Origin of the sequence: Paenibacillus sp. MER TA 81-3, from assembly GCF_023713585.1 — a bacterium.
Classification (GTDB): Bacteria; Bacillota; Bacilli; order Paenibacillales; family Paenibacillaceae; genus Paenibacillus_B; species Paenibacillus_B profundus.
The window spans coordinates 1-115,343 of sequence record NZ_JAMAWB010000018.1 but is presented as its reverse complement, the minus strand read 5'-3'; the positions used below and the strand labels follow the sequence as shown (position 1 = coordinate 115,343).

At 50.4% G+C, this 115,343-nt stretch carries 105 protein-coding genes (1 of these 105 running past the window's edge); 90 read left to right on the top strand and 15 right to left on the bottom strand.

What is annotated here, in order from left to right; translation table 11 throughout:
• The 45 genes from M3650_RS22890 to M3650_RS22670 form a co-directional block, all read left to right on the top strand.
• Nucleotides 1-171, top strand: partial view of a demethylmenaquinone methyltransferase gene (locus M3650_RS22890; protein WP_251578108.1) — the end only. Its footprint begins 567 nt before the window's first position; only the last 171 of its 738 coding nucleotides appear in the window; the start codon falls outside the window, past its left edge; its stop codon occupies nt 169-171.
• Nucleotides 164-1,036 carry a UbiA-like polyprenyltransferase gene (locus M3650_RS22885; protein WP_026011101.1) on the top strand — a complete coding sequence of 291 codons (873 nt, stop codon included), beginning with the start codon at nt 164-166 and terminating at the stop codon, nt 1,034-1,036. Before M3650_RS22890 ends, M3650_RS22885 begins: the two co-directional genes overlap by 8 nt.
• Entirely contained in the window at nt 1,033-1,665 is a 633-nt protein-coding gene (locus tag M3650_RS22880) for a UbiX family flavin prenyltransferase (protein ID WP_251578106.1), read from the top strand. Before M3650_RS22885 ends, M3650_RS22880 begins: the two co-directional genes overlap by 4 nt.
• Nucleotides 1,637-2,512, top strand: coding sequence for a menaquinone biosynthesis protein (locus M3650_RS22875; RefSeq protein WP_251578104.1), 876 nt, complete (start codon nt 1,637-1,639; stop codon nt 2,510-2,512). The genes M3650_RS22880 and M3650_RS22875 overlap by 29 nt, the downstream gene beginning before the upstream one ends.
• Nucleotides 2,513-2,520: 8 nt before the next feature.
• The gene (gene hepT, locus M3650_RS22870; protein ID WP_251578102.1) at nt 2,521-3,495 is read left to right on the top strand and encodes a heptaprenyl diphosphate synthase component II; all 975 of its coding nucleotides are present in this window, start codon (nt 2,521-2,523) and stop codon (nt 3,493-3,495) included.
• 92 nt (nt 3,496-3,587) lie between these two features.
• On the top strand, nt 3,588-4,025 hold the full coding sequence (ndk, locus tag M3650_RS22865; protein WP_251578100.1) for a nucleoside-diphosphate kinase: 438 nt from the start codon (nt 3,588-3,590) through the stop codon (nt 4,023-4,025).
• A 244-nt stretch (nt 4,026-4,269) separates the two neighbouring features.
• A complete protein-coding gene (locus M3650_RS22860) occupies nt 4,270-5,073 on the top strand; it encodes a CheR family methyltransferase (RefSeq protein WP_251578098.1) in 804 nt (267 codons plus the stop codon).
• Between the two features lie 75 nt (nt 5,074-5,148).
• Nucleotides 5,149-5,352: a hypothetical protein gene (locus M3650_RS22855; RefSeq protein WP_251578096.1), complete on the top strand. Its 204-nt coding sequence runs from the start codon at nt 5,149-5,151 to the stop codon at nt 5,350-5,352.
• A 199-nt stretch (nt 5,353-5,551) separates the two neighbouring features.
• Nucleotides 5,552-6,721 carry a chorismate synthase gene (gene aroC / locus M3650_RS22850; protein WP_251578094.1) on the top strand — a complete coding sequence of 390 codons (1,170 nt, stop codon included), beginning with the start codon at nt 5,552-5,554 and terminating at the stop codon, nt 6,719-6,721.
• Between the two features lie 55 nt (nt 6,722-6,776).
• Nucleotides 6,777-7,904 (top strand): 3-dehydroquinate synthase, encoded by a 1,128-nt coding sequence (gene aroB / locus M3650_RS22845; RefSeq protein ID WP_251578091.1) that lies wholly within the window; start codon nt 6,777-6,779, stop codon nt 7,902-7,904.
• Nucleotides 7,895-8,263: a chorismate mutase gene (aroH, locus tag M3650_RS22840; protein ID WP_019421841.1), complete on the top strand. Its 369-nt coding sequence runs from the start codon at nt 7,895-7,897 to the stop codon at nt 8,261-8,263. The genes aroB and aroH overlap by 10 nt, the downstream gene beginning before the upstream one ends.
• A gap of 996 nt (nt 8,264-9,259) precedes the next feature.
• The gene (gene trpE, locus M3650_RS22835) at nt 9,260-10,897 is read left to right on the top strand and encodes an anthranilate synthase component I (protein ID WP_251578089.1); all 1,638 of its coding nucleotides are present in this window, start codon (nt 9,260-9,262) and stop codon (nt 10,895-10,897) included.
• Entirely contained in the window at nt 10,894-11,949 is a 1,056-nt protein-coding gene (gene trpD / locus M3650_RS22830; protein WP_251578087.1) for an anthranilate phosphoribosyltransferase, read from the top strand. The genes trpE and trpD overlap by 4 nt, the downstream gene beginning before the upstream one ends.
• The gene (trpC, locus tag M3650_RS22825; protein WP_251578085.1) at nt 11,939-12,751 is read left to right on the top strand and encodes an indole-3-glycerol phosphate synthase TrpC; all 813 of its coding nucleotides are present in this window, start codon (nt 11,939-11,941) and stop codon (nt 12,749-12,751) included. Before trpD ends, trpC begins: the two co-directional genes overlap by 11 nt.
• A 12-nt stretch (nt 12,752-12,763) precedes the next feature.
• Nucleotides 12,764-13,486, top strand: a complete 723-nt coding sequence (locus M3650_RS22820) for a phosphoribosylanthranilate isomerase (protein WP_251578083.1) — start codon at nt 12,764-12,766, stop codon at nt 13,484-13,486.
• Between the two features lies 1 nt (nt 13,487).
• Nucleotides 13,488-14,702, top strand: a complete 1,215-nt coding sequence (trpB, locus tag M3650_RS22815) for a tryptophan synthase subunit beta (protein WP_251578081.1) — start codon at nt 13,488-13,490, stop codon at nt 14,700-14,702.
• Nucleotides 14,699-15,529, top strand: a complete 831-nt coding sequence (trpA, locus tag M3650_RS22810; RefSeq protein WP_251578079.1) for a tryptophan synthase subunit alpha — start codon at nt 14,699-14,701, stop codon at nt 15,527-15,529. Before trpB ends, trpA begins: the two co-directional genes overlap by 4 nt.
• Before the next feature lie 143 nt (nt 15,530-15,672).
• Entirely contained in the window at nt 15,673-16,770 is a 1,098-nt protein-coding gene (gene hisC / locus M3650_RS22805; protein ID WP_251578077.1) for a histidinol-phosphate transaminase, read from the top strand.
• On the top strand, nt 16,767-17,861 hold the full coding sequence (locus M3650_RS22800; protein ID WP_251578075.1) for a prephenate dehydrogenase: 1,095 nt from the start codon (nt 16,767-16,769) through the stop codon (nt 17,859-17,861). Before hisC ends, M3650_RS22800 begins: the two co-directional genes overlap by 4 nt.
• 402 nt (nt 17,862-18,263) lie before the next feature.
• Nucleotides 18,264-18,845, top strand: coding sequence for an RNA polymerase sigma factor (locus tag M3650_RS22795; protein WP_019421851.1), 582 nt, complete (start codon nt 18,264-18,266; stop codon nt 18,843-18,845).
• 2 nt (nt 18,846-18,847) lie between these two features.
• On the top strand, nt 18,848-19,441 hold the full coding sequence (locus M3650_RS22790; protein ID WP_251578073.1) for an anti-sigma factor family protein: 594 nt from the start codon (nt 18,848-18,850) through the stop codon (nt 19,439-19,441).
• Between the two features lie 27 nt (nt 19,442-19,468).
• Nucleotides 19,469-20,083 (top strand): histidine phosphatase family protein, encoded by a 615-nt coding sequence (locus tag M3650_RS22785; protein WP_251578071.1) that lies wholly within the window; start codon nt 19,469-19,471, stop codon nt 20,081-20,083.
• Between the two features lie 379 nt (nt 20,084-20,462).
• On the top strand, nt 20,463-22,274 hold the full coding sequence (locus tag M3650_RS22780) for a glucoamylase family protein (RefSeq protein ID WP_251578149.1): 1,812 nt from the start codon (nt 20,463-20,465) through the stop codon (nt 22,272-22,274).
• Between the two features lie 212 nt (nt 22,275-22,486).
• Entirely contained in the window at nt 22,487-23,641 is a 1,155-nt protein-coding gene (locus M3650_RS22775; protein WP_251578069.1) for a hypothetical protein, read from the top strand.
• Between the two features lie 86 nt (nt 23,642-23,727).
• Nucleotides 23,728-24,234 carry a gamma carbonic anhydrase family protein gene (locus tag M3650_RS22770; RefSeq protein WP_026011104.1) on the top strand — a complete coding sequence of 169 codons (507 nt, stop codon included), beginning with the start codon at nt 23,728-23,730 and terminating at the stop codon, nt 24,232-24,234.
• Nucleotides 24,235-24,259: 25 nt separating this feature from the next.
• Nucleotides 24,260-24,439 (top strand): IDEAL domain-containing protein, encoded by a 180-nt coding sequence (locus M3650_RS22765; RefSeq protein WP_019421857.1) that lies wholly within the window; start codon nt 24,260-24,262, stop codon nt 24,437-24,439.
• Between the two features lie 93 nt (nt 24,440-24,532).
• Complete coding sequence (locus tag M3650_RS22760; protein WP_251578067.1) at nt 24,533-24,982, top strand: DUF2487 family protein; 450 nt, start codon at nt 24,533-24,535, stop codon at nt 24,980-24,982.
• A 173-nt stretch (nt 24,983-25,155) separates the two neighbouring features.
• Complete coding sequence (locus M3650_RS22755; protein ID WP_019421859.1) at nt 25,156-25,692, top strand: Rieske (2Fe-2S) protein; 537 nt, start codon at nt 25,156-25,158, stop codon at nt 25,690-25,692.
• 19 nt (nt 25,693-25,711) lie between these two features.
• Nucleotides 25,712-26,383 (top strand): menaquinol-cytochrome c reductase cytochrome b subunit, encoded by a 672-nt coding sequence (gene qcrB / locus M3650_RS22750; protein ID WP_019421860.1) that lies wholly within the window; start codon nt 25,712-25,714, stop codon nt 26,381-26,383.
• 16 nt (nt 26,384-26,399) lie between these two features.
• Complete coding sequence (locus tag M3650_RS22745; RefSeq protein ID WP_233696488.1) at nt 26,400-27,275, top strand: menaquinol-cytochrome c reductase cytochrome b/c subunit; 876 nt, start codon at nt 26,400-26,402, stop codon at nt 27,273-27,275.
• Between the two features lie 154 nt (nt 27,276-27,429).
• A complete protein-coding gene (locus M3650_RS22740; protein ID WP_251578065.1) occupies nt 27,430-28,083 on the top strand; it encodes a DUF1405 domain-containing protein in 654 nt (217 codons plus the stop codon).
• 62 nt (nt 28,084-28,145) lie between these two features.
• Nucleotides 28,146-28,973 carry a sporulation protein YpjB gene (locus M3650_RS22735; RefSeq protein ID WP_251578063.1) on the top strand — a complete coding sequence of 276 codons (828 nt, stop codon included), beginning with the start codon at nt 28,146-28,148 and terminating at the stop codon, nt 28,971-28,973.
• A 174-nt stretch (nt 28,974-29,147) separates the two neighbouring features.
• Nucleotides 29,148-30,434, top strand: a complete 1,287-nt coding sequence (locus M3650_RS22730; RefSeq protein WP_251578061.1) for an ABC transporter substrate-binding protein — start codon at nt 29,148-29,150, stop codon at nt 30,432-30,434.
• A gap of 77 nt (nt 30,435-30,511) precedes the next feature.
• Entirely contained in the window at nt 30,512-31,396 is an 885-nt protein-coding gene (locus M3650_RS22725) for a carbohydrate ABC transporter permease (protein ID WP_251578058.1), read from the top strand.
• Nucleotides 31,393-32,214 (top strand): carbohydrate ABC transporter permease, encoded by an 822-nt coding sequence (locus tag M3650_RS22720; RefSeq protein WP_483311782.1) that lies wholly within the window; start codon nt 31,393-31,395, stop codon nt 32,212-32,214. Before M3650_RS22725 ends, M3650_RS22720 begins: the two co-directional genes overlap by 4 nt.
• Before the next feature lie 42 nt (nt 32,215-32,256).
• Nucleotides 32,257-34,002, top strand: a complete 1,746-nt coding sequence (locus tag M3650_RS22715; RefSeq protein ID WP_251578056.1) for a sensor histidine kinase — start codon at nt 32,257-32,259, stop codon at nt 34,000-34,002.
• Nucleotides 33,999-35,498 (top strand): response regulator, encoded by a 1,500-nt coding sequence (locus tag M3650_RS22710; protein WP_251578054.1) that lies wholly within the window; start codon nt 33,999-34,001, stop codon nt 35,496-35,498. The genes M3650_RS22715 and M3650_RS22710 overlap by 4 nt, the downstream gene beginning before the upstream one ends.
• Nucleotides 35,499-35,550: 52 nt before the next feature.
• Entirely contained in the window at nt 35,551-37,740 is a 2,190-nt protein-coding gene (locus M3650_RS22705) for an alpha-galactosidase (RefSeq protein WP_251578052.1), read from the top strand.
• A gap of 25 nt (nt 37,741-37,765) precedes the next feature.
• Entirely contained in the window at nt 37,766-37,963 is a 198-nt protein-coding gene (locus tag M3650_RS22700; RefSeq protein WP_251578050.1) for a hypothetical protein, read from the top strand.
• Nucleotides 37,953-38,198, top strand: coding sequence for a helix-turn-helix domain-containing protein (locus tag M3650_RS32340; RefSeq protein ID WP_311295123.1), 246 nt, complete (start codon nt 37,953-37,955; stop codon nt 38,196-38,198). Before M3650_RS22700 ends, M3650_RS32340 begins: the two co-directional genes overlap by 11 nt.
• 240 nt (nt 38,199-38,438) lie before the next feature.
• On the top strand, nt 38,439-38,759 hold the full coding sequence (trxA, locus tag M3650_RS22690; protein WP_251578049.1) for a thioredoxin: 321 nt from the start codon (nt 38,439-38,441) through the stop codon (nt 38,757-38,759).
• Between the two features lie 258 nt (nt 38,760-39,017).
• Entirely contained in the window at nt 39,018-39,974 is a 957-nt protein-coding gene (locus tag M3650_RS22685) for an ABC transporter substrate-binding protein (RefSeq protein ID WP_251578047.1), read from the top strand.
• 6 nt (nt 39,975-39,980) lie between these two features.
• Nucleotides 39,981-41,039 carry a FecCD family ABC transporter permease gene (locus M3650_RS22680; protein WP_251578045.1) on the top strand — a complete coding sequence of 353 codons (1,059 nt, stop codon included), beginning with the start codon at nt 39,981-39,983 and terminating at the stop codon, nt 41,037-41,039.
• Entirely contained in the window at nt 41,032-41,814 is a 783-nt protein-coding gene (locus M3650_RS22675) for an ABC transporter ATP-binding protein (RefSeq protein WP_036704431.1), read from the top strand. Before M3650_RS22680 ends, M3650_RS22675 begins: the two co-directional genes overlap by 8 nt.
• Before the next feature lie 118 nt (nt 41,815-41,932).
• Nucleotides 41,933-42,277, top strand: a complete 345-nt coding sequence (locus M3650_RS22670) for an antibiotic biosynthesis monooxygenase (protein WP_251578043.1) — start codon at nt 41,933-41,935, stop codon at nt 42,275-42,277.
• A gap of 763 nt (nt 42,278-43,040) precedes the next feature.
• Here M3650_RS22670 and M3650_RS22665 read toward each other — a convergent pair.
• Nucleotides 43,041-43,910 (bottom strand): YitT family protein, encoded by an 870-nt coding sequence (locus M3650_RS22665; RefSeq protein WP_019421880.1) that lies wholly within the window; start codon nt 43,908-43,910, stop codon nt 43,041-43,043.
• 155 nt (nt 43,911-44,065) lie between these two features.
• On the opposite strand from M3650_RS22665, the gene M3650_RS22660 reads away from it, so the two are divergent.
• From M3650_RS22660 to M3650_RS22560, 21 genes are all read left to right on the top strand, one after another.
• Nucleotides 44,066-44,443 carry a nucleotide pyrophosphohydrolase gene (locus M3650_RS22660; protein WP_019421881.1) on the top strand — a complete coding sequence of 126 codons (378 nt, stop codon included), beginning with the start codon at nt 44,066-44,068 and terminating at the stop codon, nt 44,441-44,443.
• Nucleotides 44,444-44,465: 22 nt separating this feature from the next.
• On the top strand, nt 44,466-45,269 hold the full coding sequence (gene dapB, locus M3650_RS22655) for a 4-hydroxy-tetrahydrodipicolinate reductase (protein ID WP_019421882.1): 804 nt from the start codon (nt 44,466-44,468) through the stop codon (nt 45,267-45,269).
• Between the two features lie 45 nt (nt 45,270-45,314).
• A complete protein-coding gene (mgsA, locus tag M3650_RS22650) occupies nt 45,315-45,737 on the top strand; it encodes a methylglyoxal synthase (protein WP_019421883.1) in 423 nt (140 codons plus the stop codon).
• Nucleotides 45,737-46,435 carry a bacillithiol biosynthesis deacetylase BshB1 gene (gene bshB1, locus M3650_RS22645; protein WP_251578041.1) on the top strand — a complete coding sequence of 233 codons (699 nt, stop codon included), beginning with the start codon at nt 45,737-45,739 and terminating at the stop codon, nt 46,433-46,435. Before mgsA ends, bshB1 begins: the two co-directional genes overlap by 1 nt.
• Nucleotides 46,436-46,551: 116 nt before the next feature.
• Entirely contained in the window at nt 46,552-47,712 is a 1,161-nt protein-coding gene (gene bshA / locus M3650_RS22640; protein ID WP_251578039.1) for an N-acetyl-alpha-D-glucosaminyl L-malate synthase BshA, read from the top strand.
• A gap of 91 nt (nt 47,713-47,803) precedes the next feature.
• Nucleotides 47,804-49,114 (top strand): CCA tRNA nucleotidyltransferase, encoded by a 1,311-nt coding sequence (locus M3650_RS22635; protein WP_251578037.1) that lies wholly within the window; start codon nt 47,804-47,806, stop codon nt 49,112-49,114.
• Entirely contained in the window at nt 49,111-50,082 is a 972-nt protein-coding gene (locus tag M3650_RS22630; protein ID WP_251578035.1) for a biotin--[acetyl-CoA-carboxylase] ligase, read from the top strand. The genes M3650_RS22635 and M3650_RS22630 overlap by 4 nt, the downstream gene beginning before the upstream one ends.
• Nucleotides 50,083-50,376: 294 nt before the next feature.
• Entirely contained in the window at nt 50,377-51,246 is an 870-nt protein-coding gene (gene panB / locus M3650_RS22625; protein WP_251578033.1) for a 3-methyl-2-oxobutanoate hydroxymethyltransferase, read from the top strand.
• Nucleotides 51,243-52,130 carry a pantoate--beta-alanine ligase gene (gene panC, locus M3650_RS22620; protein ID WP_251578031.1) on the top strand — a complete coding sequence of 296 codons (888 nt, stop codon included), beginning with the start codon at nt 51,243-51,245 and terminating at the stop codon, nt 52,128-52,130. Before panB ends, panC begins: the two co-directional genes overlap by 4 nt.
• A gap of 12 nt (nt 52,131-52,142) precedes the next feature.
• Nucleotides 52,143-52,529 (top strand): aspartate 1-decarboxylase, encoded by a 387-nt coding sequence (gene panD / locus M3650_RS22615; RefSeq protein WP_251578029.1) that lies wholly within the window; start codon nt 52,143-52,145, stop codon nt 52,527-52,529.
• 150 nt (nt 52,530-52,679) lie between these two features.
• Entirely contained in the window at nt 52,680-53,324 is a 645-nt protein-coding gene (locus M3650_RS22610) for a tetratricopeptide repeat protein (protein ID WP_251578026.1), read from the top strand.
• A gap of 118 nt (nt 53,325-53,442) precedes the next feature.
• Nucleotides 53,443-56,328 carry an ATP-dependent DNA helicase DinG gene (gene dinG / locus M3650_RS22605; RefSeq protein ID WP_251578024.1) on the top strand — a complete coding sequence of 962 codons (2,886 nt, stop codon included), beginning with the start codon at nt 53,443-53,445 and terminating at the stop codon, nt 56,326-56,328.
• Between the two features lie 8 nt (nt 56,329-56,336).
• A complete protein-coding gene (locus tag M3650_RS22600; RefSeq protein WP_019421893.1) occupies nt 56,337-56,984 on the top strand; it encodes a redox-sensing transcriptional repressor Rex in 648 nt (215 codons plus the stop codon).
• Entirely contained in the window at nt 56,981-58,291 is a 1,311-nt protein-coding gene (locus M3650_RS22595) for an amidohydrolase (RefSeq protein ID WP_251578022.1), read from the top strand. Before M3650_RS22600 ends, M3650_RS22595 begins: the two co-directional genes overlap by 4 nt.
• A 16-nt stretch (nt 58,292-58,307) precedes the next feature.
• Complete coding sequence (locus M3650_RS22590; RefSeq protein WP_251578020.1) at nt 58,308-58,829, top strand: cell wall elongation regulator TseB-like domain-containing protein; 522 nt, start codon at nt 58,308-58,310, stop codon at nt 58,827-58,829.
• Nucleotides 58,830-59,057: 228 nt separating this feature from the next.
• Nucleotides 59,058-59,618, top strand: coding sequence for a quinolinate synthase (locus tag M3650_RS22585; RefSeq protein ID WP_251578018.1), 561 nt, complete (start codon nt 59,058-59,060; stop codon nt 59,616-59,618).
• A complete protein-coding gene (locus tag M3650_RS22580; protein ID WP_251578016.1) occupies nt 59,587-61,101 on the top strand; it encodes an AAA family ATPase in 1,515 nt (504 codons plus the stop codon). Before M3650_RS22585 ends, M3650_RS22580 begins: the two co-directional genes overlap by 32 nt.
• 132 nt (nt 61,102-61,233) lie before the next feature.
• Nucleotides 61,234-62,106 carry a 3-hydroxyacyl-CoA dehydrogenase family protein gene (locus M3650_RS22575; RefSeq protein ID WP_019421898.1) on the top strand — a complete coding sequence of 291 codons (873 nt, stop codon included), beginning with the start codon at nt 61,234-61,236 and terminating at the stop codon, nt 62,104-62,106.
• Nucleotides 62,103-63,314 (top strand): acetate kinase, encoded by a 1,212-nt coding sequence (locus M3650_RS22570; protein ID WP_251578013.1) that lies wholly within the window; start codon nt 62,103-62,105, stop codon nt 63,312-63,314. Before M3650_RS22575 ends, M3650_RS22570 begins: the two co-directional genes overlap by 4 nt.
• 16 nt (nt 63,315-63,330) lie before the next feature.
• Nucleotides 63,331-64,626, top strand: a complete 1,296-nt coding sequence (gene asnS, locus M3650_RS22565) for an asparagine--tRNA ligase (protein ID WP_251578011.1) — start codon at nt 63,331-63,333, stop codon at nt 64,624-64,626.
• Between the two features lie 159 nt (nt 64,627-64,785).
• Entirely contained in the window at nt 64,786-65,466 is a 681-nt protein-coding gene (locus M3650_RS22560; RefSeq protein WP_019421901.1) for a DnaD domain-containing protein, read from the top strand.
• Between the two features lie 692 nt (nt 65,467-66,158).
• Here M3650_RS22560 and mtnB read toward each other — a convergent pair.
• From mtnB to M3650_RS22520, 8 genes are all read right to left on the bottom strand, one after another.
• On the bottom strand, nt 66,159-66,803 hold the full coding sequence (mtnB, locus tag M3650_RS22555; RefSeq protein ID WP_251578009.1) for a methylthioribulose 1-phosphate dehydratase: 645 nt from the start codon (nt 66,801-66,803) through the stop codon (nt 66,159-66,161).
• Between the two features lie 61 nt (nt 66,804-66,864).
• Nucleotides 66,865-67,527 (bottom strand): 2-hydroxy-3-keto-5-methylthiopentenyl-1-phosphate phosphatase, encoded by a 663-nt coding sequence (locus tag M3650_RS22550; protein WP_251578007.1) that lies wholly within the window; start codon nt 67,525-67,527, stop codon nt 66,865-66,867.
• A complete protein-coding gene (locus M3650_RS22545) occupies nt 67,524-68,741 on the bottom strand; it encodes a 2,3-diketo-5-methylthiopentyl-1-phosphate enolase (protein ID WP_251578005.1) in 1,218 nt (405 codons plus the stop codon). Before M3650_RS22545 ends, M3650_RS22550 begins: the two co-directional genes overlap by 4 nt.
• Entirely contained in the window at nt 68,738-69,619 is an 882-nt protein-coding gene (proC, locus tag M3650_RS22540) for a pyrroline-5-carboxylate reductase (RefSeq protein ID WP_483311781.1), read from the bottom strand. The genes M3650_RS22545 and proC overlap by 4 nt, the downstream gene beginning before the upstream one ends.
• A 93-nt stretch (nt 69,620-69,712) precedes the next feature.
• Nucleotides 69,713-70,960 carry a glutamate-5-semialdehyde dehydrogenase gene (locus M3650_RS22535; protein WP_251578003.1) on the bottom strand — a complete coding sequence of 416 codons (1,248 nt, stop codon included), beginning with the start codon at nt 70,958-70,960 and terminating at the stop codon, nt 69,713-69,715.
• A gap of 14 nt (nt 70,961-70,974) precedes the next feature.
• Nucleotides 70,975-72,090 (bottom strand): glutamate 5-kinase, encoded by a 1,116-nt coding sequence (gene proB / locus M3650_RS22530; RefSeq protein WP_251578001.1) that lies wholly within the window; start codon nt 72,088-72,090, stop codon nt 70,975-70,977.
• Between the two features lie 584 nt (nt 72,091-72,674).
• Complete coding sequence (locus M3650_RS22525; RefSeq protein WP_251577999.1) at nt 72,675-73,868, bottom strand: pyridoxal phosphate-dependent aminotransferase; 1,194 nt, start codon at nt 73,866-73,868, stop codon at nt 72,675-72,677.
• Nucleotides 73,869-74,002: 134 nt separating this feature from the next.
• A complete protein-coding gene (locus tag M3650_RS22520; RefSeq protein ID WP_251577997.1) occupies nt 74,003-74,503 on the bottom strand; it encodes a type IV secretion system protein VirB6 in 501 nt (166 codons plus the stop codon).
• Nucleotides 74,504-74,677: 174 nt separating this feature from the next.
• Between M3650_RS22520 and M3650_RS22515 the strand changes: the two genes are divergently transcribed.
• Together M3650_RS22515 and M3650_RS22510 are read left to right on the top strand one after the other, a co-directional pair.
• Complete coding sequence (locus M3650_RS22515; RefSeq protein WP_251577995.1) at nt 74,678-75,526, top strand: carbon-nitrogen family hydrolase; 849 nt, start codon at nt 74,678-74,680, stop codon at nt 75,524-75,526.
• A 2-nt stretch (nt 75,527-75,528) separates the two neighbouring features.
• On the top strand, nt 75,529-77,400 hold the full coding sequence (locus tag M3650_RS22510; RefSeq protein ID WP_251577992.1) for a glycoside hydrolase family 3 protein: 1,872 nt from the start codon (nt 75,529-75,531) through the stop codon (nt 77,398-77,400).
• A gap of 10 nt (nt 77,401-77,410) precedes the next feature.
• Here the strand turns inward: M3650_RS22510 and M3650_RS22505 are convergent, their stop codons facing one another.
• On the bottom strand, nt 77,411-78,352 hold the full coding sequence (locus M3650_RS22505) for a LysR family transcriptional regulator (protein WP_251577989.1): 942 nt from the start codon (nt 78,350-78,352) through the stop codon (nt 77,411-77,413).
• A 137-nt stretch (nt 78,353-78,489) separates the two neighbouring features.
• On the opposite strand from M3650_RS22505, the gene leuC reads away from it, so the two are divergent.
• The 16 genes from leuC to M3650_RS22425 all read left to right on the top strand — a co-directional run bounded on the left by leuC (nt 78,490) and on the right by M3650_RS22425 (nt 101,212).
• Nucleotides 78,490-79,914, top strand: a complete 1,425-nt coding sequence (leuC, locus tag M3650_RS22500) for a 3-isopropylmalate dehydratase large subunit (RefSeq protein ID WP_251577987.1) — start codon at nt 78,490-78,492, stop codon at nt 79,912-79,914.
• Nucleotides 79,915-79,929: 15 nt separating this feature from the next.
• Complete coding sequence (leuD, locus tag M3650_RS22495; RefSeq protein WP_251577985.1) at nt 79,930-80,538, top strand: 3-isopropylmalate dehydratase small subunit; 609 nt, start codon at nt 79,930-79,932, stop codon at nt 80,536-80,538.
• Between the two features lie 654 nt (nt 80,539-81,192).
• Nucleotides 81,193-82,056, top strand: a complete 864-nt coding sequence (locus M3650_RS22490; RefSeq protein WP_251578141.1) for an ABC transporter ATP-binding protein — start codon at nt 81,193-81,195, stop codon at nt 82,054-82,056.
• Nucleotides 82,057-82,120: 64 nt separating this feature from the next.
• Nucleotides 82,121-84,244 carry a hypothetical protein gene (locus M3650_RS22485; RefSeq protein ID WP_251577983.1) on the top strand — a complete coding sequence of 708 codons (2,124 nt, stop codon included), beginning with the start codon at nt 82,121-82,123 and terminating at the stop codon, nt 84,242-84,244.
• On the top strand, nt 84,237-84,944 hold the full coding sequence (locus M3650_RS22480; protein ID WP_251577981.1) for a hypothetical protein: 708 nt from the start codon (nt 84,237-84,239) through the stop codon (nt 84,942-84,944). Before M3650_RS22485 ends, M3650_RS22480 begins: the two co-directional genes overlap by 8 nt.
• A gap of 48 nt (nt 84,945-84,992) precedes the next feature.
• The gene (locus M3650_RS22475; RefSeq protein WP_019421918.1) at nt 84,993-85,580 is read left to right on the top strand and encodes an RNA polymerase sigma factor; all 588 of its coding nucleotides are present in this window, start codon (nt 84,993-84,995) and stop codon (nt 85,578-85,580) included.
• Nucleotides 85,567-86,457: a hypothetical protein gene (locus M3650_RS22470; RefSeq protein WP_251577979.1), complete on the top strand. Its 891-nt coding sequence runs from the start codon at nt 85,567-85,569 to the stop codon at nt 86,455-86,457. Before M3650_RS22475 ends, M3650_RS22470 begins: the two co-directional genes overlap by 14 nt.
• Nucleotides 86,454-87,071, top strand: a complete 618-nt coding sequence (locus M3650_RS22465; RefSeq protein WP_251577977.1) for an ATP-binding cassette domain-containing protein — start codon at nt 86,454-86,456, stop codon at nt 87,069-87,071. The genes M3650_RS22470 and M3650_RS22465 overlap by 4 nt, the downstream gene beginning before the upstream one ends.
• 393 nt (nt 87,072-87,464) lie before the next feature.
• Entirely contained in the window at nt 87,465-88,880 is a 1,416-nt protein-coding gene (locus M3650_RS22460) for an N-acetylmuramoyl-L-alanine amidase family protein (RefSeq protein ID WP_251577975.1), read from the top strand.
• A 65-nt stretch (nt 88,881-88,945) separates the two neighbouring features.
• On the top strand, nt 88,946-89,497 hold the full coding sequence (locus M3650_RS22455; RefSeq protein WP_251577973.1) for a GerMN domain-containing protein: 552 nt from the start codon (nt 88,946-88,948) through the stop codon (nt 89,495-89,497).
• A gap of 166 nt (nt 89,498-89,663) precedes the next feature.
• Entirely contained in the window at nt 89,664-92,402 is a 2,739-nt protein-coding gene (locus M3650_RS22450; RefSeq protein ID WP_251577971.1) for an S-layer homology domain-containing protein, read from the top strand.
• A 72-nt stretch (nt 92,403-92,474) separates the two neighbouring features.
• Nucleotides 92,475-93,143 carry an endonuclease III gene (nth, locus tag M3650_RS22445; RefSeq protein WP_311295119.1) on the top strand — a complete coding sequence of 223 codons (669 nt, stop codon included), beginning with the start codon at nt 92,475-92,477 and terminating at the stop codon, nt 93,141-93,143.
• A gap of 26 nt (nt 93,144-93,169) precedes the next feature.
• Nucleotides 93,170-93,442, top strand: a complete 273-nt coding sequence (locus M3650_RS22440) for a hypothetical protein (protein WP_019421925.1) — start codon at nt 93,170-93,172, stop codon at nt 93,440-93,442.
• A gap of 77 nt (nt 93,443-93,519) precedes the next feature.
• Nucleotides 93,520-97,290: a dynamin family protein gene (locus M3650_RS22435; protein ID WP_251577969.1), complete on the top strand. Its 3,771-nt coding sequence runs from the start codon at nt 93,520-93,522 to the stop codon at nt 97,288-97,290.
• Nucleotides 97,291-97,562: 272 nt separating this feature from the next.
• Nucleotides 97,563-99,335 carry an ABC transporter ATP-binding protein gene (locus tag M3650_RS22430; RefSeq protein ID WP_233696452.1) on the top strand — a complete coding sequence of 591 codons (1,773 nt, stop codon included), beginning with the start codon at nt 97,563-97,565 and terminating at the stop codon, nt 99,333-99,335.
• Nucleotides 99,332-101,212 carry an ABC transporter ATP-binding protein gene (locus M3650_RS22425; RefSeq protein WP_019421928.1) on the top strand — a complete coding sequence of 627 codons (1,881 nt, stop codon included), beginning with the start codon at nt 99,332-99,334 and terminating at the stop codon, nt 101,210-101,212. Before M3650_RS22430 ends, M3650_RS22425 begins: the two co-directional genes overlap by 4 nt.
• A 616-nt stretch (nt 101,213-101,828) precedes the next feature.
• Here the strand turns inward: M3650_RS22425 and M3650_RS22420 are convergent.
• Nucleotides 101,829-102,755: a transposase gene (locus tag M3650_RS22420; RefSeq protein WP_251577967.1), complete on the bottom strand. Its 927-nt coding sequence runs from the start codon at nt 102,753-102,755 to the stop codon at nt 101,829-101,831.
• Between the two features lie 732 nt (nt 102,756-103,487).
• Here M3650_RS22420 and M3650_RS22415 point away from each other — a divergent pair.
• The 5 genes from M3650_RS22415 (at nt 103,488) to gyrA (ending at nt 110,876) form a co-directional block, all read left to right on the top strand.
• Nucleotides 103,488-104,303 (top strand): GDSL-type esterase/lipase family protein, encoded by an 816-nt coding sequence (locus M3650_RS22415; protein ID WP_251577965.1) that lies wholly within the window; start codon nt 103,488-103,490, stop codon nt 104,301-104,303.
• A 28-nt stretch (nt 104,304-104,331) separates the two neighbouring features.
• Nucleotides 104,332-105,297: an ABC transporter ATP-binding protein gene (locus tag M3650_RS22410; RefSeq protein WP_251577963.1), complete on the top strand. Its 966-nt coding sequence runs from the start codon at nt 104,332-104,334 to the stop codon at nt 105,295-105,297.
• Nucleotides 105,290-106,279 (top strand): ABC transporter permease, encoded by a 990-nt coding sequence (locus tag M3650_RS22405; RefSeq protein ID WP_251577961.1) that lies wholly within the window; start codon nt 105,290-105,292, stop codon nt 106,277-106,279. The genes M3650_RS22410 and M3650_RS22405 overlap by 8 nt, the downstream gene beginning before the upstream one ends.
• A gap of 142 nt (nt 106,280-106,421) precedes the next feature.
• Nucleotides 106,422-108,413: a DNA topoisomerase IV subunit B gene (gene parE / locus M3650_RS22400; protein WP_251577959.1), complete on the top strand. Its 1,992-nt coding sequence runs from the start codon at nt 106,422-106,424 to the stop codon at nt 108,411-108,413.
• 15 nt (nt 108,414-108,428) lie between these two features.
• Entirely contained in the window at nt 108,429-110,876 is a 2,448-nt protein-coding gene (gene gyrA / locus M3650_RS22395; protein ID WP_251577957.1) for a DNA gyrase subunit A, read from the top strand.
• Here the strand turns inward: gyrA and M3650_RS22390 are convergent.
• On the bottom strand, nt 110,873-111,040 hold the full coding sequence (locus M3650_RS22390) for a hypothetical protein (RefSeq protein WP_251577955.1): 168 nt from the start codon (nt 111,038-111,040) through the stop codon (nt 110,873-110,875). The genes gyrA and M3650_RS22390 overlap by 4 nt on opposite strands.
• A 311-nt stretch (nt 111,041-111,351) precedes the next feature.
• Between M3650_RS22390 and M3650_RS22385 the strand changes: the two genes are divergently transcribed.
• Nucleotides 111,352-111,822, top strand: coding sequence for a MarR family winged helix-turn-helix transcriptional regulator (locus tag M3650_RS22385; protein WP_019420468.1), 471 nt, complete (start codon nt 111,352-111,354; stop codon nt 111,820-111,822).
• A 22-nt stretch (nt 111,823-111,844) separates the two neighbouring features.
• Here the strand turns inward: M3650_RS22385 and M3650_RS22380 are convergent, their stop codons facing one another.
• The 3 genes from M3650_RS22380 to M3650_RS22370 are packed head-to-tail and all read right to left on the bottom strand — an operon-like array spanning nt 111,845 to nt 114,835.
• Nucleotides 111,845-113,221, bottom strand: a complete 1,377-nt coding sequence (locus M3650_RS22380; protein WP_251577953.1) for a CapA family protein — start codon at nt 113,219-113,221, stop codon at nt 111,845-111,847.
• 36 nt (nt 113,222-113,257) lie between these two features.
• On the bottom strand, nt 113,258-113,965 hold the full coding sequence (locus M3650_RS22375; RefSeq protein WP_251577951.1) for an RluA family pseudouridine synthase: 708 nt from the start codon (nt 113,963-113,965) through the stop codon (nt 113,258-113,260).
• A gap of 6 nt (nt 113,966-113,971) precedes the next feature.
• On the bottom strand, nt 113,972-114,835 hold the full coding sequence (locus M3650_RS22370) for a class I SAM-dependent methyltransferase (protein ID WP_251577949.1): 864 nt from the start codon (nt 114,833-114,835) through the stop codon (nt 113,972-113,974).
• Nucleotides 114,836-115,343 lie beyond the last annotated feature (508 nt).

Here is a 115,343-nt window from a genome sequence, read left to right as displayed (position 1 = left end):
AAGCGGTACGAGCAGTATAAATGGCTGCCTGAATCATTGATTACGTTCCCTGACCACAAACAATTAGCCCAGATGTTTCGCGATATCGGTCTGACGCATGTGGAAGCATATCCTTTAACCGGAGGAATCGCTGCGCTTCATATCGGGAGTAAGGGGAATGATGATGTTTAAAAAAGTACGGGTTTTTCTGGAAATGATAAAAATCGAACATACGTTGTTTGCCCTTCCGTTTGCATTCATGGGGGCTTTGCTCGGATCGATGGTGATGGACAATCGCTTTCCGACACTCCCGGAATGGGGTTGGATCTTGTTGGCGATGGTTGGTGCGAGAAGTGCCGCCATGGCGCTGAACCGCCTTATCGATGCGGCAATTGATGCTAAAAATCCGCGAACCGCGAACCGGGCCATTCCTGCCGGACTGCTAAAAGCGGGCGAGGTTATTCTTTTTACGGCCGTATCATTCGGTCTTTTATTTTGGGCGGCGGCTAACTTACAGCCGTTGGCGGTGTATTTGATGCCGATTGCCGTCTTCATGCTCGTTTTTTATTCATTTACGAAACGCTTTACTTGGTTATGTCACGTTGTGTTAGGTTTGACGATTGCTCTGGCGCCGCTTGGCGGATGGGTTGCAGTAACGAATGAAATCAATTGGACGTCGATTATTTTCTTCTTGGCGGTGGCCTGTTGGACGACAGGCTTTGATATTGTATACGCGTGTCAGGACTATGAGTTTGATAAAAATGAAGGTTTGAAATCAATTCCAGTTCGATTCGGCATCGCGAAATCGCTGTGGATCGCGCGTGGATTTCATATTGTTACAGCAATCGGTTTTGTTCTGCTATTATTCTTAACTCAACTTAGCTGGTGGTACATCATCGGCACAATAATTGCCAGTGCCCTGTTAGTGTATGAGCATATGCTGGTGAAGCCTAACGATTTAAGCAAGATGAATACGGCATTTTTCACGATGAATGGAGTGCTCAGCATCGTAGTGTTCAGTTTCACCTTAATTGATTTGGTGGTGTATCAGCTATGAACCCCGTGGAAAGGCAGCGCTTTATCGTTGGGATTACCGGAGCCAGCGGTGCCATTTATGGCATCCGGTTAGTGGAGTCGCTCTTGCATGCGGGTTACGGTGTGCATCTTGTCGTGTCTGACGCAGGGTGGCGCGTGCTGAAGGAGGAGCTAGGGTGGGATGTGACCCGACGCCAGCCCGCGATTGAGTCGGCGTTCGGCGAACAAGCGGCCCACATTCAGTACCATCCGATTCAAGATATCGGCGCAAGCATTGCTAGCGGCTCCTTTCGGGTACGGGGCATGATTATTATGCCTTGCTCGATGGGAACATTATCATCCATCGCCCACGGATCTTCCGATAACTTGATGAGCCGTGCGGCAGATGTGATGATAAAAGAGGGTCGTCAGCTTGTTATCGTCCCTCGCGAAACGCCTATGCACGCTATTCATTTAGAGAACATGCTGAAATTGGCAAATATGGGCGTTCGAATGGTGCCGGCGATGCCTGCTTTTTATTACCATCCGAAAACATTGGATGATATCGTGAACTTCCTTGTCGGCAAAGTGTTGGACTGCTTGAACATAGAACATCAATTGTTTACAAGGTGGGGAGAATCGGATGAATCAGAAAATGGGAACGATGAGTAACCATCATCCTGCTGCCATTACGATCGGTGTCATCGATTACGCGAATGTATGGCCGCTCTTTTATCATTTTCATCCGAAAGGAATTGCAGCGGACATTGAGATGATTCCCGCCGTCCCTTCGGGTTTAAATGTCGCCATGCGAGAAGGCAGCATCGATATGGGGCCGATATCGGCCTTCGCCTACGGCGAGTCATCGGAACAGTATTCTTTGTTTCCGAATTTATCGGTAAGCGCGCACGGTCCTGTTCATTCGATTTTGCTTTTTCTAAAAAAACCTTTACTCGAGGCTTTAAAAGGTACGGTGGCGCTAACGACAACATCCGCAACATCCGTCAACTTGTTCAAAATTATCGCCGCCAAGTTCTATCATGCCGATCCGGAATACGTTAATATGGATCCGAATCTGGATAAGATGATGGAAGCGGCAGATGCTGCGCTTCTTATCGGTGATCATGCCATTCATGCCTCATGGAGCAATACTTCCTATGAAGTTATTGATCTGGGTGAACTATGGCAGCAATGGACAGGTCATTGGATGACGTTCGCCGTATGGGCTGTACGCAATGAAGTGATTCGGAAGCATCCAGCTGACATACGGCGCATCGTGGAAGCTTTCGAAGCGAGCAAGCAGCTCAGTCTGAAGGAGCCAGAACCGCTTGTGCAGGAGGCGGTGCAAGCCATTGGCGGAACCGAGGACTACTGGCGGCATTATTTTTCCCATTTACATTATGATTTTGACCGCCCGCAACAAGAAGGGCTTCAGCTTTATTTCCAGTATGCGTATGAATTGGGACTCATCGATCACAAAGTTCAGTTTGAGCTTTGGTCGGAAAATATGGTTGGTTAGGTGAAGGCATGAAACTGTGGGACATATATGCGACAATGAAACAAGACGTTTCGTATATCGAGCGGGAATTGGAACGGACGATAACGACCGACAATGAGCTGCTGAACGAGGCGTCGCTTCATCTGCTGAAAGCAGGAGGCAAGCGAATACGACCTGTATTTGTCCTGCTTTCAGGCAAATTTGGTACATATGATATTGAACAACTTAAGCGGGTAGCCGTACCTTTGGAGCTCATCCATATGGCTTCCTTGGTTCACGATGACGTTATCGATGATGCTGAAACTCGAAGAGGGCAGCTCACGGTAAAAGCAAAATGGGACAACCGTGTCGCGATGTATGCGGGGGACTATATACACGGCAAGGCACTGATGGTAGCAACCGAATTAAAGCAGCCCGAAATTCACCGTATCCTATCCAAGGCGATGGTTGAGATGTGCATCGGCGAGATGGAGCAAATTCGCGATTTCTTCAATACGGAGCAATCGGTACGCCAATATATGCTGCGCATCCGTCGCAAGACCGCGCTGCTCATCGCCGTAAGCTGCCAACTGGGTGCTATCGCGGCTGGAGCGGATCGGCGGATCGACCACGCATTGTACCGATTCGGGTATAATGTAGGCATGGCCTTCCAGATTCGCGATGACGTGTTGGATCTGACGGGAACGGAAGCGCAGATCGGCAAGCCTCCCGGAAATGACATTCGCCAAGGCAACTTAACACTTCCGGTTATTTACGCGCTTCAGGATCCGGAATTGCAGCGGCCGTTATTAACTGAAATTGAACGCATTCGGGAATTGAACGGTGAGACGGATGTAAATGAAGCGTTGGATATGATTCGTAAGAGCGCGGGAATTATACAGGCAGAGCAATTGGCCAACCGCTACACCGATAAAGCGCTGTCCGTGTTGGAGCAGCTGCCTAACATTCGAGCACGCAAAAACTTAAAAGATATCGCGCATTTTATAGCGAATCGTTCCCATTGATTAGGTGATAAGAAAAATATGGATGCGCCATGATGAAAAATTTGGTATAATGCATATGTTGGACAACTTCACATCAATTGAGGAGTGAACATATGGAACGCACATTCATCATGGTCAAGCCTGACGGCGTTCAAAGGGGTTTTATCGGAGAAATAATAAGCCGCTTTGAACGTAAAGGATTCAAGCTCGTATCCGGGAAACTGATGATTATCGCGCGCGATCAAGCCGAACGCCATTACGCTGAACATGCGCAAAAGCCTTTCTTTGGTGAATTGGTTGACTTCATCACATCCGGTCCAGTATTTGCAATGATCTGGGAAGGGGATGACGTCATCAGCTTGTCGCGCTTGATGATTGGCAAGACGAAGGTAGGAGAAGCATTGCCAGGAACCATCCGTGGGGATTACGCTTCACATACGAACTTCAACTTGGTGCACGGTTCGGATTCACCTGAAAGTGCGGCTAGGGAAATCGCAAACATATTCTCCGAACAGGAGATTGTAAGCGTTGAGCATGTGGTTCAACCTTAGCTTTAAATGCGTGTTCAAAAAGGTAGCTTTATGATCATCGTGTCAAAAGGGGACTTCTTGAACAACCTCTATAATAGTTCATCGCAACTTGAAGTCAGTCTGATAGCATTGAACTTATTTTGATTTTTGTTGTAAGAGCTTACATGAAGCAGGATTAAAGAAGAACGCGGCGAATATATATGTTCGACCGTGTTTTTTTTATACATATATACGAGCACGATGGAAGTGGCGAGGTGTGGAGGCAATGCAAGAACATAAAGGGGCAGTCACGACAGACGATCAAGATTATTTTTATTTTGTAACGGAAATTAAGAAGCGGACAGGAATCGATTTGACTCAATATAAGGAAGCGCAAATGCGTCGTCGCTTGACAACATTGCGGTTAAAGAACGGCTATAGTACCTTCCGGGCGTTCTATGAAGCCATGAAGTCTAACGAAGGTCTGCTCGATGAACTCCTCGATCGGATGACGATTAACGTATCTGAATTTTGGCGAAATCCAAATCGATGGGAGACGTTGCGAGATCGCGTGCTGCCAGCGCTTACGGAGCGAAACAGCAGGTTGAAATGTTGGAGTGCGGCCTGTTCCACGGGTGAAGAACCTTATACGTTAGCCATGATTTTGGACGACGCGGGATTGCTCGGGTCATCGCAAGTGATGGCGACGGATATTGATGATAATGCATTGGCTAGGGCAAAAGAGGCTTTCTATATTGAACGTGCTTTGAAAGATGTGCCCGCATCGTTCAAGCAGCGATACTTCTCACGGACTGAAGATGGTTATCGCGTGTCTTCAGCCTTGACGCGCAACATTCAGTTCCAGAAGCAGAATTTGTTGGAGGACGCTTTTACAGGTCAACAGGATTTAATCATATGCCGCAATGTTATGATCTACTTCACTGAAGAGGCCAAGCATCAGCTGTATTTCAAATTCTCCGAGGCTTTAAAGCCAGGGGGCGTGCTCTTTGTTGGCAGTACAGAACAAATTTTTAACCCGAACCAATACGGCTTAGAGACGATGGAGACGTTTTTTTACCGGAAAATGTAAAGAAGCGTATAAGCAGCTATCATCTTTCCGATACTAGGGAGGAAGGGACCTTGCATCCTAGACGGAGGGATAACAATGGATAAGAGGACCGTTATTGCCGCCTATCAACGAGGAGACATAACCATTCACGAATGTGCGCAAATTATTGGATTGGAGGCCCCGCTGCAGGGGTGGATTCCCTTCATGTCTTCGCAGGAAGACAGAGACGGAATGCCTCCACAGTCCCATATACTGCCCCTCCTTCTGAACCTTTCTTCGGTGAAGATGGATTTCATGTGAATTGGTTTCTATTTCAGCCTTGAGCAAGCGTACGGATAGCGTTGCTTATCTGTATTCAATACGCGTCTAATGTGCATGTTCTGTGCGCATCAGACGCGTTTTTGTATTCTTGTCAAACGATGCCTCCTATACTATAATGAGCAAAAGAGTTAAGGATTTTAGTCATTTACAGCTTTACAGCTAAAAGGGGGAGCAACTCGTGAGTCTACGTTATTTGACAGCAGGAGAAACGCACGGACCTCAATTGACCGCCATTGTTGAAGGCATGCCGAGCAATATGGTAATCGATTTTGAACAACTCAATTTCCAATTGCAGCGTCGACAAAAGGGATACGGGCGCGGCCGGCGGATGCAGATTGAGCAGGATACAGCATCTATCGTAGGCGGCGTACGCCACGGACGCACAACAGGTGCTCCGATTGCCATCGTGGTAGAGAATAATGATTGGAAGCATTGGACGAAGATTATGAACGTTGAACCGATTGAGGGGACGGACGAAGAGAAGCGCCGTGTGCATCGTCCGCGTCCCGGACATGCCGACTTGAACGGGGGCTTGAAGTATCAGTTGAAGGATCTCCGCAATGTGTTGGAGCGATCCAGCGCGCGTGAGACGGCGGCACGGGTTGCCGTCGGCGCAGTGGCACGTCAACTGCTTGAAGCTTTCGGCATCAAGATTGCAGGACAAGTTATCCGAATCGGCGAGATTGAAGCTCCTCCGCATCAGCTTGCCGTTGACGAGATTATACAGCTTACCGAAGCTTCTTCCGTTCGTGTCGTAGATGAAGAGACGGAGAAGAAGATGGAAGCCTATATTGATCAGATTAAGGGAGAAGGCGATTCCATCGGTGGAATTGTGGAATGCATCGTAGAAGGCTTGCCTGTTGGCCTTGGCAGCTATGTGCAATACGATCGCAAGCTGGATGGCAGAATTGCGCAGGCGGTCATGTCCATCAATGCGTTCAAAGGCGTGGAGATTGGCATCGGCTTTGAAGCGGGCCAGCTTCGCGGATCGCAGGTACATGATGAGATCACATATGATGCCGATCAAGGCTTCTCGCGGGCATCCAACCGGTTGGGCGGCTTTGAAGGCGGCATGACGAACGGGATGCCGATCGTCGTGCGTGGTGTCATGAAGCCGATTCCGACCTTGTACAAACCGCTGCGCAGTGTCGATATCGATACGAAGGAAGCATTCACCGCTCAAGTGGAGCGTTCAGATGCCTGTGCCGTGCCAGCAGCAAGCGTCGTGATGGAACACGTCGTCGCATGGGAAGTGGCGAAAGCGTTCTTGGAGAAATTCGGCGGTGATTCAATGGAAGAAATTCGTGCGAACTACGAGAACTATTTAGAGCAGGTATCCCGTTATTAAACGGGTTGTTCGAAAATTTTCGTTTTTGAACACTCACTAAATGGAGGTGGGCACGATGAACATGAATGATCAAATTGGGGCTGCTCAGCTTATGGTTGAGTTGGGGGAGCGGTCTTATCCGATATGGATTGGGAGCGGTCTGATTTCACGTATCGGCCGTGCGTTTCAGTTGCAACATATTCCGACTGGAAGTCCGATTCTTGTCATTACAGATGATAAGGTCGGACCGAAGTATTTATATCAGGTGGCGGAAGCATTGGAGCATGTGGGCTACTCGGTGAGCACTCACCAGGTTCCTTCTGGCGAGAAGTCCAAATCCCTCCGCGTATTCGAGGACTGTATTAGCGCAGCGCTTGAAGCGGGGTGTGACCGCAAGTCTACCGTTGTCGCTCTGGGCGGAGGCGTAGTAGGAGACTTGGCTGGGTTTGTCGCAGCTACCTATATGCGCGGCGTTCGCTTTGTGCAAGTGCCGACGACTATTTTGGCACACGACAGCAGCGTTGGCGGCAAAGTGGCGGTCAACCATCCGTTAGCGAAAAATATTATCGGGGCGTTTCACCAGCCCGACATGGTCTTATATGATACGTCTACACTGCAAAGCCTACCTGACCGCGACGTTCGCTCCGGTCTTGCGGAAATGATTAAGCATGGATTGATCTGGGATCAATCGTTCGCTGCATGGTGTGAAGAGCACGCAGAGCAGCTCTTAGCCAAAGATGAGGAAGCACTGACGTACGGGCTGCTTCAAGGCTGTGCCATCAAAGCAGCTGTCGTGTCTCAGGATGAACGGGAGAATGACTTGCGAGCGATATTGAATCTCGGTCATACTATTGGTCACGCGCTCGAGGCTGTCGCTGGATACGGTGAGCTGCTGCACGGCGAAGCGATCGCGATCGGCATGATCGGATCCGCGCGTCTGGCGGAGCAGATGGGAATGGCAGCTGGAGTTGCGGAATATACGGAGCGCCTGATGAAGTCCTTCGGATTGCCGACCGCAATACCGCCCCATTACGATACGGAACAGGTCATTGCAGCGATGATGCATGACAAGAAATTCAATGAAGGCCGTACTATGTTCGTGCTGCCGACTGCGATCGGCCGCGTGGAAATTCGACGGGATGTGCCGGTCGAACAAGTCCGAGACATCATAGAAGAATTGAAAGGGGCAGGAACATGGCAGTAAGAGGAATTCGCGGGGCGACAACGGTTCGTCAAAATGACGCTGATGAAATATTGCAGGCGACGACGACAATGCTTCAGCATATTATTGCGCAAAATAATGTGCAGCCAGAGGATATTGCGAGCGTCTGGATTACGATGACAGAGGATTTGAATGCAACGTTCCCTGCACGGGCGATTCGTGCTATGCCGGGATGGGAGCTCGTGCCGCTCATGTGTGCCATTGAGATTCCGGTGCAAGGGAGCTTGCCGCTGTGCATCCGTTTGATGGTAACGGTCAACACGGATAAAGCTCAGCGAGACATTCGACATGTGTATTTGAATGAAGCGATCAATTTGCGTCCGGATTTAGCTTCGACCTAAGGTTATTTGCCAATGGCATTGATATGCAAGCTTACATCCTAAGGGGTGTAGGCTTGTTTTCTTATGTAGTCTGTTTGGAGCTGTTTGCATCCCTTGCCGTGCTCTCCCATTCATTTCAGCATGGAACCCCTTATACGAAAAACTGTTATCGGACTGGACCTTATGTTCAATCTCCCGCGGGGTCAGGAAAGAGATGACGACGAGGAAAGGGCATGCCGTAGCGTACAGATTCAACTTATAAACTCATTCCGACAGTTGGGGCGTTGCTGGAGTTGCCAGAGCTGCCGGCGCAGGACGGTCCTTTAAAGTGTACTCTCTAGCCGTACCTATGGTGCTGAGGGGGCTTGCCGAGTCTCCCGTATTCGCGTGGGTGAATACGATATCTGAACCAGCGGGAGAGTGGATCAAAGGGTAGTCCCTTGAACCATTCGTTCCATTGGAAAATGTACAGTCTTTTGGCTGTTTTTATCTCAAATACACAATATCGCATGGCATAAAGCGCCCGATGATAATGGCAGGCATACCAGATTCAAGTTGCCTGTGCCGTCTTCTGATCGAAGCCTACACATGGAGTCGATCCAGAATCCAGACACCGGGTGCTGACACGGATTGAAAAGAAAATTAGTTGACGCTGCCTCTGTTTACAAGTATAGTGAAGACAGCAGAGTTGAGCAGAGTTGAGTTTGAGATTGAGATGAGCCGAGTTGAGAAGCAATTACATGTCGTGTTTAGGTGACGCGTATTTTCGTTATCGTCATTGTAGTGACCACTGCGCTTATTTATTGAAGATAAGTGTACATGGCCATTTCTAAGCAGACATATCCCTATACTATATTTTCACTCATCCACAATTTCATCGTAAACCAACAGGCCTCTACGTTGCGTAGAGGTCTTTTTGTCGCATAAGCATGTTTTATTTGACATACCTGTTGGTTATCGCTCTGATTCTCCATCCGCTAAGCAAGTTATCGACGGAGTTGAAAGGAGTGGAAAGCGATGTTTCCCCATGTGAACGAAGTCATTCAATCGTCGCAATATTATAACGTAATTCCAGTGTCTGAGACGATGATGGCCGATACCGAAACCCCCATCAGATTATTTCAGCGGCTCGAGCAAGAACCGTATGCATTTTTATTAGAAAGTGTTGAAGGTGGCGTCAAATGGGCCCGCTATTCCTTCATCGGAACCGACCCTTTCCTTCTCCTTCAAGGGAAGAACGGATGCTTGCGAATGGTGGAGCAGGGGCAAGTTACCGAAGTTCAGGATCGTCCGCTTGAAGCAATCAAGAAGCTGCTGCGTAAATATCGCAGTCCAGTCGTGCCGGGTCTTCCTCCGCTTACGGGAGGCGCAATCGGATTTTTCGGATATGATTTGGTGCAACAGTATGAACGGCTGCCGCGCCATGAACGTGATGATCTGTTGATGAACGACATCCAGTTCATGTTCTGTGACCAACTGGTCGTCTTCGATCATGTGAAGCAGCAAATGCAGTTCATCGTCAACATTCATATCTCACCGGAAGATAGCGATGACGACATTCGCCAACGATATATTGCCGCAGGAGAGAAATTGCGGCGCTTGCAGCATAAGCTGACGGCTCCGTTTGAATATGATGTGCCGGGTGTGTGCTGCTCGGTGCAAGGGAGCAACAGTGAATTATCCGTCACTCACTCCAATGAAACAAAAGCATCATTTATGAACAAAGTGGAGCGGGCGAAGGAATATATCCGTTCCGGCGACATTTTTCAAGTCGTGCTGTCGCAGCGCTTTGAACGGCAGACGACGGTTCACCCGCTTGATGTGTACCGGGTGCTGCGGATGTCGAACCCGTCACCATACATGTATGTAATGAAGATGGAAGATGAGACGCTAGTGGGAACATCGCCGGAAGCGTTAGTCCGGGTTAACGGCGAGCGTGTTGAGACGAGACCGATTGCAGGAACGCGCCCGCGTGGTCTGACGACTGAACATGATACCGCATTGGAAGAAGAACTGCTGCGCGATGAGAAAGAGAGAGCCGAGCATGTCATGCTCGTCGATCTCGGGCGCAATGATCTGGGCCGAGTATGTGAGTTCGGTTCCGTACACTGCGATTCCTATATGGGCATCGAACGTTACTCCCATGTGATGCACATTGTCTCGAACGTATCGGGAACGCTGCGGAAGGACAAAGATTTCTTCGATGCATTCTTGTCCTGTCTTCCCGCGGGAACGGTGTCTGGCGCACCGAAGCTGCGTGCCATGGAGATTATTGCCGAGCTGGAGCAGGAAGCTCGCGGGGCTTATGCAGGGGCCATTGGATATTTGGGCTTCAATGGGAATATGGACACGTGCATTACGATTCGGACCATTATTTTCAAGCAGGGTAAGGCATACGTGCAGGCAGGCGCCGGCATCGTATGGGATTCAATCGCAGAGAAGGAATACGAAGAAACAGTCAACAAAGCGAAGGCCTTGCTGTTGGCGATTCAGACTGCCGAGGAGATGTTCGGAGCGGCGGTCTCGACGGCTTCTCAGACGGCTCAGACGTCTCAAGCAGAAGAAGAGCCAGTACCGCTTCCGGTGAACTGGGATTATTACGTGGAGGCGGGTTGTGAACGAGTACCCGTGACAGAGGGGAGAGGAATCCAATGACCACGACAGCAACACAGCACAGCATTCATGTAAAAGATGCGCTGGCTCAAGTGCTCACCGGGGGTCATCTGAACCGGACCGAGGCCCGCGAGGTGATGTTGGACGTCATGGACGGCAAAGCGACTTCTGCGCAAATCGGCGCTTTATTGGCGAGCATGCGGTTGAAAGGGGAGACGGTCGAGGAAATCGTCGGCTTTGCCGAAGCGATGCGCAGCCGGGCTCACCAGGTTGTGACGACGCAGGACCGGCTATTGGATACGTGCGGAACCGGCGGTTCCGGCATCCATAAGCTGAACATCTCTACGATATCGGCCATCATTGCTTCCTCCGCCTCTGTTCGTGTCGCGAAGCACGGCAACCGTTCAGCCTCGAGCCGGTCGGGCAGTGCGGATGTTCTGGAAGCGCTGGGCGTGAACATCCAGCTTACAAGCGAACAAGCGGCTGAGTGCTTGGAGCGAATTGGCATTTGCTTCATGTTCGCGCAGGTGTTCCATCCGGCGATGAAGCATGCTGCGGGCCCGCGCCGTGAATTGGGTGTGCGGACCGTATTCAATATGCTGGGCCCGCTGACGAATCCAGCTGGCGCGGATCGGCAAGTATTAGGCATTTATGACCGTTGCAGAACAGAAACAATCGCCGCCGTGCTGCGGGAATTGGGCCTGAAGCGGGCGCTCGTCGTCGCGAGTGAAGACGGATTGGATGAAATCAGTCTCTCTGCTCCGACACGGATCAGCGAATTGAAAAATGGAGAGCTGCTGACATACGACATTACTCCGGAGCAGCTCGGATTGTCGACGCAGCCGCTCGCGAGTGTGCTCGGGGGCGATGCCGTCACGAACGCGCATCTCATTACAGCGATATTAAAAGGTGAATTTGGACCGCATCGCGATATTGTGCTTGCCAATGCCGGCGCATGCATTTACGTGGCTGGCCAAGCGGACTCCATCGCGGAAGGCGTACAGATTGCAGCGAAATCGATAGATAGCGGGAACGCATATCACAAGTTAGAGCAGTGGATTGAAGCGACAGGAGGACTGAGCCATGTTTCTTGAACAAATTGTACGAACGAAAGAAGATGAGGTGCAGGAGCTTAAGACGAAGCTGAATGTTCAGGAAGCTGAGCGGGAGATAGCAGAGATGCCTGCATGCCGTTCATTAACGGAGGCGTTGACCGTAAATAAGAAGCGAACGGTTGGTCTTATCGCTGAGGTCAAGAAGGCATCGCCCTCAAAGGGACTGATTCGAGAACGCTTCGTTCCCGCAGATATCGTCCGAGGCTACGAAGCTGCCGGCGCCGATGCGCTTTCCGTGCTTACGGATCGAGACTACTTCCAAGGCGGAAATGAAATATTGAAGGAGGTCCGGACTCTGACGAATCTCCCGATACTGCGCAAGGAATTTATTATCGATGAGCTGCAAGTGTTGGAAGCCAGGCTGATAGGCGCGGATGCGGTACTGCTGATCGCCGCAATCTTAAACGATGGACAATTATTACATCTGAATCGCAGCGCAAGGGCGCTTGGGCTGGACGTATTGATTGAGGTTCATGACGAGGCAGAATTAAGCCGGGTAGCAACGATGGACAATGTGACCCTAATCGGCATCAATAACCGTAACCTGCATACGTTTGTTACCGATTTGGCCCAGACTGAACGCTTGCGGGAATTCGTGCCTGCACATTGTGCCATAGTAAGCGAGAGCGGAATACATTTACCGGAACATATGGGCCGCTTGGAGCAAATGAATGTGAACGCAGCGCTCATTGGGGAGCACTTTATGAGACAGGACGATGTGAAAGAAGCGGTTGAACATATTATGAGCGCACTATCAACTGAGTCATGCCATGTGAAATAGGGGATTAGTTCAATGACCATAGCATATCCAGAAGACAGAGCGGAAATAGGAGCGCGTACCGTGAAAGCTAAAATATGCGGATTAACGACACTAGACCTAACACGTCGTGTGGCAAGGTGTGGACCGGACCACATCGGCTTCGTGTTCGCACCGAGCCGCAGACAGGTGTCACCGCTAGAGGTGAATCAGTGGCTGAAGACGTTGGAAGCGGAAGGGGAATATGTTCCCGACACAGTAGGCGTATTCGCGCAGCCGACGCGACTAGCGTTGCAAGAAGTGCTGGACGCGGCTCCGCTCAATGCCGTCCAATTCAATGCGGAACACGACCCTTCGCTTCCAGAGTGGGTGAAAACCCACTATGATGTCGACGTGTGGTTGACCGTACCGGTATGTTCGGGTACGCATGCGGAGCAGGACGGGAAGGAACCGTTCATGCCGGGTGCGGACGTGAACCGTCCAGTCCCGTTCATAGACGTAATACTGCTTGACACCCATCATCCCGCTCAAGGCGGCGGCTCAGGCAAAACGTTCGATTGGAACGTCATTCCATCGTATGGAGAGCTGTTGCGGAACTGCGGCATTCCATTGTACGTTGCAGGTGGACTAGGGCCTGATAATATAGCAAGTTTGCTTGCGCAGCATCAGCTGCAAGGTGTCGATGTATCTAGCGGCGTGGAGACAAATGGAACGAAAGATATCGATAAAGTAGCCTCATTTATTGAAAGGGTGATCTAATATGACAACTAATTCAACGACAACAGTGCTTCCGGATGCGAAAGGGCGATTCGGACCTTTTGGCGGCAGATTCGTTCCGGAAACGTTAATGACCGCTTTGCTGGAATTGGAGGAAGCGTATCAGAAATATTCACAAGAACCGGATTTTCAAGCCGAGTTGATCAAGCTGTTAACGGAGTATTCCGGTCGTCCAACATCATTGTATTATGCTGAACGATTATCCCAATCTTTGGGTGGAGCAAAAATATATTTGAAGCGTGAGGATCTCAACCATACGGGTGCGCACAAAATCAACAATACAATCGGCCAAGCGCTGCTCGCCAAACGTATGGGCAAGAAGAAGGTCATCGCCGAGACGGGTGCCGGACAGCACGGTGTCGCGACGGCAACGGTTGCCGCGCTGCTCGGTATGGAGTGCAAGGTGTTCATGGGTGAAGAGGATATGAAGCGCCAACGGTTGAACGTCTTCCGGATGCAACTGCTCGGAGCGGAAGTCGTTCCTGTGCTGTCCGGAACGAGAACGTTGAAGGATGCGTGCAGTGAGACGATGAGATATTGGGTCAGCAACGTGACGGATACGTTCTACATTCTCGGTACCGTCGCCGGTCCGCATCCGTATCCGATGATGGTCCGTGATTTTCAGCGCATAATCGGCGACGAGACGCGCCGGCAAATCGTGGAGCGTGAAGAGCGGTTGCCTGACTTAATTATTGCCGCTGTGGGCGGCGGGAGCAACGCAATGGGGATTTTCTACCCGTTCATTCAGGACGAATCCGTCCGCCTAATGGGAGTCGAGGCAGCAGGGAAAGGAATTGATACCCCGCTGCATGCGGCAACGATGACACTAGGTACTCCGGGAGTATTCCAAGGAACGTTAAGCTATTTGCTCCAGGATGAGCACGGACAGGTGCAACCAGCACATTCCATATCGGCTGGACTAGACTATCCAGGCGTCGGGCCGGAGCACTCCTATCTCAAATATACGGAGCGGGCAACATATGTGCCGATTACCGACGATGAGGCGCTGCACGCGCTGCAGCTGTTGAGCCGTACCGAAGGAATTATTCCAGCGCTTGAATCCTCTCATGCGGTGGCGCAGGCGATTAAAGTAGCTCCGGTGATGCAGCCAGATGAGATTATCATCATTTGCTTATCCGGGCGCGGAGATAAAGATGTGAATACGATTATGGAAACGTTGGGAGGGGATTTGGCATGAATGAAACATTGACGAATCAGAGCAACCGGTTGGATGCAACCTTCTCGCGTTTGCGGGAAGAGAAGAAGGCGGCCTTGATGCCCTTTTTCACGTTAGGAGACCCGAGCTGCGACATTACTCTCGAATTGCTGCTTCGCATGGAAGAAGCGGGCGCGGATATTATTGAGCTCGGCATTCCATATTCCGATCCCCTGGCTGACGGTCCTGTTATCGAACGGGCATCGGCGCGGGCATTAACGAACGGAGTGACGCTGGAAGACGGATTCCGCATTGCCAAGCAAGCGCGTGTACGGGGGGCGCAAATTCCTTACGTGCTGTTCACATATTATAATCCGGTGATGCAGCTTGGCGTCGAGAAGTTCTTTCAAGCTGCGGCGGAGGCTCAATTAAGCGGAGTCATTATCCCTGACTTGCCTTTTGAAGAAAGCGAGCTGGTTCGCATTGCAGGGGACAAATACGGCATCCATCTCGTCTCGCTAGTCGCTCCGACATCGTCAGAGCGTATCGGCCGCATTACAGAGCAAGGGCGCGGATTCATTTATTGCGTATCCTCACTCGGCGTCACAGGGGCACGGGAATCGTTCGACGACCAAGTGGAAGCTTTCATTCAACAAGTTCGGCAGACGACCTCCTTGCCGCTTGCCATCGGGTTCGGTATTTCGAAGCCAGAGCATGTGCGCCGCTTCTCCTCATTTTGCGATGGGGTCATCGTCGGCAGCGCTATCGTGCGCCGCATTGAAGAGTCGCTGCCGTTATTAACCAATCCGGAAACTGCCGCGGAAGGGATCTTGCAAATTTGTAATTTTGTGCGACAATTAAAGCATTAACTTTGTGTACAAAAAGTTAACATTTCAGCATTGAGGGGTACAGGCGTTCGCAGAAAACTATATCGGAAGCAGATGTTCTTCAAGGGTGGATGCAAGACTCACTTTGTGCAACAATTTCCATAGGTTAGAAAGGTGGTTACCGGATGCAACCGAAACGCAGTATTGTTCATCTCCCTGTGTACCAGCCGGGGAAATCAATTGAAGCAGTCAAGCGCGAGCTGGGCTTGGAACGCATTATTAAGCTCGCGTCTAATGAGAATCCATTCGGGTGCTCTGACAAGGCTAAGCAAGCGATTCAGCAAGAAATCGAGAATACGAGCCTCTATCCGGACGGCGCGGCGGTAGCTGTAACGGAAGCTGTAGCGAAGTATTTGGATGTTCAGCCAAATCAAGTTATATTCGGTGCGGGTTCAGACGAGATCATTCTTATGATCTGCCGGGCGTTCCTCGTTCCGGGGGACGAGCATATTATAGCGGATCAGACCTTCCCGCAATATAAGCACAATGCAGATATTGAAGGCGCGGTTACGGTTGAAATCCCGCTGCGTGACGGAACGCACGATCTGGAAGCGATGCTCGCCGCCGTCAATGAACGGACGAAGATTGTCTGGATTTGCAATCCGAACAATCCGACGGGCACGATCATATCGCAAGCAGAGCTGGATCGCTTCATGGAACAGGTGCCTGGCCATGTGCTTGTCGTGTTAGACGAGGCATATTGCGAATACGTTATGGATGACTCCTTTCCGGACAGCTTGAAGCTGATTTCGCAATACAACAACGTCATTTCATTGCGCACGTTCTCCAAAATTTATGGGTTGGCTTCTCTTCGAATCGGCTATGGGGTTGGTCATCCGGACGTTATCCACTTGATTAATCAAGTGCGCGAGCCATTCAACACGACGCGCTATGCTCAAGCGGCAGCCCTTGCTGCGGTACAGGATCAAGCCTTTATCGCAGATTGCCGGGAGAAGAATGCAGCTGGCATCAAATATATCGAGCAGCAACTTGAGCGGCTTCAGCTTACAAGCTTTCCGGCTCACGGCAACTTCATCATGGTCGATGTCGGCAGACCTGCCGTTGACATGTTCGACGCACTCCTTCGTCGCGGCATTATAACGCGCGCAGGACATAAGAAATACCCGAATCACTTGCGCATTACAGTCGGAAGCCAGGAGCAGAACGAAGCAATGATACAAGCATTGGAATCAGCGTTAGCAGAATATAAGGTGACATCATGAGAACCAAGATAACGATTTTGGGCGTGGGGCTTATTGGTGGCTCCCTCGCCCTTTGTTTTAAGAACAAGCCGGGACTGCATGTCGTCGGCTACTCGCCCAATCCCGCCTCTACAGAGAAATATATAAAGCGGGGCGTGGTCGATGAAGCTACGACATCCCTGAAGGAAGCCGTCCATGAAGCGGACTATATATTTGTCTGCTCACCGGTCGGGATGTTGGAGTCAATGCTCGGCCAATTGCGTGAACTGGATTTGAAGCCGGGTTGCATCGTGACCGACGTCGGCAGCACGAAAGATTCGGTCGCACGCTGCGCGCGTTCGCTTGGCTGGCATGATATCCACTTTATCGGAGGGCATCCGATGGCTGGTTCAGAACGTTCTGGGGTGGAAGCGGCCTCGACCTTGCTGTTCGAGAATGCATTCTACGTGCTGACACCGGATCAGGACGTCGATGAGGATGTATACAGCCGTCTTGTGTCGCTGCTTCGCTACACGAAAGCGCACATCATCCGCATGAATCCGGATGAGCACGACGAAGTGGTGGGAGCGATTAGCCACTTGCCGCATCTCGTCGCCGTTGCCCTAGTCAATCAAGTCAGACGCTATAACGAATCGAATGAGCTGCACGAGCTGTTGGCAGCCGGAGGATTCCGCGACATCACCCGCATCGCTTCGAGCGATCCGGTCATTTGGCGGGACATTTTGTTAAATAACAGGGATATTCTTCTCCATTTACTTCAGGACTGGAAAGCGGGCACGGAGCGCTTTATTGATTTATTACAGCGTCGTGACGGAGAAGGGATTATGCAGCAATTCGCGGAAGCGGGGGAATTCAGAAGCCGGATGCCGGAGCGCCGCAAAGGGGTTATTCACGCGCTGTACGATCTCTATATGGACGTACCGGACCATCCGGGGATTATAGGAAAGATAGCGTCGGAGCTTGGTAATCACCTCATCAACTTGAGCAATTTACAAATTATTGAGAGCCGTGAAGACGTTCCCGGAGTGCTCCGATTGTCTTTTCGCCATCAGAGCGACGCAGATCGTGCCAATGAGCTTCTGACTTCCAAAGGATTCACAATTTACGTCTAGCGGAAAAATTTGTGAAATTAAGAAAATATTTTACGAAACCTATTGACTAAATGAAAACGGATACAATATAATAACAGTACAGTATGGTTTCTCTCCACTCCTATCCAATAGAATTGCACTATGTGCAACCACTCCCTCTGGGAGTGGTCTTTTTTTTGTTAATATGCATTTCTTAAAAAATTTTAATCATATTTCGACTTTATTATGATAAAATACGACTATATCTGATAAGGTTGTGTAACATGTTTGTTTTACATATTACATACCCATAGTAAGGTGAACGGGGGTCTTCGTATGACTCCGATTATTGAACTCCGATCCGCAACTTTTTAAGACTTCAAGAGTATAACCTTTCAGTAGCGCATCGGGAAGGATATGGAAAGCAAGGAGGAACTTGAGTCCATGACCGATTCCCAAATCATCCGCGACATTAAAGACGGAGATGTCGAACAATTCGCGGAATTGATGAATCGTTATCAGCGCAAATTGCTATCATTCATTTTTCATATGTTGAAAAGTTCCCAGTTGGAATTGCTCGCTGAAGATTTATGTGCTGAGACGTTCTATAAAGCGTATCGAAGTCTGCATACGTTCCGTGAGGCGGATGCATCCTTTTCGACTTGGTTATATACGATTGCACGCAATACGGTGCTGAGTGAGCTCCGTAAGCAGCGAAGCATTCAAGTATCATTGGATGAAGACCATAGCATCGTTCCGGAAGCACCGAAGGAGGTAGCGCCGGAATATGCGCTGCTTCGCAATGAGAAGGTAACCTTGGTTCGTGAAGCGATTAACCGCTTGCCGGAGAAACAGCGTTCAGCCCTTATTCTTCGTGAGTACGACCAATTGGACTATCAGGAAATTGCCCAGGTGCTGGGGCAGACGGTAAGTTCAGTTAAATCGTTGCTATTCCGTGCTCGAGCCAGCGTAAAGACTCAGTTGGAGGCTTACATAGCAGAGCCGGGTGTTGAAGGGATGAACTAAAAATGAAATGTGCGGAAGCGCTCGAGTGGTTATCGGTTTACTCCGATATGCCTGCAGACGATCCGCAACGTCAAGCTATCGACAAGCATTTGAGCGAATGCGAGGCATGTGCGGAACAATTTGCAGTGTGGGCTGCAAGCGAACATTGGGTGGAAGAAGAAGCGGACATGGAATACCCGGCTAATCCCGCGGCTGGATTCCAGATGAGCAGCGTAATGGACCGCATCTATAAGGAGCAGGATTGGCTAATGCCGGTTCATCGCCGCTCGCAAATTTTATCCCTGCGTTCGCGTAATATGCTGGCAGGGATAATTTCTTTTTGTATGGCTATCTTCCTATGCGCCCTCGTTGTTCTTTTGATTCGTAATGGACAGTCGAATATGGAAGAAATGAGCGGACTGATTCCGACGGTGCTTGCCGGTAGTGAGCAGTCCTCCTGGTCGACAATGAGTATAGAACTGCCTGTGGCCAGTGTCAGCGATCCTATGATATTGCATGTCGTGCCTACGATACCTAACTATTGGATCGCGTTGTCTTTGTTCGGGGTCACGTTTGCGTTATTATTGTTAAATTGGTTGACGCGTGTGCGCCAATAACGTAGAACTGAATATAGAGGAGAAGATATGAGTCAAATCATCGGATTAGTGCGTCACGGATTAACCGATTGGAATGCACAAGGGAAAATACAAGGGCAGACGGATATTCCGCTCAATGCAACTGGACGCGAGCAAGCCAGGCTGCTGTCAGAACGATTAATCGCGGAGACGCACTCGTTCGACGTCATCATCTCAAGCGGTCTCGGGCGTGCGGAAGAGACGGCTCGCATTATTGCTGACGCGTTGCATATCCCATTGCTCAAGCCTGAGACAGGCTTGCGGGAACGGGCTTACGGGCTAGTCGAAGGAACGACGCCTGAGGAACGGGAGAGTCGGTGGGGGGCGGACTGGCGTCAAATGGACCTTGGTCAGGAACTTGACGAGTCGTTGAGACTGCGTGCCGCACAAGCGCTTGAATCGATTGCGAAGCAGCATGAAGGCAAGAACATATTGCTTGTTACCCATGGCAGTTGGTTGGCTCAACTCTTTATTGCGATATTCGGAGATAAGCTGCCAGGTCATATCGCTAATTTATCTTATTCCATACTTGAGCGTACGGGTGAAGGATGGCATCCGCTATTATATAACTGCACGAAGCATATGCAGTTATCGGATGCATTCACTTTACAGCGGAAGCTCTAACCTCAGGCAGTTCGTTTTCACTATCGTGATGCGGGCTGCTTTTATTTTGCACAAAATTGAAACGTTTCGAATGAAGTTGTGCGTCTAATCCTACATGACTGGGACCCCTCTGATCCTATACAGGCAAAAAGGGTCGCGTCGTTGAATCGATGGGGGAGGTGAGCAAGGCAATTGCTGACCAAGATCGAAAGCAATTGCGATTGGGGGGAGAGAGCACTCCTTGATGATGGGCAGCTCTTATGTGAGCAGGTATGAATAGGATGAAATAACCGCTTCGGGATAGAATTCATATCGATTATAGCTGGGTGGGGAACATCCAGATGAAATCGGCAGGGTAGAGGACAATCAACGGTAGAAAGGAGAGTTTGTTGTGAAGAAGATGGTTCATCAGAGAAGAAGCAAGTCGAAGAAGGCGGTATTCATTTTATTAGTGCTCGCTACGATGGTGTTTACGTCAGTTCCGCCGCCTGCCGCATTTGCTGCAGAGACGGATTTTGCAAAAATGCCCGATGAAGAGCTCTTGGATTATGAAAGCCGCAAATCATTCGATTTTTTCTGGGAAATGGTGAACACGAATCCAGACAGCCCAGGCTATGGGCTCATTCGAGATCGGGCGCCGAACGATGACAAAATGAGCAGTGTCGCTTCGGTAGGCTTTGGTCTGAGCGCGATTGTGATCGGGGTGGAGAGAGGCTGGATTACGGAAGAAGAAGGGAAAGAGAGAGTTAAGGGCACGCTGAACACGCTATTACATAAAGCCGAGCAGATCGAAGGCTTTTTCTATCACTTTCTTGATATGAATACGGCCAAACGATACGGTAATGTTGAAGTATCTATAATCGATACCGCTATCGCCGTCAGCGGAGCGCTCTCCGCTGGAGAATATTTCGGCGGGGAAATTAAAGTCATGGCGGAACAGTTGTATGACAAGGTCAATTGGGGATGGTACCGGGATTCTGACACGAACCAATTCTATATGGGATATTCGCCAGAAGATGCGGGTGACGGATTTAGCGGACATTGGGATTTCTATGCCGAACAATTCATGCTTTACTTTTTGGGCGTAGCTGCTCCGAATCCAGAGCATCGCGTCAATTCCGATATGTTCTATGATTTTGTGCGGCAATATGGGTCGTACGGAGGATACCCGGAATTTATTCACTCGTGGTTCGGTTCCATTTTTACACATCAGTTTTCTTACGCTTGGTTTGATGTAAGAAACAAAGCCGATCGGGAAGGCGTGGATTGGTGGCATAATTCGGTTATAGCGACGAAGACAGCACGGCAATTCAGCATCCTCAATTCGGATCAATACAAAACGTTCGGACCGAACGCATGGGGGATGACGGCAGCGGACGGACCGGATGGGTATGTGGGACGGTATGGCTCTGCCCCTTCGGGCTACGACAATGATCAGCACCGCATCGACGGAACGATTCCTACCGCCGGAGCGCTCGGATCGATCGTATTTGCCCCAGATGACGTCATGGACGCTTTACGGCATTATTATTCTTTTCCCGAATTAATCGGCCCCTACGGGTTGAAGGATTCCTTCAATCTCGATATCCGTGAGGAAGGCTGGTTCGCTGAGGATGTCATCGGTATAGACAAAGGAATTACTTTATTGATGATTGAGAATTATCGCACAGGCTTGGTATGGGATTTGATGAACAAAAATAAATATGTGCAGGCTGGCCTGAAACGAGTCGGGCTCACTGAGAACGGCACGACCGTCATCGACGATTTTGAAGGCAACCGCATACATTCGAACTGGTTCGATGGGGGCGATGGCGCATACACGTTATCCCCGGTGTTTGATACAACCCATACCGGGTTGGGAGCGCTGAAGGTGGGATATAACAAAACAACGGAATGGGCTTATTTTGCGGCTGATTTCAAACAGGAGAACCATTTTTCACAAGCGGATTCATGGTCAGCTTTTGTGAGCGGAACGACGGAATTGCTAATCAAATTCGAAACGGCTGCGGGAATGATCGAGAAATCGTTTCATACAAGTGGTGATGAGTGGAGCAAGCTCGAATGGGTGTTCTCTCCTGAAGAGAAAGGGAAACTCGTGGATACGAGAAGAATGCTCGTGTTTGCAGCGCCAGGGGAGCGTGACGTTACCGGAACGTTCTATGTGGATGATGTACAATTCAATGGGGAAGACACGCAGGTGTCGTTCCAATGAATTGGATTCAACAGCGACGATAGCGGATATCCATACCATCCCTGTTTCCTTTTCACTTGATGTTGGTTTCTCGGCAAGTTAAGTCCGGTTCACGACGAACCGGGCTTATTTTATTTTCAGAAACTGAATAAATGCTGAACTTTTTCCAATAATGGTTAATGTACATCGAGGATACGGCCAAGCGCAAAGTCTGATGGGAACGGAGGAATTGCATGAATTTGGCGGATATGCTCAGTTACGCGGACATTACTCAGTTAACTCGGATTGCTAAGCGTTACGGCTGCGTATGTAATGAAAATTCCAAGCATGAGCTCATCCAATCCATTCTGACCGTCTTAGGAAGGAAGGACGTATTCGAGCAGCATGTCATGGATATGACGCTCGAGGAGCTGCGCTTTCTCAATTCGATTTTATTCGATAAGCGTTCCTCATTCAGCTTGGAGGAGCTCGTTGCGCGCGTACAGCAGACCAAATTTGATACGGAGCGAAATGAAGAAGCTCCTCTTCTGCAGAAGGAGACGCACCCGCGTGATACGATCTCGAAATTTAAGCATAGCGGTTGGTTGTTTAACGGATGCAGTCAGCAGACAAAGTATCTGTTTCAAGTTCCTACTGACTTGAAGCGAAGATTCAAAGACGTGCTGCAGCAGTCATTCGCCACCAGATTGATCGTTACTGCCGAGCCTCAAGCCTATAGGGATGAGGATGGGCGAATGGGCGATGACATCGTGCAATTGCTCACATTCGTCCGCAATGAGAACATCCAGTTGAATGCCGAAGGCGTCATGTACAAAAAGATGCAGCAGCAGCTTCTTGAGACATTCGCCATTCATGAATCTACCGTGCCCAAAGGAGAATGGAGATTCGGCTACGGTCGGAGGTTTCATGATTATCCGAATCGGTTATCCTTAATCTATGACTACGCCTTCTTTCAAGGCTGGCTTGAGGAATGGGATGGCCGACTGCGTTGTTCACAGTCGGGAGAAGAGCGATTGGCGCAGGCCGGCACTGAACCATCTGCGTCACTGTATCGGTTCTGGCTTAAGCTTTACAAAAATGCAATACCGAATTTATTGTCGCTCGTTCATTGGATTCAGCTGTGTACGATGCGATGGACTACGATTGAGTCTTTGGAAGCAACATTGCTGCCGTATGTCAGGCCTTTTTACTACGATACGCCAACGGCAATCTTCAGGCAACGGATCATTATGATGATGCTGCATCTGGGGTTGATTCGGCTAGGTGAAGATGTCGTGCAAGGACAAGTGGTGCAAATTACGAAGAAAGGCCAGCATATTATTGACGGCGTGTATATTGCATACGAGGATAAAATTCAGCTAAGCGTTGACAAGCCACGTGCCCGTTGATACGATGAGACCAAAATTTTCCGGTTGAAAGTGGGATTAAACGCCCATTTAACAATGGAAATAAGGTCAATTCGGAGGGGATAATGGTGTACATACCTTATAAGGGCATCTTGCCAAGCATCGAACAGACAGTCTTCGTGGCGGAAGGCGCTAAAATTATCGGTGACGTGTCGGTTGGGTCGGAATCGACTGTGTGGTACAATGCTGTACTGCGTGGGGACTTGGCTCCGATTGTAATTGGAAATCGCGTCAACATACAAGACGGCGTCATCGGTCACGTCAATACGAATCAACCTTTAATCGTTCAAGACGGGGTCTCCGTCGGACATGGGGCAATCATTCATGGCTGTACGGTAGGCAATGGCACATTGATCGGCATGGGGGCGATTGTATTGAACGGTGCCGAGATCGGTGAATATGCTTTAGTAGGAGCAGGTTCTGTCGTCACTGAAAATAAAAAGATACCGGCCTATACTCTTTCTCTCGGTTCACCAGCTAGAGTCATACGCGAGCTGACAGAAGAAGATTTGCAACGCATGAAGAGAACAACGGAAAGCTATGTGGTGAAAGGAAAGGAATATAGGATCTCTTAATCGTGCAGGTTGGAGGTTGAATCCTATGGATAAAATGAAAGTAACGTATGAAGCAATGCTCAGCTTGACCGCTGAGATGATCTGGGACGAAGCTATACGTAAACATCGTACGGAACGCATATATGAGGAAATTGACAAAGCGCTGGCTTCTGGAGATGAAACGACGTTCCGGACGTTAACGGATGAATTGAAGACGTTGAGGTAATACCCCGATGAAGAAACGCTCACCGCGATTCTTCATTTTTTTGTATAACATTGTATAATGGAGAGGAAGATACAGGAAAACGGGGGGGACAGCATGAAGTTTAGTGAATTGACATTGGAGCAGTGGAAGGAATGGGAGCCTTATCTCGATACGTGTGTATTGCCGATTACCGGGCTTACAGGAGAGGAGTCGCCTGTTGAAGCAGCCGAACGTCTTGAAAGATTGCGGGACTGGCTGGACGGGGTGGAGATTCCGTTTCGCGGTCGTATGGTGACCTATCCTGCGTATCACTTCGTAATGGACAAGCAGCTGGAGCAGCAAGATATTTCATTAATAAATGGCGTTTGCTCCCGGCTGCGTGAGCGTGGATTTGCGTATATTGTCATAATTTCGGCTGACGTACGTATAACGAAGGACATGCTGGAGACAACGGATGAGGTGTTCACTCCGATGGAATTGCCATGGCAGGAATTAACTTTAGTCAAACAGGAAATGAATAAACGCATACAAAAGATGTGGTTTCAATCACAAACCGTTGTATAATTGTGACAAAATATAAACAATTCATGAGGTAAAATGTGTATGTCAAGGCAATTCGACTGGTAAATTCTTGACGCTTTCATGGGGCTGGGATATTATAGTGATGTCCTAGTTAGAATGTGATTATCGTCATAGCAACTTGCCAGAACGGTTGGGTAAAGGGGGTAAGACAGTATATGAGTAAACCGCACAATAATGAGCAAACACCTCAAAAGCCGGGCAAAGAAATGTCGCGTCGACAATTTCTTACTTACACATTGGGTGGCGCAAGCGCATTCATGTTCGTCGGTCCTGCGATTCCGATGGTTCGGTTTGCCGTCGATCCACTTCTACAGAAAAAGACAGAAGGTAAATACATCAAAGTAGTGGAAGCGAACAAAGTTACGAATGAACCGCAAGAATTTAGTTTCGAAATTACACAGATTGACGGCTGGTATGAGAGCAAGCCGACGCTTGTCGCCTGGGTCAGCAAAGATCAGCAAGGCAACATCTTTGCGCTATCTCCGATATGTAAGCACTTGGGCTGTACGGTGGACTGGAACAACAATGCGAAGTTCAAGGACCAGTACTTCTGCCCGTGCCACGGCGCGCACTATACGAGAGAAGGCAAACAACTCGCTGTTGCTCGTGCACCGCTCGACGAATACAAAGTCAAAGTGGAAAACGGCTTTGTATACTTAGGTGACATCATACCGAACCAACATGTGCAGTAACAAGGAGGCGTAATAACAGATGTTTAAAGGAGTGTACAGCTGGATTGACGAACGTCTGGATATCACGCCGATGTGGCGCGACGTGGCGGATCATGAAGTGCCGGAGCACGTAAACCCCGCGCATCATTTTTCCGCATTCGTGTACTGTTTCGGCGGTTTGACGTTCTTTATTACCGTTATTCAGATTTTGTCTGGAATGTTCTTGACAATGTATTATGTGCCGGACATCGTGAATGCGTATTACAGCGTCGAATATTTGCAAACGAAAGTGGCCTTCGGCCAGATTGTTCGCGGCATGCACCATTGGGGAGCCAGTCTAGTTATCGTTATGATGCTCTTACATACGCTACGGGTATTTTTCACCGGTTCATATAAGGCTCCCCGTGAAATGAACTGGGTTGTAGGCATGTTGATTTTCTTCGTCATGCTTGGTCTTGGGTTCACAGGGTATTTGTTGCCTTGGGACAACAAAGGTTACTTTGCTACGAAAGTCAGTATGGAGATTGCGGATACTGTTCCTTACATCGGACCGTATTTGAAAGAACTGCTGCAGGGCGGTACGGTTGTCGGCGCGCAAACGTTGACTCGTTTCTTTGCGATTCACGTCTTCTTCTTGCCGGGGGCTCTGCTGGCCTTGTTGGGCGCTCACTTCTTTATGATTCGCCGCCAAGGCATTTCGGGACCGCTATAAGAGAGGAGGAATCGAGATGGCACACGGAAAATCAAAAGATGAAAAAGTTGTATATGTGGGAGACTCTCGCGTCAAACAGAAAGTGAATGATATTACGCCGTTGGATTATTCATCCTATCCGGGCAAGTCAGAGGCGTTCATTCCGAACTTTCTGTTGAAAGAATGGATGGTCGGCTGCGTCGCGTTAGTCGCGATCTTCGTACTGACTATATCCGAACCGGCACCGCTCGGCTATCCGGCGAACCCTAACAATACCGGATTCGTACCGATTCCGGACTGGTATTTCTTGTTCCTGTATCAATTTCTGAAGTATCCGTACGCAGCGGGAAGCTACGTCGTCATTGGTACGGTTTTGATTCCAGGCTTAGCATTCGGGGGATTGCTGCTCGCTCCATTCTTGGATACGGGCAAGGAGCGCCGCTTCTACCGCCGACCGATCGCATCATCGTTAATGATTCTTTCTTTGCTCTCTTGCGTCTATCTGACCAAGACCGCGTGGGATGGCTACAAGCATGAGATTGCAGAACTGAACATTACACCAGAGCATATCGAACGGGAAGAGAAAGCTCGTGAAGCGGCACTGGCTGGCAAGCCAGCCGGTCAGCCGAAGCCGAACAAATCAATTGCGATCGTCGATAAAGACGATCCTGCCTTCGCCAACATGAAAAAGGCCGGTTGTCTTGCATGTCACGCCACTGATATGAAAGGTGCTTCTGGTCCTGCCTTGCTAGGTATCGGGGATACGATGAATAAAGACCAAGTCTTGGACGTCATTAAGAACGGTAAAGGAAACATGCCGCCAATGGTGGATAGCGCCAAGGCACAAGGTCTTAATGACGAAGATATCGAGCATATCGCGGATTGGCTTGCGAAACAGAAAGCAGCACAGTAAAATAAGGATGAAAGAGAAACCTGACTGCATGAGCGGTCAGGTTCTATTTCTGATCGTGAACCATTTCTGATCTTGTTGAAAAATTACATGCAGTACATGAAAAGGCGAGTGAACATTGCCGCTATACGATTGCATGTGGGAAAGAAGGGAATGCATGAAGCCGCTTTCGTTAATAAGCCGCAGCTTTTTATCGCGCCGCTGGGTGCTGGGATTGCTGTTCTGGTGCAACCTGCTGGGAACGATTTACGGGTATTATTGGTACAAAAGTCAACTCCTCTATACGTGGGAGCATCATCCGTTCTGGCAAATCGTCTTCGTGCCGGATAGCCCGACAGCAAGCTTGTTTTTTACCATCAGCATCGGGATGTTGCTGATCTGTCCGCGTCCGCGTTCCACATGGGGAACGGTCGTGAAAAATATAATCGAAGCGCTTGCCGTTGTCACCTCGATAAAATATGGGGTATGGGCATGTGCGATGATTGTCGCGGGAGCCTATAAAGGGTCGCCGATGATGTGGCAGGACTGGATGCTTATCGGCTCTCATTTGGCCATGGCCGTTGAAGCGCTGTTGTATGTGCGCTTATTCAGCTACGGTAGTGCAAGTCTGACGATTGCGGCTTGTTGGACATGGCTCAATGACACGGTGGATTATAGCGCGGGAATCTACCCTTGGCTGCCGAGCACTTTACAGGATGATATACTTGCCGTCTGCCTGTTCACGTTCATATTGACCGGAATGAGCGTCTTGCTCGCTTGGGTAACGATGCGTCAAGCGAGAGGTAGAAGTGCTAGCTTACATATGAAGTAGAACGAGAGATGCTTGTTCTAAATGTGGACATCTCCCCATACGATGATGAGGGAGGGATGTACATGCGTGCGCTCATCGTCATGTTCGGAATTTTCGGATTATGCTTGTTTGCTTATGCACCTGCAGCTGTGGCGTTGACCGGCGAAAAGCTGGATACAGGGCCTGGCGCGAATTGGCGTATGTTGGACAAACAAGCGGAGGAACTATACCGTTTTGTCGTCGCCGGAGAGTGGGAAAAGGCACAGCACAAAGTGACAGAGATAGGTAAGTTGATGACAGAGACTTCGTTCACGGGTGTGACGGGTGTTGAGGGTGTACGAGCTTTGAGCGATGCGATTGTGCAGGTGAAGCGAGCCCTGCCCGCCGTTGAAATCAATGAACCGAAGCTAATGCACGTAACGGCGCGCCTGCGCCTGGCTACGGATGCGTTAACCCATCCAAAGCAAGCAATGTGGCTGCAGTATGAGCAGGTGCTGCGTGATGATATGAGTCGTCTTATGCAAGCGGAACGAAAAGAAGATTGGCAGATCAGGGCAAACCAATGGCTGGAGCATATAGACCGGATAAGAGCGGCCGCCATCATTCAACGCAATCCACAGTCGATAGAAATAATGGAGTCCATCGTTCAGCTCGTTCAGCGGGGCGTGCAAGGTGAGATTCGAACGGCAGAAGTGAATCAAACGCTGAATAAGTATGGAGATGTGCTGTTAAGCCAATTGTTCGGCAAGTCGAAGGAAGAACCTGCGTTAGGACCATTGCAGAATGATTCGCTGCCAATGCAGTGGACGTTCATGCTCGCATTTATCGTCTGCTTGACATTAACCTACGTTGCCTTTCAGAAGTATCGCTATGAGCAGGATGTGATTCGTCCTGGTCGTTTCAGAAAATGATCAGGATAAAAGTAGGCCAAAACGCATTCGTCCCTGACGAATGCGTTTTTTATGTTTTAACTCAATTGCCGCACAGATTAAAAAAGAGCGCTTTCATCGTAGATTAGGTCGTATCTTGCATGTGAATAGCTTGATAAAATGGTGACAACGCTTACAACTAGGAGGTCCAAACCAATGAAAACGCGATTCATTAAAGGGGTAACCGTAGCATTGGCAGCAGTTCTGCTGCTAGCTGGATGTTCCAGCAGATCGGGAGATACGAAGATAGATACCGATCAAACGAAGAAAAGTAGTTCGGCCGCGTCAAGAATAACGGTCGACAGCAGTGTGAATGATCCGGTTGTTCAAAGAGTGTACAAAGATATCGTGGAGGCGTTCAAGCAAGAAAATCCAGATATCGACGTCGACCTGCAGTTCCCGGGCTCTGAGCATGATAACATCTTGAAAGTAAAGATGGCAGCGAACGAAATGCCGGACGTCTTCGATACACATGGGTGGGCGCAGGTGCGCTATGGCAATTACTTGGCGGATTTGCGTGATGAAGCGTGGGTTCCTCAATTAACGGACACCATCAAAGATGTTGTCACTGACAAAGATGGCAAAGTATACGCACTCGTGTTGAGCGAAGCGAAAGACGGGTTCACCTACAATGCCGATCTGCTTGAAAAATTGAATATCCCGGTTCCAAAGACATTTGACGAATTGATGGCGGCAGCCGATAAGATTGTGAAAGAAACGAACGGCGAGACGGTTCCGTTCCACTTCTCCGGCATCGACGATTGGACGATCGGCCAATACTTCGATCTGATGGCGACACCGCTGCTCATCAGCCCGGAGAACAATGAGAAAGATGCGCTTCTGGACGGAACGTTCAATTGGACGAAGTGGACGCCACTGCCTGAGAAGTTTCAAGAAATGCACGAAAAAGGCTACATCAACAAAGATGTCATCACTGCAAAATACAGCGATGCTTCCCGTCAGTTTGCGGAGGGAAAAGTAGCATTCGTTATGGTTAACCCAAGTTTTGCGGAAGAAGTGCGCAAAATCAATAAAGACATGAAAATCGGCTACATGCCTGTGCCTGCGCTGGTTGCTGGCGACGAGCCAAGCTTCTCAGGCGGCGAGCGCTTTACGATGGGGATATGGAAAGACTCCGAAAAAATGGAGCAAGCGAAGAAGTTCCTCGCATTCTTTGCCAAGCCAGAGAACATGAGCAAAATCGCCAACGTCACGATGCTTCCTCCGGGACTCAACGGCGTTGAAGCGCAGCACGAATTCTCTCCTTTCTATGAGCAATACAAAGATGTTCGTGTATTCCCTTACTTCGACCGCGTCTTTTTGCCGAGTGGAATGTGGGATGTATTGTGCAAGCAAGGTACAGAGCTCTTGGCGGGACGTACCACGCCGGAGAAATATTCCGAAGTAATGAAGCAAGAAGTAGAACGTCTGAGAAATAGATAGACGACAAGCTTATGTGAAGAGGGCGTTGTTCATCCGAGCAAGCCCTCTCTCCATTAGAGGTCAGGAGTGAGGTAACGATGGAGACGAAGAGAAAGCTATCATCGGGCAGCGTTTTGAATTTATTTTATATTCCCGCCCTAGCGCTGTTTGCTGTGTTTGTGTTCTATCCCTTTATAAAGGGAATCCAGATTTCGTTTACGAACTGGGACGGGTATTCTCAAGATTTCAGATGGATCGGCTTTGACAACTACAGCCGGATGTTCTCTGATCCACAGATTGTTAACGTCATGAAAAACACGCTTATTTACGGTATGGGCAGCACTTTTTTGCAAAATATGCTCGGTCTGTTGTACGCTTTATACTTGAACCGCTCGATTCGGGCCAAAGGACTTATCCGAACTATCGTATATTTACCGGTTATCATTAGTCCGCTCATTATGGGCTACATCTGGTATTTCTTCTTCCAATACAACGGGGGCGCTCTGAACGATATTGTTCTATTGTTCCAGGACGAGCCGATTAACTTATTAGCAAATGCGGATATAAACGTATGGATCATCACTTTTGTCAATACGTTCCAATACATGGGGATTGCGATGGTTATTTATTTGGCCGGTTTGCAATCGATTTCAAAAGAGTATTATGAAGCTGCGCAAATTGACGGAGCATCGTCACTCAAGCAATTCCGCAACATTACACTGCCGCTGCTCGCGCCGTCCATCACGATTAACGTGGTGCTCAATCTGATCGGCGGGTTGAAGCTGTTCGACGTTATTATTGCCATGACCAACGGCGGACCGGGGTATGCGTCCTCGTCGCTATCTACGTTGATGTATCATCTGTATTTCTCTAGACAAGATGCGGGTTATGCGGCTTCGCTCGGCAACCTGATGTTCGTCATTATATCCGTCATTAGTATGTCTGCGCTGTACTTCTTGCGGAGAAAGGAGATGCAGCAATGATGAAAGCGTACAAAAAATGGCTCATTGTCATCGGTTCGATTTTGCTCGTTGCGATTCATACGATTCCGTTTTATATTTTGTTGACCAGCTCTTTCAAGGCGACGGACGATCTTTCTTCCAAATGGGCATTTCCGGGGTATTTGTATCTCGACAACTTCGTGAATGCTTGGAATGAGGCGAATCTCGGCAGAGCGTTCATTAATAATACCATTATTACAGGAGTTGCGATGGTTCTCGTCGTCGTCATCGGCTCGTTGGCTGCCTATCCGTTAGCGCGTCATCAGACGAAGTGGAACAAATTCATGTATATGTTGTTCATCTCGGTGCTCATCGTGCCGCCGTTGGCGATTCTGGTGCCATTGTACCGTTTCTACGTTGATATCCAAGCGCTCAATACGTACTGGGGAATCATTCTCATCCATGTGACGTTCAACTTGCCGATTACGATATTTTTGTATACCGGGTTCATCGGAACGATACCGAAAGATTTGGATGAAGCGGGCATGATCGACGGATCCAGCCGTATCGGACTATTTTTCCGGCTCATTATGCCGCTGCTCAAGCCAGTGACGGCGACCGTTATTATTTTGGCGGGGGTTGCGATTTGGAATGACTATCAATTCTCGGTATTTTTCTTGGAAAAGACCGAAGTGCGGACGATCACTGTATCATTGGCGAAATTTTTCGGACAATATAACAGCAATATCGGTTGGGTTGCCGCAGGCTCGCTTATGGGGGCGCTGCCGATAACATTGGTTTATTTGGCACTGCAGAAGCAGTTCATTCACGGCTTGTCTTCTGGCGCGGTCAAAGGGTAGAAAGCGGCCTTTTGACTACGTACTAAACGGTAGGAGGGCATCATGACATTACAGAAATTGCACTCGCTGCGCTCTAAACTGCTCGTTCTGTACTTCATCATTTTAATGATTCCGATGATTGTCATCGTGTACGTGATGCCCTCCTATTTTTATAACGTCATAACGGACAAGACGTCGATGCAGACGGAGACAATTTTGGAATCGCTGTCGAAAAATATGGAGACGTATTTAGACGATTTGGTACGGCTTACGATTACGCCTTATTTGAGCGATGAAGTTATGACCGCGCTGAAATTGAAAGCGAGTTCACGCTATAGCGAGGTAGACGATTATACGAAGCTGCTGTCGGAGCGCGCGCTGCGCAACAGCTTGCCGAATTTGATGCGCAATCTGCGGAGCGACATTCTTGGAATTGTGCTGCTGCCGCTGGACGGTTCTACTTATATGATCCCTTCCTCACAAGGGGGACAGATTACAGAGAATTACCCATTCCGGGATCAAGCTTGGTATAAGAAAGCGTATGATGCCGATGGCAAAACGGTATTCATTAGCCCGCATCCGCGTGATTATGTTACGAATCCGGCCGTGTCGCACGCCTTCTCGGTAGCCCGGCTCATTCAGGATCCAGATTCAAGACAACCGCTTGCCGTTCTGATGGCTGATGCGGATCTGTCGATCATTAATCATTTGGTCAAGGATATCGAATTCGATGTCTCTTCGGTGGTGAGCATCTATGATCAGGACGATAAGTTGATCTTCTCCAATCACGATCTGTCAGAAGAGATGCAATTGCAAGTTGTCCAAGCTGGTGAAGTGGTTAAAGGTGAGCACGATTCGTATGTCAAAATCGCGAAGAAGATGAGCAGCTCAGGATGGAGCATCGTCGTGCTGCTGTCCGAGACGGAATTAATGAATAATATCCGTTGGTTCTATATCGTCGGCGCATTGTTCGCCATTGCCGGAGTGGTGGCGACATTCCTGCTGTTCAACCTGTTATCGCGTTGGATTATCAATCCATATAACAAGCTGCTGGCCGCTATGAATCGCTTCCGGCGCGGAGATTGGCAATCGCGCATTGAAGTGAAGAGTGGTTCAGGCGAGATACATGAGTTATCGCTTGCCTATAACATGATGGCGGATCAGATTAGCGATATGGTCAAACGAGAATATATCGGCAAGCTGCAGCTGAAAGAGGCAGAGTACCGTGCGCTGCAGTCGCAGATTCAGCCTCATTTTCTCTATAATACGTTGAATGGATTTATCGGTTTGAACCGCATGAACAAGCGGGATGTGTTGGAGGAAGCCATCGTGTCGCTCAGCCGAATGCTGCGCTATACACTAGAAGATCGGACGAAGAGCACCGTTCGTGAGGAATTCGATTTTTTGCAGCGATATTGCGAGTTGCAGCAGATGCGATTCGGCGACAAGTTTACATTCCGAATCGCGCATGAGGAGGAAGTCGGCGAGTATACGATTCCGAAGCTGCTGCTTCAGCCGCTCGTCGAGAACGCGATCATACATGGCATCGAACCGCTCAGGCGTCCAGCCGCCTTGCAGGTGAATGCTGCGATGGAGCTGGTGGATGGCGAGCAATGGCTCTCGATTGTAATCGAAGATACCGGAAAAGGCTTCGATGCCGCAGCGGTCCGGCCGAATGCGGTCGGGCTGGTCAATACGAAGGAACGCTTGAACCTGCTGTACCAGTCGCCGGTCTTTGCCGTGCAAAGCGCAGTGCATGAGGGGACGAAGATTACGATTCAAATCCGGAAGGAAGAAGTGAGTGCATGAGAATTATCATTGCCGATGATGAATATCTGGTGCGCATGACTCTGGTGAGCATGATTCAAGAGATGCCGCATCCGTTTGAAATATGCGGCCAAGCGGAGAGCGGAGAGGAACTGCTTGACCTGCTGCCGGATTGCAGACCCGATATTGTGCTGCTCGATCTGCGGATGCCGGAGATGGGCGGGTTGGAGGCGATGCGCATCGGGAAAGATCAATCTCCGATGACGCATTGGATCATTCTTACCGGCTTCTCCGACTTTGACAGTGCGCGGGAATCCGTCAAGCTGGGGGCATCCGATTACCTGCTGAAGCCGTCGAGCGCCAAGGAATTAGAGCAGGCGCTGCTTAGAGTCGCCAAGATGGTGCAAGAACAGCGCAACCTGCTTCAGAAGCAGTTCGAGAGCAATTTGAACGCGGCCTTCTCGGGTTGGATTGACCCTGCATTGGCGCGCAAAGATACATTTATGGATCGGGCGCATTATACCGGCGTCTCGTTCGCGATCGACATTGGTATGGAAGAACGGGCGGAATCGTTCCACCAGCAATTTTTTTCGCAGCTGCGCCTTGAGATGGAAGCTGACGTATCAGAGTCATTCTATCCCGCTCTGTTCATGCTTCCCAATGGAGAGATGGCCTTTATCGGCGCTTGGCTGCCGGAGCGGGAGGAGGAGGGAAGCCGGGTGCTGCGCAGGCTCCTGCGCAAGCTGGAAGCAGATGTGCAGGCACGAAGCGGCAAGCAGGCTGCCGTGACGTTATTCTCGACGGGGGTATGCCTCTCGTTGCAGGAGCTGCGGCTGGAACTGAACGAATGTTCGCGCGCAGCTCCGCTGCGCGTGACGAAAGGGATTGGCAGACATTGGAGCAAGGAGCAGCTCGTCGGCCAGCACCCCGAATGGCTTATGGAACTCGGCCAACTATGGCTCGATCTGAGTGAAGCCTATAAGGCACACCATTATTTGGCCTATATGAAGACGGTTGATCGTCTCCGCCAGCATTTCATTACAGAAGGATTGCACAGTTTGCCTCAGCCTGTGGCTCAACCGATTGAAGAGTATGCTTGTGTAGCTTTGAACCGCCGAATCAGTTTACAGGGAGATGAATGGGTTCGGACACTATATGAGATCGGGGAATCGGTGCTCCAGCACCATGCTTCGAAGGATAGCGGTTCACGGATGATCGAACAGGTCATTTCCTATTTGGAACAGCATTATGCATGTGAAATCACATTGGCGGAGCTGGCCCGGGACTTCCGTGTGACGCCGAACTATTTAAGCACGTTATTTCATCAAACGACAGGCACGACCTTTGTGAAATATGTAACCCGGCTGCGGATGATGCAGGCGAAGCAGCTGCTTGCGGACCAAGCTCTGCAGGTGCAGCAGGTTGCCGAAAAAGTCGGTTATTACAGCACCAGACATTTTACGAAATGCTTCTTCGAATTCGAGGGATGCTCGCCGTCCGAATATAAGAAGAAGCGGAAGCTGCAAGATTTGCATTAAGGTATTCATGCTTGCAACAAATAGATGAAGAAAATACATGGGAGGGGTAAGGATGAATATAGTCTACAACGAGGCGGAGCAGCTTTTTCACCTGCAGACCAAAGGGACTAGCTACATGATGCAAGTGGTGAAGGGCGGTTACTTGGCCCATGTGTATTGGGGCCGCAAGCTGAGAGGAATTCATGAGATGGAGCGGATCAGCTATGTGGATCGCTGTTCGTTCCACCCGAATCCAGACCCGCGGGACCGCTCGTTCTCGACCGACACGCTCCCGCAGGAACTGCCAGGCTATGGGTGCGGGGATTTTCGCCATCCGGCCTATGAAGTGCAGTTCGAGCAAGGAGCGACTGCTTCTGAGCTTATCTATAAAAGTCACACAATTATAAGTGGGAAGCCTCGATTAGAGGGACTGCCTGCGACATATGTCGAGTCTGAGGGAGAAGCGATGACGCTCGAGATCGAGATGGAAGATACGGTCACAGAGCTGCGAGCGGTTATGCAGTATACCGTATACGCAGAGCATGATGCCATCATCCGCTCTGTCCGCTATAGGAATGCGAGCACCTCAGAGATGAAGCTGCAGCGGGCGCTTAGCATGAGCGTCGACTTCCCGCATGCGGAGTTCGACTTGCTGCGCTTGCCGGGCGCTTGGGCGCGCGAACGCCACATCGACCGGCATCCGCTAGCCACTGGCACGCAATCGGTGGAGAGCCGCCGCGGGTCGAGCAGCCATCAGCAAAATCCGTTCATTGCGCTGTTGTCGCACGGGGCGGATGAGGAGCACGGCGATGTCTATGGCTTCAGCCTCGTTTATAGCGGAAGCTTCCTGGCGCAGGCGGAAGTCGATCAATTCCGCTCGACGCGCGTCTCGATGGGGATGAATCCGTTCGACTTCGAATGGCTGCTTGAACCAGACCAATCGTTCCAGACGCCGGAAGTGGTCATGGTCTATTCTGGCGCAGGGCTGGGCGAAATGTCACGAACGTATCACCATCTATATCGTACCCGGCTATGCCGCGGACATTTCCGCGATCGCGAGCGCCCGGTGCTCGTGAACAATTGGGAAGCGACGTATTTTGATTTTACGGCAGACAAGATTGAGGCATTGGCGGGCTCGGCTGGAGAGCTAGGCATTGAACTGCTCGTACTGGACGACGGATGGTTCGGCAAGCGGAACGATGACCGCAGCTCGCTTGGCGATTGGTTCGTCAATACCGAGAAGCTGCCGGGCGGTCTGGATGATGTGGCGCGCCGGGTAAATGCGCAAGGTGTGCAATTCGGCCTCTGGTTCGAGCCGGAAATGATCTCGCCAGACAGCGAGTTGTACCGAGCTCACCCGGATTGGTGCCTGCATGTGCCCGATCGCAGACGGACGCAGGCGAGATCCCAGCTTATTCTAGACTTCTCGCGCCAAGAGGTGTGCGATGCGGTCGTAGAATCACTGTCCAACATTTTGGCGAATGCCCCCATTTCTTATGTGAAGTGGGACATGAACCGCAATATGACTGAGATCGGTTCGGCCAGCTTGCCGCCGCAGCGGCAGCGGGAAACTGCTCATCGCTATATGCTGGGTGTATACAGCGTAATGGAGCAGGTGACAACCGCCTTCCCACACGTGTTGTTCGAGAGCTGCTCTGGCGGTGGTGGTCGCTTCGATCCCGGCATGCTGTACTATATGCCGCAGACGTGGACGAGCGATGATACCGATGCGGTAGAGCGGTTGAAGATTCAATACGGCACAAGCCTCGTCTATCCGATTAGCACGATGGGTGCGCATGTGTCAGCGGTGCCGAACCACCAGATTGGCAGAGTCACCTCCTTAGAGATGAGGGGGCATGTCGCGATGTCGGGGAACTTCGGCTATGAGCTCGATCTGACCAAGTTCACGGACGCCGAGAAGACGGCGGTTAAGGAGCAAGTAGCATTCTATAAGTCAGTGCGCGCCTTGGTTCAGAATGGGGACATGTACCGGCTGCGCAGTCCGTTCGAAGGCAATGACACGGCGTGGATGTTCGTCTCTGCGGATCGATCGGATGCGCTGCTCGGTCACTTCCGCGTGCTTGCAGAGCCCAATCCAGCCAGCTGCCGCATTAAGCTGAGAGGTCTGTGCCCGGATACGATGTATCGTTTGGAGCAGACCGGACGCATCTATGGCGGGGATGAGCTCATGTATGCGGGGATTTTTATACCGCAGATGGAGCACGATTTCTGCAGCATTATGTACCGATTTACAGCTTTGTAGGAACTGACCGCCACCTTTGCGCGTAATGAGCAGAGGTGGCGGTTGTGGCATAACTGTCGGAAATCTACAGTGCTTTGAACCTCTTATTTCAGAAATCGCTGAAAAGCAGCTGGATCCACTGCAAGCCGTCACCGTCATCACGGTGGAAATGGTGGAAAAGGCTGCTGGCTCAGCGGCATCTGCAATGGAAGAAAATTATTTTCGGCCGCTGAATATGGCGTAGTCAGCAATCATGTATCGTCCAGCTACACTTTTTTCAGCGAAGCATTCAAAGCATTCACCGGAGATACTTCGTATCGTATCCGAAAAAGGTTAGAATTCGAAAAGCGATGGAACTGCTTGCTCATAGCTCCATGCGACTGGCTGAAGCAGGGAACGCGGTTGGCTTTGAGAATACGAAGCAGTTCTCACGTATGTTCAAGGAACTGGAGGGAATATCCCGCACGAGTACCGATTGAAGGTCCGAGCGGATATTCAGTTACCTGACCCGACCATATTGTCTGATATAGTCTGATTCCATCGATACAGTTGGCCTGCAAGAGGCGCATGATTCTGAGCAGCGCCTCTTTATCGCATTAAGCTGTATCGTCCGGATAATAAGATAGCTAGATAGCTGAGATAGTTGACGAATGGAGCAGAAAGATTTATATTATACCCATAGGGGTATGTAGCGACAAGTAGTTAGGAGGAATATAGACATGACAACGGTGGAATTAACAGACAGCACGATTGAAGCTTTTATCCAGGACAATAAGCTGGTATTGGTCGACTTCTGGGCGCCGTGGTGCGGACCTTGCCGCATGATTGCGCCGACACTCGAGAGATTGGCCGAGGCAATGGGAGATCGGGCGATTATAGCTAAGGTCAATGTGGATAGCAATCCATATGCAGCCATCAAGTATCAGGTGCAGGGGATCCCGAATTTGAAACTGTTTTATGAAGGCAAGGAAGTGGAAGGCTTTGTCGGCGTACAGCCATTGGAAACTTTGCAGCGCGCAGTAATGAATTATGTCCGATAATACATGTAAGACCGTGAGCTGGCACCAAGCTGCACGGTCTTTTTTGATCGGCAGGACAACCGGTGTGTGGGAGAGAGGTGTGATAGAAAAGGGGATACGCATTTCTTTGTTGACAATGATAATCAATATCAATTATTATAACTAAAGAATATGATAATGATTCTCATTATCGACAGAGTAAAGATATGAGGATTCAATTTTATCATCCATCATGATCACTCATCGCTACTCACTACATATCCATAGGAGGTATTTTTCATGTTACGTCGTTCTGTTGTCCGCCATTCCGGTAAGCTTATGCTAGCTGCCGCATTAGTATGCTCGTCGCTTGTACATGCCGCATTCAATGCGCCGGCAACGAGCGCGCAGGCCAACATTGTCGTGAAGGATTTCGCCGACCGGGAGCTGACATTAAGCAAGCCAGTCGAGAAGGTGATCACGCTAGCTGCTGGAGATGCACAGATTGTGGCGGCATTGGGCGGAAAAGTCGTTGGTCGTCCGAACACGAGCAATAAGACATTGCCAAAAGAGGTGTTGGACGCACCGGTTATCGGATCGGGTCATGCGCCGAATTACGAGAAGATTACTTCATTGAAGCCAGAGCTGGTCATTGCAAGCAAAAGCTTGAACATAAAGGATATTAAAGCGTTGGAAGCAACTGGTGCGCTAGTGTACGTGGCCAGCTCTGAATCCGTTAATGAAATTAAGGAGAATGTGCTGAAGATCGGACAATTGCTCGGCAAGACGGAGAAAGCCAAGGCGACCGTTAACGCAATGGACATCAAGCTGCAAATTGCCGGTAAGGTCAATAAAGACAATCCGAAGAAGGCCTTAATTGTGTACGGCGCTCCCGGCACATTACTGGCTGCGCTCCCATCTTCGCTTCCAGGCGATCTGTTAACGAGAGCCGGGGGCAAAAATGTAGCTGCACAATTTCCAAAGCTGGATAAAATGTCTGGTTATGCGCAGTTGAGTGCGGAGCGTGTCATTGCAGCGGATCCAGATATTATTTTGCTCATTACGCACGGAGACCCGGAAGCAGTACAGAAAGCATTTAACGAAGAGATTAGTAAAAATGCAGCCTGGAGCAGTATGACAGCCGTGAAGAACGAAAATATCGTCGTGCTTCCTTCGCATCTGTTCGGCACCAATCCAGGTACGAAAATCGCAGACGCCTTAAATGTTCTTGCGACTCATCTGAAACAGGCGGAGTGATAACGGATGACTATCGATGCCAAGCTGAAGGCTCCCGAAGCGTTCAGCGAGGGGGTACAGAGTCAAGACCCGCGTAAGAGAAAGCGAACGGTGACCATCATTGCAACGGTAGTGCTTCTGGTGGCCGCATTTCTATACGGACTGTCGACAGGGGCGGTATCCATTCCCGTGAAGACGATATGGGAGGTGCTTATTCACCGCGAGCCTTCGACCAATGATCAGATTATTTGGAACTTCCGGCTGCCGCGCACCTTGTTGGCTATGGTGGTAGGGAGCTCCTTAGCCATCTCCGGCGCATTTATGCAAGGAGTCATGCGCAACCCGCTTGCTGATCCGGGCATTATCGGCGTATCGGCAGGAGCGGGCCTGATGGCCGTCATCATCATGCTTATTTTTCCGGAAATGATTTATTTGGTTCCGGCAGCCGCTTTTGTTGGTGCATGGGTCGCCGTTATGATTACTTACAGCCTCGCCTGGAAGAAAGGGGCCTCGCCGCTGCGCATCATTTTGGCAGGGGTAGCCGTTAACGCTTTGGCAGGGGCTATCACATCAGGCATTATGCAGCTTTACAGCGACAGAGTGCAAGCCGTGCTGCCTTGGCTGTCTGGAGGTCTTGCCGGTGTGAGCTGGTACCATCTCCAGATGGTGCTGCCTTACTTTGCCGTTGCTCTTCTCCTGTCGGTGTTCGGCATTAGGCATGCGAATGTTCTGCTGCTTGGCGATGAGGCAGCGAAGCTGCTCGGGCATCCGACGGAAAAGAGTCGTCTGTTCCTTATTTCGATCAGCACCCTGCTGGCCGGCATCGCCGTGAGCGTGTCAGGATTGATAGGCTTCGTCGGCCTTGTCGTCCCGCATATGGTACGGCTAATTGTCGGCAACAACTATGCGTACTTGCTGCCGGTATCCGCCCTGGGCGGTGCGGCGCTGGTCGTGTTCGCCGATACAGCCGCACGGAGCTGGTTCGACCCGCTGGAATTGCCAGTAGGAATTTTGCTGGCCGTGGTGGGGGCACCATTCTTCCTCTATTTATTAAGACGCGGAGGTGTGTTCAGTGGCCGTGCTTAGTGCGGAACAGCTGTGCTTCGACATGTCACAGCATTTTGGAATTAAGGATGTGTCCCTTTATGCTGAGCAGGGTGAGCGGATTAGCATTATTGGACCTAACGGTTCAGGCAAGTCTACGCTGCTGAAGCTTATGGCCAGACTGCTCAAGCCGCATCAGGGTCTGGTCATGCTGGATGGCAAGGATATCGCGGTTATGAAAGGGAGAGAGACGGCGAAAGCGCTGTCGATGCTGACCCAAATTCAGCCGCAGCTGACCGACATGACCGTCCGCGATCTGGTGCAGTATGGTCGACATCCCCACAGCAGCATGCTGTCAGGCACATCACGAGAAGACCGCGCCGTGACGGAATGGGCCATCAGCGCCACACGCATGGAGACATTGGCTGATCGGCCGCTGGAATCGTTATCTGGAGGAGAGCGCCAACGTGCATGGATTGCGATGGCTTTAGCCCAACAGCCGAAGGTCCTGCTGTTGGATGAACCGACGACCTATTTGGATATTGCTAACCAGCTTGAGGTTCTGGAGCTGATGAACCAGCTGAATGGACAGATGAACATGACGATTGTGATGGTGCTGCACGATATCAATCAGGCGGCTCAATACAGCGATCGCATGATTGTGATGCATGACGGAAGCGTCGTTCATCATGGACCACCCCGTGACGTGATGACACCGGACATGTTCGAGAGCGTGTTCCGCATCCGGGTTCGCATTCATCAAGAAGAAGCATATCCCTATATATTTCCGCTGGCTGTTGCGGCCGGCACCCTATGAGAGGTTGTTCAAGAAGTCGAAGTCGAGAATGATTTCGATATAGTTTTCTTGCAAAAACATGTACTTCTCGGTGCTGAAAAGCGGTCTTTTTGAACACGCACTATAAGGAGGAATCGCCATGATTGCTGTAACGAATTGCATTCGCGTGCATAAAGGGATGGGAGGCCATCTGGAGACAAGATTTGAACGACCGAAGCACGTGCATCGGATGCCGGGATTCGTGAGCATGGAGCTATTAAAGAACGGACAGGAGGAGGATTACGACGAATTCGTAGTCCGTACGGTCTGGCAGGACCGTGCCGCGTTCGACAACTGGGTTCAGAGCGAGGAATTCAAGCGTGGTCATTCGCGCCGCGAGCAGGCCGATGGCAACATCATCGACTTTAAGGTGACAATATATGAAGTGGTGCAACGCCATCAACCAGATGCCGAGTCCGATTCGGCTGCCGAAGCGGCCATATAAAGGACGAGATAAAATACAAAAAGAGCAGGGATATACCGTGTTGGTATATCCCTGCTCTTCTCGTTGATACTGAAGCCGCACTACTACACGTGTTCGCAGTGTTAATTGGCCACCGAGCAGAGTTGTTTCTATTGTATAACTCGATATCGTCATTCCACCCTGTGGAGAACATGCTGTGGCGATAACAAGCTGTCACGATGCGTATATGCCCACTCTCCCTTTTACTCAGCTTTTCACGTAGAGTCTCTCCCCTGACGGCAAGGGAGAGTGAAACTAGCGATGGCGCGAACGTAACTTATACCTGCTGCAGGTATTTACGAACTGTCACGATGCGTATATGCCCACTCTCCCTTTTACTCAGCTTTTGACGCAGAGTCTCTCCCCTGACGGCAAGGGAGAGTGAAGCTAGCGATGGCACGAACGTAACTTATACCTGCTGCAGGTATTTACGAACTGTCACGATACGTATATGCCCACTCTCCCTTTTACTCAGCTTTTGACGCAGAGTCTCTCCCCTGACGGCAAGTGAGAGTGAAACTAGCGATGGCGCGAACGTAACTTATACCTGCTGCAGGTATGTACGAACTGTCACGATGCGTATATGCCCACTCTCCCTTTTACTCAGCTTTTCACGCAGAGTCTCTCCCCTGACGGCAAGGGAGAGTGAAGCTAGCGATGGCGCGAGCATATCTATTGCCTACGGCCAGTCTGTACCATTTATTCATCTTCAGCTTGCGGCTTGAATGTGGAATCCCTTTTCTTGTTACTCTTCGCGGAAGCCTTCGCCCAACACATCATGGACATCGTTGACGACAATGAAGGCGCGCGGATCAATCTCTTTCACCAAAGTTTTAAAGCGGCGAATCTCCGTGCGGCTGACAACGCAGTATACCATTTGCTTCGGTTCGCGCGAATAAGCACCAATGACTGGGACGAGCGTTACGCCACGTTCCATTTCCTTCGTAATGGTATTTGCGATTTGGTCCGAATGATTGGTTATGACCGTAAAGGCTTTGGCCGCATAAGCGCCTTCTTGAATGAAATCGATCATTTTCGAGGAAATAAAAACGGCCACCAATGTATACAATATCTTTTCCTTCGGTATGTAGAACAGCGCTGCGCCGATAATGAAAATATCGAGGAAAAGAATGAACTGCCCCATGCTGATGCCGAGGCGGCGATTCGCCATCCGTGCAAGAATATCGACGCCGCCGGTCGTGCCGCCGAAGCGGAAGACGATACCGAGCCCCGTTCCTAAGGTAACGCCGGCGTATAGGGTAGCCAAAATGAAATCATGCTCCGTCTGGAAGGGAATGATCCACTCTCGGGCAACCGCCTGCTCAAACAGCCATAGGAACAAAGTGAGCGAGAGAACGCCGTAAACGCTGTACACCATCTGTTTGCTGCCCAGAGCGCGCCAGCCAATAGCGAACAAAGGAATGTTTAGCACTAACGTGGATAAGGAGGGTTTTATGCCTGCCGCGTAATTAAGCAGTACCGTAACTCCCGTGACTCCGCCCTCCATAAGCTGATTCGGAATAATAAAGTAAATTAAACCGAATGCATAAATTGCCGTGCCGACCGTTATCGGAAGAAAGGTATGCCATACGCGCTGAAACAGGGATGAATTCACGTAATTCAGGGCTCCTTTTAGTGGGTTATAACTTACATCTTCATTAGTATATCGAATTCATTATTAGATAAAAAGCATTTGTTTTCCATACGGGTATACGTTAACATAGTAGCAGAATGTACTTTAAAAATGTACTGCGTAAAGAAGGGGATTGCATGACAAATACAGACGTAAAATCACTCTTGTCTTCGCTGCGCGACAAGCCGCTGTCACAGATGCAGCGAGAGGTCGATGAGTACATATCTCAGTTTCAAGAAGGATACTTCAGCCCGCTTGCCATGTTGGCCAGATTGTCTGAAGAAGTGGGAGAATTAGCTCGCGAAGTGAACCATTATTATGGTGAGAAGCCGAAGAAGTCTTCTGAGGCGGATAACTCAATTGATATGGAGCTAGGGGATATATTATTTATCCTGCTTTGCTTTTCCAATTCGCTTGGTATTGACCTGACGAAGGCACATGATGCATGTATGCACAAGTTCAATACCCGTGATGCGAATCGTTGGACTCGAATAGAGGAGCAGACAGAGGAATAGTCGCAGAAAGGATGAGGGCGAGATGGAACGAATTCGTGTAGCTGTCACGGGAGCTAGCGGGCGTATGGGCAGAGAAGTCGTGAAGATGGTATTGGAAGATGAAGCGTTGCAGTTGGTTGCCGCTATTGCTACGTCGGCAGGGTCGGTAGATGCCGCTTCGCTCGTTGGACTTCCGCCATGCGGCATAAAGGTGACTTCGGATCTGGAAAGCGCCTTGCAGCACACGCAGCCAGACGTTATGGTCGATTTTACGACGCCTAACACTGTCATGAGCAACACGCTGCTCGCAATTCGCAGTGGCGTGAGACCAGTCATCGGCACGACGGGATTCAGCCCCGACGAGATCGAGCAACTGCAGCAGATGTGCCGCGAGCAACAGCTTGGCGGCTTGATTGCGCCTAATTTCTCGATCGGCGCAATCTTGATGATGCGCTTTGCCGCGCAAGCCGCAAAGTATTTACCCGATCTGGAAATTATCGAGTACCATGGCGATCAGAAGCTGGACGCACCTTCCGGTACGGCGGTGAAGACAGCGGAAATAGTGTCGAAAGTACGTGAGGAGCACCGTCAAGGCAATCCGCGTGAAGAAGAGAAAATCGAGGGCTCACGCGGAGGCTATTATGACGGATTTCGCATTCACAGCGTGAGATTGCCTGGTATATTTGCACAGCAGGAAGTGATTTTTGGAGGTTATGGACAAACTCTGAAAATCCGCCATGATTCGTATGATCGCGCGGGTTATATGCCGGGCGTTAATATGGCAGTGAAGAAAGTCGTTCAACTTCAGGAGTTAGTCTACGGATTTGAGCATTTGCTTGATGATTGATTGCCGCACCATTTGACTAGGGGATAGACAACGGAGGGTTACGACATGTTAAATATCGCATTTATTGCACATGACCGAAAAAAAGACGAGATCGTTAATTTCGTTACCGCCTATGAAAAGGTATTTGAGGATCATCAATTATACTCTACGGGCACGACGGGCCTGCGGATTATGGAGCAGACCGATCTGCGCATCCACCGCTTTCAATCCGGTCCATTAGGCGGAGACCAGCAAATCGGCGCCCTTGTGGCGGAAAATGAAATGGACTTGATTATTTTCCTGCGCGACCCGCTGATGGCACAGCCGCACGAGCCGGATATTATCGCATTGCTTCGTCTATGCGATGTTCAGGGCATTCCGGTTGCGACGAACATTGCAACGGCGGAGATTTTGGTGAAGGCGCTGGAACGCGGTGATTTCGCTTGGCGTGAGTTGGCTCATAAATATAAACCGGGAGTCGAGGAGTAATGAACGGTCTCGATATATTGGCCTTTGGCGCTCATCCCGATGATGTAGAGATAGGGATGGCTGGGACTATTGCAAAGCATACGGCCCAAGGCTTCAAGGTCGGCATTTGTGATCTGACGGAGGCGGAAATGTCTTCGAACGGTACGGTTGATTTGCGACGTGAGGAAGCGAAGCAGGCGAGCGTTGCGCTGCGGCTCTCTGTTCGGGAGAATCTGCGTCTGCCAGACCGGGGGCTGCAGGTATGCTCCGAGCATATTGATGCGGTCGTCGAGGTGATTCGTCGTCATCGTCCGCGCATCGTGTTCATGCCTTATTGGGAAGACCGCCATCCAGATCATATACAATGCAGCCGGATCGTGCAGGAAGCAGTGTTTAACGCGAAATTGCGGCGCTACCTGCCTGAGCTGGATGCACATCTGGTGGAGCAGGTTTATTTTTATTTTATTAATGATGTCGCATCGGCGCAACTGCTTGTAGATGTGACAGCGGTTTACGACATGAAGCGCGCAGCGCTGCATGCGTATGCTTCGCAATTTACGAAGCCGGACGGCAGCGGTACTTTCGTTGCGACACCTTTGAATCAGGGATACGTGGAACGGGTGGAGGCTCGGGATACTCTCTTGGGCCAGACACGTGGGTTTGCGCTTGCTGAGGGCTTCGTCGTAAAAGGTCCTTACGCGGTCTCAACGTTCTTATAGAGTTTGTTCGAAAAGCCACCACTTTTGATCACGAACATCGGGCTTCTAAATTAGAGATAAATCATTCTGCTGTCGTAACAGGTGGATACCATGGCACGATAAGAGGAGGGAAGGGCATGAACGAAGGACTCAAAATCGGCATAACGTGTTATCCGTCTCTCGGCGGTTCCGGGGTCGTTGCAACGGAGCTTGGCAAGCTATTGGCTGAGCGAGGACATCAAGTTCACTTTATTACGCACAATATACCGTTTCGCTTAGGCTCGAGCTTTCAGAAAAACATCCAATATCATGAGGTGGAAGTGAACGATTATTATGTCTTTCGTTATCCGCCCTATGATTTATCGTTAGCGAGCAAAATGGCGCAGGTCGCCAATTTGCAGCAGCTTGACTTGCTGCATGTGCATTATGCGGTTCCGCATGCAGTATGCGCTTATTTGGCCAAGCAAATGGCTCATCCCGATCTGAAGGTAGTGACGACGCTTCATGGCACCGACATAACCGTGCTGGCGCAAGACGAGTCGCTTAAAGATATGATACGATTTGCTATTAATAAAAGCGACGCGGTGACAGCCGTGTCGAAAGATTTGATCCGAGAAACACGTGAACTGCTGGATATCAAGCGACCGATCGATTTAACGTATAATTTCGTAGATAAACGAGTGTACTATCCGCGTGATTGCTCTCAGCTGCGATCGGAATTTGCGTATCCATTCGAGAAGATAATGATGCATATCTCGAACTTCCGCCCTGTGAAGCGGGTGAGTGATGTGGTTGATGTGTTCGCGCGTGTGCAAGAGAAGGTCGCTTCGCGTCTTGTATTTGTGGGGGAAGGACCGGATATGCCAAAGGTTCAATGCAAGATTCGCGAAATGGGGCTAGAGGACCGCGTCCATTTTCTCGGGAAGCAGGATGAAATCGCACAAGTTATCTCACTTGCCGATTGCCTGCTGCTTCCATCGGAGAAAGAAAGCTTCGGACTCGTTGCGTTAGAAGCGATGGCGTGCGGTGTTCCGACCATCGGTTCGGAAGCAGGCGGTATCCCTGAATTGGTTACGCACGGAGAAACGGGTTTTTTGGCTCCGATTGGCGAAACAGAGACGATGGCAGAGTACGCGATTCAGCTGCTGTCGCAGCCGATGCTGGCGCAGAAAATGCGGGAAGCATGCCTGCACCGTGCCCGTCACGTGTTCTGCAATGATCTGATTGCAAGGGAATACGAGAAAATATATTATCGGGTGTTGGGCAAAGAGGTTGAAGTGCCGAAGCCTGTATGCTAATCGGCGGCGATATAGATAGCAATGTTGAGCTGATGCGCGCAATGGTTCCCATCATTGCGCGCACTTGTGTGTAAATGAGGTGTGTTGCGTAATGGGTATAATTGGAAAAGGTGAACTATTTACAGAAGCGCATGATGTCATGAAGCGGCTCATGGCGGAGGGCTATCAAGCATATATGGTCGGTGGCTGCGTACGCGATTCGCTCCTGGGGCGTCCTATCAACGATGTCGATATCGCTACCTCAGCGCTTCCAGAGCAGGTGCTGTCGCTGTTCCCCCGCGTCGTGCCTACCGGGCTTCAGCACGGTACTGTAACCGTGGTCATGCCGACCAACACTTATGAAGTGACTACATTTCGTAAGGAAAGCGCGTACGAGGGTCACCGTCGTCCGGAAGAGGTGGAGTTCATCGGCGATCTGGACGAAGACTTGATGCGGCGGGACTTTACGATTAATGCGATGGCGATTGATGCGGATGGGGAGCTGCATGACCCGTTCGGCGGCGAGGCCGATCTGGAGCAGCGACTTATCCGATGTGTGGGAAACGCGGAGCAGCGGTTCCGCGAAGATGCGCTGCGCATGCTGCGATGCGTTCGCTTTGCAGCTATCTTGAGCGGCCGGATTGCGAAGTCGACGTGGAGGGCGCTATGCCATGAGAAGTCGACGCTCGTTTTCGTCGCGATGGAACGCGTGCGTGACGAGCTGTGGAAGTTGACGGCAGGGGCCGACCCAGCGCGCGGCTGGGCCCTGCTCTTGCGCAGCGGGCTCCTTCAGCATACGAAGGAGCCGCTGGGCGCATTGGCGTCGACCGAGTCGACCCGGTGGCAGCCGCTGCTGTGCGCGCTCGGGCGAGTGACATCGCCCGAGCTGCGCCTGGCGCTGCTGCTCCTCGGGCACGAGGTCGACAAAGGAGAGGCGAAGCGCATTGCGCTGGCGCTTCGCCTCTCCGGGGCGCAGCAGGACGCGGTGCTTGGCGTCCTGCGCGCGGAGGCGCGGCTGGCGGCCGGCGGCAATGCCGCCTTGGCCGCTGCCGCCGTGCCGGGCGGCGCCCAAGCGTGGCGCCGCCCCTTCGCGCAAGCGCTCTTCGCCTATGGCGAAGACGCGCTGCGCGGTTGGCTCGCTTGCCGCAGCGCCCTGGCGGGCGTGGGAGCGGCTGGCGAGCCAGCCGCTGCTGTGCAGCCGTTCCTCCAACATGGTCAGGCTTGGTTGGAGGACATTCCCGTCCGCCGCCTGCAGGATATTGCCCTGACGGGCTCGGATCTGCTGCAGGCGGCGGATCGGGTGGCTGGGCCTTGGCTGGGCCATAGCCTCGAAGCAGCTTGGCTCGCCGTCGCCCTGCAAGAAGTGCCGAATGAACGCGAAGTGTTATTGAAATATGCTGTGAAAGAGTGGAAGGAACGATGAGCGACCAACTGTTGGAATGGTTTCAAGAACACCCCGGACAATACATATCTGGGGAAGAGATAAGCCGCCATCTGAAAATTACGCGCACGGCGGTATGGAAGCAGATTAATCGGCTCCGAGCAAAAGGATACGAATTTGAAGCCGCGCCCAAGCTCGGCTACCGCCTTATTCAAATACCGACCCGTCTTGATGAGATCGCTCTATTGACGAAGCTGAAGACGAAGACGCTTGGACGGCAAATCCGAATTCTGGAGAAGACGGAATCGACGCAAAATGTTGCCGCTGAGTGGGCGAAGCAAGGAGCGGAAGAAGGAGCTATCGTCATCGCCGAGGAACAACTCGGCGGCCGCGGCCGCCATGGGCGTGGCTGGTATTCGCCGCCAGGCAAAGGCATTTGGATGAGCATGGTCTTGAAGCCGCGCATTCCGCTCCAATTTACGCCGCATTTGACGCTCCTGTCCGCGGTGGCGCTGTGCCGGGCGATGAAGCGCCTAACGCATGCCGATTTGGGCATCAAATGGCCTAATGATATTTTGATTGACGGCAAAAAGGTATGCGGGATTTTGCTGGAATCATACGCAGAGGACGAACGGCTCGTGCATGTCATCGCCGGCATGGGGATAAGCGTCAATCTTGATCAAGCCGATTATCCGCCTGAGCTGCAACCGATTGTCACCTCCTTGAAGGCGGCATCAGGACAGGAAGTAGACCGTGCTACCTTGGTGGCGGAGTGTCTGTTAGAATTGGAGCAGTTGTATCAGCTCTATGAAGAACAAGGCTTCGGACCAATTCGCACGCTATGGGAAGCGCAGAGCGTCACGCTTGGACGCAGCTTGTCTGTCGAGACCCCATACGGTGCCGTTCACGGCGTCGCGCAAGGCCTAGATGAATCGGGGGCGCTTGTATTAGTAGGCGAAGACGGCAGCTGCCGCAAAGTTTTTTCGGGAGATGTACATTTTACAGGGTGAAACATGCTCTACTTTCTGTTATACTAATGGCGGCAAGGCGGTATCTGTATAGAACCGCACTCGCCCCCAACTAAGCAAGGAACTCGTGCTGACAAGTACATATTCCTTGATTAACGTGGTGCACGTTTCTGCTCTGAGCCGAAGGGACCGAGACAGAAGGACGTCCGCTTGCGACCTCTTTTTATCTTTTGGGACCTTTTTAGTGGAAACGCTAAAAGGTTTTTTTGTTTTGCGCACACTAAAAAGTGCGTGCCAACCTCTAAAAAGAGACGTAAAGGAGATGAACAGCACGATATGATCAAGCGAAAACTACCGCTAAGTATTGTGAAAATGAAGACGATGAAAGAACAAGGTGAGAAGCTGGCCATGGTTACCGCGTATGATTACCCATCCGCACAGTTGGCTGAGGAAGCCGGTGTCGATTTGATTCTGGTCGGTGATTCTTTGGGCAACGTCGTCCTCGGCTATGATTCCACGCTGCCAGTCACATTGGATGATATGGTATATCACTCCCGCGCGGTGCGTCGCGGAGCGCCCAACACGTTTGTCGTAACCGATATGCCGTTTATGACCTACCACAGTTCAGTGGCCGAGTCCATGTCCGGCGTGCGCCGGATTATGCAGGAAGGGCATGCCAACGCCGTGAAGATGGAGGGTGGCGCGGAGATTGCAATAATGGTGGATGCTTGTGTGAAAGCAGGCGTGCCAGTGCTCGGACATATAGGACTGACGCCGCAATCCGTTCATCAATTGGGAGGGTACCGTATTCAGGGCAAGACGCTGGAAGACGCCAAGCGCTTGCTTGAAGATGCCCTCGCAATAGAGCGTGCCGGAGCTTTTGGCATTGTGCTTGAACTCGTAACAGAACAAGTGGCAGCCTATATTACGGAGCGGCTGTCAATTCCAACTATAGGAATTGGCGCGGGAGCGCGCTGTGACGGACAAGTGCTCGTCTTTCACGATATTTTGCGCTATACCTCGGATTATCGCGAGAAGCGCTTCGTCAAGACTTATGCCGACATCGGAACGACGATTCGAGACAGCATCGCGTCTTATGTGGAGGACGTGAAGCAGCAGGCGTTTCCACAGGAAGCGCACGTCTTCACGGCTGACGACGAGGTTGCTGGAGAGCTGTACGGGAATGGAAAGGTGGAAGCTCCATGATTGCAGCAAGAACGATGGCAGAACTGCGCGATGCGGTTCGTCAGTGCACACAACAGAAGATACATCGAGCCGAATGTCCTTCCATAGGCTTCGTGCCGACAATGGGGTTTTTGCACAAAGGTCATGCCAGTCTGATGAAGGAAGCAAAAAAACAATGCGGCATCGTCGTATTAAGCATATTTGTCAATCCGATTCAATTTGGTCCGAATGAGGATTTAGAGCAATACCCAAGAGATGAGGCACATGATTTAGCAATGGCGGAACAGAACGGAGTGGATATCGTATTTCTTCCTACCGCCGAATTGATGTACCCGGAACCGACGAAGACGATGGTTCAAGTCCAGGGTGTAACGGCTCCGCTCTGTGGAGCCTCCCGTCCAGGACATTTCGACGGTGTCACGACGGTTGTCGCGAAGCTGTTCAATCTGGTGAAGCCGGATAAAGCGTTCTTCGGGATGAAGGATGCCCAGCAAGTGGCTGTCATACAGCAAATGGTAAAGGATTTGAACTTTGACGTCGAGATTGTGCCGTGCCCGATTGTGCGTGAAGGGGACGGTCTTGCGCTCAGCTCCCGCAACATCTATTTGTCTGCAGAAGAGCGTGAGCAGGCATTGGTGCTGTCCCGTACGTTGCGTCAAGTTGAAGCTTGGCTGGAACAGCGTCCAGACATGACGGCGCCTCAACTGAGGGACAACATCATCAAGTCGATTCAGGAAGCTCCGCTGTCTGATATCGATTATGTGGAAATATTGCGATTTCCGTCACTTGAAGCGCTATCGCCAGAACAAACGCTGGCGAATACGGATCATCGCGTATTGATTGCACTGGCCGTACGGTTCGGTCGAACTCGATTGATTGATAACCGTTTACTGGAGAACAAATAGGGGGAATGTGCCATGTTACGTGAAATGATGAAGTCAAAAATTCACCGGGCAACCGTTACCGAAGCCAATTTGAACTACGTTGGCAGCATTACAATTGACGAGCATCTTATGGAATGTGCCGATATTTGGCCGAATGAAAAAGTGCAAATAGTAAACAATTATAATGGTGCCCGTTTGGAGACTTACGTCATTCCAGGGCCAAAACATTCTGGCGTAATCTGTCTGAATGGAGCGGCTGCGCGCCTTGTACAGCCTGGAGATAATGTCATCATCATTTCTTACGCTTCCATGACGAATGAAGAAGCGAAGCAATATGATCCAAAAATCGTCTTCGTGGACGCGGACAATAAACCGGTCGAGCTCGCGACGAAGACCGAAACGTATGCGACTGTTCGTTAATCGTTAACGGCATCATCAGGAATCGGAATTGACAAGCGAAGGCACTGCTCGGGAAACGTTGGAGCATCGAATGAAATGCATCCCCTTAACACAAAATGAACGTGAGCCGCAAGATGACGATACGCATCACTTGTAAAGGTGGGATGAATCGTGCTGCAACATGTATTCGCAACGATGAACGACTTGTTGGATGATATTATTCGGCAGTATCCTCATGCACAAGGCAAAGAAAAAAAGGAATTGGACCATCAAATGTCATTGCTTCGCTCCATGAGCGATCTCATTGTGGAGGAATGGCTGCAGTTTGAAGAAAAGCTTGCGCAGCTGCGTCCTCGCGGCAAGGATGCTTCTGGCGGTAAGATGAAGAAGGAACAAGAGATCTCGGCACCCGATTACGGCGATCCTTTTCAACGGGGCCAAGGATATTATTTGTTGATGATGTATAAGGAAGCAGTCAAGCATTTGGAGCAAGCGGCGCTTCATCAGCCGGACAATATTGAAGTGCGGGCTTATCTGGCCATGGCGTATTTGAACATGGGGCGAAGCCAGGAAGCCGGACATCATTTCGAATTCATCATTCCTTTAACGGAAAGCAAGTGCTTGAAGGCCATCGCGTATAATGCCCTCGGTTGTATTCAAGCGGAACAGCGCAACTTGTCTCTGGCGCAAGAGTATTTTGCGAAAGCCCACCAGATGGATCCTTCTTTGCCAGAACCGGTCTTTAATTTGAAGGTGTGTCTGTCGAATTGCGGTCATTTGCAGTACGGTGCCGGAAATATGAACCACATGCAATAAGATTATTTAGAGGGGAACATTCGTGCGAAGTACGCACAGATGTTTCCCTCTAGTCATTTCCAAATGACCGAACATCTGTTATGCTAATAACAGTAATTGCGAGAGGAATTATATTAAGATGAGATTTGCTGTATTGGACTTTGAAACGACAGGCAATCAGCCTAACGATGAAATTATACAAATCGGACTCGTCATTCTCGGTCACGATTTACAGATGGAACGCGAGTATCATACGCTCGTTCGGCCGACCATCACAATTCCTGAATTCATTACGCAATTAACCGGAATTGGCAATGAGGATGTTCAGGATGCGCCAGACTTGGATGAAGCGATGACAGGGCTTGTTCCATTGTTAAGTGACGTCGTGCTCGTCGGACATAATGTTGCGTTCGATTATCAATTTCTGCGCCAAGCTCTAGAGCAGACCGGTTATTTACCGTTTACCGGACGTATTCTGGACACCATTGAGCTGCTGCGGATACTGTTCCCTTCACTGCCGTCTTATCAGTTGGGATCGGTTGCGCATGAATTCGGAATCATCCATGACCGACCGCATCAAGCCGACAGCGACGCGAGAGCGACAGCCGATGTATTTATCCGCTGCCTGCAAGCGATCGATGACTTGCCGCTTCTGACTCTGCAACGTATTGTGGATGTATTTGGCGATCAAGAAGAACGCGATTTAAAGTGGATGCTGGTGGAGAAGCTAAATGAACGTGAGCGGGACGTGTCCGATTGGGACGAGAAGGAAGGTAACTTTCCATTCCGTCAGCTAACGTTGAAGCAAGGGGATTGGACGGATACCCTTCCTCCGCGTGAAGGTTCAGAGAGCAGTCCGCTCAACAATGTGACGTTCCGTGGCTTTATGGATGAAGTGAGGAACAATTTGGCGAGTCTGTTGCCGAATTACGAGCCGCGTGAAGCTCAGGAACAAATGTTTAACGAAGTGATGGAATGCCAAGAGCAGGACCTTCATCTCTTGATTGAAGCTGGAACAGGCACTGGGAAATCACTTGGATATTTGCTCCCTTCCTTATATTACAGCGTATCTCAAGAGAAGAAAGTGATTGTTAGCACGCACACTATCAATTTGCAAGAACAGTTGAGACAGCGTGATTTACCGCTTCTGGAGAAGATTGTTCCGTTTCCTTTCAAAGCTTCGGTGTTAAAAGGACGCAGTCACTATTTGTGTTTGAGAAAATTTGAACATAAAATAAATCATAGAGAGTTCGTTCATGCGCGTGACGACAGCATAACCGCTGCTCAGTTTCTCGTCTGGCTAAGCCAGACGGAGCATGGCGATGATGAGGAGCTGCATTTGGTCCACAAAGGTCCAGATTTCTGGGATACGGTGTCAAGTGATAGCGACTCTTGTCTGAACCGGGCTTGCCCGTGGTTCCGGCGCTGCTTCTATCATCGGGCGAAGAATGAAGCGAATTTGTCGGACATTATTATAACGAACCATTCTCTGCTGTTTACCGATGTCATTGCCGAACATCGTCTGTTGCCCACCTATGAACACTTGGTCATAGATGAGGCTCATCATTTTGAAGAGACGGCAGGCAAACATCTAGGCATCCATTTGCAATATTTTTCACTCATTCATCCGTTAACGCGGCTATTCAAAGACAGCAAGAATGGAGCATTGATCTTGCTTCAGATGCGGCTCCGCCTATCCGGTCACGAGAAAGCGCTTATCTGGGCAGAAGGAATTGACAAGCTGCTCACGCAAATCGTCGACGTGAAGGAACAATGGGACCGTTTGAATGAAGTCTTGTTCCAATTGCTTCCTCCGGCTGAGAACGGACAAGCCGAAGCCGCCGGGCAGACGGTGTTCCGGTTGCCGTCGGGCGAACGTCCAGAAGCTTGGGCTGGCATCACCGAGCTGGAAAGCGACATCCATGTTCGGCTTAGCGATATTGTACGGTCAGGAGAGAAGCTGGCCAACGAATGGAAGGATTACGATGACGAAGAAATTCAGGGCGTTGTCGTGGACGTGACGGGATTGTTCAAAGAATTGGGCCTGGTTCGGGATGAATTCCGCAACTTTATGCAGGGGAAAGACCCGGAAACGGTCTACTGGATGGAAGGGAATTCCCAGTTCAAGCATAAATCGATGCATATGTACGCAGTCCCGGTCGATGTGAGTGATGCACTGAAACGGTATTTTTTTGAACCGAAGAAAAGTGTAATTCTGACATCGGCTACGCTGTCGGTCGATAAATCATTCCAGTTCGTGGCAGAACAAATCGGGCTGAAGGATGCGGAGCGGGACGGACGGCTGCACACGGTCATATTACCGTCACCGTTTAATTACCGGGAACAGGCATTAGTCGTTATCCCGCGTGATTTCCCGAGCGTAAAGGGCGCATCAGATGCAAAGTTCAACCAGATGTTGACGCAATCGATAGCGGATGTCGCGCAAGTAACGAGAGGACGAATGCTTGTGCTCTTCACCTCATATCGCATGCTGCGGGACGTATATGCGCCTTTGAAGGAAGCGCTGAGCGTTCACGGGATTCACGTGCTTGGACAAGGCATTGACAGCGGTAACCGCAGCAAGCTGACCCGCAGGTTCAGGGAGCAATCCGCTTCCGTCTTGCTGGGGACGAGCAGCTTCTGGGAAGGGGTGGACATTCCTGGAGATGCACTCACGTGCTTGGCGATTGTTCGACTTCCGTTCCAGCCGCCGAACCACCCGTTGGTCGAGGCAAAATCAGAGCGGCTGAAACGGCAAAATCAGAATCCATTCCGGAAGTATTCCGTGCCGCAAGCCGTTATCCGCTTTAAGCAGGGATTCGGCCGATTGGTGCGGACCTCGCAGGATAAGGGAATCGTCATCATCTATGATACGCGCGTGATCGAAACAAGCTATGGCAAGCACTTTTTATATTCCTTGCCGGGACCAAAGATGGAGCACATGGCTGCAGAGCAGTTGGTTCCGCGCATTGAAACGTGGTTGGACGATAATCAAAAGACGTTGAAGAGCGATGAGGGGACTTGATTTAAGATATGAAAACATTAAAAATATCTGAAGCTGTTGTTCGACGTCTGCCGGTCTATTTGCGTCATTTGATAGAACTGAAGCAGCGTGAAGTATTGACAGTTTCTTCTCAGGATTTGGGCCAGAAGCTGGATTTAAATCCAGCGCAAATCCGCAAGGACTTGGCTTATTTTGGAGATTTTGGACGCAAAGGCATTGGTTATGACGTATCTTATTTAATACAGCAAATCCGTCATATATTGAAGCTGGACCAAATTATTAACGTTGGCTTGGTCGGTGCCGGTAAACTGGGGCATGCGTTGTGCAATTACACGGTCTACTTGAAAGACAACATGAAAATCGTAGCTGTGTTCGACGCCATGGAGTCCAAGATTGGCACGGATATTAATAATCTGAAAGTTCAACCTATGAGCGAAATGATCACAACGGTTCGAAATCAGCACATCCGTATCGGAATTATTACGGTTCCGGCCGCGGAAGCGCAATATGTAGCGGAGCAATTCGTCGAGGCCGGTGTAGAAGCCATTTTGAACTTTGCACCTGTTATTTTGAAGGTTCCGTCTCATGTGCGCGTGCATACTGCCGATTTCACAACGGATTTGTTTAGCCTGGCTTATTATTTAACGGATCAGGGAAAGGAAGTTCCAGTCCAATGACAAAGCGAATCATTATTGAAAATGGCGCCTTTGCGGTACTTAATGCTCAATCCGGGCAAACCTCAACCAAGGGAACGATGGTTATTGAAAATGATCGAATTGTCCACTTGGGAGATTCACTTCCTGCGCAGTTCGATACGAGTGATGCAGAGAGAATAAACGGCAAAGGTCTATTCTTCCTGCCTGGTTTAATCAATACGCATGGTCATGCTGCGATGTCGCTCCTGCGCGGGTATGGTGACGACATGGTGCTGCAATCGTGGCTGCAGGAGAAAATGTGGCCAATGGAAGCGAAATTTACGGCACAGGATGTGTACTGGGGAACCGCATTATCCGTCGTTGAGATGCTTAAGGGCGGAACCACAACGTTCGTCGACATGTATGATCATATGGATGAAGTCGCTAAAGTCTGCGAGCAGTCCGGTATTCGGGGCTGTCTGACGCGCGGCGCAATCGGGTTGTGTCCTGAAGACGTTCAGGATGCGAAGCTTGAAGAAGCGGTTCAATTCGCAAAAGACTGGAACGGCAAGGCGAATGGACGGATTACAACCGTGCTGGCGCCGCATGCGCCATATACGTGTCCGCCGGCATTCATTGAGAAGTTCGTGCAAGCGGCACATGATATGGATTTACCTCTTCATACACATATGTCGGAGACGAAGGCGGAAGTGGAACAGAACGTGAAGGATTATGGGCTTCGTCCGGTTGCTCATTTAGAGAAATTGGGCTTCTTTTCGCGACCGTCGTTCATTGCACACGGGGTACATTTGACAGATGAAGAAATTGCGATTCTGGCTCACTACCATGTAGCCGTGTCTCATAATCCAGGCAGCAACCTCAAGTTGGCGAGCGGTGTAGCTCGGGTTCCTGAATTGTTGCGCGCAGGAGTTGTCGTCTCTCTCGGAACGGATGGTCCGGCCAGCAACAATAACTTAGACATGTTCGAAGAAATGCGGCTTGCTGCGCTTATACACAAAGGAGTATCGGGAGATCCAACCGCGATTCCGGCTGCAGAAGCGCTGCGCATGGGTACCGTATACGGGGCGAAGACGATTTCGCTTCCTGATGTAGGATTGCTTGAGGTCGGTATGAAGGCAGATATGGTTGCGGTAGATATCGATCAAGCTCACTTCATTCCGCATACGGATCTCGTATCTCACATGATTTACTCCGCTTCGGCTAAAGATGTGAAGCATGTATGGATTGATGGAGAACAGGTCGTGAAGAATGGCGAATGCCTGACGTTAGATGAAGAACGTATCCGTCATGAGACGCAGCAATGCTTCGAGCAGCTGCTGCAGCGATAAGCGGGGGGATTTATTCATGGTAAGAAGCCGCACACGTCGGCGTTCCAAATGGAAATGGTATATCCCGCTGGCGGTTCTTATTCTGATTCTTCTCATTGCTGCTGTATATATGTATGTGCAATATATAAATGCTGATGAGCGAGTGAAAGAAGCTGATATCATTCGCCGAGCGAATGATAGTGTAAAGCTCGCAGAAATATCCGGTGTCGAGAAGAGCGTATGGGACGACATTGTCTATGTTGTTGAAGGTAAAGATGAACAAGACCAAGAACGACTGGTGTGGGTGTTTCCGAAGAAAGTCGTATCTATGTACGCCTTTGAAGGAATAAAAAAAGATGCGATGAAAGCAAAAATAAAAGAGCAATATAACAAGGTTCACATCGTACGGCTTATTCCCGGATATAAAGACGGGCAATATGTATGGCAGGCGATGCTGGAACGAGCGGACGAACAGGGCGCCAACCGCTATTATTATCAATTTTATCTGTTCGCCGACGGTTCACCGATCGGAGAAATCTACGGGCTGCCTAATAAATAACGATGGACCACCTTACACCGTATTCTTGCAAGTGACGCGATTGAAGCGTTGCAGCGAGAGTGCGGTGTTTTTTTGTTGCCAAGGAGATTGGCAGCTATGGTACACTTTACATTCAACTTCAGTGTATATACTGTGATATACTCTAACATGTACTGAATGATATATTTCATGTATTCAACAAGCGCCGTTTTCATGTAGATAGATTAGAGGGTGAGGAGGTATTTCAGCATGACGAAAAAAGTTCGTATCGCTCCTACCGTCCTGATTATGATTGTGACGGGCGCCGTACTGTTCGGTGGATGGGCGTTGTATCAGACTAATTTTGTGAAGCAGCCAGTGGAACAGATCGTGCAAAAGCATGCTGAGATTACACAATATCATGTTGACTGGCAGACCGACGCGATGAAGGTTCAAATTCAGACGAAGCCGGGTGTCGATGTCCGTGAATTGGTTCAGCAGCTGAATGGCGATTTGGAAAAGCAAGCAAAAGGGAAAAAGGTAGTTATTGAATATATGAATGACCATAGCACGCCGAAAATCGATAAATGGTGGTCCCAGGCTTTGTTTGATGTCGCTGAAGCGATGGTACATCAAAAATATAGTCAAATTCCATTACGTCTGCAGCAACTGCAGCAGCCGGGGATAGAAGTTCAGACGGAAATGGACAACCAGTATGTATATATTACGGTGAAGGATGGACAAGGCAGCAAGACGTTGCTGCTGCCGTTAGAAGGTACACGGATGGGGGTGTGGCCGTATGAGAAATCGACAATCGATGCGATGGCCTGAGTGGGTCATCGGCGTATCCATTCCACTCCTGTTGTTCATTATTTTTCTTGGAGTGAATGTGTGGCCGATCGTACTGGCGGCCGCCGCAATAGGTGTATTGGCGTTCGCAGCGCAGCGTCGTGGTGCGGGTATGGCAGCAACCTCTGGCCGCAAAGATTCACGAAGTCTTAAGGTCACTGCAATGAGCTTCGATAACATCGGGGGTCAAGAACGTGCCAAACATGAGCTGGTAGAAGCTTTGGACTTCCTAGTTCGCCCTGACGCGATCAGTAAATTCGGAATACGTCCTCTAAAGGGCATTCTTCTAACCGGTCCTCCGGGGACAGGGAAGACGTTGATGGCCAAGGCGTCGGCCCATTACGCAGACGCGTTGTTCATTGGAGTATCCGGCAGTGAGTTCGTAGAGATGTTCGTTGGGGTCGGTGCTGGCCGGGTGCGAGAGCTGTTTAAGGACGCGAGACAGCGTGCCGTGAAGGAGAAAAAAGAGAACGCAGTTATTTTTATCGATGAGATTGACGTTATCGGCGGTAAACGTGAAGGCGGGCAACAGCGGGAATACGATCAGACATTGAACCAATTGTTGACGGAAATGGACGGTTTATATGCGGATCAGACGCCAAGAATTCTCGTGATGGCAGCGACAAACCGTAAAGAGATGCTCGACAGCGCATTGCTGCGTCCGGGTCGGTTCGACCGTCATATTCAAGTGGATATGCCGGACAAGAAAGGCCGTCGTCATATTTTGGATTTGCATGCGGATAACAAGCCGCTGGCCGATGATGTCAATCTGGACCGGATTGCGGAAGAGACGTTCGGATTTTCCGGTGCACAGCTTGAAAGTGTACTGAATGAAGGCGCGATTTATGCGATGCGTGAACAGGCTGACTTGATTTCGACAGCACATTTATCGCAGGCGATTGATAAGGTGCTGATGGGAGAGAAGAGCGACCGCGAGACGAATCAGGAAGAACGGCGCCGGGTCGCAATTCATGAATTGGGTCATGCAATTATGGCGGAGCTAGTCCGTCCGGGAAGCGTATCTCAAGTTTCATTAAGTCCGAGAGGTCAAGCGCTTGGCTACGTCCGACACCAGCCACAGGAAGAACGTTATTTGTATACGAAGCCGTTCTTGGAAGAACAGATTATGATCGCGTTGGGTGGAGCTGCTGCTGAAGAAATGTTCTATGGGAACCGCAGTACAGGCTCCCAGGGAGACTTCGATCAAGCGCTTAATATTGTCGAGACGATGATTAATTCAGGCTTGACCAGCTTGGGAATTGTACGCCTGAAGCATCTGTCTCCCGATGTCTTGACAAAAGAGACACAGGCGATTATGTTAGATTTGACGGATCGCACGCATGAGCTGTTGAAAGAGCACCAGGAAGCATTCGAGCGCTGTCTGAAGCATTTGATTGAAGAAGAGTACGTAAGCGGTGAGAAATTCCGGTGTCTATTATGTGACAAGAAACAATTACCAGCGTGAAAATGCGCTGGTTATTTCTTTTTATTTTCAACAATCATGTTAAGATAATATTAGGTACCTATGCACTGATAACGCGAGCTATATCTCGGGTACACTATGCAGAGCATAGCAACATGAAAGGTGGAAGAGACCATGTTTTTCAAAAAAATCGGCGTCATTGGCGGCGGTACAATGGGCCAAGGCATTGCAGAAATGCTTGCTGTGAAAGGCCTGGACGTGCTGCTAGTGGAGCAAACGCCGGAAAAGCTGGACCATGCATACGAAATGATTGAAACGAGCTTGGACAAACAGCTGGAGAAATGGGCTATCACTCAAGCGGAAAAAAAATTAATTCTTTCGCGCATACATAAGGTGACGCATCTGGCTGAACTTAGTGCATGCGATATGGTTATAGAAACCATCTCCGAAGATATCGAAGCGAAGAAAAGCGTATTTGCGGAGCTGGATCGCGTCTGCCCTAGCAATATCATTCTGGCAAGCAACACATCGACATTGTCTTTGACCGAATTGGCGAGCTCTACGAAATATCCGGAGCGAGTTATCGGTATGCATTTCATTCATCCAGTTTCGAAAGTGGATCTTGTCGAAATTATCCGCGGGTTAAAAACATCAGATGCTACATTTGATGAGACGAAGCGGTTTGTTGAAGAAGTTGTGCAGAAGAAAGGCGTTATGGTGTATGAATCGCCGGGCTTCGTCACGACACGGATTATTTGTAACTTAATTAACGAAGCGTTACATGTGCTGCAAGAAGGAGTCGCATCTGCAGAAGATATCGACAATGCGATGCGAATCGGATACAATTTCCAATATGGTCCATTAGAGATGGCTGACCGCTTTGGTCTCGATTCCGTACTGGCAGCGATGGAGCGCATGTTCCGTGAATTCGGCGACATTAAATATCGTCCGTCCGTATTGTTGAAAAAAATGGTCCGCGCCGGTCACCTCGGCGTGAAGACGGGCGTCGGATTTTTCAACTATGACAAGGATGGGGATAGATTATGAAAGTACTAGTCATTAATGCGGGAAGCTCCTCGCTTAAATATCAGTTGTATGACATGACGGATGAGTCGGTATTAGCAGCAGGTCGGGTGGAAAGAATTGGAATGGATTCTTCCATTCTCGTACATGAGCCTCACCATACGGATGAGATTACCGAAGTCAGCGAAATTTTGGACCATACAATCGCGATTCGCAAAGTATTGGACAAGTTGACGGATCCGGAAGTCGGTGTCGTGAAATCTACAAGCGAAATTGAAGCCGTTGGCCATCGGGTCGTTCACGGCGGTGAATCATTCAATAACTCAGTGCTTGTAGACTCGAATGTAAAAGCGGAAATTCGCCGTTTGTTCGAGTTGGCGCCGCTTCACAATCCGGCTCACATGATGGGGATCAAAGCGGTCGAAGCGAACATGGGTAACGTACCGCAAGCGGTCGTATTCGATACGGCTTTCCATCAGACGATGCCTGCGAAAGCTTACATGTATGCCATTCCGAAGGTGCTCTACAAGAAGCACAAAATCCGTCGTTACGGTTTCCATGGCACATCTCACGATTATGTAAGCAAACGTACGGCAGAAACGCTCGGACGCCCGATCGAAGATTTGAAAATCATCACTTGTCATATCGGTAACGGTGCAAGCTTGACGGCCGTGCAAGGTGGACAATCCGTTGACACTTCGATGGGGATGACACCACTCGAAGGCTTGATGATGGGAACACGCAGCGGTGATTTGGATCCTGCTGTTGTGCCATTCGCGATGATGAAGGAAGATTTGACTGTGAACGAAGTGAACTCCATGCTGAACAAGCACAGCGGCTTGTTGGCGATTTCTGGCATATCCAGCGATATGCGCGAAATTACGGACGGTATGGAAGCAGGCGAACCAAATGCAACATTGGCTTTTGAAATGTACACTTATCGTGTTCGGAAGTATATCGGTGCTTATGCGGCTGCGATGGACGGAGTAGATGCAATCGTGTTCACAGCCGGTGTAGGGGAGAACTCTATCGTGATTCGCCAACATGTGTGCGAGCAGTTGACATTCCTTGGCGTTGAAATCGATCGGGAACTGAACAAGATTCGCTCTAAAGAACCGCGCCGCATCTCTACGCCGAATTCGAAAGTGGAAGTGCTTGTCATTCCGACGAATGAAGAGCTAGTGATTGCACGCGATACGTATCGCCTCGTGAAAGAAGCAAAAAACGTATAAGGGAGAGAGCGAACCGATGGCGACAACTTGTGTCATTCGCGAAGTGAGCCGCCATGTAGGCGAAGAAGTCCGCATGGGCTGCTGGCTCCACAACAAACGTTCCAGCGGCAAGATTCAATTTTTGCAGCTGCGTGACGGCACCGGCTTCATTCAAGGTGTTGTAGTAAAGAGCGAAGTGCCTGAAGAAGTATGGGAAGCTGCAAAGAGCTTAACTCAGGAAAGTTCATTATATGTAACTGGGGTTGTGCGTGAGGAACCACGTTCGAAATCCGGTTATGAAATGACAGTGACGAACGTAGATATCATCCAATTAACTGAAGATTATCCGATTACGCCGAAAGAGCATGGCGTCGATTTCTTGATGGATCACCGTCATTTGTGGCTGCGTGCGCCGAAGCAACATGCCATTTTGACGATCCGCGGAGAAATTATCCGTGCGGTTCAGCAGTTCTTCGATGAGCGCGGCTTCACGTTAGTAGATCCGCCAATTTTGACGCCTTCTTCCTGCGAAGGAACAACCGAGTTGTTCCATACGAAATATTTTGAAGAAGACGCCTTTTTGACGCAGAGCGGACAGCTGTATATGGAAGCAGCAGCGATGGCTCTCGGCAAAGTGTATTCCTTCGGACCGACATTCCGTGCCGAGAAATCCAAAACTCGTCGTCATTTAATTGAGTTCTGGATGATAGAGCCAGAAATGGCGTTCGTAGATCATGACGAGAACCTGCGGGTGCAGGAACAGTTCGTATCCCATATCGTGCAATCCGTCTTGAAGAACTGTCGTGCGGAGCTGGAAACATTGGGACGCGATACTTCCAAGCTTGAACAAGTGGTTGCGCCATTCCCGCGCATTACCTATGATGAAGCGATCAAGTTTTTGCAAGAGCAAGGCTTTGATATTCCATGGGGAGAAGACTTTGGTGCGCCGCATGAGACGGCAATTGCGGAGAAATATGAGACACCGGTCTTCATTACACACTATCCGACGAACATTAAGGCTTTCTATATGAAGCCAGATCCGAATCGTGCGGATGTCGTGCTTTGTGCTGATATGATTGCGCCGGAAGGCTATGGTGAAATCATCGGAGGTTCGCAGCGGATCGATGATCCTGAGCTTCTGGAAGAACGATTCCGCGACCATGAGCTCTCTTCAGAAGCGTATCAATGGTACTTGGATTTACGCAAATACGGCTCTGTTCCACATTCCGGCTTCGGGCTCGGACTTGAACGTACCGTAGCGTGGATTTGCGGTCTGGATCATGTGCGTGAGACGATTCCATTCCCGCGCATGCTGTATCGTTTATATCCATAATGCATGTGAAGCAAGCTAGCTATCCCGTATCGCATACAGCGGTACGGGATTATTATTAGCGGCACATAAAAAGTTTGAAAACGTTACCAAATGTGACTTACTAAAAATTTCGTTTTGTGCGACAATAGGATAAGTATAAAGCGGAGAGGGGATTAACGTATGAGTGGGGACGCTTTTCGAACCTTCGCCAAAGGAATGGCGCTCGGATTGCAATCCGGCAGTGTAAGCGTGCCATATCATTTGCTGCGCTATTGTCGGCAGTTAAAGTTGAGTGATACAGATGTGATGCTGTTCATTCATCTCATCGGCTTCAAGCAGCAGGAAATGAAAGACTTTCCTACTATTGATGAGCTTCAGGAGCGAATGGGATCTTCCCCGGATGCGGTCATTAAATCGCTGCAGAAACTAATGAAAGATGGCTTCTTAAATATTGATGAGGAAATAGATCCAGAGACGGACGTGCAATACGAACGGTATAATTTAACCGGCCTATGGGAGAAGCTTGCAGTCGTCATGGCGGAAGAGTTTCGCGCCGAACGCCAGAAGCTGCGTACTGTAACTTCATTCTCCGAAGCCGAACCGCCTAATCTGTTCAATATTTTTGAAAAAGAATTTGGCCGTCCGTTGTCACCAATGGAATGCGAGACGATAGCTGGATGGATTGATCAGGATCGTTATCCGGAAGAATTGATACTGTTGGCATTGAAGGAAGCGGTCTTTGCGGGGAAAGTACATTTCCGCTACATCGACCGTATTTTACTGGAATGGAATCGCAACCGCGTCCACTCCATTGAAGATGCTAAGGCGTATACGCAGAAGTTCCGCTCCGGCGGAAGATAATGAACCGCACTGCATGTGAGATGCAGCGCGGTTTTTTATACAACTGAACGGATGTGCTGCTGCTCAACCTTGTGCTGAACCGATTTTGCAATGGAGCTTCAACACCACCTCGCAGACATATTCGGGATGAATGGACGCGGAGCATGTATGCTGTATCTGGCACGGTTATGCTGATGTTGATAACGCGTTAGGCGTACCGTAATAATATCTCTAATCGCCATGCTTTGTTCAACTCTCCCCCACAATCAGAAAACGTGTACACGTAACCTGTACACGTTCAGAAAAAAGCGGACACGTAACCTGTCACACTTGACGCCACACAAGCGAGCATACAACTGAATTTTGGTGGGCCGTCATGAGGTTTTTGGAGGCGTATTTTGGAGGAGAAGACTAAGAAACGATTCTGAACAACCGATTGATGCTGTCACTAATGCAGCACTTAACGAGCATAAGAGGAAGTATGAAGTATGAAGTATGAAGTATGCATAAGCTCTGCCTTATCAAACTGCGGGATGAACTCTTTGCTGGATCTGTTTCTGAACGGACGGGAGAATGAACATAAGGACTTGGAAAGCATACACAACGACAGGTTAGACATTGGATACGGACATAGTAGACAACGGTTGGCATGACATCAAAAAACCCGTCCAAATGGACGGGCATATTATGCCGAAATAAAAATAGAATGAGCGCTAACGCAGCGCCTGCATACGGTATACGTATTCGAACAGGAACTCGAACGCTTCCAGATGGCGTTTTGCCTCAAACGTATTAGCGCCCCACGCATAAATTCCGTGCTTGCGCAGCAGAATTCCCGGTATACGGGGGTCAAGCTTCTCCGTGATGCACGGTACGATGCGAGGGATGTCTGCATAGTTAGGCACGATCGGAATTGCAATGCGGGCGTCTTCCTCCCATATATTGAATGCTTTAATGAGCTCGACACCTTCCACAGGAACAGCTTCCTGATCCCAGAATAGCTCCGATATGACGTTATTCCATACCGTGTGCACGTGGAAAATGGCGCCACAGCCCGTCATTCGATAAATTTCACAATGAATGAGTGTCTCTGCGCTCGGTCTGAGCTGTGTGCACTCTGTGGGCTTCCCATGCTCATTGACAAACAAAAAGTCCTCGGGGGTATGAATCGATTTATCTTTACCGCTTGCCGTAATAGCAAATTGAAAGCGGCCCTCTTCGATGTCACTGGCACGTACGGACAAATTGCCGCTTGTTCCCGGGAACCAGTCACGTGCAGCAAATTGTTCCTTGATGGAACGAAGCTCGGCAAGGGCGCGCTGCTTCTCTTCTAATGTGAGATTCCCGATAGATATCATTTTGCTGCCTCCATTCACTGAATTATAAATTCGTTCGCTGACACTTTCAATCTTCTTTGTGCTATTCGTTATGTTTCATATGTTCGATAATGTCATAAAACGTATCGAACGGAGCATATGAAATATGTAATTGCTCACATTTCTCGATCAGGTGCGAGCGGGCATAGACGAATTCGACCTGCTTGGCAGCGGCGAAGTCGGTGACGCTATCGCCGATGACTATCCGCTCGTATTGTTCGGGAGGGAACTTTCTCACGATCGTCGGCTTGCACATGCCGCAATCATTATTGCAAGGCTCCTGGCAGTCATGCGGCCATGTGATGCGGACCGTTTCACCGCTGAAGTCGCTGCCATTGCAATAAATACGATTAGATGGAATGCCGAACGGCTCCAGCAGCGGATAGACAAAGAAATCGATGCCACCGCTTGTTACGTACAGATCGATGCTCTCTTCATGGCAAAATTGTACGAACTTCTCGAACCCTGGCCGAATAATCGCTTGGGAAACAGCAAAACGAATCACTTCGTCACGCATGGATGAAGGGAGTAAGGCAAACAATTCCCCGACACCTTGACGTATAGTCTTCCGCTCCGCAATGACGTCCTGAGCGATTGGTTCCCAACCTGCTGGATTAAAATGACGTATAATTGCGATGATATTATCATTTACAGTAATCGTGCCGTCAAAGTCACAGAAGACGACACGCTTCTTGGACGCGGTCATTGCTTTACCCCCCATGCTTGAATTGCGGCTCTGAGTTCTTCATGATCCGCGGCATAGCTGTCCAGTGATGAACCCTGCATGACGGCTTCGATGGCTTGAACAAAAGCGCGGCCGCCGGCCGCAGTCCCGAGCGGATGTCCATGCACGCCACCGCCTGCATTGACGACGACATCGGTGCCGAAATCGCGGATAATGAGCGGAACGATGCCCGGATGAATGCCAGCGGATGGCACAGGGAAACTCGATGCCACGCCGATTTCTGCAGTCGTAAGTGCCTCGCGGATCGCTTGCGTCTCTTCCTTCGGCATCGTAACCGAGCCATAGGGAGAAGGGAAGAGCACAAGATCAGCACCGGCGAGCCGCATGAATTTGCCGAGCACGAGCGCAGCGGAAATTCCGTGATGCGGTGAAGAGCAGTAAGCGCCGGCCAAGGCGGGATGAGCCGCGATCGGAACCGTAATGTCGCGATCTTGGCTTAATGCATGGAGCACGTCATACCCATAGCTCAACACGTTGAAGAGCAGGGCATTGGCTCCAGCTTCAATGGCCCGGAGCGCCTGATCGCGCAGGCTGAATGTCGGTCCGGTCAGGTTGACGGCGTAGAGCAGCTTCTTGCCGGTGTGCTGCTCCGCTTCTTGCGCTGCCTCCATGCAGACTTGAATCCTTTTATCGATTGGTGTCAGCGGATTCTCGAACAAAATCTCGTCGTCCTTGATGAGATTGACGCCACCAAGCGCTTGCTGATAGAACTGTTCCCGCAGCGTATTCAAGTCGTGTCCGATGACGGATTTGAAGATGCTCATCAAGAGCGGGCGGTCGTGGACATCGACGAGCTTGCGGACGCCCTCCATTCCGAACTTCGGCCCGGGAAAGGCCTGCTTGAAATCGTCGGACCATGTCACATCGATGAGTTTAATCCGTCCGTCCATGGACAGCTTGCCGAAGATCGTAACGAGCAAGGCCGGAATATCATGGCTGAAGTTGATGTCTGGATAGGCGATGGATATATCCGCACAGCGCTCTCCGGGAATGTCCGAAGGATGATCTTGCACGGACACGACCCGCCCCAGATGCTTCTTCATGTCAGCTTTCTTCGCCTCGGGAAGATCGGTCCAGCTTCCGACGGTCAAGCCGACAGCGATACCTTCGGCTTTTTTGTGGAAATCGGCACGGTCGTCGTACAGACGGTACGTGGCAACACAGTGATCATTCATTCCATGTTCCTCCCAATTTGTTCTCCCATCTCCTGCGCTCTTGCTTCCGCCCGATGAATGGCGGTCTTCATCGCGTTCGCAAATTGATATCGTTCCAACACCTCCAATGCCGCTTGTGTCGTGCCGCCGGGAGAGGTAACTTTACGGCGAAGCGTGGCAGGCTCTTCTCCAGTCCGTCTGACCATTTCTGCAGCGCCGAGTACGGTTTGAACGGTTAAATCGTGAGATTGCTCCTGTGATAGACCGCCTTCCATTCCCGCCTGTATCATAGCTTCCATTAAGTAATAGACGTAAGCGGGGCCGCTGCCGGACAAGCCGGTGACGATGTTCAAATACGGTTCTTCCACCTCAGTTACAATACCCATTGCATTCAGCATCGTCATGGCAGCAAATTTTTGCTCGGCAGTCACTTCTTGCGAGCAGCAGAGCGCGGTAGCTCCGAGGCCAATGTTGCTGGACGTGTTCGGCATCGTGCGCACTAGCGGCGCTGATCCGATAATGTGCTGCATCGTCGCGATGCTCAAGCCGGCAACGACGGACACGAGGAGCGTGTCCGCGCGCAGCAGCGGCTTAAGATCGAACAGGGCGGCAGCCGCATCTTTTGGCTTTATGGCGAGTACGATAATATCTGCAGCAGCAAGCCGTTTCTGCTTGGCTTCTGCCGTTAGCTCGATCGTAACTCCATATCGGTCCTGCAACTCGTGCAAACGTTCTGCATTGCTGCGATTGATGACCGCGATGCGGTCTGGTGCGGTCAATTGTTGTTCTGTCATGCCGCGCACGATGGCTTCCGCCATGGAGCCGGCTCCGAAGATACAGAAGTGAAGCGAGCGGAAGGTGTCATTCACTTGTGTCTGTTTTAGGTCCATGCTGTTCATCTCTCTTCCTTCTTTTGCTTCATGCTTTATCTTCTAGAGGTGGTTCAAAAAGCCCCTCTTAATCGCGAAGTAGACGCATCTAATATTCCATTCTTACTCTCTAATTTGACCTTTGCCATAAATTCGATATTTCTCAGAGGTAAGGGCAGGCAATCCCATCGGGCCCCGAGCATGCAGCTTCTGGGTGCTGATGCCGATTTCCGCTCCAAAGCCGAATTCGAATCCGTCCGTGAACCGCGTTGATGCATTGTGATACACAGCCGCTGCATCCACCTCTTGCAAGAAGCGAGTGGCATGTTCTTTATTATCGGTTACGATGCATTCGGAGTGCATCGTGCCGTAGCGTGCAATATGCTGGAGCGCCTCATCCAATGAATCGACGATGCGCACGTTCAGAACATAATCGTTATATTCAGTCGCGTAATCTTGTTCCGCTGCAGCTTTGGCCCACGGAGCATAAGGCAGTGTGCGTTCGCAGCCGCGCAATTCAACGTTGTGAACCTGAAAACCTTCGAGCAGCCCAGTTAAATGACGTTCTGCGAACTGCTGATGCACAAGCAGTGTCTCCATCGCGTTGCATACCGAAGGACGTTGTACCTTCGCATTCAAAGCGATCGCTTCTGCCATTTCCGGATCGGCATCTTCATCAATGTACGTGTGGCAGATACCGGCACCCGTCTCGATGACCGGTACGGTCGCATTTTGCACGACATTTTGAATGAGTGATGCCCCGCCGCGAGGAATGATAACATCAAGCAGTCCGTTCAGCTTCAGCATCTCATCTACAGAGGAGCGATTCGGATCCTCTATGAGCTGCAGCGCATCTGCAGGGAGAGTTGTATTGGCAAGCGCATCATGCAGCACTTCAACAATTCGTTTGTTCGATTCAAGCGCGGAAGAACCTCCGCGCAACACGACCGCATTTCCGGTCTTTAAGCACAGACCCGCCGCATCCACGGTGACGTTCGGACGAGCTTCGTAGATGATGCCGATTACGCCTAGCGGGACGCGAGTCTTCTCAATGTGCAAGCCGTTCGGGCGGTCAAACGTCTCCAGCACATCGCCGACCGGATCCGGGAGACTAACGATTTGTCTCAGTCCTTCGGCCATATCCTGAATTCGCTGCTCGTTCAATGCAAGCCGATCCAGCAGGGAAGGGGGAATGCCCTGTTCCTGTCCGCGTGCTAAGTCGCGTGCATTGGCCTCGATAATGGAAGCATCCTGTTCGACCAACGCATCAGCCATGCGAAGCAGCGCTTCGTTCTTCGCGTCACTGGTCAGCCGATTCACCATGGCAGCCGCTGCTTTGGCCAGAACTGCTTTTTGACGTACTTCACTCATCCCGTATTCCTCCTTTATGATCGTAAAGTTACCCATTCATCTCGGTGTATGACCTCGATGCGAGGCACCTCAATTCGTTTCAATACTTCTTCGCTTGACCAGCCTGCAGCAGTCCGCAGCTGCGATGCATCATAATTGACGATCCCTCTTCCTATAAGCTTGTCGTCTGGGCCGATTACTTCAACTACGTCACCCTGATGGAACTCTCCCTCGACTTCGCGGACACCCACAGGAAGCAAGCTAGATCCGTTATCGAGCAAGGCATGTTGCGCGCCGGAATCGACGAAGATGCGTCCATCCGGAGTGGAATGGAATCCAAGCCATTGCTTCTTCATCGGGAGCGCATGCAGATGCGTATCGAAATACGTCCCTTTGCCGTGTCCTTGCACGGCTTGAAGCAGGTCGCCCGCTTCGCTGACCTTGCCGACGAATGCGGGCACTCCGCCACGCATCGCGATGCGGGCCGCATCCAGCTTCGAACGCATGCCGCCGGTTCCGACGGATGATCCTGCCCCGCCCGCAAAAGCGTATATTTCATCATTGATCTGTTCAACGTGCTCAAATCGCGTCGCGTTCGGATCGCGCCGCGGGTCAGCAGTATACAAGCCGTCGGTATCCGTCACGATGACGAGACGGTCCGCATGCACCAGATTGGCCACGAGTGCGGACAAGCTGTCGTTATCACCGAACTTCAATTCTTCGACCGCAACGGTATCGTTTTCGTTAATAATCGGAACCACCCGTTGCTTCAACAGCTCTTCCATCGTCATGTGAGCATTATGTCCGCGTTTCCGGCTCGCGAAGTCGGTACGAGTCAATAAGATTTGCGCAACGGGGATACCAAACTGCTGAAATTGCTCCTGATAAGCTTGCATCAACAGTGCCTGCCCGACGGCCGCTGCCGCTTGCCCTTCGTGCAGAAGCTTCGGCCTGCTGGGGTAGCCGATATGCCGAAATCCTGCCGCAACCGCACCAGATGTGACAAGTACGACTTGCGCCCCTCGCTCGATAAGAGAGAAAAGCTCCCGGACATAGAATGAAATGTGCTCTCGTTTCAAACCGCCTTGATCCGAGGTAAGTGAACTGCTTCCAATTTTGACTACAATGCGCTGATTTTGTACCATAACCATCACTTTCCGCCTGAATATTTACATTGGCCTATATTTTGGAGCGCCATGGCAGGAGGATTATTTTCCGTTCTACCGCCCGAACGCGCTGCTGTGGAAGAGGGAGTGTAACAAAAAAGACTCTCGTCCTATAAAGGACGAAAGTCGTTCTTCCGCGGTACCACCTTCATTGAGATCAACTGCCGAAGCTTTGTCCGCATCGCATCATGTATAGAAGCAGACGCCGAGACAAATTATTCAGCAAGCTAATCATCCCACTTGAATGCCCGTAACGGAGGCGTCCGTTCAGCTTTGCGACAATGCGCTTATACTGACCGCTCAAGGATAGGTTCTGTAACGGCTACACGGCGGTGCTCACAGCCTACGGCAATCCGCTCTCTGGGCGCGACTAACATTACATACTGGTCCTGTCATCACGTTAATATATTCTTACTCCTAGTATCGCCGCAAAGCGATAAATGTTATGAATAGAATACCATGTGATTCCAAGTGATGTAAAGACGCTCTATTCCCGGTTTACGGATAATTAGACAGTAGTATTCAGACAGAACAGTATTATTAAGTTTCGATTAAGCTTACAGAATCGTTCAAAATAGAGCAAGCTGTCCGATACGTTCGACCGCTTCACGCAGACGAGTCTCAGGAGCTAGCAGCCCGACACGGACATAACCTTCTCCATGCTCACCGAAGCCAATGCCTGGCGCGACGACTACATTAGCTTTCTCCAGCAGCAGATCCGCAAACGTCGTGGAAGTATATGGATTCGGCACGGGTAGCCAAGCGAAAAATGAACCTGCAGGCGGAGTCACCTGCCAGCCAATCTGGTGCAGCGCCTCGAACAATGTATTGCGTCTCCGTTCATATATAGAGCACAGTTCGCGCACCGAATCTTGCGGCCCGGTTAGAGCGGCTGCCGCTGCAGCTTGTACCGCGCCGAACAAGCTGACGTACATATGATCCTGCATGAGATTGATTAGGCGTATAATTTCACGGTTGCCGACGGCAAAGGCCACTCTCCAGCCCGCCATATTATAGGTCTTCGACATCGTATAGAACTCGATTCCAACTTCTTTGGCTCCCGGTGTCTCCAGAAAGCTAATCGGCCGGTGACCGTCGAAGCCAATCGCACCATATGCGAAATCACTCGCGACGACGATGCCGTGACGTTGGGCAAAGCGCACCGTTTCTTCATAAAAAGAAGAGCTCGCAATGGCGGATGTTGGATTGTTAGGGTAGTTCAGAAACATCAGCTTCGCACGACGTAACTGTTCCTCGCCGATCGATTCGTAATCGGGCAGGAAGTTATGTTGCTCCAGAAGCGGCATCATGACCATTTCCGCCCCAGCGAGTGCGACACCGGACCAATAATCAGGATAACCTGGATCAGGCACGAGACACACGTCACCAGGGTTCAATAAGATTTGACTTATCTCTACCAGACCGGTCTTGCCTCCGAACAAAACGGCTACTTCCGTATCAGGGTCTAAATCGACATCGTAGTCGGCTTTATAGCGTGAGGCAACCGCTTCTTTGAGAAAGTGGAATCCACTGAACGGAGGATAACGGTGGTATACTGGGTTAGCGGCCGCTTGTTGGAGAGCTTCAACGATATGCGGGGCAGTCGGCAAATCCGGATTGCCTTGTCCGAGGTTAATCACATCGTGACCTTCGGCAATCCGGGCATTCGTACGCTGCACTAAATCGGCGAAAAATTGCTTCGGCAATTGCTTCATCCGTTCGGCGGGGATGATGGGGTGCGAACGGTGTACTGCTTCATTCATAGTCATCTACTCCAGAACTCATTATCGTATAAGAGGTAGTTATTTAAAATATTAACGATAACGTAGCATGTTTTACCTGAAGTGTACACTTTTTTTATTGCTTAGGCATCTATTTGCAGGTCAGAATGCGCATTTCAACCGTTTGATTCTTTCACGTTGCCCGAAGACTGCGGAGTAAGCAACTGCTGCATGAACGGCTTTACATCTGCGGTGAATTGAAGTAAAAACGGCTTCCGCTCTGTGGAGAAAATCAAGAGCAGCGGTTCTTTATCTGGGCAATAGATTAAAAATACGTCCTTGACCTCTAAAATGACTTTCGGCAGCTTTACTTGAGCCGGGTCTTTCAAAGGGACACGGATAATATAACCGCATTTGTGCCCGATTGTGATTTGCGGAGCTAATCCTTTCACGGAACCAAGCCATTTTTTAGCTTCCGTCTGATACGTTTCGCTGTTCGGCAGTGTCTTAATGATCCGCTCTTGCTGCATATCAAACAATTGAAGTGGAGGAACGGCGTTACCCTTTTCACTGGTCGGATCCCAAGCTGAAGCAACGGATGCGATACCGGGGACTGTCATACAGAATATCAAGAGGCTGAGAACAAATAACCGCAACGTGTCTCGTGTATTGCGCATAAGATACACTCCTTTCTAAGCTGAAGCCGTCATTTCGATTGCTACCTTACTTTGCCCAGCTTGACTCCATTCCATGAAAAGGTATGATGGAAGAAAGTGTTAAGCAAAATATAAGGTAAATTTATGAATGGAGTATCGATTCATACAAAATGCATCACAGAGGAGAGAGAAGAGATGAAGCCTGAACAATGGAAAATATGTGCCATTCAAATGGATATCGCGATAGGTGAACCAGACCGCAACCAGATGCAAGTCTTGAACAAAATACGGGCCGTCATGGAGCAAGAGGATAAGCCAGACGTAATCGTTCTTCCGGAAATGTGGAAAACAGGATACGCATTGGAACGGATTCATGAATTGGCAGACGAGCAAGGGGAACAAACGATACAGATGTTGTCTGCCCTAGCCGCACAATATCAAGTCAATATCGTCGGAGGTTCGGTAGCTGTGCGCGAACAGGACCGGATATACAATCGAGTATACGTTCTGAATCGGCAAGGTCAAATCGTGAAGACGTATGACAAAACCCATCTGTTCCGCTTGATGGATGAGCATCATTACTTGACTGCGGGAGAAGCGCTTGGGCAATTTACGCTTGATGGGGTAAGCTGCGGCGTTATTATTTGCTACGATCTCCGCTTTCCAGAGCTGACGCGCACGCTTGCTCTACAAGGCGTCGAGGTATTATTCGTCCCGGCACAATGGCCTCATCCACGACTGCATCACTGGCAGACGTTGCTGACAGCGCGCTCTATTGAGAACCAGATGTATATGGTGGCATGCAATCGGGTGGGAAGCAGCATGGGAGCGGACGGCAAAGAGACTTCCTTCTTCGGCAGCTCGGTCATACTGGACCCTTGGGGAGAAATATTAGCCGGGGCCGGCGAGGAAGAAGCATTCGTGCAAGCGCACATCCAACTCTCCTTAGTAGAAGAGGTTCGAGGACGCATACCGGTGTTTGAAGATCGCAGAGAAACGCTATATGACGCTGTCGGACCTAATACGGCTGTGCTGCCGAGCTAATGATGAGGTCTAGATCAGATCGTCACAGGAGGCATGGGAAGCGGCGGCAGAAATGGGGTGTGCTTGCTGTCTTGGTTCTGCTCATGCTGGGAGCTGCATGGATCAGAGACTGGCGGGGAACGGAATCGCCGCATAAGGGCAGCGATAATGAGGCGGCGTCCTCTGGCTCTAACGGAACCGCATCGTCAGACTACGAGAACAAGCCGTCTGAGATAGAGATACAGGTGAATGAACGGCTAGCCCGGATGTCACTGAATGAACGCATCAGCCAACTGTTCATCGTCGATTTGGATGCGCTAGAAGGAGAAAAACCGGGTGAATCCGCTATAGCTGGGCTAAAGGAGCTCCAGCCCGGAGGGGTAGTCTTATTCCGCAGGGACCTGCCAGATGTGCGGCAGACGATAACGCAGAACCGTGAGCTGCAGCATACGGCGCGCATCCCGCTGTGGATAGGCGTTGATGAAGAAGGCGGCTCAGTTACTCGCCTGTCTTTTGCCAATGATGGCAATGGAAATATGGCGATTGCCGCATCCGGCGACACCGCCTTGGCGGCTGAGACGGCCAATCAGATTAGCAGGACGTTGGAGAAGCTGGAATTCAATCTCAATTTCGCTCCGGTCGCGGATGTGAATAACAACGCGAACAATCCGGTCATCGGACTCCGCTCCTTCGGCTCTGATTCGACAGCAGTGGCAGCGTATGTACAGTCGTTTATTTCCGGTATGCATCAGAGCGGAATGCCTGCGGTCGTCAAGCATTTCCCAGGCCACGGGGATACGGCAACCGACTCACATGTCGGCTTGCCTAAGCTTTCTTTTGCAGAAGAGCGTTTCGAGCAAGTGGAATGGGTTCCGTTTCGCGTTGCCATTGAAGCTGGAGCCGATATGGTTATGAGCGCGCACATTCAAGCGCCGCAGCTAGAGCCGTCCGCCGTCCGCTCGAAGAAAGACGGAAGTCAGATTACGCTGCCCGCAACTTTATCCCCGCGCATTTTGACTGGCATTTTGCGTGACAAGATGAATTTTCAAGGGGCTATCGTTACGGATGCGCTCAATATGAAGGCGATCTCCGATCATTTCGGCAGTGCTGAGGCGGCGGTGCTGGCACTGCAGGCGGGAGCGGACGTGCTGCTCATGCCGCCGCAGCCGAGTGCAGCTGTCGAAGGAATACGCAAAGCTATGGACGAAGGGAAAATATCAGCGGAGCGGATTGATGAGAGTGTGCGCCGGATTTTGCGCATCAAGCTGAAGTATGGTGTCATAGGTCAGCAGCGGAAGCAATCGATTGAAACAGAGGAAGCAATTAAGCTAGCGGAACAATTTCTCTCGTCCGATCATTCCCATCAGCTTGCCGATCGCATTGCTTCACAGGCGCTCACTCCATGGGGGACGAAGCTGGATACGTACCGCAATCAAGCTTTCATCCAACGACATATGAAAGTGATTACCGTGATCGGGCATGACGAACGCAGCCTTGGACAAGTCCGTCGTGCGATTGAAGATACGGCAACATCACTATATAAAGGGACGGGGAAGCTGGCTTGCCACAGTCTGCTCCTGTCGGATGACAAGCTGGCGCCAGCAGTGCAATCGAGTGATGCCGTTGTATTTGTTACGCGAGATATTTATTTGCAACCGAAAGCAACAAGTAAGTTGAAAGCGGCACTCAAGCTAGCTCTAGACAACAAGAAGCCTGCTGCTGTCATCGCGGCGGGTACGCCATATGATATCGTGACACTGTCCAATGCGCCTCTCGGATTCGCGATATATGGTGCTACAGACAGTAACGTAAGGGCAGGCGCGAGTGCTTTGTTTCACGACAGGCTGCCACAGGGCAAGCTGCCGGTGGAACTGCCTGAAAAGGGGAGTGAATAGGGTGCACTCCCTATTCACTCACGCGTGCGCGACTGCCGAAGCGTGCCGCCACGGTGTCTTTCAATGTCTGCATAAATGCTTCCGCGGCATTTGACATATACCGTCCTTCCCGATAGGCAATGACAAGTGTCCGTGCGGGGCGGCCTGCAAGCGGAACATAGACAGGCACGAACTCGCTTCGCGGCGCCGTGGCGATAAATGAGGGCACCAAGGCAACACCCATGCCTGCTGCCACCAGTGACTGTACTGTTTCGATATTGCTGCTCTCGAAGACGACGTTAGGAGTAAAGCCCGCTTTTTTGCACAGATCGAGTGTAATTTGCCGGAAGCCTTGTCCACGTTTCAATAGAATGAATGGCTCTTCCCGCAGAACCTCCATCGCGACTTCCTGCAGCTTCCGCCTCGCATGCGTGGCCTGGTGGGCTAAGGGATGCTGATTCGGTACAGCAAGCACGATCTCTTCCTCAACGATAGGTTCATAAGTTAATGATGCATCCGTAAGTGGAAGGGACAAGAGGCACAGGTCGTTCTTTCCTTGGGCCGTCATCCGTTCCAGATTCGAAGTGGAGGTATCTTCGACGAGCATCAGATTGATTTCCGGGTAGCGCAAATGAAATTGCGGCAGAACGTGCGGGAGAATATGTGAACCGGTAATCGGCATCGTGCCAATGACGACCTTTCCTTTTTTAGTCTGGCTGATGTCGGACATTTCACTTTTCAACTGTTCCATGGCATCCATTATTTTTTGCGCACGATCAACAAACACTTCTCCGGCATGCGTCAGCTCCACAGAGTTCGTCGTACGTTGGAACAACAGCACGCCGATTTCCTTCTCTAGCTTGGACAACTGCTGGCTCAAAGAAGGCTGGGCGATATGCAGCTTCTCTGCTGCTCGGGAGAAATTTCGCTCTTGGGCGATTTGGACGGCATATTGGAGCTGGCGGAATTCCATCGGATTGTATGAGCCTCCTTAATAAGGTTATAGGTTCAACCTATTATCATTATAGTTATTATATCTTGGAACAATGAAGAAGGAAATGCTATATTGTTTGCAAAGAGATAGAGGAAACAACCGATGAGGTGAGGCAAATGTCTACAAAGAAAACGATGTACGAGAAGATTTGGGATCAGCATGTCATCGTACAAGAAGAAGGCAAACCGAGCATTTTGTATATTGATTTGCACTTGGTGCACGAAGTAACATCACCGCAAGCGTTTGAAGGTTTGCGCATGAGCGGCCGCAAAGTTCGCCGCCCAGATTTGACTTATGCAACAATGGACCATAATGTTCCGACGAAAGACCGGTTCAACATTTCGGATCCGATCTCAAAGCAGCAGATCGATACGTTGTCGCAGAACTGTGCGGAATTTGGAGTTACTTTGTTCGACCTGAACAGTATCGACCAAGGGGTTGTTCACGTCATGGGACCGGAGCTTGGATTGACACATCCGGGCAAGACGATCGTATGCGGCGACAGCCATACATCTACGCATGGCGCGTTCGGCGCGCTTGCATTTGGGATCGGTACGAGTGAAGTGGAGCATGTGCTTGCGACCCAATGCCTGCAGCAAGCGAAGTCTAAGACTATGGAAGTGCGCTTCGTAGGCAAGCGCAAACCAGGCGTAACCGCGAAAGATATGATTTTGGCTTTTATCGCCAAGTACGGTACTGACTTTGCAACAGGTTATGTAATTGAATATACCGGTGAAGCGATTCGCGAGCTGTCGATGGAAGAGCGCATGACGGTATGCAACATGTCAATTGAAGCCGGCGCTCGTGCAGGGCTGATCGCTCCTGACGAGACGACGTTCAACTACTTGCGCGGACGTCAATATGTGCCGCAAGACGCGGCGTACGATGCTGCGGTCGAGCAATGGAACCAGTTGGCTACAGATGAAGGCGCGTCTTACGACTGTGTTGTTGACATCGATATGGATAGCTTGATTCCGCAAGTCACTTGGGGAACGAGCCCAGGTATGGGAACGAATATTACGGCGTCGGTGCCGAACCCGGCTGACTTTGCGACGGAAAATGAACGAAAAGCTGCAGAGAAAGCTTTAGAATATATGGATTTGACACCAGGCACACGCATAACGGATATTGCAGTCGACTATGTCTTTATCGGTTCCTGCACGAACGGACGGATTGAAGATTTGCGCGCTGCGGCTGAGGTGGCCAAAGGGTATAAGGTGAGTGACAGAGTAACGGCGATTGTCGTTCCTGGCTCTGGCCGAGTCAAGCTGCAAGCCGAAGCGGAAGGGCTGGACAAAATATTTACGGATGCAGGCTTTGAATGGCGCGATGCGGGCTGCAGCATGTGCTTGGCAATGAATCCTGACGTGCTTCAGCCAGGCCAACGCTGCGCTTCAACGTCGAACCGCAACTTCGAAGGTCGCCAAGGCCGCGGCGGACGCACGCATCTCGTATCGCCGGCAATGGCAGTCGCCGCTGCCGTAAAAGGTCATTTCGTTGATGTGCGCAATTGGGAATTCAAAGCGGAAGTGCTGAACTAGGAGGAGGACGGAATCATGCAATCATTTACGACATTAACGGGTCTCGTCGCACCTGTCGATCGGGTGAACGTAGACACGGATGCGATTATTCCAAAGCAATTTTTGAAACGAATTGAACGCAGCGGCTTCGGACAGTTTCTGTTCTACGAATGGCGCTTCGACCAGCAAGGCAATGTTATACCGTCATTTGATTTGAATAAGCCGCGTTATCAAGGAGCAAGCGTGCTTATCTCGCGCGCCAACTTCGGCTGCGGCTCCTCACGCGAACATGCCCCGTGGGCAATATTGGATTACGGCTTCCGCTGTGTCATCGCGCCATCCTTTGCGGATATTTTCTACAACAACTGCTTCAAAAACAGTGTGTTGCCAGTGAAGCTTTCTGAAGAGCAGGTGGAAGAATTGTTCCAGCGTACGGCTCAGTATGAAGGTTATCAGCTTCATGTCGACTTGGAGAACAAGTCGATAACGGATGATTACGGATTGTCGTACTCTTTCGATCTGGATGAGCACCGCCGTCAATTCCTTCTGCAAGGATTGGATGATATTGGCCTAACGATGAAGCATGGCGACGCGATTGCTTCGTATGAAGCAAAGCATGCTGACCGTCTCGCTTACCCTGTATAATTCATGCCCTCATAAACAGAGCAACCTTCGGCTTGCCGCTTCGGCGGAACCGGAGGTTGTTTTTGCATAAAAAAGGAGACGTGCCGATATTCATGAGCTAGATGAGTTGTATGAAAAGAAGATCGCATTTCCAGCTAATAACGATACGCTGCCAGGTACTTCTCTCCACTCTCCCTCTCGTTCAGTAGGGGCATCCTCCGTAGGGAGAGGATAACTTTGGTGTATATGTCTCTAGTAATCTTGCTACTCAGACGATGGAGGATCATTACCGTTCGATAACATCGCCTAGTGCCTGAGACATACGGGAATCGTTGTTGCTGACCGAAGGGGAGAGTGATCGGAAACGCCGAACGGAGAGAGTACTGCCTCTCCAGTATCTTGAGGTATTATGTAGGGCCATCTCCTAGGTCCATTGTAATTAATCTAATATCTAGACGTTCCACATGGCACCTTCCCTGTCATAAATTACTCCATACGATTTGCATCGTGCTCTCTCCACGCAAATCGTGTGTCCTTAAGTCTGTGCCGGATGCATGAATTCATTATTTCGTTAAAAAAATGAAACCGATGGTGACTTTTGGGCTGACTCCGACGTTATACTTCTCAGATACCGGTATTGAGTAATTATAGTGAAGGATGACGGTTGTGATACACATGCATAACGTGAGCAAGAACTACGGGAAAAACAAACAAGCCCTGAAGTCGGTCCATTTGGAGATCGGACATGGCATGTTCGGTCTCTTGGGTCCGAACGGAGCGGGGAAGTCCACTTTACTCAGAATGCTGGCAACTCTGCTCAAGCCAACGAGCGGCACGATTACGATCAACGGGTGTGATTTGGCGCGGGAAGCGGACACCATACGGCGCATGATAGGCTATTTGCCGCAATCCTTTCAAGCTCACCCGCAAATGACGGGGCGGCAATTCCTTGATTATGTCGCGATCATGAAAGGAATCGGCAGCGGCAAAGAACGGAAACGCCACGTTGATGAACTGCTCGAGCAGGTGAACTTGGCAGACAAGGCATCTCTAGCGGTCAAAACGTATTCCGGCGGCATGAGGCAGCGCATCGGCATCGCGCAGGCGCTGATCGGCTGTCCGCAGGTGCTCATCGTTGACGAGCCTACCGCAGGACTGGACCCAGAGGAACGCGTCCGGTTCCGCAATTTGCTGAACCGATTCAGCCGAGAGCGCACGGTCATTCTGTCCACGCATATTGTGGGAGACATCGAGACTAGTTGCACGCAGCTTGCCGTCATGTCCCGCGGAGAAGTGCGGTATGCGGGACACCCGCAAGGCCTTGTGAAGATAGGGGAGGGGCAAGTGTGGGAAGTTGAATTGAGCGACAACGAATTTACGGAGTTCGAGCCGAGTCAGATCGTTGGCGCTAGGCGGACGGCGACCGGGGTGCGGTGCCGGATCGTCAGCTCGAGTCCTCCCGTTCCACACGCCGCTTCTGCTGTGCCCACCTTAGAGGACGGTTACTTGGCTCTGATTGGCGGTGAGCGCAGTGAATAACGGATTCAGGTGGTTAACGCAATGGAGGATGGAGAGCCGCTGGTTGTGGCGGAGCCCGATATGGATGGCATTGCCTTTGCTGTTCGGCGCATGGCTTGCAGGGGATTTGATGAAGGCTGCACCGCCGCAGTCACAGGATCTGCACCTTTATATGCACGGTTTTCACAAGGTGAAGCACTCGTTAAGCCTAGCGATTCCAATTGTGCTCGGCATCCTGTTCGTCCGCCGCGATATCGGGAAGGTGTCATATGAATGGATGGCCGCGCTGCCTGGGTCTTCAATGGTCATCTGGTCGGCCAAGTGGGTCGCCGGCTTCGTCTATATGAGCTTATTCACCGTCGTCATGGCGGTAGTATACGTCTACTTTGCCGTTTCGCACGGAATCGAGACTGGCATCTATATGACACACGTGTGGACATTTATATCCCATTATGAAATGTCCTACCTCATCACGCTCGTGCTGGGCATGGCGCTGGCAGCCTGCATCCGCCATCGCGTCGTCTATTTGATCGGACTGTGCGGATGGGTGTTCGGCACGTATTTCATCGACTTGGTATTGCTGGACATTTTGACGCTCCCATTTATGCGGATGTTGCACTTGAATCAATTTAATCTGTCGAGCAGCTGGCAGCTGGAGGCGTGGGGCGAAGTATGGCGGCGTCAGGAATGGCTTGCATTTATCATCTTTGCCTTTGTCTTCGTCATTTGTCTGTTCGTGTCCGCCGTTGCCGTACATATGCGGAATCAGCCGGGCATGCAACCGCTCTGGTGGAGATGGGCGTGCTGGATCTGCATCGGCTTGGCGGTGCTTGCCGCACTGCCATACGGGATGCTGTGGAACGAACGATACGAGTCACTTGATACGTATAAGCAGGAGACGGAACGTTACGTTGAAGAGAACGCAGACGAAGAGCTGGAACGTTCTAGTGAAATGGTGTTTAAGGCGGAAAGGACTGAAATCAAAGTGCAAGCCGACGGCGATGACAGTGCTGTCATTACGACGTTGCTGACAGGCTCTCTGAACAAGAATGCAGATGGAACCGTTCCGTTCACGCTCGATATTCCGTTCCGTCTCCAAGAAGTAACGGTAGACGGCGCCCCGGCGGAGTATGATCGACAGGGTACGGCTGTTATGGTGAAGACCGGAAAGAAAGTGAACGATCGCGTATCGATTGCGTTCCGATACGACATATCCGGCGTTCAAAGGTTGTATTCCCATGGAGGAGAGGCAATTACGCATGCTTTGCAAGATGGCACGGTATTATTGAATGGAAATTTGGCATGGTATCCCATTCCGGGGAATCATTTGATGTATGGTTATGCGAATCGGGAAATTCGCGTGAATCGGACCCGAATTGCGATGCAGCCGCAGGAATTCGATGTCATTGTGAAAGGGATCGAGCGGCCGGTTTATGCCACGCTAGCTGGAGAACAGGCAGACGACGGAAGCTGGCACTTTTCCAGCAAGCAAGCCAAAAGCGTACATCTGTATGCAGGCTATTTCATTGAAATACCAATCGGCAGGGACGGCGCACGCATCGTCACGACACCGAGCAATCGCGGGGAAGCCGAACGCATGGCCGAACAGGTAAATGAGGCGATGTCTTATTTCGAAGAATGGCTTCCTGTTCACCCGCGCGTCAATCAAATTCTGTACATGCCTATGCGCTATTTGGAACAACCGGTATATGGTACAGAGGTGTCTGGCAATACGATGCTTATTTCAGAACTGGAGCACCATAATCTGGACAATTATCAGTTTGTGCGCATCATAAACAGTCTGCTGTTCGGTGACGATGCGCTCAACATATCGTTAGCGTACGATGAGAAGCCCACCTTCGTAATGGAACTCCGCTCGTTATTCACAGTCATGTACACCCGTGACAAGCTTGGATTGGATGAGCAGGAGTCGCAGCGATTGCCGTATTTATCATTTTCGAAGTCCTTCCGTGGAGAAGAGGACAATGTGAATGTAAAACGTCTTGTCAAGCTCGAAGGACAATTCCATGCCGCATTGGACAATGGTGGCGCGAATAGATTTAAAAAGCTGTTGGCAGAATGGTACGAGCGTTTTGACGGACTGCATATCGATTACTACAGCAGCGCCGATTATACGCCGGAGAAGTACCCGATGATAACGACTGACATGCTGGAACAAGCATGGGAGCGGGTGAGCCACGATGAATAACCGTGCGCTGTGGGTTCTGGATGTGAAGGGAAGCGTGTCTTGGATACTGCTTCCGCTAGGGGCCGTGGCGCTCGTTCTTGCGTCGCTCCTGATGTGTAAACCGGCGAATCCGCCTGCAGCCCATTACATGCATGAATGGGCTGCGATTCCATTCACCGTAATGATGATAGCGATCTTGACGCAGCGGGAGTGGTCCGCCGGCATGATGGAGCTGGTGAGCACATGGCCAATCTCGCACGTTAGTCTCGTCACGCGCAAGTTATCGCTTTCCGTGCTGGCCGTGCTGCTGTATGAAGCGATCTGGTATGCCGTATATCAGTTTCGTTTCGGCACGGTGGCCGTGAACGTGCATGTGTACGGCGGCACGGAAGCCGTATTCCGCCCGGCTTCTTGGTGGGAACTGGTGGCTATGGTGGCGCCGGCCGTCGTTTTCTTTGCTGCGCTAACGCTCGCGGTCATGGTATGGACGCGCCGCTGGTACGTTGGAATTTCGGCTGCATTCGGATGGTGGATGCTCGAATCGATGACGAAGGGGGCGCTGACTGGAAGCGCGAGTGCGATGACGTTTCATTTGCCGGATGCGACAGTATTCACGGTCAATCGGATCGGGTTCGCGGTGGCGGCAATCGTCCTGGCTGTAGTGAGCATTATCGGTTTGGAACAGAGGGAACGGTGGGCTGTCAGCCATGACACCGATTAGACAAAAATAAAAATGAGCGGCATGTCGCCAACGGACAGGAGGGGGAGGATGATATCCGATGAACAGTTGGTCAAGGCGATGGCAGATGGCGATGAAGCGGCATTTGAGACGCTTGTCCGGCGCTACCACGCACCGATTCAGGCCTATGCGGAACGAATGCTGCATGACCGGCGTAAAGCGGAGGATACCGTGCAGGAAACGTTTCTGCGGCTAATCCGCCAGATGGAGAAAGGAACCGTTCCAGAACAGGTCCGGCCTTGGCTATACCGTGTAGCCGGCAATTTATGCAAAGATCAGTTCCGCAAGCAGGAAGTGCGCAAGGAGAGTCTTGTCGACGATTTCGTTGAAGAGGCGGTTCGGAACGATGCCGGCGTGTTGCAACTCGTTGAGCGTCAGGAGACGAGGCGCGAACTGCTGCGCGTCATGAACAAGCTGTCCGCTACGCAACGCCAAATCGTCACGCTCCGCTTCTATCACGATTTGAAGCTGCAAGAAATTAGCGACGCGCTCGATATGGGATTAAGCGCGGTGAAAGCAAGCCTGTATTCCGCTCTGCGGAAGCTGAAAACACTGCTGAACCAAGAGGGAGAGCCATCGCCAGACGAGAAGGAGGAAATAGCGCATGGAAAAAGATAAACGGGAGGCTCCTGAACAGGCAGACATGTTTTCCGGAAACGAAGAGGAATGGTTGGAGCTTGAGCGCGAAGTGCGTCTTGCCATGCCGCCTTACGTCGTATCCTCACCCTTGCCGGATGATACGGATCGGCTGCTGTCCAGCTTAAGGCCGTCGTTCCACAGCTTGGCCGAGAAGAAGCACGCTGCTGAACAGCACCGAGACGCATTTGCCTGGTTAGCATCTGAGCCGCGCAAGGATCCGCGCATGTCGGCGCTCGTCAAGCTGCAGTTGAATCTATATTCGCATTGGTACTGGATTGCCAGTTTTGCTTTGTTCGCCATGCTGATTAGTGCGGTCTCGATGAGTCAGATGGGCACAGAGCTGGTGAGAGGGGCATTTTCGTACGCGGTACCGTTGTTCATGCTGGCAGGATGGCTGTATGCGGTCCGCCCGCAGGATGAAGGGATGCGGTTGGTAGAAGCAGTCACCCCGTATCCACCGGCACTTATTTGGATGACAAGGACAGTTATCGTGCTTGCTTGCAATCTGCTGCTCGGTATCGCGGGCTCTGTCATTGTCTACGCCAGTCTGAATGAACTGCTGTTCTTCCCATTCCTACTCTCGTGGATGGCACCTACCGTATTCGTCTGTGGGCTGCTGACCTACGTTACATTCAGACAGGGGTGGCAAGCGGGGGTAGCGGCATCTGTCATCGGTTGGGCAGTATGGTACGGAGTAAGCGAAGCAATGCTCTACCTCTCTTCACAGCCCAGGTTCGATTATCAAGCTCTAGCGGATTGTCTGGTGTTGGCTGCGGGCGGCATGTTGTTGATAGCGGCGTGGCGGCGTTCCTTGACCTGTGCGTATGCCGCGGGTAAGGAGGTGCGCCCGGCATGATAGAGCTTAACCAAGTGTATAAAGCGCGGGGAGCGTTCCGGCTCTACGTGGAGAAATTACGATTCAACACGGGGCTGCACCTCATTACCGGGCCGAATGGAGCGGGCAAATCAACGCTGCTGCAAATCATTGCTTCTGCGGACGTGCCGGATAAGGGAACGGTTAGCTGCAACGGCATCCCGTACCAGGAGCGGCTAAGTTACGTGAGGGGGCGAATTGGCTTCGTTCCCGGGGAAGCCGTGCCGTATGAGGATATGACCGCACTAGCATTTCTCTCTTATATGGGCGGATTGAAAGGCGTGACGGACACGGCCTCCCACCTGAAGCTATTGGAATTATTCGGATTGAAGGGTGAGCGCGCAACCCGGGTGAACCGGCTCTCTCTCGGGTATCAACGCCGTCTCATGCTCGCCCAATCACTGCTCGGGGCTCCCGATATGCTGGTGCTCGACGAACCGCTCACACACGTGGATGGCCCGGAACAGCGGCGTATCATTGCCTTGCTGTCCCTGTATGCGCGTGCAAGGACCGTCATTGTGTCCTCCCACGAGCCCGAAATGTGGGAACCGAATCAGACCGTGGCGTTGAACAACGGCTCTCCCGTCAGCGCCTGAATACTCATCCACTGATGAGATCATATCCATTGGTGGCAGTCATGTTCATAAAAGCCCACGCCGTCTCGTAGTTCCTCATGCGAGGAATGTCGATGCCGAAGCGCGGGTTTTTGTCATTTGCGCGCAAAGAAAGTCAAAGTTTATTTAAAGAACCCTCTTGCGTGGCAGATAGATGTTGAATTACATTTAAGTAGAGGACGATATTTTTAACCAAATTATGTTGAAATTACGCAACTTTTGTCCTTTTTATACGTCTAATAATACGTCCGTTCTTAATAAACAGACATATAGAGCGGAACAACATGAAAGGATGTAGAGGTGAAGATGCAGAGAGGACAAAAATTAGGTGTAGGGTTGCTACTGATGATGTTATTGTGCGTACTGTTTCCCGACATGGGACAAGCTCAAGCTGCTCCTGAACCGAGCTTGTACCTGAACGGCAATTCCATTAAATTGCCGGAGAAAATCACGATGAGTAATAATTCGGTCATGATTCCGATTCGCGTCGTTTCCGAAGAGTTGGGGTATAAGGTTGGGTGGAACGGGAAGGCGAAGACGGTAACCATATATAACGATAGCAAACGTTTAAACCTGACCGTTAATCAGAAGACGGCTAAAGTGAACAATAAAGAAGTCCTATTGGACGTAACTCCAATCGTCAAAGCAGGCTCAACGCTCGTTCCGCTCCGCTTCGTCGGGCAGAACATGGGGTTGACGGTGGAGTGGGACAAGGACACGAAGTCGGTGTACTTGTTTACAGCAGATGAGTCATCTCCAGACGTCGTTCCGCCGACAGCGGGCACACCTAGCGGTGAAGATGCGAATGGCGGCAGAGACACTTCGTCCGATGGAACGAATCACAACGAGAATTCGGAAGATGCGCATATTACCGATTTTTCATTTATGAACAACCAGTTACATATTGCTTCAGATTACAACGTAAAACCGAAAATTATGACGATGACAGACCCTGATCGTGTCGTTATTGATTTACCGGGAACTATATTCTCGGACACATTTTATGAAAAATTCGGTTTCAGTGATGGCGGTCAAGGGGAAATGTTAATTACAGACTACCCAGATGTGCAGCGAATTCGCTTTGCGATGTTCAGTAACGATCCGAATACCGTTCGTTTTGTTATCGATGCGAATTATGCGCTTCAAGCAGAAGTTGCGACGAATGACCAGGGATTGACGACCATTTCGCTGATTCCAGGCACAGGCACTGGCAGCGGTGGAGAGCCTATGAAGCCGACAAAGCCGGACGGCAAATACGCGGTCGTTATCGATGCAGGGCATGGCGATCACGATTCAGGCGCCGTAAGCATTAAGAAACGGTATGAGAAAGATTTCAATTTGGCGCTTTCCTTGAAAGTGAGCGAGTTGCTTCGTCAAGACGATCGGTTCCACGTCGTATTGTCGCGCGAAGACGATACGTTTGTGGAGCTGAGCGATCGAGCTAAAATAGCCAACGAATTGGCAGCGGACTTATTTGTTTCTATCCATGCCAACAGCATTAAAGATAAACCTTCGGTAACCGGTACCGAGACCTATTACTGGCGCTCGGCAAGCAAAGCGTTCGCCGATACGATGCACGAGCATCTTGTCGAAGGCACGCAGTTCAAAGACCGAGGGGTGCGCAAGGCCGATCACCATGTCACTCGCGAGACCAAAATGCCGGCCATTCTGCTTGAAGTTGGATATTTGACGAATGAATATGACGAATCCCAACTTTTTGATGAGCAGTTCCAAGCGCGCGTCGCAGAGAACATCGTCAAAGGAATTCAAGACTATTTGGGCTTGCTCTAATTCCGCGGAGATGCAACTTTTTTCACTGCGCTGCGTTATGAACGGTGTAAAGGAGGTCATTAGTGATGACAACACGTAAATGGTGGGGAATTGCCGCTGTCGTATTGTCCATTGCGCTCGTTGCCGGGTGCGGCTCTAAGCCCACCACGAATGCGGGGCAGCCGGAACAGCCAACGACAGAACAACCGACGACGGAACAGCCGCCGACAGATGGGCAGAAAGATAATAAACAAGAACAATCCATACAAGTATATGTCTCTGACGAAGAATTGATGGGATTAAAGACGTATGAGAAGAAGATTCAGTTCGCAGATGACGAGGAGAAGTACAAAGCTGTCCTCGAAGCGCTGCAATCTTCCGATAACGACAGCGACATTCCATTGTGGAAGAAAATCGAATTCAAGTCAGTCAAGATGGATAACGAAACGCTTGTCATTGACGTTCATATTCCGGAAGACGGCCATTTGGGAGCGGGCGGAGAGCAGTTTGCGCTTGAGGCGCTAACAAAGACTCTGTTCCAATTCAATGAAGTAAAAGCGATTGACGTTCTAGTAGACGGTGAAGCGGTAGAGAGCCTCATGGGGCATGTTACGCTAGAGCATCCTATTAAGCGCTAATCGGCTAAACGTGTCTATTGAACAACGATTATGATGAATCACTTAAAAATACCTATATTTATTGGAGAACAGGGGCAGGAATTGCCCCTGTTCTTGTCGAAAAAGAACATCTTAACGTAATATCCGTGGAAGGGGATGCACAATGAAATTGAATCACGAAAACCGCATGCGTAAGACAAGAACTATCGGGAGCGCGCTGTTAGCCTTGTCTTTAACGATGACATCATTGCCTATCGCAATGGCTGCGGAATCAGGAACTCCAACAAATAATCAGGTTGCAACCGCGTCCGGTGTCAGCCCAATGTTCAGCGATGTCAAGCTTGGACACTGGGCAGAGAAGCATATACATAAGCTTACGGCATTAGGAATCCTGAAAGGAAACAACGGGAAGTTCCGTCCTGGTGACGATGTTACACAGCAAGAAGCGATTACGATGGCCATTCGCTTCATGGGACTTGAAGGAGATCTGAATACGACGGAAACGGTTGCGCTGCCGGAAGATTTCAAGGTAGGCAATTACTTCAAGCCTTACGTCGTGCTTGCGTTCCAGAAGGGTCTGCTGGATAAGAAGGAAGAGATGACGAATCCGGATCCGAAGAAGCCTTGGGGCGACGAGAAGGTAACGCGCGAATGGATCACGAAGATTTTGGTGCGCGCGGTCGGCAAAGAAGCAGAAGCGAAGGCACAAAATAAGCCAACCTCATTCGCTGACAACAACAAAATCAGTTCGTCTGCACTCGGCTATGTAAATACGGCGGTTGATTTGCAGATAACGACAGGCATGGCTGGCAACCGTTTTGAACCGCAAGGAAAAGTAACGCGTGATCAACTTGCGACGTTCTTCAGCCGCGGGGATAAGGTAGCGTCGATTCAGCATGCCACGGAAACATACGGGTATGCCATGAGCCTGAGCGATCAGGAGATTCGTCTTTATACCGAAGACGGGAAGTCACAGACGTACCGCCGCGACAGCAAGACGACGTACTACAAGGGTGATAGTGAAGAGTCTATCAAGGCAAGCGACATCGCTCTATACACGAAAATCCGTGTTGTTGGAGAAGGGGGCGTAGCTTCCTATGTGGAATTAATTGATGCGCAGCCTAAAGTAGAGACGACGAGCGCCACACTGAAATATGTAGTCGCCAGAGACAATAAAATGTACGTGAAGAGCGACGGGACAGAAGATTTGACGGAAGTCTTCTTCGATAATACGACCGTAATTAAAGATGCAAGCGGCAATGCGATCGAGCCTTCCAAAATGACGACAGACAGCGTGTTGGAAATGAAACGCGAAACGTTCACGACCGAACGCAAAATCATTGAAATTCAAGTGAAGTCCGGTCCTGTGAACAAATCAGGCAAAGGCGCGATTGTGTCGGTTGATGCCACGAGCAAGTCGATAACGATTCAACCGGAAAGCGGCGACACTGAGACGTTTACGGTAGCGGATGACGCCATTGTCAGATACAAGGATCAGATCTTTACGAACGGCATCAAGGATTTGAAAGAAAAAGCCGCGATTACATATGTGGTGAAAAACAGCATTGTTCAGTCGATTGAACTGACTGAATTGGCGGAAATGACGATTACCGGCACATTGTACGAAAAAGGCGCCGCAAAGACTAGCCTGACGGTGAAGAAAGACAACGGCAAGCTGGAAGCAAAAATGTTGGCGCGTGATGTCGAAATCGTCATGGAAGGTATGAAAAACCCGTCCTTCGATGAATTGATTGCCGGAGAGTATGGGGATCGCGTAGAGCTGACGATGAACAGCGAAGATCTCGTATCGCGCATTACGGCGGTCAATCGTAAAGTCGAAATGCTTATCGGCGTCACGATTCTCAACTATGACAAGACGAACAACCTGTTGACGGTTGTCGATGAGAAAAAAGACCCTTACGTATTGAGCCTGAACCATGGCACTCGTTTTGAAAACAATGGGAACCGTGTGTCGCTGGATGATATTGCGAGCGAATTAAGAAACGGCAAACGCAAAGCGAACATTCAATATACGGCTAAAAATGCGATTCTCGTCCAATTCGTTAACAAATTCGAGGGCACGTTTGTATTTGCAAGCACGACCGCCAAGACGGTAACGATGAAGCTTGCCAATGATCAGACAGTGACGCTTCCATTTAAGAACACGACGCTCAGTGTCGAGAAGTACGGCAAGAGCAATATGACGTTGACGGATCTGAACAATGGCGATAAGATTGTCGCTTACTTGACGGACGATCAGATTTCGATCTCCTCGTTGGCCGTTCGCCAAACGGAGCAGTTTGAAGTCGTGTCCCGCGACACTTCCGCCAACCGCATTCGGTTGCGCTCTTCAGGCACGACTATTGAAGAGTTCTATGTCGGCGGCGTACCGGTATATGACTTGAAGGACAATCGCATTAAGCTGGAAGACATTAAAGCAAATGATTTCGTAAATGCCGTATTGGACGGACGTTCCATCGTTGAAGTGCGTCAAGTTCAAGTTACTTACGGACGTGTGGATTCGATCGATACGAACACCGGCGTCTTGACGGTTCGCGACAATGCAGGCGATGTGTCTGTGCATCAGCTCGGCAAAAATGCGCAAATTCAAGTCGATCAGTCTACTTCGAACCTGAGCGCACTCAAAACGGGAGACCGGGTTGAAGTACGCAAAGATGCGAAAGATCTGCCGGTCGCGAAGCTGGTTAGCGGCACGAAGCGCAGCTATTCACGCTATGATACACAAAATAGTGAGTTGTATGTAAAACGTTCGCTTTCGGAAAATAATTACATTTTCAAAATAAATCCAAATGCGTACATTCACTCCAGTGGTGACAAAATCAACCTCTCTTCCCTGAAAGAGGGCACAGATATTATGCTTTATTTTGTTAACAATCAGGTTGTTGAAATTGAGAAATTGTCTTAAAATACAATTGGGTTGAACGAGCCGTCTCATCCTTAGGGTGAGACGGTTTTTAGATGAAAGGAGTGGGGAAGGGTGGCAACCAGCGCGCGCGCGCGCCGAATATTGGATACGATAGCGGAAATGTTTCCTGACGCGCATTGCGAGTTACATCATGCAAATCCGTTCGAATTAACGATTGCGGTTCTCTTATCTGCTCAATGCACGGATGAGACTGTGAACAAAGTGACGGCAACGTTATTTGAGAAATATAAAAAGCCGGAAGATTATATAGCTGTTCCACTGGAAGAATTGGAATCGGATATACGGCGCATCGGATTGTTTCGGAACAAAGCTAAAAATATTCAAAAGCTTTGTCAGATGCTGATTGACAAATACAATGGCGAAGTGCCGCAAGAGCATGAGTTGTTGACAGAGCTGCCGGGGGTCGGACGGAAGACGGCGAATGTCGTCGTATCCAATGCGTTTGGCGTACCTGCGATGGCGGTGGACACGCATGTTGAGCGGGTCTCGAAACGGCTGAAGCTGGCAGATGAGACTGACAGCGTGTTGGAAGTCGAGAAGAAGTTGATGCGTAAAGTGCCACGGGAAGAGTGGACAATTACGCATCATCGGTTAATCTTTTTTGGACGTTATCATTGCAAAGCGCAATCTCCGCGGTGCGAAATTTGCCCGCTGATCGATTGCTGTCGAGTGGGGAAAGAACGTATGAAAGCGACCAAACCGAGAAAGACTGGAAAATAAATGAATACGGATGGGAGTCGGTCGTGATGAAATGCATTTCGGTTTATACGAATGATTTTGAACAGTTCTCTGATATTTATGAAAAGGTGCTTCAAACTCCTCTTCAAGATGACGAGGAGCGGGAAATTGACGGCATAACGATATATGGAGCAGGTGAAGTGCCCGAGCAATATGTAGAACGGATGCGGCAGAAGCGGGATGTCGTAGTCATGCGCGTCAAGGATCAAGACATAACGATATTGCAGCACGGAGAACAGTTCGAAATCATTCTCCCCGAACAGCAAAATATGGTACACTAGAAACCGAGTCAAAGGCAAAAAGAGGAAGCCGATTGACTCGGTTTTTTCTATATATATGGTCACCGGGGGATGCAATGATGGTAAAAACGAATCACGAGCAATGGAGAACAGCAGCCGCAGCTGCAGTGGACAGCGCAGATTCGCTTACAGTCTGGTTGCAGGAAAACGCAAGCTCCATGGAGCAGACTGGCGATATGCTGCAGAGCGCCAAGATGCGTGAACTGCTTGCGAAATGGCAGGAACAAACGTTAATGATGACTTTTTGCGGGCACTTCTCCGCAGGGAAATCGACCGTAATCAATCGGTTGTGCGGCAGAGATTTACTGCCGTCGAGTCCTATACCGACTAGCGCAAATGTCGTGACCGTACGCTACGGTGACAGTCGCGCCGAGGTTATCCGCCGGAACGCAGCGGGTGGGGCTCAATCTGCCGAAACGGTTCCGCTTGAGCGGTTGGCTGAAGTATGCCGCGATGGCGAGACGGTAGAACGTGTCATCATATATGATGCCGTGGATTGGCTGAAGAACGGAATCGCCCTGCTGGATACGCCTGGAGTGGATTCCACGGACGAATCACACCGGGCGGCCACGGAATCTGCCATGCACTTGGCTGATGTCGTATTTTATGTGACGGATTACAATCACGTCCAATCTGAATATAACTTCGCCTTCGCCAAGGAAGTGGCGGATGCGGGCAAGCCACTCGTATGGATCGTCAATCAAATCGATAAGCATCGGGAGCAAGAGCTTACGTTCGCCGCGTATCAAGACGATGTAAACCGCGCTCTGGAAGCGTGGCAGCTGCATCCGGCTGCCGTCTTCTTTGTAACGTTAAAGGAGCCGAACCATCCGTACAATGAATGGAAGGCGCTCGAGCGTTATTTGCGGCAGAGCGTTCAAGACCGCGAGCGGCTTATCAGGTATGGCGTAGAGCAGGCTGCGCGTGAATTAATCGAAGCGCATGCGAAGCAATTGGCGGAGCCGCTTGAACAGGAGCGGCAATTATGGGTGGAGCAGGCGGGCGGCTCAGAAGCAGTTGCAGGCTTGCGTGAAGAGCATGCTCGTCTGACAGCACAGCTGGATGAAGCGGATCGGCAGGCAGAAGCAATAAAGTCGTCGTTTCAGACGGCTGTGCAGAAGCTGTTGCGCGACGCGAACCTTACGCCGGCAGTAACGCGCGATATGGCGCAGACATACTTGGAGACGCTGAAGCCTGGATTTAAGGTTGGGCTGTTTTTTACAGCCGCCAAGACCGCCGCCGAGCGGGAGCGTCGGCTGCAAGCCTTTGGAGCCTTGTGGAAGGAAGGCTTGCGCGCGAATGCGGAGGTGCACGTTATCCAGCTGTTAAGGGAACTGGCTCGTCAAGCGGGAGCGGAAGAGCTGTCAGCGCAAGCGGAGATGGAAGCTGCCCTGCCGCAGCTGGATGAAGCATGGCTGCAACAGGAGGTTCAGCCTGGCGCGTGGGGGACGGCGGAGTATACGCTAACCTATAGCCGCGCCATCAGTGATGAAGCGAAGGCGCTCCTGCGCCGGGTAGTGATGAAGCAGGCGGAGCCATACTTGTACGCGCTCGGTATGCAGTATGGCGCACAAGCAGACGAGCTGCGGAAGAGAACAGCGAAGCTGGACGCTGAGTTAGAGACGGATAGCCGCATCACAGCTCGCGAGCGTGACCTTCGAGGCAGAGCAGAGCAAATGCTGCGATCATGGGAAGCTGTTCAAGCAAGCGATGTGTCCGCGTGCGGATTGGCTGCTCTGCTGCCGGTACCCAAGCGTGTTGAGGCAGAAGGGGACGACCTGCTCCTTAGACAGCCTGACACGACGTCTGACGAGCGCGGGACTGGTTCAGGTATATCTTCTCCTGAACCGATGAACCTGGCGCCAGCGAGCGGCGCCAACGCGCCGACGCATTTGCCGGAATCAGACCGCGCATCGCGTCATGCAGCGGATGCAAGCCGTGCCCGCCGCAGATTGCTGGAAGCCGCGACGCGGCTCAAGCAGGCGGCGGACGCGCTCGAACGGCTTCCTGCCGTGAAGCCGCTTGCGCAGGGCTTGCGCGACAAGGCGGAGCGGCTCGGCACGAACCGCTTCACCGTCGCGTTGTTCGGGGCGTTCAGCGCTGGCAAGTCCTCCTTCGCGAACGCCCTGATGGGCCGAGACGCCTTGCCGGTCTCGCCCAATCCAACGACCGCCGCCATCAATACGATTGCGGCGCCGACAGACGCGCACCCACATGACACGGCGCGCGTCACAATGAAGAGCGAAGCGAAGATGCTGGCTGATCTTCGCTTCGCGCTGGAAAGCATGGGCGAGGCTAATACGTCTACCATGAGCATGGAGAAGGCGCTCATAGCCATCGACCGCTATCGCCCGGATACACTGCATCCGTCAGGCCGCCCGCATTACAGCTTCATTCAGGCGGTGAAGAGAGGCTACGAGGGCGCACGGCAGCATTTCGGCGAATCCCTGCACGTTAGCGCGGAGGAATATCGTGAGTACGTCAGAGAGGAATGGAAATCCGCCTTCGTGGAACGGATTGATTTGTTTATCGACAGCCCCTTAACGGAACAAGGCTTCGTATTCGTCGATACTCCGGGAGCGGATTCCATTAACGCCCGCCATACCGGAGTAGCCTTTGAGTATATGAAGAATGCGGACGTCATTTTGTTCGTCACCTATTACAACCATGCTTTCTCGCAGGCGGACCGTCAATTTTTGACTCAGCTCGGGCGGGTGAAGGATGCGTTTGAACTGGATAAAATGTTCTTTGTCGTGAATGCGGCTGACCTCGCTGCTTCTGATGAAGAATTGAACAGCGTCATGGAATATGTGAGCGGGCGTTTGCTTGAGTTCGGTATCCGGGAGCCGCGCTTGTTCCCGGTGTCGAGCCTGCAGGCGTTGGATGCGAAGCTGAGCGGGCTAACCGGTCCATTGACTCAGTCCGGAATTGCCGACTTCGAGGAGGCCTTCATGCGATTTGCTTCCGAGGAGCTAGCAACGCTCAGCGTCGATGCGGCACTGAACGATATACGAAGAGTGGATTCTCAACTCAAAGCTATGTGGGATGCTGCGCATGCGGATGCATCCGAGAGGGCGAAGCAGACGGAGCGTATCCGGTCTTCAGAAGCCGAATCGATCAGGCGGTGCGATGAATGGCTGCGGCGGGATGAACGAAAGCGCATCGAGCAGGAAGCGGATGAGCTGCTGTACCATGTCAGACAGCGGCTGCAATATCGTTTCAACGACGGATTCGCTTATGCGTTCAACCCGGCCTCCTTGCGCAAGGATGAACAGAACATTGATACGGCTTTGGAGCGGTGTTACTTGGAATGGTCCCGTACGTTTATGAAGGAACTGACGAATGAGCTGTACGCGACGACGTTAAGACTGGAACAATCCGCGAAGCGGCTTGCGTTAAGCTATCGTATGCAGCTGGCTAGCAAGGTGGAGGAATACTTGCCGGGCTTTGCTGTGACCGACGAATCGTTGCCGTCTTGGCCAACGCCGGATGTAACGGAAGGGGACTGGCTGAAGGACATGACGACACGTTGGCTCCGCAGCTTCTTCCGCAACAGCAAATCATTCTTTGAAGGCGGGGGACGCGATGGGCTGAGGCAAGCGCTCGAGGAACGTGCTCTGCAAGCCGTAACATCAGCTATTCAGGAACACCGGGAGCGGTTCGTAGAGCATATTGCGTACCATCTCACGGACACTGTCCGAGTGCTCCATTCCGAGCTTGCTGATGCGGTGCACGTGCATGCCGACCGGTTGGCAGATGCCTCCCGAACCGATTACGATCCGGAGCCGCTGCACGCCGTCATGAAGGCAATGGAACGTACATTATCATGAGATGAATTGATGTAGTTTCTATATCAAATCAGCATCAATGTCCCTTAAAAGCTTGCCCTGTACTAAGCAGGGTAAGCTTTCTTTTGTGGATAGGGGTTAGGATTAAAGGAAAACCGACGATTTAAAAGAAACGATTGGATTCGTTCCAAGTAATCTCGATTTAAGGAGGGATAGTCGATATTATGACGGAATTGCCGTTTTGCCGTTGAATATGCCTGATGATAAACTGCATTACATCTCACGAAGAACGAATAATGGGGAGGAGAAGTCCAATGAACGTCTTCAAGCAGCTCGGCTCGTTTTATTGGCCGAAGAGAGGCCTGCTGTTCGCATCGGTGTTCTGCTTAATGGTCGCGACCGCGCTTGGATTGGTATATCCCAATCTGCTGCGTATCTTAATCGACGACGTTATAGCAGAAAATCGGTTCGAATGGGTGCCTTGGCTGGCGTTAACGGTTATCATCGTTGTCAGCGTAAAAGGCACCCTACAATTTTTGCACGGTTTCTTCGGCGGGCGCCTTGGAAACCACGTTGCGTACGAAATGCGCAACGCGTGTTACCGTAAGCTGCAATTTTTGTCGTTCCGCTATTACGACAAAGCGAGGACGGGCGATTTAATGTCTCGTTTGACCGCGGATTTAGAAGCGATCCGCAATTTTGTCGGATTTGGGTTTGCGCAAATATTAAATATGGTGCTGATGGTAGTCTTTGGTGCTGCCATGATGTTTTCCATAGACTGGCAGTTAACGCTAACTACGCTCGTATCAATTCCACTTCTCGTATTTGTTGCGATGCGATTCGAATCAAAAATTCATCCCGCGTTTCGCGAAATGCGAATTACCTTCAGCCAGCTGACGACAGCGGTACAAGAGAATATTACCGGGGTGCGTACGGTAAAATCGTTTGCGCGCGAGAACTTTGAGGTGGAGAAGTTCTCCTCGCGCAACGAGGCATACAAAGATAATCAGATTTTCGCTGCCACGCTGTGGGGCCGCTACTTTCCGATTATGGAAATGCTCGCTTGCTTCTGCATCGTGCTGCTGCTTGCTATGGGCGGAACGAAAGTAATCAACGGTTCGCTGACGCTGGGTGAGTTGGTTGCTTTCTTTAGCATGATATGGTACATTATCGGACCGATGTGGGGGATTGGGTTCCACATTAATAACTATACGCAGTCGAAGGCTTCTGGTGAACGTGTGTTGGAACTGCTGGAGACTCAGGTTGATATCGAGACCCGATCGAACCCTATTATGCTGGAAGACGATAAGGTTCAAGGCCATGTGAAATTTGAGGACGTCACCTTCCGCTATGAAGGAGAGGTTGACGCGGTCAGTCATATTACGTTAGACGCCACACCAGGCAAAGTTATTGGATTGCTTGGCGGTACAGGCTCCGGTAAGTCGACCGTCATTCAACTTCTGATGCGGGCTTATGATGTGAAGCAAGGAAAAATTACGCTAGACGGTCACGATATCCGCAACATTGATTTAAATAGCTTGCGCAGTCAGATGGCGACCGTATTTCAGGAAACGTTCCTGTTCTCATCATCGATTTATAACAATATCGCATATGGCCGCGATGATGTGACAATGGACGATGTCATCCGTGTAGCGAAGCTGGCAAAGGCGCACGAATTCATTATGGAACTGCCACTAGGCTACGATACGATTGTTGGAGAACGCGGCATGGGGTTGTCGGGAGGCCAGAAACAGCGGATTGCTATCGCGCGGGCACTCTTGAAAGATCCGAAGATTCTTATTTTGGATGATGCGACCAGCGCCGTAGATATGGAGACCGAGCATGAAATTCAAGCCGGCTTCAAGGAGGTTATGAGAGGACGCACCGTGTTCATTATTGCACACCGTATTTCGTCCTTGCGCCATGCTGACGAGATTATCGTGCTGGAACAAGGCCGTATCGTACAGCGCGGCAAGCACGAGCAGCTCATTCAAGAGCCGGGAACGTATCAAGATGTATTCTATATTCAATACGCAGACAAACTCGAGGGGGAGTCTGAGTCGACGAGAGAGCAGGTGAGAGCATGAGTGGAGGAAACCCATCCGCGGCTGCCGAGCGAAGGTCTGCAGGCCATGGAAGCGTTAACTCTGACGCTGCGGCCGATACAACGAAACGTTCACGCTTCGTCTATCAAGATGATGACGTCATCGAGAAGCCGTTTAACTGGGCGCAGATGCGGCGGCTGCTCGTCTACATGAAGCCATATAAACGGCAGTTGCTCCCGGTTCTGATCGTGATGATGGTGCTTGGGACAATAACGAAGCTGGCAATACCTTTTCTCATCAGTTATGCGATTGACCACGCCATTCAACCGGCGGACGGCAATCCTTCTCTGCGACTGCTTTATATCATCGCAGGGACCGCACTCGGACTGTATATTATACAGTGGGGGGCAAACACGTTCCGCATCAAATTTATGAACGTAATCGGACAGCGCATCATTTACGATTTGCGCGCCGACTTGTTCAAGCACATTCAGAAGCTGTCCTTTCACTTCTATGACAAACGGCCGGCAGGTTCCGTGCTCGTCCGGGTGACGAATGATGTCAACTCCTTGCAGGAACTGTTTACGAACGGGGCCGTCAATACATTGGTCGATTGTATGCAATTGCTCGGTATTATCATTATTTTATTGTTCTTGAATGTTCAACTCGCGGTAGCGGTTATGATTACCGTGCCGATTATGTTTCTTGTATCGACGAAGCTGCGGAAGCGTATCCGTTTCGCTTGGCAGGATGTGCGGATCAAGCAGTCGCGCATCAATTCGCACTTAAACGAGGCGATTCAAGGTATTCGTGTTACGCAAGCGTACACACAAGAGCAAGCGAACATGGATTACTTCGATCACATGAATAGTGTGAACAAGAAATCGTGGGACCGTGCATCCGCGTTGAACCAAACATTCGGTCCGGTCATCGAAATTACGAGCGCCATTGGGGCATTCGTATTGTTCATGTACGGCTCTCATCTCATTCAAAGTGATGTAATTACCGTCGGCGTGCTGTTCGCCTTCGCTCAGTACGTTGGAAACTTCTGGGAACCAATTAACCGACTAGGTCAGATGTATTCACAGATGCTCATCGCGATGGCGTCTTCCGAGCGGATTTTCGAGTTCATGGACGAACAGCCGTCCGTAGGCGAAGAGGATCATGCGATGCAGCTGCCGCCGGTTCATGGTGATGTCGCATTCGAGAACATTCTATTCGAATATGAGAAGGGACGTCCAGCGCTGCGCGGCATTTCCTTGTCGGCTCAGGCGGGACAATCGATTGCACTCGTAGGACATACAGGATCGGGGAAGAGCACGATTATTAACTTGCTTTGCCGCTTCTATGACCCGACGGAAGGCCGGGTTGCAATTGACGGCTTTGACATACGGAATGTAACGCTGGAAAGCTTGCGTTCCCAGATTGGGATTGTGCTACAGGATACGTTCATCTTCTCCGGAACGATTCGCGATAATATCCGCTTCGGACGTTTGGATGCGACGGACACGGAAGTCGAGGAGGCCGCGAAAGCCGTCTTCGCACACGATTTTATCGTAAATCTGAAAGACGGTTACGATACGGAAGTACAGGAGCGCGGGAACGTTCTCTCTATGGGGCAACGCCAGTTGATCTCGTTCGCGCGCGCATTGCTTGCGAACCCTCGCATTCTCATACTGGATGAGGCGACGGCGAGCATTGATACCGAGACCGAACTTAAGATTCAGGAAGCGCTGAAGACGCTCCTGGAAGGGCGCACATCATTCATTATTGCTCACCGCTTGTCGACGATCCGGGGCTGCGACAATATCGTCGTTCTGGATCACGGTGTCATTCAAGAGCAGGGCACGCACGAGCAGTTGATGCGCATGCGCGGTACGTACTACGGACTTGTAGCAGCACAATATAAATATATGTAGGCCTGCGCCACTGGGTTCATCAAGGCAGACTGACGAAGTAATTCGGCAGTCTGCCTTTTTAGTTAAAAGGTTAGCAGTAACCTAATCCTATCATGGGCCTTTCTCGTTTCCGTTACTTTACATTGATCCCATCTCCCCATCGCTCAGAAAGCGCCACGTGCTGTATTGCCGACATACTTCCTGAGATATAATGAACAGTCATCGTGACATTGATTCGGCCGTGGATGAATCGCTGCTCTTGTATGTTCGATGACGTCCCTTATGCACACGATACGACTCGAGAGAGTGGACTAACACCGATATCCTTTGTTTCTCCCCTTATGACGACACTCTCCCCTTCACTCAGAGAAAGAGCGCTACCGCTACACCAAACAGACTCTGTGAGCGTACCATCCTTACACAGAGAGAGCCCCTGCCCCCTGCTACACAAAACAAACTCTGTGAGCGTACCATCCTCACATAGAGAGCGCTACCGTTACACCGAAAGCTATGCGTGTGTACCCGAATAGTGATTTTCTTGGGAAAGGATAAATATCTGCCTCCATAGGCATAACGATATGCTACACCTTCCGTCACACTCAACCTCGTCAATTTGTGAGGTTTAATCTATCTGGTGTCATACCGCCCTGCGATATGGAGCGTGCTGTGAAGGGTTTGGGGTGAAGCAGTACCGGGTTACTGCTCCAGAGTCTGTAGACATGCACAAGTCTAACAAGCGTCCCCATGCGGATTCATGATGGGCAGACGCGTTGTGGCGGAAGCAATATTCGTCCAGGTACAACTGAAGGTGTTTTTCGCCTAGGCCGTGAAAGGTATCATTCAGCCAGCGCCGAGCCTGGCTAAATGCACGGTATAAGCGGCTGCTGCGCTTGACTCGAAAGTTCTGACGTATAATCGAAACCTCGGGGACGGACTCAGAGACGTGATGAGCGATAAAGTTGTCGCAACCCGAACGAAGCAGGAGTTTGCCGGACATGTATTTCCGGTTCACAAGCTTCATCTTGAGAACGATATTCTCCTCGTCAGGCGTAACGGAAGTGGAGACGATGAGAGGGCATTCCTGAGGATGAAGGCTCAGAGTGTTAGAGGTTGGGCGAAAAGAGCGACCGAAGAAGGCCACGATACCTTGAACGGACGCATTCAGTGATCGGTTGCTATCATCACGGCTTATCGCAATACGTATTTTGTGCAATATCGACCAGGCAGTCTTGTAGGTAACTTTGAGTACCGAGCTGAGTTGGACAGCGTTGATGCCGGTATCGGAACGGGAGACGAGCCAGAACGCCGTGAGCCACTTCCGCAAGGGGGTGCGGCTGCCTTCCATGACGGTTCCAGCGGTCAGCGAGGTTTGATGATGGCAAGCGCGACACTCGTACAGTGGAAGCCGGCGTGTCCGGATGATATAGACACCGGTGTGCCGGCAACGCGGACAGACAAAGCCCTGAGGCCACTTTAACTCAAATAAGAAGGGCACGCAGGAGGATTCCGAAGGATAATGATGCTGTAGGTCCTCCAATTTGTCGATAGATTGCCATCCGTTCATCGCTTGATCCTCCTCAAATGAATTAAGAACAAATGTTCCTATGTACACTATAACGAACAAACGTTCTGAATTCAAGGAGTGTAACTAACAATTAGCAATAATTTTATAGTTAACGTGGAATAACGTTGTCTCGAAAATGCGCATGAATTTTCTGACTGAATGGGAGGGGAACGCTAAACGGGACATTAAGGCAATGATTGTCACGCCCTACATCGTGGACGACGGTTATTCATCGGATGCCATATGATATTACTATAATGAGTGCGCTGGTCCCAATGATAAAAGGATGCTGTTTGTTGACAAAAATATAATTCATTTAAACCAGATACCTACAGCCACACAGCTATGGAGATACATACCTGAAGTAAGGGGAGAGCGGTGCTATGAACTGAAGTAATGGCAAGAGGTACTATACGCGTTCAAATCTAAAGTAAGGCAGAGGAAGGGCTATACACGTGTTTTTAATCTGAATAAGGGAGTGCTGTGCTATATATACACATTTTCTGTTCGAATGGGAGAGTGGTGTAAGAAAGGTTTTTTCGAACGTACCGCACAGGTAAATGAGTTCCTCGCGAACTGGATAAAGATTCAAGTGATAGCTTAGCGTTCGGTATTATATTCGACGGGACTTGGGAGATTTTTGAGCGCTAAAGTTTGCAAATGGATTCCCGAACAGGTAATGTATTGATATATCTTGATGAGTGGGAACTTTATACGACTTGGGAGGGTAACATGAACCGCAAATCGACATCGCGATTATGGTCATGGATAGCGTTGTTCGGCTTATTGTCGACGCTCGTGTTGGCGGTAGGCTTCGGGTTCGGGGTCGCAGACATATTGTCGCCGGCCTCGGTTCCGTTCACGGAAATGCCGTCGGTTCAGACGCCGCCGGTAAAGGAAACCGCACAGGCTGACGAATGGCTTATCGCAACGATAGGCGATTCTTTGACTAGGGGGACCGGTGACGGCACAGGTGAAGGCTACGTGCGGCGTGTGGTCAAAATGCTGGACAAGGTTCAGGATAAACCAGTCACTCTCTTGAACAATATGGCGGTGAACGGAATGAGAGCCGATCAACTGTCTGAGCGATTGAATCAAGAAAGCATCGGCTATGTGTTGAAGAAAGCGAACATCGTTCTGCTAACGATTGGCGGCAACGATCTGTTTCAGAGCGCCCGCTCGGAACAATTCGGGGATCAATCGTTGAACCAGGATACGCTTCTTGCGAAGGCCGATCAAGGAGTTGGACATTTGAAGAAGGTGTTCGCTGGCATTCGTAAGTGGAATCCGGACGCACTCATTGTGTACGTAGGATTGTACAATCCGTTCACGGACTTGGAAGAAATGCGCGAAATCGGCAATAATGTCGTACAGAAGTGGAATGATGCCGCTTTTCAAATGATTAACAAGGATAAAAATATGATTATGGTTCCAACCTTTGATTTGTTTCAGCAAAATATCGGCATGTACCTTTCCTCCGATCACTTTCATCCGAATGGTGACGGCTATCAAGCCATCGCGGAGCGAATCGTGCAAAGCATTCGGTGAGGACAGGGAAGGAGGTTCTGTATTTCACATGAACAGCGCCGCAGCTATCGTATTGTCGGTTCAGCAAGTAAAGAAAATGATCGGCCGCAAGCTGATTATTAAGAACGTCACGTTCGACGTCCGTGCTGGTGAAATATTCGGTTTTCTAGGACCGAACGGCTCTGGAAAGACGACGACGATCCGCATGCTCGTCGATTTAATTAAACCGACGGAAGGGCGAATCCAAGTGTGCGGTTTCGATGTAAATCGAGACCCGGAGAAAGCGCTTCGCTACGTTGGATCCATCGTCGAGAACCCGGAAATGTATAACTTTTTGACGGGCTGGGAAAATTTAGAACATTTCGCGCGAATGGTGCCTGAAATCGGCGATGACCGCATTCATGAAGTCGTTGAGATTGTCGGGTTATCCAATCGTATTCACGATAAGGTGAAGACTTATTCCTTAGGGATGCGTCAGCGTCTGGGCATTGCGCAAGCGCTGCTGGGCCGTCCGAATCTGCTTATCCTGGACGAGCCTACGAATGGCCTCGATCCGCTCGGAATTAAAGAGCTGCGGGCATTTATTCGCACGCTGGCCGACAGCGGGATGGCCGTCTTTGTGTCCAGCCATTTGCTGAGCGAAATTCAGCTCATGTGTGACCGGGTTGCCATCATCAGCCGGGGAGAAGTGTTGGCAGTCGACGACGTGGAGCAGCTATTGACTGGACGCAACCAATTTGTTATTTGGCAGGCGAAGCCGGAAAAGAAGGCGCGGGACATCTTGTCTGCGAGCGGTGCTGTCACGTTCTTCAACCGTGAAGACGAAGTGATCGACGAAGCGGTATTAGTAGGTGTGCCTGATTATGCTATCTTGACGGAGACGCAGCCTGAGAGCATCGCCGAGTTGAACCGTAAATTAATGGAGGCTGGCGTCGAAGTAGAGGGCATTCAGCGCATTATGCCGACTCTGGAGCAGTTATTCTTGGAGATAACGGAGGGGGAACGCATTGAGTAGCTTGCTGCCGCTAATTCAGAATGAAACGATAAAAGTGTTGAAGAAGAAACGGTTCTATGTCGTTCTGCTGATTCTCATCGTCCTCATTCCGGTGTTTACCTACGCTCAGATGAAAATCGCTCAGAACAATCGAGAGAAATTCAATCAAGATTGGCGTCTAGAGCTGCAGCAGCGCATTACGGACATTCAGAATACGCTCGGCAGCGACCGGGTGCCGGAAGAATGGAAGAAATATCGGCGCATTATGCTGCAGCAATTGCAATATTATTTGGACCACGACGTTAACCCTGATGAGCCGAACGGCGTGACCTTTACGCGAACGTTCATGGATAACGCGGTGACGCTGTTTATTCCGTTGCTCGTCATGGCCATCGCGAGCGATATTGTATCATCCGAGCGTTCTACCGGTACGATTAAGATGCTGTTGACCCGGCCAGTGCGAAGGTGGAAGGTGCTGCTCAGCAAATGGATCGTGCTTATGATGTTCACGGGAATCATCGTCATTCTTACAGCTCTGCTTGCCTATTTAATTTCTGGCATGGTATTTGGCTATGGAGGCTGGACGTTCCCTATATTTACAGGATTTTCGCTTTCGGGAACAGAGGTGAATTTTGATACAGTCCATATTGTACCGTCGTGGATGTATATGCTCATGCAGTGCGGGCTCATATGGTTCTCGAGCGTCGTCGTTGCAGCGCTTGGCTTCATGATCTCCGTGCTTGTCCGTAGTACGGCGGCAAGTATCGTAACATTGATGGCCACGCTCATCGCCGGCAGCATACTGTATAACATGGCCTCATCGTGGCCGACGGCGAAATATTTATTTATGCTCAACTTGAAATTAACAGATTATTTAGCAGGTACACCGGCGCCTGTCGAAGGAATGAGCCTCCCTTTTTCACTCGGTGTATTGGCCGTCTGGGGGATTGCCGGATTGTTTGTCGCATTCCGTGTCTTTACGAAACAGGACATTTTGAATTAGAATATACAAGAATGCGAAACATCTGTTTGCATCCGGACGATATAATGGTATGGAGGCATACCTTCCTTCGCTCGGACGCGACAGATTTTCTTTTGCCGACGAAAGTTGGAACGCTAAATGTATTTTTGAAGGAGGAGCATGAATGGTCGAGCAAATCGATTCGTTCGGACAGCTACCGGGAAATAAGGGGGCAGCGAGCAACCACAATTCAGACTACGGGGCTGACGACATTCAAGTGCTCGAAGGGCTTGTCGCGGTTCGTAAACGGCCGGGGATGTATATTGGCAGTACAAGCTCCTCGGGGCTTCATCATCTGTTATGGGAAATCGTAGACAACGCCGTCGACGAGCATCTCGCCAAATTTTGCTCCCAGATTGATGTGACGGTTCATAAGGACCAGTCGGTCACCGTGCGCGACAATGGCCGCGGAATACCGACCGGAATGCATAAGACAGGAGTACCGACTCCACAGGTCGTCTATACGATTTTGCATGCCGGCGGTAAATTCGGCGGTGCAGGCTACAAAAAGTCGGGCGGGCTGCATGGTGTGGGCGCTTCTGTAACGAATGCGTTATCGGAATGGCTTGAGGTTGAAATTTGTCGTGAAGGAAAGATTCATCGTCTGCGGTTTGAGACTTGGGTAGATGACGACGGCAAGGAACATGTCGGGGAACCGGTTACCGGACTGGAGATTATCGGGAATACGAACCGCACAGGCACGAAAGTAACATTTAAGCCTGATACGAAGGTATTTCACGGCAATATACATTTGAATTATGACAATCTTGCCGAGCGTTTGCAGGAGATTTCTTTTTTGAATTCGGGCCTGCAAGTCACATTGAAGGATGAGCGGTCGGGGAAGTTGGAAACTTTCCTATATGATGGCGGAGCGAGTGAATTTGTACGGTATTTGAATGAGGACAAAACGGTCCTGCATGATGTCATCCATTTTGTTGCGGACAAAGACGACATTGAAGTAGAAATTGCGCTTCAATACAACGACGGGTATACGGAGACGCTAGTATCCTTTGTTAACTCCATACCGACACGTGGAGGCGGAACGCACGAAACGGGCTTTAAGACCGCTTATACGCGTGTCATGAACGAATATGCGCGGAAAAATACGCTGCTCAAAGAGAAGGATAAAAACTTGGATGGTAATGATCTGCGCGAAGGCATGATGGCGGTCATTAACGTCAAGATGTCAGACGTGGAATTCGTCGGACAGACGAAGGATCAACTGGGCAGCGCAACAGCCCGCGGTTCGGTCGACACGATCGTAGCCGAGAACATGAGCATTTTCTTGGAGGAGAACCCTCAAGTTGCGCAAATGCTCGTGAAGAAAGCGATTCAAGCATCGAGAGCACGCGAAGCGGCACGTAAAGCGCGCGAGGAAGTGCGGACCGGCAAGAAGCGCAGCGAAAGCTCCAATTTGAATGGCAAGCTGACTCCGGCGCAATCCAAGGATTATACACGCAATGAGCTGTTCATCGTGGAAGGGGATTCAGCGGGCGGGTCGGCGAAGCAAGGCAGAGATTCGAAGACGCAGGCTATTTTGCCGTTGAAAGGCAAGCCGATGAACCCGGAGAAGGCGAAGCTAGTCGATATTTTGAAAAATGATGAGTATCGAACTATCATCCACGCGATTGGAGCGGGGGTAGGTCCGGAATTCGAAGTAGAAGAGAGCAATTATGCCAAGGTCATTATAATGACCGATGCCGATACGGATGGAGCGCACATCCAGGTGCTGCTGCTCACTTTCTTTTACCGGTATATGAAGCAGTTAATCGATAACGGGCGGGTATACATTGCGCAGCCGCCGCTATACAAGATTACACATAAAAAAGGCAAGCATGCGACGATCCGTTACGCTTGGACCGATGAAGAGCTGAATAGTTACTTGAAGCAGTTCGGACAGAACGCCGAAATACAGCGTTACAAAGGTCTGGGTGAGATGAACCCGGATCAGCTGTGGGAAACGACGATGGATCCGGAGACGAGAACACTGCTGCAGGTGCAAATTGACGATCCGGCGAAGGCGGAACGACGCGTATTGACGCTAATGGGCGACAAGGTGGAGCCGCGTAAGCGTTGGATTGTCGAGAACGTCGATTTTACGGAGTTTGAGGAATAGAAAGGTGAGAGACACATGAGCGTATCGGAACAATTTAAACCAGCGTTCTTGGAAGATGTGGTAGGCGACCGGTTCGGCCGCTATTCCAAATACATCATTCAAGACCGCGCTATTCCCGACGTCAGGGATGGTCTCAAGCCGGTTCAACGCCGCATTCTGTTCGCGATGTATGAATCTGGTAATACGCCGGATAAGTCGTACCGCAAATCGGCAAAGACGGTCGGGGATGTCATGGGTAACTATCACCCGCACGGAGACGCCTCGATCTATGACGGCATGGTACGGATGGCCCAGCCATGGAAGATGGGGCATGTACTCATCGACGGACACGGCAACTGGGGCTCGATTGACGATGATCCTGCTGCAGCGATGCGTTATACGGAAGCCCGCTTGTCCTCTATTGCAATGGAGCTTCTACGGGATATTGAGAAGGATACGGTTCTGTTTCGGCCCAACTTCGACAATACGGAAAATGAACCTTCCGTATTGCCGGCACGGTTCCCGAACCTGCTAGTTAATGGAGTAAGCGGGATTTCTTCCGGCTTTGCGACGGAGATTCCGCCTCATAATTTGCGTGAAGTCATCCAAGCGTGCATAGCATCGATCGACAATCCGAACTTATCACTTGATGATCTGATGCAGATTATTCAAGGCCCGGACTTTCCTACAGGCGGTATCATCATGGGGGAAGAAGGAATACGCGAAGCGTATCAGACCGGCAAGGGGCGCATCTACATACGTGCGAAGACGGAAATTGAAGATATGCGCGGTGGACGGCAGCAAATTGTCATTACGGAAATCCCTTATCAAATCGTCAAATCCCGACTCGTCACGGCGATGGAAAATATCCGCCTGGAGAAAAAGGTTGACGGTATAGCCGAGGTTCGGGATGAAAGCGGTCGTGAAGGAATGCGCATTGTGGTCGAATTAAAGAAAGATGCAGATGCGACGGGAATATTAAATTACTTGTTCAAGAAGACTGATTTGCAGGTCACATACAATTTCAATATGGTCGCGATCGTTAACAAGGCACCGCAGCAGCTTGGTCTTAAATCAATGCTGAATTCTTATATTGCTCACCAGAAAGAAGTCGTGACGAATCGAACCCGTTATGATTTGAACAAAGCGGAGGATCGTGCGCATGTCCTGGAGGGCTTAGTTAAAGCTCTGGATATACTGGACGAAGTTATCGCGACGATTAAAGCTTCCAAGAATCGTCAGGATGCACAGCATAACCTGATGGAGAAGTTCCAATTTACCGAGCGTCAAGCGGATGCGATTTTGACATTGCAGCTGTATCGGTTAACCAATCTGGAACTGACGTCTCTCAATAAGGAACTGAACGAGATTCAGAAGAAGGTGGCCGAGTTGCGCGCTATTCTGGATAGCGAGAAGAAGCTATTGAGCCTAATCAAGAAAGAGTTGACTGAAATTCGCGACCGCTATGGTATTGAGCGACGCTCTGTCGTCCAAGGCGAAGTGGAAGAGATCAAAGTCAATTTAGAAGTTATCGTGAACGCGGAAGATGTTATCGTGACGCTGTCGAACGAAGGATATATTAAGCGTACGAGTCAGTTGTCGTTCACCCGATCCGGAGGCGAATGGGAGAAATCGGGCGTGAAGGAAGGCGACTTTATCCGCCAGATTTTCGAAGTGAACACGCTGGATCGGCTGTTGATCTTTACGAAGCGGGGGCAATACTTCTCTTTGCCGATTCATCTTATCCCGGAATTCAAATGGAAAGATAACGGTACTGCGATTGTCAATGTCATTCCAATCGCCAAGGAAGATCGGATCGTCAGTGTCGTTCCTATCAAATCGTTTGATAGCGAGCAGGCATCGCTATTGTTCGTCACTCGCCGCGGTCAAGTGAAGAGGACTCTTCTCAAAGAGTATGAGACGAAGCGGAGTGGGGCAGTAGCCGCGTGTAAAGTGGCGGATAACGATGAATTGTTGAGCGTCATGACGAGTGACGGTGAGATGGAGCTGCTTCTAGTCAGCAATCAAGGGATGGCCATCCGTTTCCTGGAGCGTGAGGTCAATGCGATGGGACGTGCCGCAGGCGGAGTCCGCGGTATGCAGTTAAAGGATGACGATGAGATCGCTGCCGCTATTCGTGTGAACGGCGATGAAGGCGAAATCACGGTGCTGACTGATTTAGGTTGGAGCAAGCGTTCCCTGCTGCTGGATTACCCGACCCAAGGGCGGGGCGGGAAAGGGATGGCTACGTTTGAATTCAAGGAAGGCAAACGGGTGAAGCCGAACGGAACGAAGCTAGTCGGGGCTTATTTCAGCACAGCAGCATATCCAATTACGCTCGTTGCGGATTCGGGCAAGCTCCATCAGTTAATTACAGAGCATGCCCCTCTTATGGATCGGAAGTCGCAAGGCCGAGCTGTAGTCGCATTGGATAAAAATGAACATGTCGTTGATACGCTCGTTATTGCGCCGATTTCAGTTTAATCGAAAGGCTTGTGCGGCGGATTTAATACATCGTGCAATCGCATAACCATTTCAAGCAGGACCCACATGGGAACGGGCTCATCGAGTCGTTCCATCCATTGTGGGTCTTTTACAATTCCAATTTCGATTGCTCTGCGAACCATTTCCTCTTTGAACTGTTCCATCCGAAGTTCCTCCTTTGCGGTTGATACGGGACAGATGCCCATATATTAATTATATGATCCTGCAAACCATCATGTTCCGATTCGTGGAATGTTCCGTTCGGTTGCTTTATTGTTGACAATATGATCACGATAGATGACCGAACTTTGAAGCTGTGGTATAATTTAGTTGTTTTTGATCGTGTATATGAATCAACTTCTTAACGCGGTCGCCCATCTTCGAAAGACATCGATAGAAGTGTATCTGAAGGATGAGTAAGGTTGAGATTCAGGTAGTACAAGATCGGTATGGAGAAAAGGGGGAGTCGGCAATTATGCACGTAACGGAATTTGCCAAGCTGTGGTTGAAGCTATCGAAGGAGTATAAAAATGTGATGGATGAGGCGCTTGCACCGAGTCTGACCGAAAGCCAGCTAACGGTATTGGAGTGGGTGACGGAATATGGCAAGGTGAAGCCTTCAGATTTGCTCCCGCACTTAGCAACGACTCCTGCAGCGATAACGACCCTCATGGATCGGATGGAGAAGAATGCGCTTATTGTCCGCGAACGTGATCAAGGCGATCGGCGTATTGTATGGATACAGGCAACTCCATTTGGAGAACAAGAAATGCGCCGAGGGATCGCGACTCGGGAATCGTATTGGACCGATATTCTTCATCGCATCTCGACGCATAATCAGCAATTGCTTATTTTGTTGTTAGGCAAGCTTGCCAATGCGCCTCAGCCTCAGCCGCAGGTGAACACGACGCGCGATGCTATTGCAGCAGGCAATAAGCGAGACTAGTCGGCTAGCTGGCTATTAGACGTCATTCTGAAGTCAATAGCACTGGAACCGCGGACATCGACTGCAGATGACGGTTCGTATTGTTCAACATGTTCTGCAGCCGTTTGAACTGATTCGTACTTAAGCGTTTATCCGAATGCGACATGATGGTGTCAGACATGGGCAAGACACGGTATTTGCGCTTAGCTCTCGGGCCATCGATATGAACCCAAGTCGGCTCTGCCGTAATCTCTTTCAATTCTATACGTCCCTCAGGCATATGCTTAACCATTTCCACACCGAAGATTACACCGATATCTTTCCCGTCGCCCGTTTGGTTAGAAATAAAATTTCCTAATGAATAAATAATGATTGCATCTCTTGTGTGTCCGTCTGCTTCTTGTACGGTTACCCGTTCATAAGGCTGTAGAACGTGTGGGTGCGAACCTAGAATTATATCTGCCCCGGCTTGGACGAGCGTACGAGCCAGTTGTATTTGCTTTTGATTCGGTTTGTCTTCATATTCGTTGCCAAAGTGAAGCGCGATGGCGACGACGTCTGCACCGGCTTCCTTCGTCTTCTTAATGTCTCTAATCATCCGTTCCTCATCGATGAGCGACACCAGGTAAGGTTTCTTCTTCGGCAGCGGTATCCCGTTCGTACCATAGGTATAAGCCAGTATCCCTAGCTGTATGCCGTTCTTCTCCAGCAGCGTAACTTGTTCGGACTCCCATAGCGAAGCAGATGTTCCTTTCGTTACGAAGCCGCGGTCTTTGAGCACTTCCAAGGTGCGAAGCGCCCCTTGCTCACGCCGGTCGAGCACATGATTGTTGGCGGTTGTTACAATGTTAAAACCAGCATATTTCAAAGCATCCGCCAACTCTGAGGGCGCGTTGAACATCGGGTACCCGGTATATACTTTCTCTCCGCCCAGCAGTGGCGTTTCTAAGTTGGCCCAACACCAATCCGCACTTTCTAGTATCGGTTTCACCTGACTGAAATAACTATTGAAATCATACTTTCCTGTCTTCGGATTAACGTAGGCGGGAAATTGCGGAGAATGCATCATAATGTCGCCTACGGCCAAAAGCTTGCCCGATAGCGTATAGGGCTCGACGTTGTTCTCAACGGTGGCAACGGAGCTGTCAGCAGCTTCCTGGGACCCGTTAGCGAGAAGCGTGCTCTGGTTGGTACCTCCCTCTTGTTCTCGTGAAGCTGCGGCTTCATCGGAACTCGCTTCTTGTTGAGATGGTGTGGGAAGCTGCGCGTTATCTTGCTCTTGCGTGCTGGCTGCACCATTCGAGGCAACCGGTGACGCCACTTCATACTGCGTGGTGAAGCTGCAAGCCGCAGTCATTAACATAACTATCATTGCCGTAACCATCAGCAGCCATCTGTAGTATCGAAAATCTGTCTTCATTTTTATTTTACCCCTCCGAACTGTTGCAATGGGATGTTACACCATCGTAGCAACATCCCATTGATTCCAAGGAAATTCCCTTGGCGGAATCGATCGGAATTCCATGTATTCCTTTGTCGTCGGATGAGGAAAAGACAGCTGAACGGACCATAAAGCGATCTGCTGTCCCGGTCGATTCCAGTTGGCCCCGTATTTCTGATCTCCGTATAGCGGACAGCCAATGGCTTGCATTTGCACCCGAATCTGATGGGGGCGACCCGTATGCAGACGAACGCGAATGAGTGATAAATCTTGACTTTTGCCTGCCACCTCATAGCTCAATCGTGCTTCTTTGGCCCCAGCAGTGCCTGCCGGTACCGTACGAACGATATTGGTGCGCGTGTCTTTATGCAAATAGTGTGTTAAGTCTCCTTGCAGCTTGCGCGGACAGCCATGCACGACCGCCATGTACAACTTACCCAACTCATGGCGGCGCACGACATCCGACAGTCTGGAAGCAGCCTTAGACGTCTTGGCAAAGACCATCGCCCCTCCGACAGGTCGGTCGAGGCGATGTACAAGTCCGAGAAAGACGTTTCCCGGTTTTTCGTATCGGATCTTCAAGTCTTGCTTCAATAGAGTCAGCATATCCACGTCATTGCTGTCATCAGCTTGAGACAATATATTCACGGGTTTCTCCACGACGAGAACGTGATTATCCTCGAACAGAATGGGGATATGCCCTTGAGGCATAGGTGTGGACATATGATGTTATGCCTCCCAACGTCCTAATATTCCGCAAGGCAGAACCAGACCGGACTGTGTGATAGGAAGTCCAATCTCTCCACAAGTCAATTGACCGCCATAGCGCTTCTTCATCGTCATGCTGAGCAGATTGTTCAGCACGGATGGAGACAGACCGGTGGTATAGGAGTTAATGAGCATAAACAACGGATTATCCGACATAATCGTCGTACAGAACTCAAGGAACGGGTATAGGCTTTGTTCCAATTTCCACGTTTCGCCGCTCGGTCCGCGTCCGTACGACGGCGGGTCCATAATGATGGCATCATACTTATTGCCGCGGCGTTGTTCGCGCTGAACGAATTTGAACACATCATCTGTAATAAAGCGAACGGGCTTGGAGGAGAGACCTGACAGTTGCACGTTCTCTTTTGCCCATTGCACCATGCCTTTCGATGCATCCACATGGCATACTTCCGCACCGGCATAAGCGCAGGCAACGGTAGCGCCCCCCGTATATGCAAAAAGATTCAATACTTTAATTGGACGATTAGCCTGCTTAATCTTGTCCATCATCCAAGCCCAATTGACCGCTTGCTCTGGAAACAACCCCGTATGTTTGAAACTCGTAGGACGAATATAGAATTTCAAATCACGGTATTGGATCGTCCAGCGCTCCGGGATAGTCTTCTTCATATCCCAATTGCCGCCGCCAGAGGAGCTTCGATGATAGTGCCCGTGCACATTGCGCCACAGGTTGCTTTCTTGTTCCAGAGGCCAAATAATTTGCGGGTCGGGACGACGCAGCACGACATCTCCCCATCGTTCCAGCTTTTCACCGCCCCCGGTGTCGATTACTTCATAATCTTTCCAGTCGTTAGCCATGTACATTGTGTGTGTGACTTCCTTTCTTCATATGCGTGTCCCCTAAAGGCCACTTTTCAGCACCGAGAAGCACAAGTTTCGTAAGAAAACTTCATCGGAAGCATTCTTCGAAGAAGAGCGGGTGTAGGCGAGACTACATGAGCACCTGAAATGTTTCCAACGGAAACATTCTTCGGAAGCATAAGCTCTTCGAGAGTGAATGCAAGATTCGATGTCGAATCACATCTTGAGATGCTTCGTGATTAAAAGTGGCTTTCAAACTCACTAAGCGCTATTGTACTATAAATGCGCCTATGCTTACCAGAAAGTAATACGATTTCTCAAGCGGGCGATGATGCGGTGTCACACGCAGCTTCTCAAGACAAGCGGACTTCCTGTTCGCCATCATGAAAAGAAGACCGTCAACCTGTGCAGGATGGCGGTCTCTGGCGCATGGATGGATATACTAATAGTGCGTGTTCAAAAGAGGACTTTTTGAGCAACCTCTAATAGGAATCGGCCTGAAATTTGTAAC

What these genes read in the sequence shown, in the direction of transcription:
- M3650_RS22885 (WP_026011101.1), top strand. Translation starts at nt 164, where the DNA reads ATGTTTAAAAAAGTACGGGTTTTTCTGGAAATGATAAAAATCGAACAT.
- M3650_RS22880 (WP_251578106.1), top strand. Translation starts at nt 1,033, where the DNA reads ATGAACCCCGTGGAAAGGCAGCGCTTTATCGTTGGGATTACCGGAGCC.
- M3650_RS22875 (WP_251578104.1), top strand. Translation starts at nt 1,637, where the DNA reads ATGAATCAGAAAATGGGAACGATGAGTAACCATCATCCTGCTGCCATT.
- hepT (WP_251578102.1), top strand. Translation starts at nt 2,521, where the DNA reads ATGAAACTGTGGGACATATATGCGACAATGAAACAAGACGTTTCGTAT.
- ndk (WP_251578100.1), top strand. Translation starts at nt 3,588, where the DNA reads ATGGAACGCACATTCATCATGGTCAAGCCTGACGGCGTTCAAAGGGGT.
- M3650_RS22860 (WP_251578098.1), top strand. Translation starts at nt 4,270, where the DNA reads ATGCAAGAACATAAAGGGGCAGTCACGACAGACGATCAAGATTATTTT.
- M3650_RS22855 (WP_251578096.1), top strand. Translation starts at nt 5,149, where the DNA reads ATGGATAAGAGGACCGTTATTGCCGCCTATCAACGAGGAGACATAACC.
- aroB (WP_251578091.1), top strand. Translation starts at nt 6,777, where the DNA reads ATGAACATGAATGATCAAATTGGGGCTGCTCAGCTTATGGTTGAGTTG.
- aroH (WP_019421841.1), top strand. Translation starts at nt 7,895, where the DNA reads ATGGCAGTAAGAGGAATTCGCGGGGCGACAACGGTTCGTCAAAATGAC.
- trpE (WP_251578089.1), top strand. Translation starts at nt 9,260, where the DNA reads ATGTTTCCCCATGTGAACGAAGTCATTCAATCGTCGCAATATTATAAC.
- trpD (WP_251578087.1), top strand. Translation starts at nt 10,894, where the DNA reads ATGACCACGACAGCAACACAGCACAGCATTCATGTAAAAGATGCGCTG.
- trpC (WP_251578085.1), top strand. Translation starts at nt 11,939, where the DNA reads ATGTTTCTTGAACAAATTGTACGAACGAAAGAAGATGAGGTGCAGGAG.
- M3650_RS22820 (WP_251578083.1), top strand. Translation starts at nt 12,764, where the DNA reads ATGACCATAGCATATCCAGAAGACAGAGCGGAAATAGGAGCGCGTACC.
- trpB (WP_251578081.1), top strand. Translation starts at nt 13,488, where the DNA reads ATGACAACTAATTCAACGACAACAGTGCTTCCGGATGCGAAAGGGCGA.
- trpA (WP_251578079.1), top strand. Translation starts at nt 14,699, where the DNA reads ATGAATGAAACATTGACGAATCAGAGCAACCGGTTGGATGCAACCTTC.
- hisC (WP_251578077.1), top strand. Translation starts at nt 15,673, where the DNA reads ATGCAACCGAAACGCAGTATTGTTCATCTCCCTGTGTACCAGCCGGGG.
- M3650_RS22800 (WP_251578075.1), top strand. Translation starts at nt 16,767, where the DNA reads ATGAGAACCAAGATAACGATTTTGGGCGTGGGGCTTATTGGTGGCTCC.
- M3650_RS22795 (WP_019421851.1), top strand. Translation starts at nt 18,264, where the DNA reads ATGACCGATTCCCAAATCATCCGCGACATTAAAGACGGAGATGTCGAA.
- M3650_RS22790 (WP_251578073.1), top strand. Translation starts at nt 18,848, where the DNA reads ATGAAATGTGCGGAAGCGCTCGAGTGGTTATCGGTTTACTCCGATATG.
- M3650_RS22785 (WP_251578071.1), top strand. Translation starts at nt 19,469, where the DNA reads ATGAGTCAAATCATCGGATTAGTGCGTCACGGATTAACCGATTGGAAT.
- M3650_RS22780 (WP_251578149.1), top strand. Translation starts at nt 20,463, where the DNA reads ATGGTTCATCAGAGAAGAAGCAAGTCGAAGAAGGCGGTATTCATTTTA.
- M3650_RS22775 (WP_251578069.1), top strand. Translation starts at nt 22,487, where the DNA reads ATGAATTTGGCGGATATGCTCAGTTACGCGGACATTACTCAGTTAACT.
- M3650_RS22765 (WP_019421857.1), top strand. Translation starts at nt 24,260, where the DNA reads ATGGATAAAATGAAAGTAACGTATGAAGCAATGCTCAGCTTGACCGCT.
- M3650_RS22760 (WP_251578067.1), top strand. Translation starts at nt 24,533, where the DNA reads ATGAAGTTTAGTGAATTGACATTGGAGCAGTGGAAGGAATGGGAGCCT.
- M3650_RS22755 (WP_019421859.1), top strand. Translation starts at nt 25,156, where the DNA reads ATGAGTAAACCGCACAATAATGAGCAAACACCTCAAAAGCCGGGCAAA.
- qcrB (WP_019421860.1), top strand. Translation starts at nt 25,712, where the DNA reads ATGTTTAAAGGAGTGTACAGCTGGATTGACGAACGTCTGGATATCACG.
- M3650_RS22745 (WP_233696488.1), top strand. Translation starts at nt 26,400, where the DNA reads ATGGCACACGGAAAATCAAAAGATGAAAAAGTTGTATATGTGGGAGAC.
- M3650_RS22740 (WP_251578065.1), top strand. Translation starts at nt 27,430, where the DNA reads ATGAAGCCGCTTTCGTTAATAAGCCGCAGCTTTTTATCGCGCCGCTGG.
- M3650_RS22735 (WP_251578063.1), top strand. Translation starts at nt 28,146, where the DNA reads ATGCGTGCGCTCATCGTCATGTTCGGAATTTTCGGATTATGCTTGTTT.
- M3650_RS22730 (WP_251578061.1), top strand. Translation starts at nt 29,148, where the DNA reads ATGAAAACGCGATTCATTAAAGGGGTAACCGTAGCATTGGCAGCAGTT.
- M3650_RS22725 (WP_251578058.1), top strand. Translation starts at nt 30,512, where the DNA reads ATGGAGACGAAGAGAAAGCTATCATCGGGCAGCGTTTTGAATTTATTT.
- M3650_RS22720 (WP_483311782.1), top strand. Translation starts at nt 31,393, where the DNA reads ATGATGAAAGCGTACAAAAAATGGCTCATTGTCATCGGTTCGATTTTG.
- M3650_RS22715 (WP_251578056.1), top strand. Translation starts at nt 32,257, where the DNA reads ATGACATTACAGAAATTGCACTCGCTGCGCTCTAAACTGCTCGTTCTG.
- M3650_RS22710 (WP_251578054.1), top strand. Translation starts at nt 33,999, where the DNA reads ATGAGAATTATCATTGCCGATGATGAATATCTGGTGCGCATGACTCTG.
- M3650_RS22705 (WP_251578052.1), top strand. Translation starts at nt 35,551, where the DNA reads ATGAATATAGTCTACAACGAGGCGGAGCAGCTTTTTCACCTGCAGACC.
- M3650_RS22700 (WP_251578050.1), top strand. Translation starts at nt 37,766, where the DNA reads ATGAGCAGAGGTGGCGGTTGTGGCATAACTGTCGGAAATCTACAGTGC.
- trxA (WP_251578049.1), top strand. Translation starts at nt 38,439, where the DNA reads ATGACAACGGTGGAATTAACAGACAGCACGATTGAAGCTTTTATCCAG.
- M3650_RS22685 (WP_251578047.1), top strand. Translation starts at nt 39,018, where the DNA reads ATGTTACGTCGTTCTGTTGTCCGCCATTCCGGTAAGCTTATGCTAGCT.
- M3650_RS22680 (WP_251578045.1), top strand. Translation starts at nt 39,981, where the DNA reads ATGACTATCGATGCCAAGCTGAAGGCTCCCGAAGCGTTCAGCGAGGGG.
- M3650_RS22670 (WP_251578043.1), top strand. Translation starts at nt 41,933, where the DNA reads ATGATTGCTGTAACGAATTGCATTCGCGTGCATAAAGGGATGGGAGGC.
- M3650_RS22660 (WP_019421881.1), top strand. Translation starts at nt 44,066, where the DNA reads ATGACAAATACAGACGTAAAATCACTCTTGTCTTCGCTGCGCGACAAG.
- dapB (WP_019421882.1), top strand. Translation starts at nt 44,466, where the DNA reads ATGGAACGAATTCGTGTAGCTGTCACGGGAGCTAGCGGGCGTATGGGC.
- mgsA (WP_019421883.1), top strand. Translation starts at nt 45,315, where the DNA reads ATGTTAAATATCGCATTTATTGCACATGACCGAAAAAAAGACGAGATC.
- bshB1 (WP_251578041.1), top strand. Translation starts at nt 45,737, where the DNA reads ATGAACGGTCTCGATATATTGGCCTTTGGCGCTCATCCCGATGATGTA.
- bshA (WP_251578039.1), top strand. Translation starts at nt 46,552, where the DNA reads ATGAACGAAGGACTCAAAATCGGCATAACGTGTTATCCGTCTCTCGGC.
- M3650_RS22635 (WP_251578037.1), top strand. Translation starts at nt 47,804, where the DNA reads ATGGGTATAATTGGAAAAGGTGAACTATTTACAGAAGCGCATGATGTC.
- M3650_RS22630 (WP_251578035.1), top strand. Translation starts at nt 49,111, where the DNA reads ATGAGCGACCAACTGTTGGAATGGTTTCAAGAACACCCCGGACAATAC.
- panB (WP_251578033.1), top strand. Translation starts at nt 50,377, where the DNA reads ATGATCAAGCGAAAACTACCGCTAAGTATTGTGAAAATGAAGACGATG.
- panC (WP_251578031.1), top strand. Translation starts at nt 51,243, where the DNA reads ATGATTGCAGCAAGAACGATGGCAGAACTGCGCGATGCGGTTCGTCAG.
- panD (WP_251578029.1), top strand. Translation starts at nt 52,143, where the DNA reads ATGTTACGTGAAATGATGAAGTCAAAAATTCACCGGGCAACCGTTACC.
- dinG (WP_251578024.1), top strand. Translation starts at nt 53,443, where the DNA reads ATGAGATTTGCTGTATTGGACTTTGAAACGACAGGCAATCAGCCTAAC.
- M3650_RS22600 (WP_019421893.1), top strand. Translation starts at nt 56,337, where the DNA reads ATGAAAACATTAAAAATATCTGAAGCTGTTGTTCGACGTCTGCCGGTC.
- M3650_RS22595 (WP_251578022.1), top strand. Translation starts at nt 56,981, where the DNA reads ATGACAAAGCGAATCATTATTGAAAATGGCGCCTTTGCGGTACTTAAT.
- M3650_RS22590 (WP_251578020.1), top strand. Translation starts at nt 58,308, where the DNA reads ATGGTAAGAAGCCGCACACGTCGGCGTTCCAAATGGAAATGGTATATC.
- M3650_RS22585 (WP_251578018.1), top strand. Translation starts at nt 59,058, where the DNA reads ATGACGAAAAAAGTTCGTATCGCTCCTACCGTCCTGATTATGATTGTG.
- M3650_RS22580 (WP_251578016.1), top strand. Translation starts at nt 59,587, where the DNA reads ATGAGAAATCGACAATCGATGCGATGGCCTGAGTGGGTCATCGGCGTA.
- M3650_RS22575 (WP_019421898.1), top strand. Translation starts at nt 61,234, where the DNA reads ATGTTTTTCAAAAAAATCGGCGTCATTGGCGGCGGTACAATGGGCCAA.
- M3650_RS22570 (WP_251578013.1), top strand. Translation starts at nt 62,103, where the DNA reads ATGAAAGTACTAGTCATTAATGCGGGAAGCTCCTCGCTTAAATATCAG.
- asnS (WP_251578011.1), top strand. Translation starts at nt 63,331, where the DNA reads ATGGCGACAACTTGTGTCATTCGCGAAGTGAGCCGCCATGTAGGCGAA.
- M3650_RS22560 (WP_019421901.1), top strand. Translation starts at nt 64,786, where the DNA reads ATGAGTGGGGACGCTTTTCGAACCTTCGCCAAAGGAATGGCGCTCGGA.
- mtnB (WP_251578009.1), bottom strand. Translation starts at nt 66,803, where the DNA reads ATGATATCTATCGGGAATCTCACATTAGAAGAGAAGCAGCGCGCCCTT.
- M3650_RS22550 (WP_251578007.1), bottom strand. Translation starts at nt 67,527, where the DNA reads ATGACCGCGTCCAAGAAGCGTGTCGTCTTCTGTGACTTTGACGGCACG.
- M3650_RS22545 (WP_251578005.1), bottom strand. Translation starts at nt 68,741, where the DNA reads ATGAATGATCACTGTGTTGCCACGTACCGTCTGTACGACGACCGTGCC.
- proC (WP_483311781.1), bottom strand. Translation starts at nt 69,619, where the DNA reads ATGAACAGCATGGACCTAAAACAGACACAAGTGAATGACACCTTCCGC.
- M3650_RS22535 (WP_251578003.1), bottom strand. Translation starts at nt 70,960, where the DNA reads ATGAGTGAAGTACGTCAAAAAGCAGTTCTGGCCAAAGCAGCGGCTGCC.
- proB (WP_251578001.1), bottom strand. Translation starts at nt 72,090, where the DNA reads ATGGTTATGGTACAAAATCAGCGCATTGTAGTCAAAATTGGAAGCAGT.
- M3650_RS22525 (WP_251577999.1), bottom strand. Translation starts at nt 73,868, where the DNA reads ATGAATGAAGCAGTACACCGTTCGCACCCCATCATCCCCGCCGAACGG.
- M3650_RS22520 (WP_251577997.1), bottom strand. Translation starts at nt 74,503, where the DNA reads ATGCGCAATACACGAGACACGTTGCGGTTATTTGTTCTCAGCCTCTTG.
- M3650_RS22515 (WP_251577995.1), top strand. Translation starts at nt 74,678, where the DNA reads ATGAAGCCTGAACAATGGAAAATATGTGCCATTCAAATGGATATCGCG.
- M3650_RS22510 (WP_251577992.1), top strand. Translation starts at nt 75,529, where the DNA reads ATGAGGTCTAGATCAGATCGTCACAGGAGGCATGGGAAGCGGCGGCAG.
- M3650_RS22505 (WP_251577989.1), bottom strand. Translation starts at nt 78,352, where the DNA reads ATGGAATTCCGCCAGCTCCAATATGCCGTCCAAATCGCCCAAGAGCGA.
- leuC (WP_251577987.1), top strand. Translation starts at nt 78,490, where the DNA reads ATGTCTACAAAGAAAACGATGTACGAGAAGATTTGGGATCAGCATGTC.
- leuD (WP_251577985.1), top strand. Translation starts at nt 79,930, where the DNA reads ATGCAATCATTTACGACATTAACGGGTCTCGTCGCACCTGTCGATCGG.
- M3650_RS22490 (WP_251578141.1), top strand. Translation starts at nt 81,193, where the DNA reads ATGCATAACGTGAGCAAGAACTACGGGAAAAACAAACAAGCCCTGAAG.
- M3650_RS22485 (WP_251577983.1), top strand. Translation starts at nt 82,121, where the DNA reads ATGGCATTGCCTTTGCTGTTCGGCGCATGGCTTGCAGGGGATTTGATG.
- M3650_RS22480 (WP_251577981.1), top strand. Translation starts at nt 84,237, where the DNA reads ATGAATAACCGTGCGCTGTGGGTTCTGGATGTGAAGGGAAGCGTGTCT.
- M3650_RS22475 (WP_019421918.1), top strand. Translation starts at nt 84,993, where the DNA reads ATGATATCCGATGAACAGTTGGTCAAGGCGATGGCAGATGGCGATGAA.
- M3650_RS22470 (WP_251577979.1), top strand. Translation starts at nt 85,567, where the DNA reads ATGGAAAAAGATAAACGGGAGGCTCCTGAACAGGCAGACATGTTTTCC.
- M3650_RS22465 (WP_251577977.1), top strand. Translation starts at nt 86,454, where the DNA reads ATGATAGAGCTTAACCAAGTGTATAAAGCGCGGGGAGCGTTCCGGCTC.
- M3650_RS22460 (WP_251577975.1), top strand. Translation starts at nt 87,465, where the DNA reads ATGGGACAAGCTCAAGCTGCTCCTGAACCGAGCTTGTACCTGAACGGC.
- M3650_RS22455 (WP_251577973.1), top strand. Translation starts at nt 88,946, where the DNA reads ATGACAACACGTAAATGGTGGGGAATTGCCGCTGTCGTATTGTCCATT.
- M3650_RS22450 (WP_251577971.1), top strand. Translation starts at nt 89,664, where the DNA reads ATGCGTAAGACAAGAACTATCGGGAGCGCGCTGTTAGCCTTGTCTTTA.
- M3650_RS22440 (WP_019421925.1), top strand. Translation starts at nt 93,170, where the DNA reads ATGAAATGCATTTCGGTTTATACGAATGATTTTGAACAGTTCTCTGAT.
- M3650_RS22435 (WP_251577969.1), top strand. Translation starts at nt 93,520, where the DNA reads ATGGTAAAAACGAATCACGAGCAATGGAGAACAGCAGCCGCAGCTGCA.
- M3650_RS22430 (WP_233696452.1), top strand. Translation starts at nt 97,563, where the DNA reads ATGAACGTCTTCAAGCAGCTCGGCTCGTTTTATTGGCCGAAGAGAGGC.
- M3650_RS22425 (WP_019421928.1), top strand. Translation starts at nt 99,332, where the DNA reads ATGAGTGGAGGAAACCCATCCGCGGCTGCCGAGCGAAGGTCTGCAGGC.
- M3650_RS22420 (WP_251577967.1), bottom strand. Translation starts at nt 102,755, where the DNA reads ATGAACGGATGGCAATCTATCGACAAATTGGAGGACCTACAGCATCAT.
- M3650_RS22415 (WP_251577965.1), top strand. Translation starts at nt 103,488, where the DNA reads ATGAACCGCAAATCGACATCGCGATTATGGTCATGGATAGCGTTGTTC.
- M3650_RS22410 (WP_251577963.1), top strand. Translation starts at nt 104,332, where the DNA reads ATGAACAGCGCCGCAGCTATCGTATTGTCGGTTCAGCAAGTAAAGAAA.
- parE (WP_251577959.1), top strand. Translation starts at nt 106,422, where the DNA reads ATGGTCGAGCAAATCGATTCGTTCGGACAGCTACCGGGAAATAAGGGG.
- gyrA (WP_251577957.1), top strand. Translation starts at nt 108,429, where the DNA reads ATGAGCGTATCGGAACAATTTAAACCAGCGTTCTTGGAAGATGTGGTA.
- M3650_RS22390 (WP_251577955.1), bottom strand. Translation starts at nt 111,040, where the DNA reads ATGGAACAGTTCAAAGAGGAAATGGTTCGCAGAGCAATCGAAATTGGA.
- M3650_RS22385 (WP_019420468.1), top strand. Translation starts at nt 111,352, where the DNA reads ATGCACGTAACGGAATTTGCCAAGCTGTGGTTGAAGCTATCGAAGGAG.
- M3650_RS22380 (WP_251577953.1), bottom strand. Translation starts at nt 113,221, where the DNA reads ATGAAGACAGATTTTCGATACTACAGATGGCTGCTGATGGTTACGGCA.
- M3650_RS22375 (WP_251577951.1), bottom strand. Translation starts at nt 113,965, where the DNA reads ATGTCCACACCTATGCCTCAAGGGCATATCCCCATTCTGTTCGAGGAT.
- M3650_RS22370 (WP_251577949.1), bottom strand. Translation starts at nt 114,835, where the DNA reads ATGTACATGGCTAACGACTGGAAAGATTATGAAGTAATCGACACCGGG.